140 protein-coding genes, 1 tRNA gene and 4 pseudogenes (1 of these 145 running past the window's edge) are annotated in these 104522 nt (G+C 69.8%); 42 read left to right on the top strand and 103 right to left on the bottom strand.

Annotated elements, in window-relative coordinates; all coding sequences use genetic code 11:
• Window positions 1-122, bottom strand: the start of a protein-coding gene (locus tag ACIBBH_RS30330) for a methylenetetrahydrofolate reductase (protein WP_399410053.1). Its footprint begins 811 nt before the window's first position; only the first 122 of its 933 coding nucleotides appear in the window; the start codon lies at window positions 120-122; its stop codon lies beyond the left edge, outside the window.
• Window positions 123-258: 136 nt separating this feature from the next.
• Between ACIBBH_RS30330 and ACIBBH_RS30325 the strand changes: the two genes are divergently transcribed.
• The 3 genes from ACIBBH_RS30325 (at window position 259) to ACIBBH_RS30315 (ending at window position 3026) form a co-directional block, all read left to right on the top strand.
• Window positions 259-1041 carry a TnsA-like heteromeric transposase endonuclease subunit gene (locus ACIBBH_RS30325; protein WP_399410052.1) on the top strand — a complete coding sequence of 261 codons (783 nt, stop codon included), beginning with the start codon at window positions 259-261 and terminating at the stop codon, window positions 1039-1041.
• Window positions 1038-2414 carry a helix-turn-helix domain-containing protein gene (locus tag ACIBBH_RS30320; protein ID WP_399410050.1) on the top strand — a complete coding sequence of 459 codons (1377 nt, stop codon included), beginning with the start codon at window positions 1038-1040 and terminating at the stop codon, window positions 2412-2414. Before ACIBBH_RS30325 ends, ACIBBH_RS30320 begins: the two co-directional genes overlap by 4 nt.
• 75 nt (window positions 2415-2489) lie before the next feature.
• Window positions 2490-3026, top strand: coding sequence for a hypothetical protein (locus tag ACIBBH_RS30315; RefSeq protein ID WP_399410048.1), 537 nt, complete (start codon window positions 2490-2492; stop codon window positions 3024-3026).
• 155 nt (window positions 3027-3181) lie between these two features.
• Here the strand turns inward: ACIBBH_RS30315 and ACIBBH_RS30310 are convergent, their stop codons facing one another.
• From ACIBBH_RS30310 to ACIBBH_RS30290, 5 genes are all read right to left on the bottom strand, one after another.
• Window positions 3182-4048 carry a fructosamine kinase family protein gene (locus ACIBBH_RS30310; protein ID WP_399410046.1) on the bottom strand — a complete coding sequence of 289 codons (867 nt, stop codon included), beginning with the start codon at window positions 4046-4048 and terminating at the stop codon, window positions 3182-3184.
• Window positions 4049-4163: 115 nt separating this feature from the next.
• The gene (locus tag ACIBBH_RS30305) at window positions 4164-5024 is read right to left on the bottom strand and encodes a hypothetical protein (RefSeq protein WP_399410044.1); all 861 of its coding nucleotides are present in this window, start codon (window positions 5022-5024) and stop codon (window positions 4164-4166) included.
• A 79-nt stretch (window positions 5025-5103) separates the two neighbouring features.
• Window positions 5104-6120 carry a hypothetical protein gene (locus ACIBBH_RS30300; protein WP_399410042.1) on the bottom strand — a complete coding sequence of 339 codons (1017 nt, stop codon included), beginning with the start codon at window positions 6118-6120 and terminating at the stop codon, window positions 5104-5106.
• Window positions 6121-6231: 111 nt separating this feature from the next.
• Window positions 6232-6441, bottom strand: a complete 210-nt coding sequence (locus tag ACIBBH_RS30295; protein ID WP_399410040.1) for a hypothetical protein — start codon at window positions 6439-6441, stop codon at window positions 6232-6234.
• A 236-nt stretch (window positions 6442-6677) separates the two neighbouring features.
• Window positions 6678-6857, bottom strand: coding sequence for a hypothetical protein (locus ACIBBH_RS30290; RefSeq protein ID WP_399410038.1), 180 nt, complete (start codon window positions 6855-6857; stop codon window positions 6678-6680).
• 433 nt (window positions 6858-7290) lie between these two features.
• On the opposite strand from ACIBBH_RS30290, the gene ACIBBH_RS30285 reads away from it, so the two are divergent.
• The 6 genes and pseudogenes from ACIBBH_RS30285 to ACIBBH_RS30260 all read left to right on the top strand — a co-directional run bounded on the left by ACIBBH_RS30285 (window position 7291) and on the right by ACIBBH_RS30260 (window position 9879).
• On the top strand, window positions 7291-7728 hold the full coding sequence (locus tag ACIBBH_RS30285) for a hypothetical protein (RefSeq protein ID WP_399410036.1): 438 nt from the start codon (window positions 7291-7293) through the stop codon (window positions 7726-7728).
• 113 nt (window positions 7729-7841) lie between these two features.
• Window positions 7842-8531, top strand: coding sequence for a class F sortase (locus ACIBBH_RS30280; RefSeq protein ID WP_399410034.1), 690 nt, complete (start codon window positions 7842-7844; stop codon window positions 8529-8531).
• A gap of 92 nt (window positions 8532-8623) precedes the next feature.
• On the top strand, window positions 8624-8782 hold the full coding sequence (locus ACIBBH_RS30275) for a hypothetical protein (protein ID WP_399410032.1): 159 nt from the start codon (window positions 8624-8626) through the stop codon (window positions 8780-8782).
• Window positions 8783-8901: 119 nt separating this feature from the next.
• A pseudogene (locus ACIBBH_RS30270) lies at window positions 8902-9018 on the top strand (aromatic compound degradation protein PaaI); the annotation flags it as partial.
• Window positions 9019-9036: 18 nt separating this feature from the next.
• A pseudogene (locus ACIBBH_RS30265) lies at window positions 9037-9489 on the top strand (SRPBCC domain-containing protein); the annotation flags it as partial.
• A gap of 15 nt (window positions 9490-9504) precedes the next feature.
• Window positions 9505-9879: a low affinity iron permease family protein gene (locus ACIBBH_RS30260; RefSeq protein WP_399410128.1), complete on the top strand. Its 375-nt coding sequence runs from the start codon at window positions 9505-9507 to the stop codon at window positions 9877-9879.
• A 20-nt stretch (window positions 9880-9899) separates the two neighbouring features.
• Here the strand turns inward: ACIBBH_RS30260 and ACIBBH_RS30255 are convergent, their stop codons facing one another.
• Complete coding sequence (locus ACIBBH_RS30255) at window positions 9900-10205, bottom strand: hypothetical protein (RefSeq protein WP_399410030.1); 306 nt, start codon at window positions 10203-10205, stop codon at window positions 9900-9902.
• 125 nt (window positions 10206-10330) lie between these two features.
• Here ACIBBH_RS30255 and selA point away from each other — a divergent pair, with 125 nt between their 5' ends.
• The 3 genes from selA (at window position 10331) to ACIBBH_RS30240 (ending at window position 14213) form a co-directional block, all read left to right on the top strand.
• Window positions 10331-11737: an L-seryl-tRNA(Sec) selenium transferase gene (gene selA / locus ACIBBH_RS30250; protein WP_399410028.1), complete on the top strand. Its 1407-nt coding sequence runs from the start codon at window positions 10331-10333 to the stop codon at window positions 11735-11737.
• A gap of 5 nt (window positions 11738-11742) precedes the next feature.
• Window positions 11743-13602 (top strand): SelB C-terminal domain-containing protein, encoded by a 1860-nt coding sequence (locus ACIBBH_RS30245; RefSeq protein WP_399410026.1) that lies wholly within the window; start codon window positions 11743-11745, stop codon window positions 13600-13602.
• A 377-nt stretch (window positions 13603-13979) separates the two neighbouring features.
• Window positions 13980-14213, top strand: a complete 234-nt coding sequence (locus ACIBBH_RS30240; RefSeq protein WP_399410024.1) for a helix-turn-helix domain-containing protein — start codon at window positions 13980-13982, stop codon at window positions 14211-14213.
• Between the two features lie 167 nt (window positions 14214-14380).
• On the opposite strand, the gene ACIBBH_RS30235 is transcribed toward ACIBBH_RS30240, so the two are convergent.
• The 5 genes from ACIBBH_RS30235 to ACIBBH_RS30215 all read right to left on the bottom strand — a co-directional run bounded on the left by ACIBBH_RS30235 (window position 14381) and on the right by ACIBBH_RS30215 (window position 16882).
• The gene (locus tag ACIBBH_RS30235) at window positions 14381-15280 is read right to left on the bottom strand and encodes a JmjC domain-containing protein (RefSeq protein ID WP_399410022.1); all 900 of its coding nucleotides are present in this window, start codon (window positions 15278-15280) and stop codon (window positions 14381-14383) included.
• A gap of 19 nt (window positions 15281-15299) precedes the next feature.
• A complete protein-coding gene (locus ACIBBH_RS30230) occupies window positions 15300-15824 on the bottom strand; it encodes a hypothetical protein (RefSeq protein ID WP_399410020.1) in 525 nt (174 codons plus the stop codon).
• Between the two features lie 68 nt (window positions 15825-15892).
• Complete coding sequence (locus ACIBBH_RS30225; protein WP_399410018.1) at window positions 15893-16132, bottom strand: DUF397 domain-containing protein; 240 nt, start codon at window positions 16130-16132, stop codon at window positions 15893-15895.
• Between the two features lie 321 nt (window positions 16133-16453).
• Window positions 16454-16648: a hypothetical protein gene (locus ACIBBH_RS30220; protein ID WP_399410016.1), complete on the bottom strand. Its 195-nt coding sequence runs from the start codon at window positions 16646-16648 to the stop codon at window positions 16454-16456.
• 3 nt (window positions 16649-16651) lie between these two features.
• Window positions 16652-16882 carry a hypothetical protein gene (locus ACIBBH_RS30215; RefSeq protein WP_399410014.1) on the bottom strand — a complete coding sequence of 77 codons (231 nt, stop codon included), beginning with the start codon at window positions 16880-16882 and terminating at the stop codon, window positions 16652-16654.
• 102 nt (window positions 16883-16984) lie between these two features.
• Here ACIBBH_RS30215 and ACIBBH_RS30210 point away from each other — a divergent pair, with 102 nt between their 5' ends.
• From ACIBBH_RS30210 to ACIBBH_RS30195, 4 genes are all read left to right on the top strand, one after another.
• Entirely contained in the window at window positions 16985-17743 is a 759-nt protein-coding gene (locus ACIBBH_RS30210; RefSeq protein ID WP_399410012.1) for a GntR family transcriptional regulator, read from the top strand.
• A gap of 51 nt (window positions 17744-17794) precedes the next feature.
• Window positions 17795-17989: a hypothetical protein gene (locus ACIBBH_RS30205; protein WP_399410011.1), complete on the top strand. Its 195-nt coding sequence runs from the start codon at window positions 17795-17797 to the stop codon at window positions 17987-17989.
• Between the two features lie 271 nt (window positions 17990-18260).
• Window positions 18261-18788 carry a hypothetical protein gene (locus ACIBBH_RS30200; RefSeq protein WP_399410009.1) on the top strand — a complete coding sequence of 176 codons (528 nt, stop codon included), beginning with the start codon at window positions 18261-18263 and terminating at the stop codon, window positions 18786-18788.
• Window positions 18789-18822: 34 nt separating this feature from the next.
• Window positions 18823-19317: a CopG family transcriptional regulator gene (locus ACIBBH_RS30195; RefSeq protein ID WP_399410007.1), complete on the top strand. Its 495-nt coding sequence runs from the start codon at window positions 18823-18825 to the stop codon at window positions 19315-19317.
• A gap of 214 nt (window positions 19318-19531) precedes the next feature.
• Here the strand turns inward: ACIBBH_RS30195 and ACIBBH_RS30190 are convergent, their stop codons facing one another.
• The 6 genes from ACIBBH_RS30190 to ACIBBH_RS30165 all read right to left on the bottom strand — a co-directional run bounded on the left by ACIBBH_RS30190 (window position 19532) and on the right by ACIBBH_RS30165 (window position 24771).
• The gene (locus ACIBBH_RS30190) at window positions 19532-19738 is read right to left on the bottom strand and encodes a hypothetical protein (protein WP_399410005.1); all 207 of its coding nucleotides are present in this window, start codon (window positions 19736-19738) and stop codon (window positions 19532-19534) included.
• Between the two features lie 8 nt (window positions 19739-19746).
• Window positions 19747-22338, bottom strand: a complete 2592-nt coding sequence (locus ACIBBH_RS30185; protein ID WP_399410003.1) for a hypothetical protein — start codon at window positions 22336-22338, stop codon at window positions 19747-19749.
• A gap of 656 nt (window positions 22339-22994) precedes the next feature.
• Window positions 22995-23291 (bottom strand): hypothetical protein, encoded by a 297-nt coding sequence (locus tag ACIBBH_RS30180; protein WP_399410001.1) that lies wholly within the window; start codon window positions 23289-23291, stop codon window positions 22995-22997.
• Window positions 23292-23303: 12 nt separating this feature from the next.
• Entirely contained in the window at window positions 23304-23672 is a 369-nt protein-coding gene (locus tag ACIBBH_RS30175) for a hypothetical protein (RefSeq protein ID WP_399409999.1), read from the bottom strand.
• Window positions 23669-23869, bottom strand: coding sequence for a hypothetical protein (locus ACIBBH_RS30170; RefSeq protein WP_399409997.1), 201 nt, complete (start codon window positions 23867-23869; stop codon window positions 23669-23671). The genes ACIBBH_RS30175 and ACIBBH_RS30170 overlap by 4 nt, the downstream gene beginning before the upstream one ends.
• Window positions 23866-24771: an endolysin gene (locus ACIBBH_RS30165; RefSeq protein WP_399409995.1), complete on the bottom strand. Its 906-nt coding sequence runs from the start codon at window positions 24769-24771 to the stop codon at window positions 23866-23868. The genes ACIBBH_RS30170 and ACIBBH_RS30165 overlap by 4 nt, the downstream gene beginning before the upstream one ends.
• 209 nt (window positions 24772-24980) lie before the next feature.
• Here ACIBBH_RS30165 and ACIBBH_RS30160 point away from each other — a divergent pair, with 209 nt between their 5' ends.
• The 9 genes from ACIBBH_RS30160 to ACIBBH_RS30120 all read left to right on the top strand — a co-directional run bounded on the left by ACIBBH_RS30160 (window position 24981) and on the right by ACIBBH_RS30120 (window position 29844).
• Complete coding sequence (locus tag ACIBBH_RS30160; RefSeq protein ID WP_399409993.1) at window positions 24981-25370, top strand: hypothetical protein; 390 nt, start codon at window positions 24981-24983, stop codon at window positions 25368-25370.
• A gap of 100 nt (window positions 25371-25470) precedes the next feature.
• Window positions 25471-25689 (top strand): hypothetical protein, encoded by a 219-nt coding sequence (locus ACIBBH_RS30155; protein WP_399409991.1) that lies wholly within the window; start codon window positions 25471-25473, stop codon window positions 25687-25689.
• A 92-nt stretch (window positions 25690-25781) separates the two neighbouring features.
• Complete coding sequence (locus tag ACIBBH_RS30150) at window positions 25782-26102, top strand: hypothetical protein (protein WP_399409989.1); 321 nt, start codon at window positions 25782-25784, stop codon at window positions 26100-26102.
• Complete coding sequence (locus ACIBBH_RS30145) at window positions 26099-27181, top strand: NAD-dependent epimerase/dehydratase family protein (protein WP_399409987.1); 1083 nt, start codon at window positions 26099-26101, stop codon at window positions 27179-27181. The genes ACIBBH_RS30150 and ACIBBH_RS30145 overlap by 4 nt, the downstream gene beginning before the upstream one ends.
• A gap of 39 nt (window positions 27182-27220) precedes the next feature.
• Window positions 27221-28204 carry a glycosyltransferase family 4 protein gene (locus tag ACIBBH_RS30140; RefSeq protein ID WP_399409985.1) on the top strand — a complete coding sequence of 328 codons (984 nt, stop codon included), beginning with the start codon at window positions 27221-27223 and terminating at the stop codon, window positions 28202-28204.
• Entirely contained in the window at window positions 28201-28476 is a 276-nt protein-coding gene (locus ACIBBH_RS30135; RefSeq protein ID WP_399409983.1) for a hypothetical protein, read from the top strand. Before ACIBBH_RS30140 ends, ACIBBH_RS30135 begins: the two co-directional genes overlap by 4 nt.
• Window positions 28473-28658 (top strand): hypothetical protein, encoded by a 186-nt coding sequence (locus ACIBBH_RS30130; protein ID WP_399409981.1) that lies wholly within the window; start codon window positions 28473-28475, stop codon window positions 28656-28658. Before ACIBBH_RS30135 ends, ACIBBH_RS30130 begins: the two co-directional genes overlap by 4 nt.
• Window positions 28655-29521 carry a hypothetical protein gene (locus ACIBBH_RS30125; protein ID WP_399409979.1) on the top strand — a complete coding sequence of 289 codons (867 nt, stop codon included), beginning with the start codon at window positions 28655-28657 and terminating at the stop codon, window positions 29519-29521. The genes ACIBBH_RS30130 and ACIBBH_RS30125 overlap by 4 nt, the downstream gene beginning before the upstream one ends.
• Window positions 29521-29844 carry a hypothetical protein gene (locus ACIBBH_RS30120; protein WP_399409977.1) on the top strand — a complete coding sequence of 108 codons (324 nt, stop codon included), beginning with the start codon at window positions 29521-29523 and terminating at the stop codon, window positions 29842-29844. Before ACIBBH_RS30125 ends, ACIBBH_RS30120 begins: the two co-directional genes overlap by 1 nt.
• Before the next feature lie 3 nt (window positions 29845-29847).
• On the opposite strand, the gene ACIBBH_RS30115 is transcribed toward ACIBBH_RS30120, so the two are convergent.
• The 24 genes and pseudogenes from ACIBBH_RS30115 to ACIBBH_RS30000 form a co-directional block, all read right to left on the bottom strand.
• Window positions 29848-30048, bottom strand: a complete 201-nt coding sequence (locus ACIBBH_RS30115) for a hypothetical protein (RefSeq protein ID WP_399409975.1) — start codon at window positions 30046-30048, stop codon at window positions 29848-29850.
• A 17-nt stretch (window positions 30049-30065) separates the two neighbouring features.
• Window positions 30066-31124 carry a hypothetical protein gene (locus ACIBBH_RS30110; protein WP_399409973.1) on the bottom strand — a complete coding sequence of 353 codons (1059 nt, stop codon included), beginning with the start codon at window positions 31122-31124 and terminating at the stop codon, window positions 30066-30068.
• A complete protein-coding gene (locus ACIBBH_RS30105) occupies window positions 31117-31602 on the bottom strand; it encodes a hypothetical protein (protein ID WP_399409971.1) in 486 nt (161 codons plus the stop codon). Before ACIBBH_RS30105 ends, ACIBBH_RS30110 begins: the two co-directional genes overlap by 8 nt.
• 14 nt (window positions 31603-31616) lie before the next feature.
• A complete protein-coding gene (locus tag ACIBBH_RS30100) occupies window positions 31617-34508 on the bottom strand; it encodes a fibronectin type III domain-containing protein (RefSeq protein WP_399409969.1) in 2892 nt (963 codons plus the stop codon).
• A 3-nt stretch (window positions 34509-34511) separates the two neighbouring features.
• The gene (locus ACIBBH_RS30095) at window positions 34512-35729 is read right to left on the bottom strand and encodes a hypothetical protein (RefSeq protein ID WP_399409967.1); all 1218 of its coding nucleotides are present in this window, start codon (window positions 35727-35729) and stop codon (window positions 34512-34514) included.
• Window positions 35726-40531: a hypothetical protein gene (locus ACIBBH_RS30090; protein ID WP_399409965.1), complete on the bottom strand. Its 4806-nt coding sequence runs from the start codon at window positions 40529-40531 to the stop codon at window positions 35726-35728. The genes ACIBBH_RS30095 and ACIBBH_RS30090 overlap by 4 nt, the downstream gene beginning before the upstream one ends.
• 348 nt (window positions 40532-40879) lie before the next feature.
• Window positions 40880-41284, bottom strand: coding sequence for a hypothetical protein (locus tag ACIBBH_RS30085; RefSeq protein ID WP_399409964.1), 405 nt, complete (start codon window positions 41282-41284; stop codon window positions 40880-40882).
• Between the two features lie 41 nt (window positions 41285-41325).
• Window positions 41326-41895 (bottom strand): hypothetical protein, encoded by a 570-nt coding sequence (locus ACIBBH_RS30080; RefSeq protein ID WP_399409962.1) that lies wholly within the window; start codon window positions 41893-41895, stop codon window positions 41326-41328.
• Between the two features lie 40 nt (window positions 41896-41935).
• A complete protein-coding gene (locus ACIBBH_RS30075) occupies window positions 41936-42163 on the bottom strand; it encodes a hypothetical protein (RefSeq protein WP_399409960.1) in 228 nt (75 codons plus the stop codon).
• A 3-nt stretch (window positions 42164-42166) separates the two neighbouring features.
• Window positions 42167-42373: a hypothetical protein gene (locus ACIBBH_RS30070; RefSeq protein ID WP_399409958.1), complete on the bottom strand. Its 207-nt coding sequence runs from the start codon at window positions 42371-42373 to the stop codon at window positions 42167-42169.
• Window positions 42373-42603 (bottom strand): hypothetical protein, encoded by a 231-nt coding sequence (locus ACIBBH_RS30065; protein ID WP_399409956.1) that lies wholly within the window; start codon window positions 42601-42603, stop codon window positions 42373-42375. Before ACIBBH_RS30065 ends, ACIBBH_RS30070 begins: the two co-directional genes overlap by 1 nt.
• Window positions 42600-43049 carry a hypothetical protein gene (locus ACIBBH_RS30060; RefSeq protein ID WP_399409954.1) on the bottom strand — a complete coding sequence of 150 codons (450 nt, stop codon included), beginning with the start codon at window positions 43047-43049 and terminating at the stop codon, window positions 42600-42602. The genes ACIBBH_RS30065 and ACIBBH_RS30060 overlap by 4 nt, the downstream gene beginning before the upstream one ends.
• The gene (locus ACIBBH_RS30055) at window positions 43046-43417 is read right to left on the bottom strand and encodes a hypothetical protein (RefSeq protein WP_399409952.1); all 372 of its coding nucleotides are present in this window, start codon (window positions 43415-43417) and stop codon (window positions 43046-43048) included. Before ACIBBH_RS30055 ends, ACIBBH_RS30060 begins: the two co-directional genes overlap by 4 nt.
• Before the next feature lie 72 nt (window positions 43418-43489).
• The gene (locus ACIBBH_RS30050; RefSeq protein WP_399409951.1) at window positions 43490-43822 is read right to left on the bottom strand and encodes a hypothetical protein; all 333 of its coding nucleotides are present in this window, start codon (window positions 43820-43822) and stop codon (window positions 43490-43492) included.
• Complete coding sequence (locus ACIBBH_RS30045) at window positions 43822-44268, bottom strand: hypothetical protein (protein ID WP_399409949.1); 447 nt, start codon at window positions 44266-44268, stop codon at window positions 43822-43824. The genes ACIBBH_RS30050 and ACIBBH_RS30045 overlap by 1 nt, the downstream gene beginning before the upstream one ends.
• A 2-nt stretch (window positions 44269-44270) precedes the next feature.
• Window positions 44271-44735, bottom strand: coding sequence for a hypothetical protein (locus tag ACIBBH_RS30040; protein WP_399409947.1), 465 nt, complete (start codon window positions 44733-44735; stop codon window positions 44271-44273).
• Between the two features lie 68 nt (window positions 44736-44803).
• Window positions 44804-45754 (bottom strand): annotated as a pseudogene (locus ACIBBH_RS30035) (phage major capsid protein); the annotation flags it as partial.
• A 98-nt stretch (window positions 45755-45852) separates the two neighbouring features.
• Window positions 45853-46638: a hypothetical protein gene (locus ACIBBH_RS30030; RefSeq protein ID WP_399409945.1), complete on the bottom strand. Its 786-nt coding sequence runs from the start codon at window positions 46636-46638 to the stop codon at window positions 45853-45855.
• 56 nt (window positions 46639-46694) lie between these two features.
• Window positions 46695-47711, bottom strand: coding sequence for a hypothetical protein (locus ACIBBH_RS30025; protein ID WP_399409944.1), 1017 nt, complete (start codon window positions 47709-47711; stop codon window positions 46695-46697).
• Window positions 47711-49246 (bottom strand): phage portal protein, encoded by a 1536-nt coding sequence (locus ACIBBH_RS30020; RefSeq protein ID WP_399409942.1) that lies wholly within the window; start codon window positions 49244-49246, stop codon window positions 47711-47713. The genes ACIBBH_RS30025 and ACIBBH_RS30020 overlap by 1 nt, the downstream gene beginning before the upstream one ends.
• 119 nt (window positions 49247-49365) lie before the next feature.
• Complete coding sequence (locus tag ACIBBH_RS30015) at window positions 49366-50121, bottom strand: HNH endonuclease signature motif containing protein (protein WP_399409940.1); 756 nt, start codon at window positions 50119-50121, stop codon at window positions 49366-49368.
• Window positions 50122-50148: 27 nt separating this feature from the next.
• Window positions 50149-51699 (bottom strand): hypothetical protein, encoded by a 1551-nt coding sequence (locus ACIBBH_RS30010; protein WP_399409938.1) that lies wholly within the window; start codon window positions 51697-51699, stop codon window positions 50149-50151.
• A gap of 3 nt (window positions 51700-51702) precedes the next feature.
• Window positions 51703-51873 carry a hypothetical protein gene (locus ACIBBH_RS30005; RefSeq protein ID WP_399409936.1) on the bottom strand — a complete coding sequence of 57 codons (171 nt, stop codon included), beginning with the start codon at window positions 51871-51873 and terminating at the stop codon, window positions 51703-51705.
• Entirely contained in the window at window positions 51866-52423 is a 558-nt protein-coding gene (locus ACIBBH_RS30000; protein WP_399409934.1) for a hypothetical protein, read from the bottom strand. The genes ACIBBH_RS30005 and ACIBBH_RS30000 overlap by 8 nt, the downstream gene beginning before the upstream one ends.
• An 82-nt stretch (window positions 52424-52505) precedes the next feature.
• On the opposite strand from ACIBBH_RS30000, the gene ACIBBH_RS29995 reads away from it, so the two are divergent.
• Window positions 52506-52712: a hypothetical protein gene (locus ACIBBH_RS29995; RefSeq protein ID WP_399409933.1), complete on the top strand. Its 207-nt coding sequence runs from the start codon at window positions 52506-52508 to the stop codon at window positions 52710-52712.
• A gap of 435 nt (window positions 52713-53147) precedes the next feature.
• On the opposite strand, the gene ACIBBH_RS29990 is transcribed toward ACIBBH_RS29995, so the two are convergent.
• From ACIBBH_RS29990 to ACIBBH_RS29945, 10 genes are all read right to left on the bottom strand, one after another.
• The gene (locus ACIBBH_RS29990) at window positions 53148-53492 is read right to left on the bottom strand and encodes a hypothetical protein (RefSeq protein ID WP_399409931.1); all 345 of its coding nucleotides are present in this window, start codon (window positions 53490-53492) and stop codon (window positions 53148-53150) included.
• 26 nt (window positions 53493-53518) lie between these two features.
• A complete protein-coding gene (locus ACIBBH_RS29985) occupies window positions 53519-53944 on the bottom strand; it encodes a hypothetical protein (RefSeq protein WP_399409929.1) in 426 nt (141 codons plus the stop codon).
• Between the two features lie 39 nt (window positions 53945-53983).
• Window positions 53984-54301 (bottom strand): hypothetical protein, encoded by a 318-nt coding sequence (locus tag ACIBBH_RS29980; protein ID WP_399409927.1) that lies wholly within the window; start codon window positions 54299-54301, stop codon window positions 53984-53986.
• Window positions 54302-54393: 92 nt separating this feature from the next.
• The gene (locus ACIBBH_RS29975; RefSeq protein ID WP_399409925.1) at window positions 54394-54576 is read right to left on the bottom strand and encodes a hypothetical protein; all 183 of its coding nucleotides are present in this window, start codon (window positions 54574-54576) and stop codon (window positions 54394-54396) included.
• A 33-nt stretch (window positions 54577-54609) separates the two neighbouring features.
• Entirely contained in the window at window positions 54610-54999 is a 390-nt protein-coding gene (locus tag ACIBBH_RS29970; RefSeq protein WP_399409923.1) for a WYL domain-containing protein, read from the bottom strand.
• Window positions 55000-55088: 89 nt separating this feature from the next.
• Window positions 55089-55358, bottom strand: coding sequence for a hypothetical protein (locus tag ACIBBH_RS29965; RefSeq protein ID WP_399409921.1), 270 nt, complete (start codon window positions 55356-55358; stop codon window positions 55089-55091).
• The gene (locus ACIBBH_RS29960) at window positions 55358-55537 is read right to left on the bottom strand and encodes a hypothetical protein (protein ID WP_399409919.1); all 180 of its coding nucleotides are present in this window, start codon (window positions 55535-55537) and stop codon (window positions 55358-55360) included. Before ACIBBH_RS29960 ends, ACIBBH_RS29965 begins: the two co-directional genes overlap by 1 nt.
• Window positions 55538-55674: 137 nt before the next feature.
• Complete coding sequence (locus ACIBBH_RS29955) at window positions 55675-56067, bottom strand: hypothetical protein (protein WP_399409917.1); 393 nt, start codon at window positions 56065-56067, stop codon at window positions 55675-55677.
• Complete coding sequence (locus ACIBBH_RS29950) at window positions 56064-56339, bottom strand: hypothetical protein (protein ID WP_399409915.1); 276 nt, start codon at window positions 56337-56339, stop codon at window positions 56064-56066. The genes ACIBBH_RS29955 and ACIBBH_RS29950 overlap by 4 nt, the downstream gene beginning before the upstream one ends.
• 2 nt (window positions 56340-56341) lie before the next feature.
• Window positions 56342-56653, bottom strand: a complete 312-nt coding sequence (locus ACIBBH_RS29945) for a hypothetical protein (RefSeq protein WP_399409913.1) — start codon at window positions 56651-56653, stop codon at window positions 56342-56344.
• Between the two features lie 325 nt (window positions 56654-56978).
• On the opposite strand from ACIBBH_RS29945, the gene ACIBBH_RS29940 reads away from it, so the two are divergent.
• The 4 genes from ACIBBH_RS29940 to ACIBBH_RS29925 are packed head-to-tail and all read left to right on the top strand — an operon-like array spanning window position 56979 to window position 58070.
• Window positions 56979-57281, top strand: a complete 303-nt coding sequence (locus ACIBBH_RS29940) for a sigma-70 family RNA polymerase sigma factor (protein ID WP_399409911.1) — start codon at window positions 56979-56981, stop codon at window positions 57279-57281.
• Window positions 57278-57490 (top strand): hypothetical protein, encoded by a 213-nt coding sequence (locus ACIBBH_RS29935; RefSeq protein WP_399409909.1) that lies wholly within the window; start codon window positions 57278-57280, stop codon window positions 57488-57490. The genes ACIBBH_RS29940 and ACIBBH_RS29935 overlap by 4 nt, the downstream gene beginning before the upstream one ends.
• The gene (locus tag ACIBBH_RS29930) at window positions 57487-57717 is read left to right on the top strand and encodes a hypothetical protein (protein WP_399409907.1); all 231 of its coding nucleotides are present in this window, start codon (window positions 57487-57489) and stop codon (window positions 57715-57717) included. The genes ACIBBH_RS29935 and ACIBBH_RS29930 overlap by 4 nt, the downstream gene beginning before the upstream one ends.
• Window positions 57714-58070 carry a hypothetical protein gene (locus ACIBBH_RS29925; protein ID WP_399409905.1) on the top strand — a complete coding sequence of 119 codons (357 nt, stop codon included), beginning with the start codon at window positions 57714-57716 and terminating at the stop codon, window positions 58068-58070. Before ACIBBH_RS29930 ends, ACIBBH_RS29925 begins: the two co-directional genes overlap by 4 nt.
• Window positions 58071-58126: 56 nt before the next feature.
• On the opposite strand, the gene ACIBBH_RS29920 is transcribed toward ACIBBH_RS29925, so the two are convergent.
• From ACIBBH_RS29920 to ACIBBH_RS29880, 9 genes are all read right to left on the bottom strand, one after another.
• A complete protein-coding gene (locus tag ACIBBH_RS29920) occupies window positions 58127-58672 on the bottom strand; it encodes a hypothetical protein (RefSeq protein WP_399409903.1) in 546 nt (181 codons plus the stop codon).
• A 154-nt stretch (window positions 58673-58826) separates the two neighbouring features.
• Entirely contained in the window at window positions 58827-58973 is a 147-nt protein-coding gene (locus ACIBBH_RS29915; RefSeq protein WP_399409901.1) for a hypothetical protein, read from the bottom strand.
• Window positions 58974-59108: 135 nt separating this feature from the next.
• Window positions 59109-59711 carry a hypothetical protein gene (locus tag ACIBBH_RS29910; protein WP_399409899.1) on the bottom strand — a complete coding sequence of 201 codons (603 nt, stop codon included), beginning with the start codon at window positions 59709-59711 and terminating at the stop codon, window positions 59109-59111.
• Window positions 59708-60220 carry a hypothetical protein gene (locus ACIBBH_RS29905; RefSeq protein ID WP_399409898.1) on the bottom strand — a complete coding sequence of 171 codons (513 nt, stop codon included), beginning with the start codon at window positions 60218-60220 and terminating at the stop codon, window positions 59708-59710. The genes ACIBBH_RS29910 and ACIBBH_RS29905 overlap by 4 nt, the downstream gene beginning before the upstream one ends.
• Complete coding sequence (locus ACIBBH_RS29900; RefSeq protein WP_399409896.1) at window positions 60217-60876, bottom strand: hypothetical protein; 660 nt, start codon at window positions 60874-60876, stop codon at window positions 60217-60219. The genes ACIBBH_RS29905 and ACIBBH_RS29900 overlap by 4 nt, the downstream gene beginning before the upstream one ends.
• Window positions 60876-61730 (bottom strand): protein transporter Sec31, encoded by an 855-nt coding sequence (locus ACIBBH_RS29895; protein WP_399409894.1) that lies wholly within the window; start codon window positions 61728-61730, stop codon window positions 60876-60878. Before ACIBBH_RS29895 ends, ACIBBH_RS29900 begins: the two co-directional genes overlap by 1 nt.
• Window positions 61731-61984: 254 nt before the next feature.
• The gene (locus ACIBBH_RS29890) at window positions 61985-62164 is read right to left on the bottom strand and encodes a hypothetical protein (protein WP_399409892.1); all 180 of its coding nucleotides are present in this window, start codon (window positions 62162-62164) and stop codon (window positions 61985-61987) included.
• 130 nt (window positions 62165-62294) lie between these two features.
• On the bottom strand, window positions 62295-62525 hold the full coding sequence (locus ACIBBH_RS29885; RefSeq protein ID WP_399409890.1) for a hypothetical protein: 231 nt from the start codon (window positions 62523-62525) through the stop codon (window positions 62295-62297).
• A complete protein-coding gene (locus tag ACIBBH_RS29880) occupies window positions 62522-62779 on the bottom strand; it encodes a hypothetical protein (protein WP_399409888.1) in 258 nt (85 codons plus the stop codon). Before ACIBBH_RS29880 ends, ACIBBH_RS29885 begins: the two co-directional genes overlap by 4 nt.
• A 170-nt stretch (window positions 62780-62949) precedes the next feature.
• On the opposite strand from ACIBBH_RS29880, the gene ACIBBH_RS29875 reads away from it, so the two are divergent.
• From ACIBBH_RS29875 to ACIBBH_RS29865, 3 genes are all read left to right on the top strand, one after another.
• Window positions 62950-63249: a helix-turn-helix domain-containing protein gene (locus ACIBBH_RS29875; RefSeq protein ID WP_399409886.1), complete on the top strand. Its 300-nt coding sequence runs from the start codon at window positions 62950-62952 to the stop codon at window positions 63247-63249.
• The gene (locus ACIBBH_RS29870) at window positions 63242-63640 is read left to right on the top strand and encodes a DUF6221 family protein (RefSeq protein WP_399409884.1); all 399 of its coding nucleotides are present in this window, start codon (window positions 63242-63244) and stop codon (window positions 63638-63640) included. The genes ACIBBH_RS29875 and ACIBBH_RS29870 overlap by 8 nt, the downstream gene beginning before the upstream one ends.
• Before the next feature lie 170 nt (window positions 63641-63810).
• Window positions 63811-64017: a hypothetical protein gene (locus ACIBBH_RS29865; RefSeq protein ID WP_399409882.1), complete on the top strand. Its 207-nt coding sequence runs from the start codon at window positions 63811-63813 to the stop codon at window positions 64015-64017.
• Here the strand turns inward: ACIBBH_RS29865 and ACIBBH_RS29860 are convergent.
• The 17 genes from ACIBBH_RS29860 to ACIBBH_RS29780 all read right to left on the bottom strand — a co-directional run bounded on the left by ACIBBH_RS29860 (window position 64014) and on the right by ACIBBH_RS29780 (window position 74821).
• Window positions 64014-64181 carry a hypothetical protein gene (locus tag ACIBBH_RS29860; RefSeq protein WP_399409880.1) on the bottom strand — a complete coding sequence of 56 codons (168 nt, stop codon included), beginning with the start codon at window positions 64179-64181 and terminating at the stop codon, window positions 64014-64016. The two genes, ACIBBH_RS29865 and ACIBBH_RS29860, sit on opposite strands and share 4 nt — an antisense overlap.
• Window positions 64182-64557: 376 nt before the next feature.
• The gene (locus ACIBBH_RS29855) at window positions 64558-64908 is read right to left on the bottom strand and encodes a thermonuclease family protein (protein WP_399409878.1); all 351 of its coding nucleotides are present in this window, start codon (window positions 64906-64908) and stop codon (window positions 64558-64560) included.
• Window positions 64901-65602, bottom strand: coding sequence for a hypothetical protein (locus ACIBBH_RS29850; RefSeq protein WP_399409876.1), 702 nt, complete (start codon window positions 65600-65602; stop codon window positions 64901-64903). The genes ACIBBH_RS29855 and ACIBBH_RS29850 overlap by 8 nt, the downstream gene beginning before the upstream one ends.
• Window positions 65599-65766 (bottom strand): hypothetical protein, encoded by a 168-nt coding sequence (locus tag ACIBBH_RS29845; protein ID WP_399409874.1) that lies wholly within the window; start codon window positions 65764-65766, stop codon window positions 65599-65601. Before ACIBBH_RS29845 ends, ACIBBH_RS29850 begins: the two co-directional genes overlap by 4 nt.
• Entirely contained in the window at window positions 65763-65972 is a 210-nt protein-coding gene (locus tag ACIBBH_RS29840) for a hypothetical protein (protein WP_399409872.1), read from the bottom strand. The genes ACIBBH_RS29845 and ACIBBH_RS29840 overlap by 4 nt, the downstream gene beginning before the upstream one ends.
• Window positions 65973-66064: 92 nt before the next feature.
• Window positions 66065-66316: a hypothetical protein gene (locus ACIBBH_RS29835; protein WP_399409870.1), complete on the bottom strand. Its 252-nt coding sequence runs from the start codon at window positions 66314-66316 to the stop codon at window positions 66065-66067.
• Between the two features lie 189 nt (window positions 66317-66505).
• Complete coding sequence (locus ACIBBH_RS29830) at window positions 66506-67528, bottom strand: hypothetical protein (protein ID WP_399409868.1); 1023 nt, start codon at window positions 67526-67528, stop codon at window positions 66506-66508.
• 40 nt (window positions 67529-67568) lie between these two features.
• On the bottom strand, window positions 67569-68360 hold the full coding sequence (locus tag ACIBBH_RS29825) for a DNA-methyltransferase (RefSeq protein ID WP_399409866.1): 792 nt from the start codon (window positions 68358-68360) through the stop codon (window positions 67569-67571).
• 107 nt (window positions 68361-68467) lie between these two features.
• On the bottom strand, window positions 68468-69121 hold the full coding sequence (locus ACIBBH_RS29820; protein ID WP_399409864.1) for a hypothetical protein: 654 nt from the start codon (window positions 69119-69121) through the stop codon (window positions 68468-68470).
• Window positions 69122-69152: 31 nt separating this feature from the next.
• On the bottom strand, window positions 69153-69647 hold the full coding sequence (locus tag ACIBBH_RS29815) for a hypothetical protein (protein ID WP_399409862.1): 495 nt from the start codon (window positions 69645-69647) through the stop codon (window positions 69153-69155).
• 37 nt (window positions 69648-69684) lie between these two features.
• Window positions 69685-70491: a hypothetical protein gene (locus ACIBBH_RS29810; protein WP_399409860.1), complete on the bottom strand. Its 807-nt coding sequence runs from the start codon at window positions 70489-70491 to the stop codon at window positions 69685-69687.
• 45 nt (window positions 70492-70536) lie between these two features.
• Window positions 70537-70947: a DUF4326 domain-containing protein gene (locus ACIBBH_RS29805; RefSeq protein ID WP_399409858.1), complete on the bottom strand. Its 411-nt coding sequence runs from the start codon at window positions 70945-70947 to the stop codon at window positions 70537-70539.
• Window positions 70948-70986: 39 nt separating this feature from the next.
• Window positions 70987-71367 carry a DUF4326 domain-containing protein gene (locus ACIBBH_RS29800; RefSeq protein ID WP_399409856.1) on the bottom strand — a complete coding sequence of 127 codons (381 nt, stop codon included), beginning with the start codon at window positions 71365-71367 and terminating at the stop codon, window positions 70987-70989.
• Between the two features lie 12 nt (window positions 71368-71379).
• Complete coding sequence (locus ACIBBH_RS29795) at window positions 71380-71535, bottom strand: hypothetical protein (RefSeq protein WP_399409854.1); 156 nt, start codon at window positions 71533-71535, stop codon at window positions 71380-71382.
• Between the two features lie 12 nt (window positions 71536-71547).
• Window positions 71548-73326: an AAA family ATPase gene (locus ACIBBH_RS29790; protein ID WP_399409852.1), complete on the bottom strand. Its 1779-nt coding sequence runs from the start codon at window positions 73324-73326 to the stop codon at window positions 71548-71550.
• Window positions 73327-73642: 316 nt separating this feature from the next.
• Window positions 73643-74452: a DUF2303 family protein gene (locus ACIBBH_RS29785; protein ID WP_399409851.1), complete on the bottom strand. Its 810-nt coding sequence runs from the start codon at window positions 74450-74452 to the stop codon at window positions 73643-73645.
• Between the two features lie 3 nt (window positions 74453-74455).
• Window positions 74456-74821: a hypothetical protein gene (locus ACIBBH_RS29780; protein ID WP_399409849.1), complete on the bottom strand. Its 366-nt coding sequence runs from the start codon at window positions 74819-74821 to the stop codon at window positions 74456-74458.
• 222 nt (window positions 74822-75043) lie between these two features.
• Here ACIBBH_RS29780 and ACIBBH_RS29775 point away from each other — a divergent pair, with 222 nt between their 5' ends.
• Window positions 75044-75253 carry a hypothetical protein gene (locus tag ACIBBH_RS29775; RefSeq protein ID WP_399409847.1) on the top strand — a complete coding sequence of 70 codons (210 nt, stop codon included), beginning with the start codon at window positions 75044-75046 and terminating at the stop codon, window positions 75251-75253.
• Between the two features lie 282 nt (window positions 75254-75535).
• On the opposite strand, the gene ACIBBH_RS29770 is transcribed toward ACIBBH_RS29775, so the two are convergent.
• The 15 genes from ACIBBH_RS29770 to ACIBBH_RS29700 form a co-directional block, all read right to left on the bottom strand.
• On the bottom strand, window positions 75536-76138 hold the full coding sequence (locus tag ACIBBH_RS29770) for a WhiB family transcriptional regulator (protein WP_399409845.1): 603 nt from the start codon (window positions 76136-76138) through the stop codon (window positions 75536-75538).
• Window positions 76135-76407, bottom strand: a complete 273-nt coding sequence (locus ACIBBH_RS29765) for a hypothetical protein (protein ID WP_399409843.1) — start codon at window positions 76405-76407, stop codon at window positions 76135-76137. Before ACIBBH_RS29765 ends, ACIBBH_RS29770 begins: the two co-directional genes overlap by 4 nt.
• Entirely contained in the window at window positions 76404-76895 is a 492-nt protein-coding gene (locus tag ACIBBH_RS29760; RefSeq protein WP_399409841.1) for a hypothetical protein, read from the bottom strand. Before ACIBBH_RS29760 ends, ACIBBH_RS29765 begins: the two co-directional genes overlap by 4 nt.
• Window positions 76892-77161 carry a hypothetical protein gene (locus ACIBBH_RS29755; RefSeq protein WP_399409839.1) on the bottom strand — a complete coding sequence of 90 codons (270 nt, stop codon included), beginning with the start codon at window positions 77159-77161 and terminating at the stop codon, window positions 76892-76894. Before ACIBBH_RS29755 ends, ACIBBH_RS29760 begins: the two co-directional genes overlap by 4 nt.
• Window positions 77158-77904 (bottom strand): exonuclease domain-containing protein, encoded by a 747-nt coding sequence (locus tag ACIBBH_RS29750; protein ID WP_399409837.1) that lies wholly within the window; start codon window positions 77902-77904, stop codon window positions 77158-77160. The genes ACIBBH_RS29755 and ACIBBH_RS29750 overlap by 4 nt, the downstream gene beginning before the upstream one ends.
• Entirely contained in the window at window positions 77901-78431 is a 531-nt protein-coding gene (locus tag ACIBBH_RS29745; protein ID WP_399409836.1) for a hypothetical protein, read from the bottom strand. Before ACIBBH_RS29745 ends, ACIBBH_RS29750 begins: the two co-directional genes overlap by 4 nt.
• 70 nt (window positions 78432-78501) lie before the next feature.
• A complete protein-coding gene (locus tag ACIBBH_RS29740; protein ID WP_399409834.1) occupies window positions 78502-79557 on the bottom strand; it encodes a hypothetical protein in 1056 nt (351 codons plus the stop codon).
• Complete coding sequence (locus tag ACIBBH_RS29735) at window positions 79554-79760, bottom strand: hypothetical protein (RefSeq protein ID WP_399409832.1); 207 nt, start codon at window positions 79758-79760, stop codon at window positions 79554-79556. Before ACIBBH_RS29735 ends, ACIBBH_RS29740 begins: the two co-directional genes overlap by 4 nt.
• Window positions 79757-80446 (bottom strand): hypothetical protein, encoded by a 690-nt coding sequence (locus ACIBBH_RS29730; protein WP_399409830.1) that lies wholly within the window; start codon window positions 80444-80446, stop codon window positions 79757-79759. Before ACIBBH_RS29730 ends, ACIBBH_RS29735 begins: the two co-directional genes overlap by 4 nt.
• Entirely contained in the window at window positions 80443-80832 is a 390-nt protein-coding gene (locus ACIBBH_RS29725) for a hypothetical protein (RefSeq protein WP_399409828.1), read from the bottom strand. Before ACIBBH_RS29725 ends, ACIBBH_RS29730 begins: the two co-directional genes overlap by 4 nt.
• Window positions 80829-81113 carry a hypothetical protein gene (locus ACIBBH_RS29720; RefSeq protein ID WP_399409826.1) on the bottom strand — a complete coding sequence of 95 codons (285 nt, stop codon included), beginning with the start codon at window positions 81111-81113 and terminating at the stop codon, window positions 80829-80831. Before ACIBBH_RS29720 ends, ACIBBH_RS29725 begins: the two co-directional genes overlap by 4 nt.
• Window positions 81110-81493 carry a hypothetical protein gene (locus ACIBBH_RS29715; protein WP_399409824.1) on the bottom strand — a complete coding sequence of 128 codons (384 nt, stop codon included), beginning with the start codon at window positions 81491-81493 and terminating at the stop codon, window positions 81110-81112. The genes ACIBBH_RS29720 and ACIBBH_RS29715 overlap by 4 nt, the downstream gene beginning before the upstream one ends.
• Window positions 81490-81849 (bottom strand): hypothetical protein, encoded by a 360-nt coding sequence (locus ACIBBH_RS29710; RefSeq protein ID WP_399409822.1) that lies wholly within the window; start codon window positions 81847-81849, stop codon window positions 81490-81492. The genes ACIBBH_RS29715 and ACIBBH_RS29710 overlap by 4 nt, the downstream gene beginning before the upstream one ends.
• Before the next feature lie 88 nt (window positions 81850-81937).
• Complete coding sequence (locus ACIBBH_RS29705) at window positions 81938-82207, bottom strand: helix-turn-helix domain-containing protein (protein ID WP_399409820.1); 270 nt, start codon at window positions 82205-82207, stop codon at window positions 81938-81940.
• The gene (locus ACIBBH_RS29700; protein WP_399409818.1) at window positions 82204-82497 is read right to left on the bottom strand and encodes a helix-turn-helix domain-containing protein; all 294 of its coding nucleotides are present in this window, start codon (window positions 82495-82497) and stop codon (window positions 82204-82206) included. The genes ACIBBH_RS29705 and ACIBBH_RS29700 overlap by 4 nt, the downstream gene beginning before the upstream one ends.
• Before the next feature lie 266 nt (window positions 82498-82763).
• On the opposite strand from ACIBBH_RS29700, the gene ACIBBH_RS29695 reads away from it, so the two are divergent.
• Together ACIBBH_RS29695 and ACIBBH_RS29690 are read left to right on the top strand one after the other, a co-directional pair.
• Window positions 82764-83186, top strand: coding sequence for an XRE family transcriptional regulator (locus tag ACIBBH_RS29695; RefSeq protein ID WP_399409816.1), 423 nt, complete (start codon window positions 82764-82766; stop codon window positions 83184-83186).
• Between the two features lie 152 nt (window positions 83187-83338).
• A complete protein-coding gene (locus tag ACIBBH_RS29690; RefSeq protein WP_399409814.1) occupies window positions 83339-83620 on the top strand; it encodes a hypothetical protein in 282 nt (93 codons plus the stop codon).
• A gap of 5 nt (window positions 83621-83625) precedes the next feature.
• On the opposite strand, the gene ACIBBH_RS29685 is transcribed toward ACIBBH_RS29690, so the two are convergent.
• On the bottom strand, window positions 83626-84879 hold the full coding sequence (locus ACIBBH_RS29685) for a tyrosine-type recombinase/integrase (RefSeq protein ID WP_399409812.1): 1254 nt from the start codon (window positions 84877-84879) through the stop codon (window positions 83626-83628).
• Between the two features lie 78 nt (window positions 84880-84957).
• Window positions 84958-85050: transfer RNA gene (locus ACIBBH_RS29680), tRNA-Sec, on the bottom strand.
• A 42-nt stretch (window positions 85051-85092) separates the two neighbouring features.
• Between ACIBBH_RS29680 and selD the strand changes: the two genes are divergently transcribed.
• The gene (selD, locus tag ACIBBH_RS29675) at window positions 85093-86118 is read left to right on the top strand and encodes a selenide, water dikinase SelD (RefSeq protein ID WP_399409810.1); all 1026 of its coding nucleotides are present in this window, start codon (window positions 85093-85095) and stop codon (window positions 86116-86118) included.
• Between the two features lie 12 nt (window positions 86119-86130).
• Here selD and fdh read toward each other — a convergent pair whose 3' ends face one another.
• The 5 genes from fdh to ACIBBH_RS29650 form a co-directional block, all read right to left on the bottom strand.
• Window positions 86131-89391: a formate dehydrogenase gene (gene fdh, locus ACIBBH_RS29670; protein WP_399409808.1), complete on the bottom strand. Its 3261-nt coding sequence runs from the start codon at window positions 89389-89391 to the stop codon at window positions 86131-86133.
• A gap of 137 nt (window positions 89392-89528) precedes the next feature.
• Window positions 89529-90551 (bottom strand): NrfD/PsrC family molybdoenzyme membrane anchor subunit, encoded by a 1023-nt coding sequence (nrfD, locus tag ACIBBH_RS29665; RefSeq protein WP_399409806.1) that lies wholly within the window; start codon window positions 90549-90551, stop codon window positions 89529-89531.
• A complete protein-coding gene (locus tag ACIBBH_RS29660) occupies window positions 90548-91486 on the bottom strand; it encodes a 4Fe-4S dicluster domain-containing protein (protein ID WP_399409804.1) in 939 nt (312 codons plus the stop codon). The genes nrfD and ACIBBH_RS29660 overlap by 4 nt, the downstream gene beginning before the upstream one ends.
• 187 nt (window positions 91487-91673) lie before the next feature.
• On the bottom strand, window positions 91674-92042 hold the full coding sequence (locus ACIBBH_RS29655) for an ANTAR domain-containing protein (protein ID WP_399409802.1): 369 nt from the start codon (window positions 92040-92042) through the stop codon (window positions 91674-91676).
• Between the two features lie 59 nt (window positions 92043-92101).
• Window positions 92102-92389, bottom strand: coding sequence for a hypothetical protein (locus ACIBBH_RS29650; protein ID WP_399409800.1), 288 nt, complete (start codon window positions 92387-92389; stop codon window positions 92102-92104).
• Window positions 92390-92878: 489 nt separating this feature from the next.
• Here ACIBBH_RS29650 and ACIBBH_RS29645 point away from each other — a divergent pair, with 489 nt between their 5' ends.
• Complete coding sequence (locus ACIBBH_RS29645) at window positions 92879-96892, top strand: HAMP domain-containing protein (RefSeq protein WP_399409798.1); 4014 nt, start codon at window positions 92879-92881, stop codon at window positions 96890-96892.
• Window positions 96893-97232: 340 nt separating this feature from the next.
• Entirely contained in the window at window positions 97233-99647 is a 2415-nt protein-coding gene (locus ACIBBH_RS29640) for a SpoIIE family protein phosphatase (RefSeq protein ID WP_399410126.1), read from the top strand.
• A 54-nt stretch (window positions 99648-99701) separates the two neighbouring features.
• Here the strand turns inward: ACIBBH_RS29640 and ACIBBH_RS29635 are convergent, their stop codons facing one another.
• Window positions 99702-101147, bottom strand: a complete 1446-nt coding sequence (locus ACIBBH_RS29635; RefSeq protein ID WP_399409796.1) for a glyceraldehyde-3-phosphate dehydrogenase — start codon at window positions 101145-101147, stop codon at window positions 99702-99704.
• A gap of 120 nt (window positions 101148-101267) precedes the next feature.
• Between ACIBBH_RS29635 and ACIBBH_RS29630 the strand changes: the two are divergent.
• A pseudogene (locus tag ACIBBH_RS29630) lies at window positions 101268-102180 on the top strand (LysR family transcriptional regulator); the annotation flags it as partial.
• Window positions 102077-103279 carry a collagenase gene (locus ACIBBH_RS29625; RefSeq protein ID WP_399409794.1) on the top strand — a complete coding sequence of 401 codons (1203 nt, stop codon included), beginning with the start codon at window positions 102077-102079 and terminating at the stop codon, window positions 103277-103279. The pseudogene ACIBBH_RS29630 and the gene ACIBBH_RS29625, both read left to right, overlap by 104 nt.
• Here ACIBBH_RS29625 and ACIBBH_RS29620 read toward each other — a convergent pair.
• A complete protein-coding gene (locus ACIBBH_RS29620) occupies window positions 103253-103702 on the bottom strand; it encodes an ATP-binding protein (RefSeq protein WP_399409793.1) in 450 nt (149 codons plus the stop codon). The genes ACIBBH_RS29625 and ACIBBH_RS29620 overlap by 27 nt on opposite strands.
• Before the next feature lie 95 nt (window positions 103703-103797).
• Window positions 103798-103986, bottom strand: a complete 189-nt coding sequence (locus ACIBBH_RS29615) for a hypothetical protein (protein ID WP_399409791.1) — start codon at window positions 103984-103986, stop codon at window positions 103798-103800.
• Between the two features lie 108 nt (window positions 103987-104094).
• Here ACIBBH_RS29615 and ACIBBH_RS29610 point away from each other — a divergent pair.
• On the top strand, window positions 104095-104522 hold a 428-nt coding region (locus ACIBBH_RS29610), incomplete at its 3' end, for a LysR substrate-binding domain-containing protein (protein ID WP_399409790.1).

Below are 104522 nucleotides of genomic sequence, written 5' to 3'. Positions count from 1 at the left end.
GCGATGGCGTCGGCCTGCTCGGGGGAGGTGGTCTGCCGTGGCGGGGTCAGGCCGAAGAGCAGGACGCCGTCACGGGTGCGGTCCATGAGCTCGGCGGCCGTCACGGTCTCGGGGGAAGCCATTCGTGCATTATGTCAGCCCACTCACGGGGGGAGTGATCAGCCTTTCGGGTGATCGAAAGTGAGTGTGGCTGTTCGTACTCCAGTGCCCGTGTAACTGTCCTGCGATCAAGGTCAGTTGCATAGGCGCTGGGGGCGGATGGTGGATGTAGAGGTGTGTGTTCGGCTTGCCGAGGATGAGGCGTCCGAGGGCCTCTCTTGGGAGTCGGTGCCGTTGGAGATGCTGTACGCGGCTGAGCCGTGGCGGACGTTCCGCTGGTACATGGGGCAGAAGCACTACTCGGGTTCGTACTGGTCGAGTACGCAGTCGGATCACGTCATCTACGAGTCGCGGCTGGAGCTGGCACGGCTGCTCTACGCGGACTTCGACCGGGATGTGACAGCGATCGTGGCCCAGCCCTTCTTGCTGCGGGCCGAAGTGGATGGCGTGCTGCGCCGGCACATTCCGGACTACCTGATGGCAACCACAGCAGGCCCGTTGGTCGTTGACGTCAAGCCACGGCACCGGGCGGCCAAGCCGGAGCACGCGTTCACCTTCGCCTGGACCCGCGAGGCGGTCGAGTCCCGCGGCTGGCGCTACGAGGTGTGGAGCGAACCGCCGGACGCCGAGTCGGCCAACGTCCGGTTCCTCGCGGGCTACCGCCGCGACTGGCTGTTCGAGCCTGACCTGACCGAGGAGATACACGATCAGGCGGTGGAGGGGGAGTCACCGCCTGAGCGGCTGTTCGACCCGGTCATCCTCGACGACGTACGCGACCAGGTCGGGGACGGGGACACGCTGGGAGAGGCGTTCGACTGCCTGCCCGGTCGTCCGGCTCTGCTGGTCCGAGCCGGGGTCCTGCACCTGCTCTGGAAGCAGCAGTGGCTGACCGACCTGAGCGTTCGACTGAGCGCCTGCAGCGTGCTGAGGACGGCGTCGTGAGCCGGGCCGCCGTGCGGGTGGGAGTGGGGGGCCGCTTCTCCTACGACGGCGAGGTCGTCGAGGTGGTGGAATTCGTCGGCACGCAGGCGGGCGGCGAGGTGGTCCTCAAGGACGGCCGGGGCCGGCTGCTGCGGCTGGCCGTTAAGGAACTGCTGCTGTCCGACCGCGCTCGCATCATCCCGGACGGGCCGGGGCCGGCCTCCGACGATCCACAGGAGATAGCGGCGGTGGTGCTGGACCGGCTGGACGTCGGCGAACGGGAGCGGGTGCTGGAGCGGGCCGCGCATGTCAGGGAGGTGCTCACAGGGTTCCGCAGCGGCAGCGAGGAACTGCCGACCGCGGGGGAGCCTCGTGCTGCCTACGCGGCGGGCGAGCCGATGGAGAGCCGGTATGCGGCGAAGGCGGCCGAGCTCGAGGTGGCGGCTCGCACGGTCAAGCGGTGGGTCGCGGCCTTCCGCCGGGATGGCGAGGCGGGGCTGGTGCCGGCCAGCAGTGGGCCGCGTTCGGGGCACCGGAACGCGGAGGTGTGGTCGGAGGTGGCGCTGGAGGTGATGGTCGAGCACACGGGCCAGTCGAAGCCGTCGCGCAAGATGGTCATCGAGAGGACCCGGGCCCGGCTGCTGGCCAGGGGATTCGAGGAGGAGGACCTGCCCAGCCGGGCGACGGCCTACCGCCTCCTGGAGGATCTGGAGCGGCGTCATCCGACGTTCCGGCTGAGCACGAAGCGGAACCGGGACATCGCCTCCCGGCCCGGCGGGGTCTACGGGAAGCTGCGGCCGACCCGGCCGGGCGAGTACCTCCTGATGGACACCAACCGACTGGACGTCTTCGCCCTGGACCCGGTCACGCTGCAGTGGCTGCAGGCGGAGCTGACCGTCGCGATGGACTGGTACACGCGCTGCATCTGCGGGATCAGGATCACCCCGGTGTCGATGAAGGCCGTCGACTTCGTCCTGCAGGAGCAGCCAGCCCCTCCCGCAGAGGTGAAGAGCGCGAAGTGGGAGAGAGGAGCGACTGTTCGCCGGGCTCGGGCAGCTCTCCCCAGGGACAAATTCGTACGCTTCTACCTCGACGAATACCGCTCGCTCAAGTGGATCGCGGAGCACGCCGGCGTGAACGTCGACGCCATCAAGGTCCTGGTCCGCGAATACGGCATGAAGCGCGAGGGCAAAGCGACCCGCTGGCGCCAGATCGATCTCGACTGGCTCCGCGACCAACGCGCCGCTGGACGCACCTGCCGCGAACTCGCAGAGCAGACCGGCTTCTCGCTCGGAATGATCAGTTACCTGGGCCGGCGGCACGACCTGCCCGGCCGCCACCCGGGGAAGAACCGATCGGCCCCCGAGACTCAAACCAGCAATACCCCGTTATAACGGGGATGGATGGTCTGTCCTGAACAGGCCACCTCGGCATTTCCCACCGCCGAGGCGGTCTCGCAGGGAGGCGCGATGATTCAGATCACCCTCGGCAGGAAGAAGGACGTCGACCCGAACAGCGATCCCCTCCAGCGCTCGCAGATCGGCTGGAGCGACGGGCTGTCCGACAAGCAGCTCCACGACATCGCCCGCGGCGTCTGGGTCATGCCCGGATCGCGCGTCGAACGAGAGCGGTTCGCGGTCGTCAACGGCGGCGGGATCATCCGCCAGGCCATGGAGATCGAGCGGATCGTCGACGTCCCTGGTGGGCGACGGGCCTTCGAGGGCCGCATCCTCGGCCCCGGGCACCCCGTCCACGACCACTACGTCGGCAAGCCGGCCCCGAACGGCGCTCAGCAGAACCCCATCACCTACTTCGACTCCCCACTGGGCAACCGCGAATGCAACTGCGGATGCGGCAAACCCATCAGCCGAGGCGACTTCCTCCCCGGCCACGACCAGCGAGCCATCCACGAGAGAATCGCCCGCATCGGAACCGTGAAGGACTTCATCGCCTGGTTCGACCAGACCTGGAAGCCCGACGAAGCCCAGCAAGGCGAAGCCGCGTGAGGAAATGCCACCGAACTGAGACGGAAACCGCGGGACATCTGATGAGACAGCAGCACGAGCAGCAGGTCACCGCGGTCCGCAATGACACTGGCTGCGCGAACCTACACAAGTCCGGCCGGATCAGCGCCCCGGCTGAGGGGGAGTAGACCGCCCCCTCAGCCGGCCAGTGCGCGCCGGGCCGCCGCGAGGGCCTGCTCCGCGTACCCGCGGCCGAACAGCACCGCGTGCACCAGCAGCGGGAAGAGCTGGTGCACGCCGATGCGGTCCGCCCAGCCGTCGGCGAGAGGTGCCGCCTCCTGGTACCCGGCCAGGATCCGGTCCAGGTGGGGGCAGCCGAAGAGGTGGAGCATGGCCAGGTCGGTCTCCCGGTGCCCGCCGTGCGCGGCCGGGTCGATGAGGCGCACATGCCCGTCGGCGCCCCACAGCACGTTGCCGTTCCACAGGTCGCCGTGCAGCCGGGCGGGCGGCTCGGCGGGCCCCGCCAGCTCCGGCAGCCGCTCGCAGACACGCTCGACGGCGGTCGCCTCGGCGGGGTGCAGACTTCCGCCGTCGACGGCGCGGCGCAGGTACGGCAGCACACGGTGCTCGGCGTACCAGCGCGGCCAGTCGGCGCAGGGTACGTTCCGCATCGGGGCGAGCCCGATGTACGCGTCCTCGGGTCCGTCGGGTGGCGGCGACCCGAACGCGGGCGCCCCGGCGGCGTGCAGGGCGGCCAGCGCGTGGCCGAAACGCACCGCCGCCCCGGCGCCGGGCGGCCCGGTCGGGATCCGCTCGGTCACCATCCAGCGCTCGTCGTGGCCGTGGACGGCGGGTACCCGCACCGCCCCCGCGGCGGCCAGCCAGCGCAGCCCGGCCACCTCCGCGCGCACCGCGCGCGGGCCGTCCCCGCGTTTGACCACCACCACGGTGCCGCCGTCGAGCGTGACTTCGGCCGGCCCCCCGGCAAGCTGCCGCCCACCGGTCACCGGACGCCCGGTGAGCCGGGACGCCACCGCTCCCGGTTCCTCCCTGCTGTCGACCACGGACCCAGGGTACGACCCGAGGCGGATGGGGAGTTGCTACGACAACTCCCGGCCGAAGCCCGCAGTTACCAGGCGGCGCCGGCGTCCCTCCGCCGGGGACGATCCGGAGGGCGGATCACCCCTCGGCGGCGGCCGACGTGCCCGGGGCACCGGTCAGCCCCACCGGATTCCCGGAGGGGAGCAGCCCGGCCTTCCGCACGGTCCTGGCCAGTGGTTCGAGGAGGTGGGCGAGGCGTTCGGCGGCCTCCGTGCCCAGGGCGGTCCACGGCCGCTGCGCGGCGGCGTCGGTGCGGGCCTCGACAGCCTCGTGCTCCGCGACGCCGGCCGCGGTGAGCGTCCCGTCGGCGGCGAGCAGGCCGCGCTCGCGCAGGCCGGTCTCGGCCGTCTGCCATGCCGTCAGGTCCCACTGGCGGCCCTCCCGCAGGACGGAGCCGTCGGACTCGCCCGCGGCCGTCTTCAGCACCATCGCGGCGACCGGTCCGAGACCGTGGCTCACCAGGACGGCGACATGGCCGTCGCCGCGGTGCTCCCGCAGGGTGGTGAGGGCCTGCCACAGCCGCACGTGCGGCTGCTTCGGGCGTTCGAGGGCCTGGTTGGCGGCACCGAGGACGCGGCCCTCGGTGTCCGCGGCCGTCGCCGCGGCCCAGGCGAGTTCGGCCGCCTCGGCCATCTCCGGGGAGACGACGGCGTCCGGCCCGAACAGCTCGGTCATCGCGGCGTCCACGGCCCGCTCCCGCGCGGCGAGGACGTCGGCCGGGCTCGCATACCCCCAGGCGTCGGGCAGCGCCCGTGCCACACGGCTGGGGTGGAAGACGTAGAAGCAACTGGTGACGACGGCAGGCGGCACCGCACCGAGGGGCGCCGCGCGCAGCGCGAAGTACCCCATCCAGAAGCCGCGCATGCCCAGCGCGTCGGTGGTCTGCCGGATCCCGGGCGCGTAGACCAGGTCGTGCACGGGTTCGTACCGTTCCCACATAACGCGCGACAGCACCTTGCCCACGGCTTCCTCCCGCTCTCTCGGCGTCGGTGAGCAGTCGGCACGATTATGACCGCTGTCATAGTCCGTGGGGAAGTGCCTGCATCCGGCCGACGGCATTGCCGAGGAGTTCGGTGAACCACACGGCGCGGTCCGGGCCGGCCGTGAGGCGGAAGGGGACCTTCCCGGCGCCGACGGGCACCGGGAACTCGGTGATCGCGCCGGTCGCCGTCACGCCGCCGATCCGCCCGGACTGCTCGATGAACCACACCCTGCCGTCGGGGCCACGGGTGATTCCGCTCGGCCCGCTGTCGGGGTGCGGCAGCGGGAAGCGCGTGACCCGGCCGGTGCGGGAGATCCGGTCCACGGAGTTGGTGCCGGACGCGGTGACCCACATCCCCCCGGGTCCGGCGACGATGTCGTCGGGGAAGTCGTCGGCGCCGAGCGGGAATTCGGTGACCCGCCCGGTGAGCGAGATCCGGCCGACCTTTCCTGCGAGCAGCTCGGTGAACCACAGCGCCCCGTCCGGTCCGGCGGCGATGCCGTACGGGTGGCCGTCCGGGGTGGGCACGGCGTATTCGGTGATCCGGCCGCTGGTGGTGATGCGCCCGATCCTGCCGGTGCCCGTCTCCGTGAACCACAGGGCTCCGTCCGCTCCGAGCGCGATCCAGGCCGGCCCGCTGTCCGCGCTGGGCAGGGCAAACTCGGTGATCCGGCCACCGGTGGTGATGCGCCCGATCCTGCCCGTGCCCGTCTCCGTGAACCACAGCGCGCCGTCCGGCCCCGGGGTGATACCGAAGGGTGCGCTGTCGGAACTCGGTGTCGGGTAGTCCGTGAGCGTGCCGTCGGTCGCCATCCGCCCGATCCGGCCCCCCGCTCCCGACTCCGTGAACCACAGCGCCCGGTCGGGCCCGGTGGTGATCCCGGCGGGGGAGCTGTCCGCGGCGGTGGTGATCGGATACTCGGTCACCTCGCCGACGCCGACGCCGGCACGGGCGGGGGAGGCGACGACCGTCACGCCGGCCAGGGCACCGAGGGCAGCCGTGAGGACACGGCGGACACCTCGGCCGCTCAGGAGCAGGGGGGTGTCGGGCATGGCGGCCGGCCCTTCTCGGCGGGATCCTGGATGTCGCGGCTCACGCTAGGGCCCACCCCGCAGCCGTACGAGCCACCGGACCCGAACGGGGGAGACCCCGGGCCCCCCGCCTCAGCCGCCCGGGCGGCCGACGTGGGCGTGGAGCAGCCGGGGGTAGGCCTCGAAACCGTGGCGGGCGTACGCCGGGATCGCCCGGGGACTGGAGCGCACGGTGACCCGTTCGAGACCGAGTTCGCGGGCGCGGTCCAGGACCGCGGCGACGGCGAGTCCGAGACCCACCTCGCCGGCCGGAACGAGGGCGGCCTCGGTGAAGTACAGCACCCCGGCCGTCAGGTAGGCCCGCTGCCGACGGTGTACACGAGGTTCGAGACGGCGAGGACGCTCGGGGGCCGGATTCCGGCAGCAGTCGGGGCATGCGTGACTCCGCGTTCCAGAGCGTGCGGTAAGGACCGGCACAGCTTGTTGCGTATTACTTGTATGGGCAAGGGCAGTGCATGAGAGGCAGGCGAGAGAGGGCATCAAATGAGGAAGCCGGGACACAACGGTGTGACACGACGTCAGGCGCTCGCGCCCGGCGCGGTGGCCGCGGGAGCGGCGGCAGTCGAACCCGACCCGTCGGTGGCCGCCGCCATCGAGACCGGTGATGCGCCCGGGGCCGGCTCGTCCCCGACGCGACGGTCCGGGTGACCTTCGACGTCGACGGCGCGGGCGGACTCGGCCGCGGTCGGCAACGGCAACCCGGACAACGTGGACAGCTTCCAGCGGCCCCGCCGCCACACCTGGCACGGCCAGGCACTCGCGATCCTGCGTCCGGCCAGGTGACCGGGCCGCCTGACCCTGACGGCGAGGGCCCCGGCCCTCGCCCGGCGACCCACACCCCTGCTTGTCCCGGGGACGGTGATGCCGTAGCGACCGCGTCGGCGTCGCCGGGGCCTGACGCGGTGACAGCTCGGCCGCCCGCTGCGGAGGACCTCGGCTCACGGCCTGTCAATGTCGCTGAGCCCCCCACGTCCGGGTGAATGCGCGGGCCGGGAGGGGGGCGCCGGTAACCCGGCTGGGCGGCCCGGATGGTGCGAGCCGCGGGTGTGGCTGACGGTGGTTCATGTCGAAGGTCGGGTCATGACAGCTGATGGAGTATCGGCTGCCCGGCCACGGCGGAAGGATTCCGAGATGCGATCTGCCCGCATGATCCTGGCCACGGCCGCGGCGACGGCCGCCCTCGCGTTCGCCGCTCCCGGGGCCCACGCCTACGGGGGCGACGACAGTCACGACTCTTCTTACAGCAAGGAGCACGGCGACGACAGCAGCCACGACGAAGAGCATGGCGGGGACCGCTCCGGTGGCCGTGAGCACGAATCGAAGGGGGACGACTGGGGCTCGGACAGGGACGACAGCAGGTTCGACCCCGACAGCTACAAGGACGACGAGCACGGCAAGGACGGGTGGAGCAAGGAAAAGGACCACGACAAGCCGCGCGGCGGCATGCACACCGGAGGCGGCGCGCTCGCCACGCCGGGGGTGACCGCCGCCGGGCTGTCCGTCGTGGCCGTGGCCGCCACCGGCATGTACGCGCTGCGTCGCCGCAAGGTCGCCGAGCCGGCGTCCTGACCAGGCGTCCGATGTCGTAGGGCTACGGCCGTCGCCCGCGCACTCCGCGCTCGGCGGCCGGCTGCCCGCATGTGCGACCGTTGCGCTGCCGTGCCCGAGTGAGGTGGTGTCCCATGACAGTTCGCCCGCCGTCCCCTCCCCCCACCGAGCCGGCACCGGCCGGACCGGGCTCCCGCTCCGGCGGCCGGCTGGTGTGGACCGTCGCGATCCTGCTCCTGGCCATCGCTCTGCTCGGCGGCCGGCCGGGCTCGTCCGGCTCCACCGGCTCGACCGGCATGCCCGACGCGCCGCGCGCCGCGGACGCCCCCACCGCATCGGCCTCCACGAGCGTCCCCCCGGCGGGCAGGCACCTGTCCCGCTCCCGGCCGACGCGCCTCTCGATCCCGAAGATCTCCGTGGACGCCCCCTTCACGGCCCTCACCATCGGCGACTCGGGCCGGCTCGAACCGCCGCCCGCCGACAACGTCAACCTCGTCGGCTGGTACGCCGAGGGCGTCTCGCCCGGAGAGGCGGGCACCGCGATCATCGCGGGTCATGTCGACACGGCGACCTCCGCCGCCGTCTTCGTGGAACTCGGCGAGCTCAAGCCCGGAGACCGCTTCTTCATCGAGCGGGCCGACGGCACGAAACCGGCGTTCGTGGTCGACAGCGCGGAGACCTTCGAGAAGGACAAGTTCCCCAGCGAACGCGTGTACGCCGACACCCCCAGGGCGGAGGTGCGGCTCATCACCTGCGCCGGGGACTACGACCACGCGGTCAGGGACTACACGGAGAACCTGGTGGTCTTCGCCCATCTGGTCTGAACAGGGTGCCGGGACCGGGTCGTTGTAACGTACGGCGCTGATGACCCCCTTCGTACCCCGAGGAACGCGGCTGCCTCCGCCTGGTCCTCGCCGTGCCCCTGACGCTGCTCATCCTCCTCGCCGCGTACTCCTGCCGGCCGGCCGTGACCATCCGTCCGTCCGGCCCGTGGGACGGCAACGCGTACACCGGCATCACCGTGGCCTGCGTGATGACCTGGGCTGCGCCGGCGCGGCGACGGCACTGTGGCTGATTCCGTCGGTGCGGCGGGTCACGGGTTGCGGATGGGTGGCGCCCGCCCCGGTGCTGAGGGCGGTGGCGGGGCTGCGCTACGGGACGGGCAGCCGACCCGGCCGGAAAGCCGCCCGCCCGGTCGTCAGCGGTGGCCGCCGGACCGCGCTCGCCCGGGCCACGTCCCTCGACACGGCGGACCGGCTCCTCGCCCACGCCACCAGCAGCTGCATGCTCTTTCCGGTGTCCCGGGCCTGAGCGCACCAGGTTGGGGCCATGTACGCCATGCGCGTCTCGCGGCACGTGAAGGCCCCCGCGGCCGCCGTGTACCGGGCGCTCGTCGACCCGGACGCCGTGGCCGTCTGGCGCGTGCCCGACGGCATGACCGCCCGGGTGCACGGATTCGACGTCCGGGAAGGCGGCGCCTTCCGCGTGTCGCTCATTCACGGCGAGCCGCGAGCCGCCGGGAAATCCGGCGAGCACACGGACACGTATCGCGGGCACTTCACGCGGCTCGTCGAGAACGAACTGGTCGTGGAGGCAATCGAGTTCGAGACGGACGACGACGCCCTGGGCGGCACCATGACCATCACGACCTCCCTCACCGAGGCGGACGGTGAGACCGAGGTCGTGCTCGTGCACGAGGGCATTCCCGACGTCATCCCCCGCGCGGACAACGAACTCGGCAGCCGCATGGCGCTGGACAACCTCGCCCGACTCGTCGAGGCAACGGGTGGGTACCCGGTGGCCGTGAAGGTGTCGCATCCTGCCGAGCGGTCCCAGAACGGGCGGGGATGGTTCGAGCGGCTGGCCGAACGGGCCTCCAACCTCACCAGCTCGGTCCTCTTCTCCTGCTTCTGCCTCGCCCTGGTGGCCGCGTTCGTCGCCGTGCACGCCGCGGGCCTCGACCTCACCTGGCAACTTCTCGTCGGCGACATCATGACCGCGGTCAACCTGCTCCTCCTGGCGCTGCTCAAGAACTCCGAGCGACGCGCCGAGCGCGCGGTGCAGCACAAGCTGGACAGCATCGCCGCCGCGCTGCTGGAGCAGAGCGAGGGCAAGACCGGCAAGGCCCACGAGGCTCTGCGGAAGGCGATCCGCGTGGAGGAGGAGATCTGAACGCGGCAGCCGCTGCCGCGTCAGTGGTTCTGCCCGCGTCCGCGCCCGTGCCGCCGGGTGTCCCCGGTCGGATGGACCGCGGCCGTACCGCTGGACCGTCCGCCGCCGGTCGTGCCGTAACCCCCGGGGACGCCCGGCGGGATGTCGGCGTCGGCCTCCTCCTCACTGATGTGGTGGCGGGCCCGGACGCCTGCCCGGCGCTCCGGGCAGGGGTACTCGAACGGACGCGAGGCCCCGCGTTCCCGCTCCGCCTCGCTCTGCTCGCGGGCGGCGCGCTCGGCCGCGCCCCTGCCGTCGGCCCGGTGCTCGCTGTCGCTGTCCTTCATGCGCCGTCGGGTACCCGGCCCCGGCGTCACCGACGTCCCGGCGTGTCGGACCCTCGGCCGGGGACACTGGAAGACGATGGACATTCCCCGGTAAACCACAGCTCGGGCCGGAGAGGCAGGGCTCCATGAAGCAGCGGGTCGCAGCGGAAGAGGCGGGCGGTACGGTCCCGGCGGACGCCGGCGCCGCGGCGGAGCGCCGGGACGACGCCGACGTACGCCCGAGGGTTCCGCGCGCCGAGACCGACGTGCGGCGAAAGATCCCGCGCACCGACGCCCTGCTGCGTGATCCGCGGCTGTCCGAGGCGGCGACCCGGCTGGGCGCGGCCGTGGTGAAGGCGGCCGTACGGCAGGCGCAGGAGCGGGCGCGGGCCGGCGGCATCCCGCCGGAGCGGGTGGCGGACGAGGCGGTCGCCCTGCTGCCGGACACGGCGGGCGGGCTCCACCCGGTGATCAACGCCACCGGGGTGGTGCTGCACACCAACCTCGGCCGGGCGTCCCTGTCGGCGGCGGCCCGGCACGCGGTCGCGTCGGCCGCCGGACCCACCGACGTCGAACTGGACCTGGTGACGGGAGCGCGGGCCCGCCGGGGGCGGTCCGCGCTGCGCGTCCTGTGCGAGCGGGTGCCGTCGGCCGGCGCCGCGCACGTCGTCAACAACGGTGCCGCCGCGCTGGTCCTGGCCGCGACCGCGCTCGCGGCCGGGAAGGAGATCGTCATCAGCCGGGGGGAGATGGTGGAGATCGGGGACGGCTTCCGGCTGCCCGACCTCCTGGTCTCCACCGGTGCCCGGCTCCGCGAGGTCGGCACCACGAACCGTACGACCGCCGCCGACTACGCCGCCGCGATCGGCCCCGGCACGGGGTGCGTGCTGAAGGTGCACCCGTCCAACTTCCGCATCACCGGATTCACCCGTGCCGCCGGCGTCGGCGAACTGGCGGCGCTGGGCGTCCCGGTGGTCGTCGACATCGGCTCCGGGCTGCTCGGGCCGCATCCGCTGCTGCCGGACGAGCCCGACGCCGAGACCCAGCTGCGGGCCGGTGCCGCGCTCGTCACCGCGAGCGGCGACAAGCTCCTCGGCGGACCGCAGTGCGGGCTGCTGCTGGGCGAGGAGGAACTGGTCCGCGCCCTCGCTCGGCACCCCCTGGCCCGCGCCCTGCGCGTCGACAAGCTGACGCTGGCCGCCCTGGAGGCCACCCTCACCGGCCCCCGGACGCCGACCGCCGCCGCACTGGCCGCCGACCCCGCGGAACTGAGGGCCCGCGCCGACCGGCTCGCCGCCGCCCTGAGCGCCGACGGCGTCGACGCGCGGGCCGTCGACAGCGCGGCCACCGTCGGGGGAGGCGGCGCGCCCGGCGTGGCCCTGCCCAGCGCGGCCGTGTCCCTCCCGGAGTCGTACGCCGCGCCCCTGCGCACCGGCCGCGTCCCCGTGGTCGGGCGTCTGGAGGCGGGCCGGTGCCTGCTCGACCTGCGGGCGGTGCCGCCGGAGGACGACGAGCGGCTGGCCGGTGCCGTGCGGTCGGTCGCGGAGAGGTAGGCGTCATGCGGGTGCTGGCCACCGCCGGGCACGTCGACCACGGCAAGTCGGCGCTGGTGCGGGCGCTGACCGGGATGGAACCCGACCGCTTCGAGGAGGAGCGGCGCCGGGGACTCACCCTCGACCTCGGCTTCGTGTGGACCCGGCTCGGCCCGGGGGGTGAGTGTCTGGCCTTCGTGGACGTGCCGGGGCACGAGCGGTTCGTGGCTACCATGCTGGCGGGGGTCGGGCCCGTGCCGGCCGTCCTGTTCGCGGTGGCCGCCGACCAGGGCTGGCAGCCGCAGTCCGCGGAACATCTGGCGATCCTCGACGCGCTCGGCGTGCGGCACGCCGTCCTCGCGGTGACCCGCAGCGACCTGGCGGACCCCGAGCCGGTGCGCGCCGACGCCGTCGAGCGCATGGCCGCTACCTCGCTCGGCAAGGTGCCGTCCGTCGCGGTGAGCTCGGTGACCGGCGTCGGCCTCGACGGCCTGCGCGCGGAACTGGCCCGGCTGGCCGGGGCGCTGCCCGTGCCGCCCGCAGGCGCGGACGTACGGCTCTGGCTGGACCGGGCCTTCACCGTGCGCGGGCACGGCACCGTGGTGACGGGCACCCTCGGCGCGGGCACCCTGCGCGTGGGCGACCGCCTCGTCACGGGGGACGGGGCGGCCGAGCTGAGGGTGCGCGGCCTGCAGTGCCTGCACGAGGAACGGTCCGAGGTCAGCGGCGTGGCCCGGGTGGCAGTCAACGTGCACGGGCCCTCGGACGGCGCGCTCGGGCGCGGACACGTACTGCTGACCCCCGACCGCTGGCTGACCACCGGCACCGTCGACGTCCGCGTCGTGGGCGAGCCGGTCGACGACCTGCCCCGCACGGTCACCCTGCACATCGGCACCGCCGCCGTCCCCGTCACCGTCCGCCCGCTGGGCCCGGACACCGCCCGGCTCACCCTCGGCCGCCCCCTGCCCCTGCGGGTCGGCGACCGGGCGGTGCTGCGCGAGCCCGGTGGCAACCGCACGCCCTGCGCCGCGACCGTGCTGGACGTACGACCGCCCCGGCTGGCCCGGCGCGGCGCGGGACGGGCCCGGGCGGCGGAACTCGCGGCCATGACCGGCCACCCGGACGGCGTGGCCGAGCTGCGCAGGCGCGGGCTGGTGCGCCGCGCGGACCTGCTCGCGATGGGGGTGCCGCCGCCGGCCGCGCCCGTCGTCGGCGACTGGCTGGCCGACGAGGCGCACTGGACGGCACTGCGCGAGCGCCTGGCCGCCGAAGTGGACCGGTACGCCAAGGCCCGTCCCCTGGAACCGGGCCTGCCCGCGGAGGCGGCCCGCCATCTGCTGGGCCTGCCGGACCGGGCCTTGATCGACGCCCTCGCCCGGACCCCCGGCCGGCGGCCGCTGCTCAGCCGCCAGGGCCGGCTGTACGGCCCCGGCAGCACGCGTCCGACGCTGCCCCCGCCGGTCGAGGCGGCCGTCGACGCCGTACGCCGGGACCTGGCCCGCGCTCCGTTCCGCGCGCCCGAGGCCGACCGGCTGACGGAGCTGGGGCTGACCCGCAAGGAGGTGGCCGCCGCGGCTGCGGCCGGTGCGCTGCTGAAGATCGCCGACGGCATCGTGCTGCTCCCCGGGGCGGACGCCCAGGCCGTCGCCGTGCTGCGCCGGCTGCCCCAGCCGTTCACGCTGAGCGAGGCCCGCCGGGCGCTCGACACCACGCGCCGGGTGGCCGTGCCGCTGCTGGAGTTCCTGGACGCCCGGGGACACACCGAGCGCGTGGACGAGCAGCACCGGCGCTGCCGGTCCGGGCCGGTCAGCGGAGGCGGACGGGAATCGAACCCGATTCTTTCCCCTATTGTGACCTGCGAAGATGCCGGGAACCGGGACAAATAGATGCGTTTCGATGACGCTCAATGTCACCGGGTCTGCTTCGGATGCAGTCGGTTTGGCCCGGGCCAAACGGGCGTGAGCGAGGGCCCCTGTGCCGGCTGGTTTGAGTGCAGATCGCCGCACACGGCAGAGCCCCCCGGCCACAACGCGGCCGGGGGGCAGGAGGCCGACCGCCGCGCCTGGGGGGCTGACAGCGGCCGGCCTGTCTTAAGAGGGGGGTGTCTCACTTAAGGGACTTGCCCCATACGGAGGTCCCAATCCGCAATCACCTGTACGTGTGCTTTTCCTGCTTAGACCTTGCCAACGATCACATTCCTTGATCCAGGAATGTACGGTGCACGATACAGACAGCCGGATCATGATCGCGAAACTGTGGGCGGGTGCCATTCGCCCCACCGCCCGACTGGGTCATCGCCCGACGCCGGGCCGTAGGCGACCGCATCCGCGAAGCCCGCTTGCACGCCAACCTCACCCAAGAGCGGCTGGCTGAGCTGGCGGGCATGGACCGGCAGGCCATCAACCGGATCGAGCAGGGACACTCCTCGCCACTGTTGGACAACCTGATCCGTATCGCCGACGCCCTCGACGTCGACCTCGCCGACCTCGTCAGATAGCGGACTCCCCCTAGGCCCTGACACACCTGCTCTACGCGCGACGACGGCGCGTCCGTCGCGGCGGAAGCAGACTTTCTTTTGACGGGCAACTGATCCAGTCAGCACGAGTCCCCGCACATCCGCCACGGGGGGAGGCAGACGAGCAGGGCCGACCAGGGATATGACCATCAGGTCGTGTACTCCAGCTCACTCAGAGCCGCCTCCCGAACCCTGCCTACCACCTCGGTCATGTCCAGCTCGCTGAGGAACACGACGATCGCCTGCCTTGTCTCGCTCAGCCGGTCGGCGAGCACTGGCTGCTCCAACTCCGAGGGCAGGATCACGCGGCGGAACTCCGGCTTCTCGATTGCGCGCGCGAGGAGTTGCTCGGCGAGCCAAAGCGGGGTGCGCTCGCGGATGGCGAACGTCAGGTGCAGGCTGGGCTCGTCGACGTGGTTGAGGGCGTGCGGGTTGTGGACCCAGCCGCGGGGCAGTAGCAGCGTCTGCCCGGCCGTCAGCTCGATCGTCAGGTCCGGCCCAGCCGCTTCCCACTTCGGGATGAAGTCCTCACGCCACACGCGGAACGACTCGTTGTATTCCCGCATCGGGGCATCGAGGACCGGCTTCCACAGCTGCCACGTCTTAGTGCCTGCCACCTGCACGATGACGGCCATCTGCTGGTCCCAGTGGTGCAGCAGCCCCTGCTCGCCCCCGGGGGTGTAGAAGGCGTGCATGTAGTTGGAGTAGCCGGTCTCTCGCTGGATGCCCCGCGAGATGTGGTGGAAGGCGGGTAGCCAGCGCTGCAGGTTGCCGAGCCGGATGGTGTGGCCATGGTCCCGCAGTCGGCGCAGCTTGGCCGGGTCGGTGCGGCCGTTCGTCAGGAACGCGGTCCGGTTGGAGGGGCCGGCTTTGATGACGGCGATCTCGTCGGGCGGCGCGCAGCCGGTGTCGATCAGTTCGGTGAAGCAATCCAGGCTCATGGCCTCGTCCACGTCGGTCCGCCCGCGTTCGTACACGCGGGGTTCGTCGGGCCAGGTGCTCAGGAGGTCCGCTACCCCTTCAGTGGGCAGCAGTAAGCGAAGCGACATGAGGGTGTCTCCTCACTGTTCATGAGGGCGGCAGCGGGCAGGGGATGGTCGGGTGGAAGAGGTTCGGGCAGCACACGATCGAGGCGGAGAACAGGCTCCGAGACTGTGTGTGGTGGACCCATGAGACGTCCACGCCGCGGGGGAGCACGTCGAGGGCGTAGGCAAGCTTGGCGTCCAGCTCGACATACGCCTGCAACCCGTCGGACCGCTCGAAAGGCTGATTGGCGGTGTAGTGCTCCTTGAGCCAGTCGACAGCTTCGGCCGCGTCTGTCCAGGTGCTGACGCGAGTGGTCTGGTTCTTCTTCATCAGCCAGTGCCCGGTCATCAGCGGGGGCAAGTTGCTGCTGGCGAACTCCGCTCCGGCCTGGTGGTGGCGGGCGGTGTCGAAGTTCGCTCCGGGCCCGGGTTGCAGGGCGTGGACCGGGCGCCGGTTGCCTTCTGCGGCGTATACGTCGGGGGCGCCGATCCAGGGGCCGAAGCCGTGCCAGTGGCCGGCCCATGTCTGGCTGGTGAGCATCGGCTGCTCAGGTGAGGTGGTGGTCATGAGACTCCTCCAGGACGGGCCGCCCCGCGGTGGCGGGACGGCCCGTGTGCGTGTGGCGGGCGGTCAGACTAGAGGGCCAGGCCCCGGCTGCGGGCCCACTCGATGGCGAACGAGTCGAGCTCTGCGCCGGTCATGCGGAGCTCGGTGCCGCGACCTTCGGCCTTGGAGTCACCCACGGCGAACGCGTCCACGGCGCCCGCGAGTGGGGTGGTGGTCACGCATGTCTCGTTGTCGCCGCCGAGGTTGCCGCCGCACCACGTCGTTGCCGGGGCGTCGGTTGCTGCCGACAGCTGGTACAGGTTCTGCATCACTGCCTCCAGTGAGGTGATCTACTGTCGGAGATGCGGTCTCCGGACCGTTGTTGACCCGCCCCGGGGTTCGACCTGTCCAGGGTCCCGATCCCCGGGGCGGGGGCCTGTGTGAAAGGGGTGCGGTGAAGCAGGCGTGGGCGTCTGGGCCAGCTCAGGCATGTGCTGCCTGAGCGGCGAGGTACGTCCTCCATAGGCCGTTGGCTATGGGGCATCGCCGTTTCATTGCCGCGCAGCCGGAGCAGGATGCGGCGTGCCTGAGGTACTGGCGCTTAGCGTCCTCGGGATCGACCGGGGTCGGGTGCTGGCTCTGGTCGCTGTTCACGGCTGCGCCTTGTGCTTGGGATGGCGGCGGATCTCTTCCTCGCAGTCCGTGGCTCGGCCGTACTCGTGCCGCTGCTCGTGGGCGGCGCGTTGGCGATCGAGCGCCTGGCACACGTCGCAGCCGGGTGCCGGGTTCGGGGGGCGCGTCGGGTCGAGCAGGTTGACTGGCTGTTCCTGAGTGCTTCTGGCCATGCGCTACTTCTCCTCGACTTCTGCCCACACCTCGGGGACGTCGGCCGTGTCGGTGCTGCCCCAGCGGTCTGCGGTGCGGAGCGCGGTGAGTAGGTCGGCCCAGGTCTTGTGGTCTGTGCTGTCCGGGGCGGGGATGATGATGCGGTAGCCCCGGTCTGTGGCGAGCAGGTGTACCGGTTCGCCGAGGGCGCTTTCCAGCGCGTCACGTAACTGGGCTGCTCGCTGTAATGGCACGACTGTCCCCCACTCACTCTTGCGCGAGAGAATGACTCTCGTACGAGAGTAGCGGGATCGGCAGTACTGTGTCACGCAAGTCACATCAAGAGGAGGCGGACAGTGAGTACCGAGACGCCCCTGTACCTGCGGGTGGCGGAGGAGTTGCGTGCCCGTATCGAGTCCGGTGAGCTCCCGCCCGGTACCCGCCTTCCGTCGATCTCGGAGATCATCCGGCAGTACGGCGGTAGCAACTCGGTGGCGTCCGGCGCGTACAAACTCCTCGTCGACGACGGCCTGGTGGTGTCCCGTCACGGTGCCGGGCACTACGTTCGCAGCCCGGAAACACCTGAGCTCCTCGTCCGTCGGCACCGGCGGCGCAGCGAAGACTCTCCGTTCGCGCAGGGCGCGGCCGAACAGGGCGCGGTCGGCACTTGGCGGCACGAGAGTACGACCGAGCAGGCCAGCGAGAGCGTTGCGGTCCGGCTCGGTGTAGACCCGGGCGCCCCAGTCATGCACACCTCGTACGTTTACCTCGCCGACGATCTGCCGGTGCAGGTGGCTGAGTCGTGGGAGCCACTGGCGTTGACCGGTCAGTCGCTGGTGGCGCTGCCGGAGGTTGGGCCGTACGCCGGGGTGGGTGTGGCTGCGCGGATGCGGGTCCTCGGGGTGGAGGTCGGTGACCCGGTTGAGCGGGTTCGTGCCCGCATGGCTACCCGGCAGGAGGCGCAGATGCTCGGTATGACTCCGCCCGGGCCGGTGCTCAGTATCGAGCGGACGTACTACGACCAGACCACCGGTCGGCCGGTGGAGACCGCGGACATCGCGCTGCGCGGTGACCGGTGGGTCGCTGTGTATGGGCAGCCGCCTGCGCGGTTGTGAGTGCCGTGCTCGGCGTGAGTTTGGCGGGGTTGTAGCCGATAGGCTTGGGGTATGTCCCCCAACCTCCCGGCCTCTGGCCGTGTGCGGTCTGCTGCAGAGGAGATTAACGAGCAGATCCGCGCGTTCTGGATCGGTCCGGGCGCGCACCCGACGGTGCCGTTGTCGCGTGAGCAGCGGGCGGAGTACGAACGGCTCCTCACCGAGCTGCGGCGGGTAGAACGCGAGGACGTCACAGCGGTGGTATAGCGCTTTGGGGCTGGGTTGGCGGGTTCTCGGGCGGCCGGCCCGCAGCGTTGATAGTGTCCCCTGTGTTCCCCGCTGTTGCGGAGGTGAGCCGCGATATTGTGCGAATTCTGATTGCGGTTGATCGTGTTCCCCGCGCGGGCGGGGGTGGCCCCGGCTTTCGAGCCGGGGCCTTTTGCGTGCCTAGTTCACAGCCATCCGGGTTGACGCATGCGTTTACTCTCCTCTACAGTTAACGCATGCGGAAATGGTCCGCATGGGGAGGGGAGTCGAGATGACCGCCACCATCACCACCACGACCGCCGCCACCCAGGCCAGCGTTACCGTTGCCACCATCCGTACCTGGTGCCGCCTCGGAGCCGTAGCCGCCGTCAAGCAGGCCGGCCGCTGGATCATCGACACTGCCTCTCTCGCCCACCGCATCACCATCGGTCAGCTCAAGACCCGCAAGTCCGCCGCCAAGCCGGTCGTCTTCAGCACCGAGACCATGGTCGCCATCGGCGGCAACCGCTGGCAGCGCGGCGACAAGGACCGGGTCTACCTCAACAACTGGGCCGAGTTCGCCGGCATCGAGACCAGCCACTACAACACCGGCAACATCTCCTCCGCCTCCTACCAGGGCGACGGCATCTCCAACAGCCAGGCGTACAAGCTCCTCGGCAGCATCGACAAGGTTTGGTTCGACGCCGCCGACGGCAAGCTCCACTGCTATTACGGCTACGGCGAGTCCCGCGTCGCCTCGCGAGAAGAACTGTGGCAGGCCGTCGTCACCGGCGTCCGCTTCGCCATCGCCGCCCTCTGATTACCCTCACCACCCCTACCGTCAGGAGCCCACCATGGCCCGCATCAGCTTCACCGACACCGCCACCGGCAAGCTCAGCTGGTTCGACCCCAGCGCCAGCCAGGCCGCCATCAGCGAAGGCCGTCGCTGGGACGGCAACAACTGGATCGGCGTCTGCTCCGGACTCCAGATCGACCAGGCCGTCCTCTACCTCACCAAGGGCGGACGGTGGATCGAGAACGTCGACGCGACCAACGAGTTCAACGGCTCCGACAGCTACCGTTTCCTCACCGACGAGCAGGCCCGGGAGTGGCTCATCAAGGCCGCAGATGCCGGACGCGACACCGAAGAAGCCGAGGAAGCCCTCGAGAAGTACTTCCCCGACACCCCGGATGAGTCGGTCCCCAGCCTCGGCGGCCGGCCGCCGGTGGGGCCGAAGGTCGAAGTACGTCTGGACCTCGACACGCTGGCCCGTGTGGATGAGCGTGCTGAGCGGGAGGGTGTGAAGCGGGCGGAGATGCTGCGCCGCCTGATCGTCTCCGCTCTCTGACTCCAGGAACGAGATGGCAGAAGGCCCCGCCCGCGTGCTGCGGACGGGGCCCTCACTGTACGGTCTGCTGCGGTCGTGAGCGAGGACTCCGAGCCCTCGCCCGCGCCGCGTGGGGGCGGCCGTTCACCGACCAGGAATGGGCCATCTACGAGCGGCTACGGGACGAATGGGTCGAGGCCGACCGCACCAAGGTGACGACCGCGGCCTGACCCCGTCACCGGGGCATGAGCGTGATCTGAGCCGGAGTGACGTCGAGCCGCATGTTGTAGCGGGCGAGGACCTCCTCGATCTCGGCGGCGCACTCCCGTATCCGTCGGTCCTCGTCCGCTGCAAGAGCGGCGCGGGCCGCTTCGAGGTCGACGGGTTGCGCCGTCGCAGGTCCGGCGGACTGGGCGCCTTCGTCGGTGTGGTGGCTGTGCATGGTGGCTCCTAAGCGGGGGCGAGCTGGGTGACAGTGCCGGAGGAGCCCCGCCAGAACAGGGCCCCGCCGCTGGCATAGAGGACGCCGCCGCCGGTCGGGTTGACCGTGGGGGCGGTGCCCGCGTTGGCGAGGCCGATGACGCCCGTGCCGCCGCCGACGCTGGTGGTGTTGATCCTGAGGTTGGCGCCGACCTGGAAGCTGTTGTCGGTGCCGACCACAGCGGCCGACATGCGGTACAGGTTCACGTCGCGGGCCGTCGAGCCTCCCGGACCCCAACTGAAAACGCCGCCCGCGGTGACGGCGAGGCGGGTGACGGTGTCTCCCGTGACACGCGAGGTGAGGAGCAGACTGCTCGACGTGGCGGTCTCACCCCGGTACAGCGGGCTGGAGGTGTTGCCGCCGGCCAGGGTGTTGGTCAGGTTGATGCCCGCATTGTCGGTGGCCAGAGAAACGGTGACGACATCGCTGCCGTTCGGGACCGTACCCACGGACAGTTGCGTGCCGACGGTCAGCGCGGTGTCGGTCTTCAGCCGCCCGGCCGCGACCCGGTACAAGTTGGCGTCGCGTGTGGCGGTGCCGTCGCCCCACTCGTGCTTGCCGTCGGCGTAGATGACCAGGCGGCGGTTGGCGTCGCCGGTGACCGTGGCCTGCACGGCCCGCTCGGTCGCGGCGGACATCTGCGCATCGAACGCCGCGGCTGAGCCGATCGTGGCGGACGGCTGCGCCGAGAAGCCGTGGATACCGGACGTGGCCCACACAGTGGCGAACCGCGATCCCTTGGCCGCAGCGGCCCCGTTGGTGATCTGACCGTCCGACCGCTGAATGAACAGCGGCGTCCCCAGTGCTACGCCGGTGTCGTCGTAGCGGACCAGGCGGAAGTTCGTGCCCGCGTTGGAGCCGGACTCCGTGTCGGTGTTGGCCTCGACAGCCCAGCGGCGACCGGACGCCTGCATGTCCGAGGAGATCGACAGAAGCAGCTGCTTGGGGACAGTGTTGCCGCCGCCGATCCGGAGCGCGGTGTTCCCGTTGCCGGTGTAGTCACCCGAGGTGATGGTCTGCGCCCGCACGCTGAGGTCTGCGAGGTTGGTGCGGATGTTGGTGTAGTCGATCCCGATCCGCGCCCCGTCCAGCTGGCCGCTGGTGGCGCCGTAGCCGCCGCCCTTGGACTGGTCGATGAAGGGGATTTCCAAACGGCCTTGCAGGGCGCCGGTGGAGTCGGCGATCTCCAGCTCCCAGTGCCCGTGGATCGAGGTGTGGGAGTTCGCCTCGTAGTGGGCGCCCTGCCACACGACGGGTTTCCAGGTGACGCCGGACGTCTTGGGATCACGGGTGGCCGGGTTGTAGCCGCCGGTCGAATCCGATGTCTGCACCGGCAGGTAGAACGCCTGCATGGTCTTCGCGTCGCTTCTCATCACGAAGTTGCGGATGTTCTCCCCGAACGAGCCCACGTTCGCCCGCTGGTACGAGTACAGGTTGATACGGCCCGTGGAATCCGTGCCCGTACCGTCATCGTCGCCGCCCGCATACGAGCTGGGGACGCTCAGGCTCTCCACCGCGCCCGACCGGCCCAGCGGATAACCCGCAGGCGCCCCGAAGTGATCCACCACAAGCGTGCGGAAAGAGGCGACGCCAGTGATGGGGTCGATGGTGTGCTTCACCGCGCCGTACAGGGAGTCGACGACCTCCACCTTGCCCGCGATCTGCATGTTCTGGGCGTCGGCGGAGAGCCGTAGGTAGCTGCGCTGCGTCCCGTCGAAGCTGCTGCCGGACCAGTTCGAGATGAGCAGATCGGAACCGGTGGCTTCAAGGTCAAGGCTGGATCCGCCGCGGCGGAGCCGGTATCCCTTGCCGGTGCCGAAGATGCTCAGGTCGGCGCCGCTGACAGTGACGCCACCGGTGAACGTGGCGCCAGCCAAGTCGGCTTTCCCGCCGAGTGCCGCGGTGAGCCCGGTGACTTGGGACTGAACGACCGTGACCGGATCGCTCCCACCAGAGCCGTGCGTGGCGGCGTGCGCGGTAGGAGTACGGGCGTCGGACAGTCGGGAGTCATTCCCCGCGGCGACCGTGCCTGCGGTCGTGCCGACGTTCAAAGTCGCGGCGCCACCGAGGCCGAGGTTGCTGCGGGCTGCACCTGCGGAAGCCAAGTCGGACAGGTTGCTGGCGGTTTCGAGGAGGCCGGTGACCACACCGGTCCGGCCGTTGACCGAAAGGACAGCGGGCATAGAGACAGGGCTGCCGTCCGATGCTTCAACGTCGATGAGCGACGGCAGAGAGACGGTGCCGGACGAGGCGGGCAGGCTGATGTTGTAGGCGCGACCGGGCGCGTTCGTGAACTCCTCATCGACCCGGTACGTCCACCCAGACGGCTCGAACCCCTCAGCGTCAGTGGCAAGGAGATCAGGGTCCTCAGTGAACTGACCGGACGCCCCCAGTGTGACGTTGACGGTGCCCAGCGCGATCACGCCATGTACGGCGGAGGCAACCCGGCTGACGGACGGGGTGAAGCGGAAGGTGCCCGCGTAGGGGGTGCCGTCCAGCATGTGGTAGCCGGAGGCCCCGGCGGTCACCGTCACGGTCTGCACGCCAACAGGGAACGGCATCGGGGTCTCCTATACGTACTGCCTGCGCTGTGGGTCCAGCGCCAGCGCTTGCGGGGACGGGCTCTCTGAATCGCCAGGCTGCGGTGCGCCGTCCTTACGGCAGACCAGCGCATCCGGGTCATAAGACGGGGCCTGCAGCGAGTAGCCGTCCGGGCAGGTCGGACCGGCCGGGCCGCGCTCCCCCTGCGGGCCCCGCTCGCCCTGTGGTCCTGCCGGACCGGCTTCGCCTTGCGGCCCCTGTGGGCCGGCCGGTCCTGATGGTCCGGTTGCTCCGGCTGCGCCAGGTTCGCCCGTTGCACCCGGGCTGCCGGTGCCGTCGGTGCCGTCGGCGCCGTTCTTTCCGTTCCTGCCGGACGGGCCTGTCGGCCCTCTCGGCCCTCTCGGTCCTCTCGGTCCTGGTTCGCCCTTGGGGCCGGTGACGCTCCTGCCTGGCTCGCCGCGGGACCCGGGGGGCCCAGCGACCGGTTCCTCCCCCAACTGCTGCACCTGGCGAGCCAGAGCATCCCGTGCCAAGTTGGCCTCACGTAGATCACTACTCAAGGCCTGCACGCTGAGGAGGATCCACGCCAGTGCCGCCCCGAACATCAGCGCCGCCGTCACGACCAGCACATCGCCGCGGCGTCCCCGCCGCTCCTCCGCGCGGATCTGTACCCGGCTCACGATCCAGACCCCCGTGTCAGCAAGATGATGACGGGGAGGAGGATCCCGACGAGTGGCACGATCACAGCGCCGATCAGCCAGCGGCGGGTCGCGATCAGCTTCTCGGTGTCCTTCTCCCGCAGCGTTTCCAACGTCCCCACTCGCGCTGTCAGTGCCTCATGTCGCAGGTCGTAGATCCGCTGGTCCACTTTCTCGTCCATGCGGCGGCCGAGCTGCTGGATGTCATCGCGGACGTCGGCGAACCTCTCGTCGAAGCGTCTAACGACTTCACCCAGCGTCGGCTCATCCGGCATGCACGGCTCCGATCAGAGTGCGGTCGGCGTCGCGGGCTGCGAGGCGGGCGCGGTGGGCGGGACGGGCGAGACCTGCACACGGGTGAGCAGGGTGAGCACGGCGAGGACAGCACCGTTGATCGCGCCGACGACCGGCTGCGACACCTCGAAGCCGAACGTCCCGACGAGGACCGCGCCGGCGGCCACGACGGTGGTGAACGCCTGCGGAGCAACGGGCCTCGTCATCGCCGCGGCTGCCGCACCGAGGACCGCGGTGACGAAGGCGACGATGCCGCCCGCCATCGCCGGAGTCAGCGGGGTGACGCCGAGGCTGACGATGAGACCGAGGATGGCGGACAGCGTGTTCAGAACCGCGACCGGTTCGCGTCCGAAGATTCTCATTTTTCTGCTTCCTGTTCGGCGCGGGCTGCACCCGCTGCTGAGAGGTGGGCGATGACGATCGCGTAGATGGACATGAAGGCGACCCACAGGATCGACTCGCGCCACCACACGACGGTCGGGATGGTCAGAAGCGCCCAGACTGCTGCCAGCGTGAAGTGCACGATGGTCAGCCGGTGGGGCGTCTTCTTGCTGCTCACGCCGTCACCGTGAACCCGTGGCGGGCGGCCAGCCGTCGCAGGGATGCGGCGCCCGGGATGCCGTCGGCGTCGGAGCCGACGTAGCCTCCGCCGGCCGGGGAGCGCTGCCAGCGGGCGTATGCGTCGATGGTCTTCGTCCCGAAGGAGCCGTCGACCCACTGCGAGGCGAGGAGGCCCTCGGCCTTCAGGGCACGTTCGACGACGAGCACCTCGTTCTTGTGGCTGGTGTGGCCCTGCGCGGCGGCCGGGTCGTGGCGGGCCGCATACACGACGTGCGCGAGGCTGACCTTGGGTTTCGCGGGCGGTTCGGTCGGGGTGACGTCGACGAACTCGGGCCAACTGCCTGGGTCTTGGTGCGTGTTCTCAGGGACCTGCTGGTGGCCGTACCATCCGGCGTCCTTCTCCCATATGGCTTCGGCGCGGTGAGAGGTGAAGTCGACCGGGCGGCCCATGGGCCAGGTGTTCGGTACGCCCCAGGAGTGCACCCAATCCTGCAGCTGCTCCCAGCCTTTGCACGGGGTGTCGACGAGGCGGGGATACACGGTCTGTCCGACCCGGCAGTACGGGAAGAAGAGCGCCTCGACTTGGATCACGACGCTGCCCGCGCGGTTGGTGCGGGTGCCGCCAGCCTGGTCGACGAGGCTCTTGGAGCGGGAGTTGGCGGGGACGAACTGCGTGAACCTGCCGGTGAAGACATCCCACAGGATGTGCGGGGCGACGCCCTTGCCGCTGCCGGAGAAGTAGCTGCGGAGGTCCTCGTAGGAGACGAGGTCGGTGGGCTTGGCCGCGGTGGCGTTGCGATCCCACGTGATGTGCGCGACGGCCTTGGCGGGGCCGCCGTCGGTGGGGGCGTGGTCGCCTATGTCGAGCCGGGTTGCGCCCGGCATCCAGAGGTCTGCCATGGGTCACAGCCCTTCAGGTGGTGTCGCGTGCCGTCTAACGGTTCCTTCGAATCGTAGCTTGAATGCCCATGTCTACCTATGATTCGTAGGCTAGAGTTCCGGCATCCCTGGCTCAGGGGATGGCGGCGGGAGCGTGTCCGTGCGGGTCGCGCTCTCGCCGCGCCAGGCACCCGCACCCCACCCGCGCAAACCCGCACAGGAGCAACCGCATGAGCAACCTCGTTGACCACGCTCGACGCGAACTGACGCTCATCCGCGAGGACCAGGACGTCATCGACGGCCTGTGCCGAGTCATCCAGGCCTTCGCCGACATGGGCCACTCCGGCGCCAGCGCCTACTTCGCCACCCAATACATCGAGCGCCTGCTTCGCTACCAGCCGCTGTCCGACCTCACCGACGACCCGGGTGAGTGGATTGACCGGCATGCTGAGGGCCTTACCACCTCGCCGCTCTGGCAATCCGTGCGGAACCCCGAGGCGTTCTCTACTGACGGCGGCAAGACGTACTACCTGCTGTCCGAGCAGGAGGCTGCTGGCGATCTGGCCACTACCCCGCTCCACCGAAGCAAAGCCGTGGACCGAGTGGTGAGCGAGTCATGAGCTACCTGTGCGCCGCGCTCGCCGCGCTGTTCGCGTTCGTCGCCCTCGCCCCACCCGTCGAAGTGCGCATCGAGCCCGCGCCCGCCGCCTGGAGCAGCCGATGAGCGAGGCCCTGCCGCCTTACAGCGGTGATGAGACCGTCTGCCGCAAGTGCCAGTACAAGGGGGCCAGCACCCGCTACATGGCTGTCGGCCGCTGTCTCCATGAGAGCCGCGACGTCATCGGCATGGACAAGAACGAACGCCTCCACCGCGAGTGTCTCCGCTGCGGCTACTCGTGGGACGAAGCCCTCGCCGAGCCCGCAGGGAGCAGCCGATGACCGGCCCATGCCCGCGCCCGGAATGCGGCGGCGAAGTCCACACCGACGGCTGGGGCCAGCCCACCCAATGCCCACGCGCATGCCCGGCGTCTGTGTTCGCCCACGACGCGCACGACGGCTGCCCCGGCTGGATGCCCGACGACGGAACCCGGCCCGAAGCCCCGCCTCAGGCCACTTTGCTGGAAGAAGCGCAGGCGACGATCGAGTCTCTTCGCTACCAGATCCGCCGCGCCCGCGAAGCCCTCGCCATCGACGAGCCGAGCGGCGCGGATACAGCCATCGCCCGCGTCCGCGCGCTGCACCGCGAGGAGTGCGGCAGCTGCGCCCACTGCACCCGCGCAGACTCCGTGCCGTACCCGTGCCCGACCATCCGCGCCCTCGACGGCGACACCACCAGCAAGGAGCAGGCATGAAAACCCTCGTCACCGGCGGCGCCGGATTCATCGGCGGCTGGATCCGCCGCGAACTCCTCGCGCGCGGCCACAGCGTCCTCGTCCTCGACCACCAGGACCGCCGCCAGCAGCTGGCGCCCGGTGAGGAGTTCTTCCTCGGCGACATCCGCGACCACGTCGCCGTCACCGAAGCCGCCGCCCACGTCGACGGAATCATCCACCTCGCCGCAGTCCTCGGCACCCAGGAGACCATCAGCAACCCCCGCCCGTCCGCGGAGACGAACATCCTCGGCTCGCTGAACGTCTTCGAGGCCGCCACCCAGTACAACCTGCCCACCGTGTACGCGGGCGTCGGCAACCACGCCTTCCGGCTGATCGGCACCGGCTGCTACACGATCACCAAGAGCGCAGCCGAAGACCTCGCCCGCATGTACAACCTCTACCGCGACGGCGGCCGCATCACGATCGTCCGCCCCGTCAACGCCTACGGCCCCGGCCAGAGCGTGGCCGCCCCCTACGGCACGAGCAAGGTCCGCAAGATCGCGCCCGCTTTCGCGTGCCGTGCGCTCGTCGGTACGGACATCGAGGTGTACGGCGACGGCACCCAGATCAGCGACTGCGTGTACGTCGAAGACGTCGCCCGCGCGTTCGTCGCCGCGCTCGAGCACAACGCCTCCACCGGCGGGCCTACGAAAGAGCCGGTGGAGGTGGGGCCGATGGACTCGGTCACCGTCAACGACATCGCCCGCCTCGTCGCCGCGGAGGCCGCCCGCATCACCGGCCGCGACCCGGTCGGCGTCAAGCACCTGCCGATGCGGCCGGGCGAAGTCCCGAACGCCGTCGTCAAGTCGGACACGTCCACGCTCGCGCAGATCGGGATGACCGCCGCGGACTTCGTGCCGTTGGACGAGGGCATCCACCACACGGTCCGCTACTACGCCGAGCAGTGGCTGCCCGGCTACCTGAAGCAGGACGGCCCTTTCAGCGGCGGTGGCGTGGTGCCTGGGAACGTGTCGATCACTCTCAGGCCGGGTGACAGCGTCCTGAGCGCGGAGGCTGTGGCCCGTGCCGTGAAGCGCAGCCCCAATGGCCGGGCCTGAGGGCGTGAGCTGATGAAGGTCCACTGGTGGTCCGCCGACATGGCAGGTTCAGGCTTCTACAGGGCCGTGCTCCCCGCCATGTCCCTGTCCTGGCTCGGGCACACCGCCAGTCACGGCGTCCGCCTCCCACCCAACTGGGCCAGCTACGACACGATCGTCGGCTGCCGTGTGGCCCAGGTTGACCCGTCCCGGATGTGGCTCAAGCTGAAGGACGAAGGGAAGCGCCTCGTTCTCGACCTCGACGACGACTACTTCCACATCGACCCGTCCAACGTGCACGCCCGCCAAGTGTGGGACCGGGACATGCTCGGCCGGCTTGCCCACAACATGGGCATCGCGGACCTCGCCACCTGCTGCTCGGAGCCGCTCGCCAAGGTGCTGCGGGACTACGCGCCGCGGGTGGAGGTGATCCCGAACGGGCTCCCGGCCCAGTACCTCGGGCACCCGCGGGACTACCAGGCGGAGGGCCGGCCGCTCTATGTCGGCTGGGCCGGCACCTCGTCGACCGTGGCGGAGTTGCCGGAGGCGGTGCGTGCGCTGAACCGCATCAGCCAGTACGGGCGGCCGGGTGGGGTGATGGTGCGGCTGGTCGGGATCAGTCCGGAGCAGGCGATGGGCCTCGGTCTGCGGGGGCGGCAGATCGGGGCGCTGGGGTGGGTGGAGCGGATCGAGGAGTACCTCTTCCGGGTGAGCGAGTTCGACGTGTGGTGCGCGCCGTACCGGTCGACGCCGTTCAACGCTGCGAAGTTCCCGACGAAGTGGCTGGAGGCCAGCGTGCTCGGCATTCCGTTGATCGCGTCGGATACGGAGGCGTATCGGCGGGTTATCCGGCATGGTGAGAACGGGTTCCTGGTCCGGTATGAGCATGAGTGGGGGAAGTACCTCAAGCAGCTCGCGGACGACCCGAGCTTGCGCCAGCGGATCGGTATGACCGCGCGTGGGGAAGCGTCCGGGTCGATTATGCAGGCGTTGCACCACCAGTGGGAGGCCGCCGTGCGCGTGCCCGTGGAGGTGACAGCGTGAGCGACGAACTACAGCGAATGCTCGACGCAATCCAGCTCATGCACCTCGCCCGCGAGGAATCGAAGCGGACCATCCTGTGCGAGCCGCACCGCGAGCACCAGGTGCGCGCCGCTGTCGACCAGGCGGGCGCCGCCCACATCATCACCGTCCGACCGAGCGCCGCCTGTCCAGAAGACAAGTTGATCGTGATCGACGAGAACGCCCTTGAGGCGGGGTCCCGGGAGGCGGCACAGCGAGGCCCCATGTTCCCCTGGATGAGGCGGCTCCCGTGACCGGCCCTGAGCACTACCGCGAAGGCGAGCACCTCCTCGGCCGCTGCCTCGAATTCGGACACAGCGAGCAGCGGCAAGCCCTGGCCGTCGAAGCCGCCGCGCACTTCCTCGCCGCGCTCGTCGCTCTCCACGCGGCCGAGAAGCAACCCGAATCCATCCGATGGCAGGAGGCCACCAAATGATCGACGGCAAACGAGTGGTCGCCTGGACCCCATACGGTCGGCGCCGCACCTACAGCATCCTCTTCCAGTACCTACGGCGGGACTTCGAGGACGGCCTCATCGACGAGGTCTGGCTCTACATGAACACCGACCCCCAGGGCCAGGAAGACGACATCGCCTACGCCCACCAGCTCGCCGCCGAGCACCCGACGTGGGTCCAGCTCAAGCACCGGCCCGAAGGCGTCCACCTCGGCCACCTGCCAAAGCAGAGGTACACCGGGCTCGCCTACCGCGAGATGACCGACCCGGACACCGTCTACCTGCGGTTCGACGACGACGTGGTGTACATCCACGAGGCAGCCGTGGAGAACCTCGTCCGCGCGCGCATCCAGATGCCCGCACCGACCGCGGTCTTCCCGATCATCATCAACAACGCGATCTGCTCCCACTTCCTCCAGGTCTGCGGGAAGATCCCCATGGAGTGGGGCGAGGTCAAGCCGTACTGCATGGACCCGACCGGCTGGGCCAACGGGCCTTTCGCCGTGCGCCTGCACGAGATGCTCCTCGACCACATCGACGCAGGCACGGTCCCAGAGCTGTACCTGTACCAGGACTTCCCCCTCCAGCCCGGCACCCAGTTCTCCGTGAGCTGCTTCGCCTCCCGCGGCGAGGACTACGCGGCCCTGCCCGAGCCCGGCGTCCTCGTCCCCGACGAGGAAGAGTCCTGGCACACAATCCACCGGCCGCTCGCCACCGGCGCCCCGAACATCCTCCGCGGCGACGCGATCGTGTCGCACTGGAGCTTCTTCCCACAGCACCCGTTCCTCAACAACACGGATCTCCTGGACCGGTACCGGGGGATCGCAGACAAGGCGGTGGCCTGATGGCCGGACAGCAGATCAGCCCGGAGGTGGCGCTGCCGTTCTTCCGGCAGCGATGCAGCGAGCTCCAGGACGAGACGCTTCTCCTGCGCGCCCGCAGCGCCGAACTGGAGCAGACCGTCTCCACTCTGGAGCAGGAGATGAAGGCCGCCGAGGAGCGTGCTTCCGAAGCAGAGCAACAGGCCACCGGCGCAGAGCAGCGGATCGCGCTCTTGGTGCATCAGCTCGACCAACTGCGGCAGGAGAACGAGCAACTGCGGGCCCAGCCCCCGGCGGGCCAGGCACCGCAGCCGCTGTCCTGCGTCGACCCCGACGCGCTGCCGTAGCCCTCAGACCGGCGTCGACGTGACCGAGTAGGTGGTCGCACTCACCGAGATCGCTCCCGCCGCCGTGATCGCATCCTTCACCGCGTCCACGACGGCAGCGTCCTCAACGGCGTCCCCGTTATGGGTGATGGACAGCTTGACCTCGACGCTGGATTCGACCGGGAACTGGCCGGTGATCTGCGTCCACGGATAGGTGAGTTCCACGAGTTCTCCTCTGATGGTTAGGCGACTCGAACGAGCTGCATCCACGAGTCGGTACGCAGGATGGTGCCCGTGGCGTCGGAGGCAGCCTGCGACCACTGCACAGTGAACGCGCCGCTCGATGAGGTGCGCACGATGCCCATGATTTGGATGGCCTGGTTGGTGGTGTCGCCGCCGTAGGAGCGGGGCTGGGTGGTGCCGATGTCGTTGGTGTTCATGCGGACGGTGAAGCCGTCGGTGCCGATGGAGGCGGTGACGCCACGGCCGAGGCCGGTGCCCTGCCACGAACCTGCGGCACCGGTGGGTTGGGTGAAGGCAACGTTGATGTCGCCAGTGGTGCCCGCCTGGTAGACGAGGTAGGCGTAGACGGTGTAGGTGGCGCTGGCGGCGACGTTGACGGTGAGATGGGGGTCGTCGCTCATGGTGGTGGTGCTGGTGCGGGTGGTGTCGGCGGTCTTGCGGGCGAAGAGGGTCTGGCCGATGCCGGAGACGGTGAGGTTGCCGGTGACGGCGAGGTTGAGGGCGACGTTGAGGTTGTCGTCGGTGGTTAGTGTGTTGGCGGCGGAGCGGTACAAATTGGTGTCACGGGCGGCGTTGCCGGGCCCGGCCTCCCATTTGCCGTCGGTGTAGACGCGTACACGGTCGAAGGAATCGCCAGCTACGAGTGCGCTGTAGGCGACGTCGGTGGATGCGCTACCGGAGCGCTGATAACCGGTGTTTGAGGAGATGGATCCGCCGGAGGATCGGCTGAGGGTGGCGGCGCCGATGGATAGGGTGCTGGTGCTGGAGAGGGCGAGATTTCCGCCGTAGGTGCCGCTGCTGTTGGGGATTTCAACCCATGACGCGGATGCGGGCGACGTCCCGTTAGAGAAGTACGTTCGGTAAGCCGTATTCGTTTCGAAGATCGGTTTGCCGGAGTATGGCGTGGACGGCCGAGTCGATGAGGTGCACGCCTGGAAGCCGACCGCCGCGTCGATCTTGTCGAGGTTTTGGCCGATGTCCTGGGTGTAGTTGACCAGCTCGGAGCCGTCGCTCTTCGACTTGTAGAGCGAGAGCCGAGTAGTGGACGGGTCAGGCATGGGGGACCTCCAGGATCGACAGAGCAGACACGGGCAGTCCCCCGTACCGGCGGTTCCAGCGGTAGACGTCGACCAACTCACGCTTCACGCGGAGACCCTCGGCAGTGATACCGGGCCGGGACCGGATCACGTCCAGTGCCCCGTTTTTGCCGTCCAGGATGATGCGCTCACGCTCCCGCTTGCATGCGCTGATCCGGTCCAGGTGCCCGATGCGGGCATCGACGGTACTCGGTGCCGTGAACAGGTTGGCGGCGGCCTCCTCGTCGTCGAGGAACGGCTCGTGCAGCACGACGTCAAGGAGCGTATCCACATCGGTTGGGTCGATGCCGTACTCGGCAGCTCGCCACTCCAGAGTCGCTTTGGGGAACACGTGGGTGAGGCCGTGGCCGTCGGCGGCCCGAGTGACCACGTGCCAGCAGTCCGTGGCTCCGTGCCGTTGTTCGTCTACTGATTCCACAATGCGGATGCGTGGAGCCATGGCATTGTCCCCTCTCATATGCGGTACACCCAGAAGCCAACGGCGCCCGTGTTCGTGGCACTGGGGCCTAGCGATGACAACTCCCACGTGAATCCGGTCGCCGTGTTCGACGTCACCTGGCCGGAACGGAAAACCGTGCTCGGGTATCGGAATTGGCAGATGGGGACCATGCTGGAAGCCATGGTTGGCCCATACGACAGCACAATGCCTGCGGTGCCGGATGTGCCGTAGTTCCAGCTGACGGTGCCGGTGAAGATGCCCTCGTTGCTGTCTGCGAAAGTGTAGTTGGCCCATTGCCCGATATGTCGTGTGCGGCCACTGACCAAATCAAAGTACTGGCCGTTGGTGGTGTCGCTAGGGTTCCATCCGACTCGGACTTTCCCGGAATCTGCGTAGAGCATGCCGCCGTCGATGTCGGCGCGGTTGAATCCGGCGAACAGAGTGTCTGCCGAGGCCCACAAGTAGCCGCCTCGCCGTATCTGGGTATCGGCTCGGACGACGGCAATTTCCGCGTTCACAGTGTTCAGATACGTACGGGCGATGACCTGTGTGCCAGTGCCGTCGTCGTAGGGCGAGGAATTCATGCCGAGGCTGACGTCGGTGCCTGCACTGCCCGCGTTGATGTAGCCGTAGTCGGTGCCGGTGTTGGCGTACCAGCGGATCTCAGGCAGCAGAGTTGAGGTGGGGTTAATCTCAATGCGCTTGCCGCTGGTGCCGGACTTGAGGGTCCCGATGATACTGACGGATCCGTCCGCGCCGGCGATGGCCACAGTCTGGGTGCCGGCCGCGTTCCAGGCGCCGATGCCGCCCGAGTTGAGCTCAACCCGCGGTCCGCTGTCAGCGGTTTTGATGCGGGCACCGACGATGAAGTCCGCGTTGATCGTTCCCGCCGTCACCTTGGAGACGGTGAGGTCGGAGATGTGGGCGTCGTCGATGAGGAGGGCGGTCGCGGTGGCCGCATCCGACGGGCCGGACTTGTTGCCGGTCTTGTCGACTGCGACAACCTTGACGTATCGCGTGCTGGTCTCCTCGACCTGCACCGTGTACACCACAGGGATCTGCGCCTGGATCATGCCCGCTGTCGCGAGCGCCTTGCCGAGCAGGGTGGTGGAGTCCGGCGTGAACGTCGGCTCGTAGGAGACGTGGACTTCGAGGTGGTCCAGGTCCGACTCCAGGTTGAATGTGCCGCCAGAGCTCTTGCCGAGGGTGTGCGTGATCTGCACGGCAATCCGCGACCCGGCCACCGACGGCGGCGCCGGCGTCGAGGGCGGGATGTTATCGGCGGACGCCACGAACGTCGTTGTCGGTGACCAGGCGCCCACATTGCCGGCCTTGTCGACCGCGCGGATCTGTACGTCGTAGCCGATGCCTGGGGAGAGGTCCTGGATCTGAGCGGTGGTGGTGTCCCAGTTGACGACCATGGTTTGCCATTGGGCGTTGGGCGCGGCGAAGGGCTGCGCCCAGATTTGTAGGTCTTGCCAGCGGACTTGGGACACGGCTGCCCAGCTGGCTGGGTAGATCATGTCGGTGTCGACGGCCCAGCGGATTTCGTAGTGGTCGCCGTCGAGGATTGTGGAGCCGTCGATGTTGTTGGGGGCGTTCCACGACAGGATGACGCGGGCGCGGGTGAAGCCCCTGTTGTCGAGGTAGGCGACGCCGGTGAACGGTGTGACCAGCACGGGCTGGCCCGGGATGCTGGTGTCCGCGTTGGGGCGGGAGCCGACCGGTTCGGTGCCGGTGCTGGTGAGCTGCCGGGAGAAGTCCCCGACGGTCACCGTGCTGGTTCCATCGGTTTCCCATTCGACGTACTGGGTGAGGTCGATCCAGGTGCCGTCGACGGTGCGGTAAGCGACCGTGTATGCCTTGGTGATCGCCCATTGGGTTTCAGTGACCTGCAGTTTGATGGGGTTGATCCGTGTCCCACGGAAGGTGATCTCTGTCGACGTGTCGATCAGCCCGGAGTCGGGGTCGTACACCCACACCCGGTCGCCGACCTGGAAGGAGCCGTGGACGTCATAGTCGGCTGTCGAGAGTTGGAGGGCGTTGCGGGCCGATGTGAACTGGGCCAAGGCGAGCTGTGCGCGGGTGGCAGCGTTCGCGGTCGCCGTGTCCGACTCCGACACCAGGCGCGTCAGCTTCAGCGGGTTGCCGTGGATGTCCTTGTACGGCGTCGCCGGGGAAATGTCCGCCGCACCCGTGGCGATACTCGACCCCTCGCCCTCCGCGAGGAGCACAACCCGCGTGCTGTAGTCCTCCACATCACGGGTGACATCGATACTCCCAGGCAGGGCCCGGAGCGTCATATCCTCGCCCGACCCCTTGGTGGTGATCACACACGTCGGGTTCGTGACGAAGAGATTCGAGTCTGGGCCAGCGTCGAGGGTCCCGTTGCCGTTGACCCGCCACGACACCGGCACCGAAGAGGTGGACATGGTGTCGCACACGTAGGTGATCGCCTGCCGGGGCGTCTCGTACTGATGCCGGCCGGTGTACTGCCCGGCCACCGGGTAGACCGTGCCGACGGTGACCGGGTACGCCCCGGACGCCGGGAGCAGCATGTTGATCGTGTCGGCGAACGCCGCGGACGCGGGCGTCACGGCGTTCTCGTAGACGGCGCCTTTGTTGTCCTCGTCGCCGAGCCACATGGCCATGCCGACCCCGCCCACGGAGAGGTCGTCTTGGGGGGCGTTGGTGCGGCCGTCGTCGCCGATGGTGCGGGTGCGCAGGACGCCGACGTAGCGGGCGGTGGTGAGCAGGTTGTCGCCGTACTGGAGTGGGTCGAGGCGGCCGGGGATGATCGCGATGTGCCCGAAGTAGTCGAGGGCATCGAGGACGTCGCGCGGGGTCCCGGGCAGGAGTTTGACCTCCCACGAGCCGAGGGCTTTGAGGACTTCCTGAACGGCCACCCGCTACCTCCGGACTCCGTAGACAGCTTCGGGCATACAGGCGATGTACTGGTTCCGCAGGTCGGTGGCCGCGTCCCCGGACACTGCGGAGCCGCCACCCGCGACGGCGCCGAGCCAGAAGTCCAGGGTGGTGACGTTCGTGCGGACGACGCCGCCGTTGGCGTGGCCCGTGAACGTGCGAGCGGACCCGGCGGCGAATCGGTTGCCGTCGCTGTCGTTGCTGGTGGCGGTGACGTAGCCGCCTGAGGCGAGTGCGGTCACGTTGGTTTCGGCGGTGACGAGCCGGACTTTCAGTTCGTCCGCGCTGGTGTTGCGCTGCATGTAGCCCTCGACGAACCGGCTTCCGCGGCGCAGAGTCAGATCGAGGGTGAGGCGTCCAGGGGAAAGGCCCTTGGTCAGGCGGAGGATGCACATCTCGCAGTCGTTGCGCAGGAGGGTGGCGCCGTCCCAGGCGATGACCTGTGTGCCGGAGGCGGAAAAGACGGCCCACGGTTTCGACCGGTAGACGCCGCCGGTGTAGGACTGCACATCGAGGCTGCCGCCGCCGGATGCGGACCAGGTGACGTTGACGAGGCCGTTGGTGAGGGACCAGCCGGTGGTGGCGAGGGGTACGTCGACGCCGTACACCTCTTGCCCGCTGGTGGTGGTGACGCGGACGCGGCCGTTCAGGTATGAGGTTGGCGGGCAGCCCCAGCGCGGGCTCACGTTGGCGGGCACGCCGCGGTAGACGGTGATGGTGCCATCAGCGCTGGTGCGGGTCATGGTGGTGGGGTTGGTGGCGCCGGTGTAGTAGCCGTAGTGGCCGATGGGCGGGGCGTGCCAGCGTTCCCCGGTGAGGCTGAAGTCGTTCAATCGGACTGCGCCGGTGAGGCGGGACTGGAGGTCGGTTTCGGCGTCGGATCCGATCCGGTCCAGGCTGACTTTCCAGTCGGCGGTGACCATCTCGGTGCGGTACTCGGTGTACGTACTGGCCGCGCTCTTGACCGCGTAGTAGCCGTTCCGCTCGGGCTTGTCGGTCCAGGTGACCGGGATGCACTGGCCTGGCGTCAGCGAGTTGATGCCGTCGTGGCGGGCGATGACCTGCGCGCGGGTGAGTGGCGGGTACGACTCCTGCCCTTCGAGGTCGAGGCTGCGGTCGTCTCCGCCGGACTCGGTCGCGACGAATCCCTCCCGCAAGGGGATCCTGCCGATGGTCAGGTCGCCCCAGTTGTACGCGCTCACCGGGCCCGCCCCCTGTCGTAGTTCCGCAAGGCTTCCTTGATCTCCACGACCAGTTCCTGCGCTGCCTGCTTGCGGGCGGACCGGCTGGAAAAGTCGAACGTCCCGCTGACCGTGATGTTCTCGATGGTCACGCTGCTCGCTCCACCGCTGCCGTTGACGAGCCGCTCGAACATCGCGGTCTGCTGGGCGTCCAGCACCCGCTCCGGCCGCCGGGTGGCATTCACCGCCATCGTCGCGCCAGGCTGCAGCAGCCCACCCGAGTCATACTTCGCAGCCGGAGCGAAACCCCACCGCGAGGTGAAGAGAGGGTCGTTGTAGCCGCGAGCCGTCTTGCCGTAGTGGACGCCGGCCCCGCCGCTCGATTCCACGTTGACCCCGGCCAGCGTGCCGGCGGTGTGGCCGACGCCCGCATTGGTGATACCGATCATGAACGGGCTGTTCAAATTTCGGACCCAGCCGGCTGGGCCGGAGTTACCGACGAAGCTGCCGGTTGCCCATCGGCGGTGCGGATGCTCGCCCCGGATGACGGACTCGATCGCGGACATGAACCCGCTGCAGTCCCAGCTGGGGTTGCCGTTACCGGCCCACTGGTACGGCTTCCCGCCTTGGGACTTGGCCCAAGCGAGGGCGCGCTGTACGGCCGGGCCACCGACGGCTTTCTTATCTTCGTTGCCGAACCAGCCGAGCATCCCGTCGACGGCCTTGTTCGCCAGGCCGCGCATCAGGTTCCCGATGCCGCTGCCAGGGATCTGGTTGATGAGCGGCCGCACGAGGGCGTTGAGTGCCTTCTGCGCGGCTGCCTTCAGGCCGCCGACGACGACGTCCTTGACCCAGTCGTAGGCCCCGCTGATGGCGCCTCCGATGCCGGAGGAGACGCTGTCAACGATGCCGCCCAGCCCGAAGTGCTGCCCGCCGGCCTGCTCGCGCTTGCGTTCCTGCTGCCGTGTGGGGTTGCCGCCGGTGCGGGTGGGCTTGTCCTGGCCGAGCATGGCGTCAATGCCTCGGTGCCCGCCGAGCTGGGCCACTTGCTGCTTGGAGAGGATACGTTCGCCGGGGGTGAGCATGGCGGGCACGGTGTCGGTGTTGCCTGAGCCGGGGACGACGCCGCCTCGGTTGAAGCCCAGCTTGATCTGCGGAAGCGTGATCTTGGAGCTGATCTTTCCGGCGATGCTGTTCCACATTTTGCGGATGCCGTTGTTGTAAACGGTGTTCACGACGAATCGAACGGGTGAGGCGATCTTCGATTTGATGCCGTCCCAGATCGTTCCCAGGCTGTCCCGGAGCGTGGAGAACGCGGTCTTCATCGCCGACTTGAAGTCGCTGATCTTCCCCCGGATCGTCCCGAAGATGCTCGACATCTTGTCGCGTGCGCCGTTCCACAGGCTGTTCCACGTGCCGGTGATCGACGACTTCAGGTTCGACACGCTGTCCTTGAACCACTTCCACGAGCCGGACACCGAGCTCTTCAGGCCGCCCCAGAAGGAATCCCACTTCGAGCGGACGCTGCCCCACAGGCTGTTCCACGTGTCGACCACCCACCTCTTCAGGGCGCCGAACAGCTCCTTCGTCTTCGTCCACAGGATGGTGAACCAGCCGATGATCGCCTTCACCAAATCCGGGATGATCGAATGCCCGACGAGGACGTCATACAGCCACTGAAAGCCGTCGACGATCCAGCCGACAACCTTCTTCGCGCCGTCCGCCAACGCAGTGAGCCAGCCGATGACCGTGGTGATGACCGGCACGAGGATGCCGATCGCACCCGCCAGAACGCCCGTCAGAAGCTGCGCCAGGCCGACAATCAACGGCATCAACGGCGTGATCACCTGCATCGCCAGATTCAGCAGCGACACCACCAGCTGAGCAACCGGCGGAATCAACGGCACCAGTGCCTGAATCAACGTCGGGAACAGCGGGGCAAGCGCGGCGAGGAGCTGACCCACCAACTGCACGGCTGGCACCAACGCCTGCACCACCGGGGCCAGGCCCTGAGCGAGCGTGGCCACTAGCGGTACCAGTGCGTCCATAACCGCTGAGAGGACCGGCGCGACCGCTGTGATGATCGCGGCGATCAGATGCCCGATCGGCTGCAGCAGCGGCATGACCGCCTGCGCTAGGCCAACGATGACCGACCCAATGTCCGACACCACCGGCAGTAGCGCGTCCACGATCGGCATCAAGGCCTTACCGAGTGTCTCCGCCAACTGCGCCAGAACCGGCCCGAACTTCTCCGCGAGGTCCTTGACCACCGGGGCGAGCGCGGCAAGCACCGGCAGCACAGCCTCGATCGCCGCACCGAGGGTGGTCGCGAAGAGCTTGGCAATCGCGTTGATCGCCTTGAATATTTCAGTGAGGGCCTTTTGCACCTCCGGCATCGCCGTGATCCTGCGGAGTTCTTTGAAGGCCGCGCCAAGACCGCCGAGCGCGTCGCCGCCTGCATCGCCCGCCGCCTTCATGACGTTGCCGAGGGTGCCGAAGATGTCACCGATCAAGTGGCCGAACTGCGTGGCAACGTCGAGTGCCTGATCAATGATCTTCTCTAGGTGGCCGTTCTTCGCGGCGGTGTCGATCTGCTTGGAGATCCGGTCGAAGACCCCGCCGGTCGCCGTGGTGACTCGCTTGAACGCTGGGGCGGCGGCGATGCTGATCTGAGTAAGGCCCTTTATGAACTGGCCCGGCACCTTCGACAGAGGCTTGAGCCCCTCGTTGAGGCCAGCGAACAGCTTCTTGATGAGCCCGGTCTTGCCCATCTCGGTGAGCGTGCTGGCGACGTTCTTCGCCATGGTGTTGAGGACGCCCGCGGTGTCAGTGAGCCCGGTCTTGAGGTCGGGCAGGATCGCGCGGCTCATGGTCGTGAAGGACTGCCCCAGCCCCTGGAAGAGGCGGTCCTGCACGTCCAACTTCAGGGCCCGCCACGCACCCGCCTGCGCCAGCACTGCCCCCACGAAAGCCCGGGCCTGCGGCGACAACTTCGCCATCGCGTCGGCGACCTTGGTCGTCGCCGTGGCGCCCGACGTCTGTGAGTCAGCCAGTGCGCGGGCTGCGTCAGCAGCTGACTCCTGAGCGTCCTTGATCTGCCTCGCGCCGTCGACGGCAGCCTTGGTCGCGGCGGCTTGCGCGTCAGCCACTCCCCGCTGAGCGTCAGCGATCTGCCGGGCACCGTCCGAGGCAGCCTTCGCCGCCGCAGCCTGAGCGTCCGCGACGTCCCGCTGCGCCTTCGCGATCCGCTGCGCCCCGTCCTCCTGAGCGCGAGCTGCTTCGACCTCCGCGTCCTTCAGCTCACGGGTCTTGTCCTTGACTTCCTGGTTCGCATCCTTGATGTCGCCCTTGGCCTTCGTGACCTTCTCCGAGCCCTCCACCCCAGCGGCGTTGGCGGCCTCGGTCTGCTCCTGCAAGCGGGCCGTCTCCGTCTGCTGCTCCTGCAGCGCCTGAACGGCCCGGTCATACGCGAGCTGCGCCTTGTCGATCTCCTCCTGGGTCGCCGCGGCGCCCTTCGCCTTGACCGCAGCGAGGTTCTGCTCGGCGTCTTGTAGATCCAGCACCTTCTGTCGCTGGTCAAGCTGGGCGTCCTCAAGCCGATTGTTGAGGTCCTCCAACTCCTGCGCCGCGTCCTTGCGGGCCTGGGTGAGGTCCAGTTGGGCCTGCCGTGCGGCGCGCTGCGCGTCGGCTAGATCCCGCTCGGCGGAGGCAACGGATTCAGCGGCGCGCCGACTGGCGTCCGCCACGTCCTCGATCGTGGTCCGCAGTTCCTGCTGGGCGTCCTGTATATCCCGGGCCGCCCGGGCGCGGGCTTCTGCCACGGTCTGCTCGGCGTCCGCCAAAGCGCGTTGCGCGTCTTCGATCCGCCGGGCAGCCTCCACGCGGGCCTCAGCGGCGTTGACCTCGGCGTCCTTCACGCCCTGCTGCGCCCTGGCCAGCGATCGTTGAGCAGCCTCCACTCGCTTCGTCGCCGACTCGGCCGCCGCACCGGAGGTTACGGCAGGCTGGAAGGCCTGTTTGAACGCGGCGCCGATCCCCGATGTACCGATCTTGATCGCAGCGAACGCTGCACCCAGAGAAAGCACTGCCGGCGCAGCAAGCGCGGCTGCCGGGCCCATCGCTGCGATCGACTGAGCGAGAGACGCCACAGTGGGCAGCGCCCCGATAATCACTGCCGCGAGCTTCGCCACCCGCGAGGAAAGGATGCCCACCCCGCCAGCCGACCCGCTGGCGCTGTCACCCAGCCCCGACAGGCTTCCGAGACCGAACATGCGGGTGCGGACGTTCACGGTGCGGTCACGCGTCAGGAACCTCAGCGATGTTGCCGCGTCCGTGGTGTCGGCCCGGGCCTGCACCGTCATCATGCGGCGGCGGGTGAGGTTGGCGATTGCGTCGGCTGCGGCGCGGGTGTTGACGTCGATACCGATGCGGACTTGCCGTCGCTGGGTGAGGTTGCGGATCTCGTCGGCGGCGACGCGGGTGTCTGCTCTGGCGAGGATGCTGACGGTGCGGTCTTTGGTGAGCCGGTCGAGTTGCGCCTTGACCCGGTTGTACGCCGCGTCGCTCATCTTGGGGCTGACGGTGACCTCGATGTCCTTCAGCCTCAGCCGGGACAGGGCGGCATCGTCCACCTTGAGCTTGACGTTCGCGATCCGCTCACGGGCGAGCCTGTCCAATTTCGCGACGGCCGCCCGGTCGTCAATGTCAACGCCGATCTTGACCGTGTTCCGCTTCGACTTCAGCCGGTCCATCGCACGGTCGTAAGCGGACTCGTCGGCCGTGACCTCGACATAACCCTCCGCGATGCGAAAGCTACCCGCCACCTGCGCTTCCTCCCACGCTCACGAGCCCCGGGAACTTGGCCCGGAACTGGGTCAGCGAGACCTCGGCCGTCTCGTTGCTGCCGCGCCCTGCTGGGGCGGCGGTGCTGCTCGTGCGGGTTGGGGTACTGCTGGTCGTCGGTTGCTCGTCGCGTTCCTCCTCAACGCGGGCGGCCATCACGCCGTGGTAGGCCGTCAGCCGGTGCGCCAACGCGAAGTAGCGGGGGCCGGGGACCTCTTGCTCAAGGAGGTCGATCCCGTAGATGGCGAGGAAGTCGGCGTCGACGTCGTCTTGGTGGTCGAGGACCCAGCAGATCTGCTCGATCCGCTCGGCCAGCCCGACCGACCAGGTCAGCGTGCTTTTCCCCCTTTGACCTCGGCCCGGCCGAACGCGATCTTCTGTGCCATGTCCATGATCTGCTGCATCTTCTGGTCGTCCAGCGTCGGGCACTGCTCCAGCGCGGTGTACGCCTCCGGGCCGAGGAGCCGCTCCAACAGCCGAACGGCGGCAACGTTCTCGCCGTGCTCGCGGCCGATCCGCAGGAACTCCAGGGCGATGCCCTGCGGCACCACCTTGGGGATCGTGTAGACCGTGCCGTCGATGGAGAAGAGGCCGACACGCTCCTCTCCCTCCACCGTGCTCGTGAGTTCGACGAGCTCGAACTCCTTCTCGTCGACGGCCGGGGTGGGCTTGGGGGCGGCTCGCTTCCGGGCGGCTGTGGTCTGGCGGGTACGGGGAGTGGTGGTGGATGCCATGGGTGGTGCTCCTCGCTACGGACAGGGGTGGGGGTGTCGGCTCAGCTGGTCTGGTCGACGAGGTGGAACGGGGCGATGGACGCCGAGACGTAGTGGCCGGCGAGCTTCAGCGGGATGAGGGTCTGCTTGTCCTTGGTGTAGGCGAGCTCGACGCTGTCGGTGTTGAGCATGCGGCGGCCGATGATCCGGCGCCGGAACTGGTTGGGCGCGTACCCGTCCATGATCACGGCGAAGTAGGTGGGCTGCGTCGCGCTGGAGCTGACGTTGGGGTCGTAGGACTTGAAGCCCGCCCCGGACGCGCTGGTGCCGCCGTTGAGGGTGGTCGACAGGTTCTCCAGCGTTGCCTCCGCCAGGGAGGTCTCGATGGTGAAATCGGCCTTGGTCAGGCGGGAGCCGACGCGGAGGGTGATCTGGTCGACCTCCAACTCGCTGTACGTCTGGTCGACGGACAGCTTGACGCCGTCCTGCGTGCCGCCCATGTCCGTCCAGCTGCTCGCCGGGGGGATGGCGTTGACGGCGGTGTCGGCGGGCTCGGTCGCACCGAACGCGCCGGAGTACAGCGTTGCCGGGCCCTGAATAAGATTCGTGGTAGTTACACTGATCGGACTCACATCCTTCAGACGGCGGCCGGGACCGGCCGGGAGTAGATGGTCAGGAGGCCGACGGCTCGAACGTGAGCGTGTAGGCCTGCTGCGGCTCGAACAGATCCGAGGCCGGGCCGTTGAGCGTCATGCTCAACGACAGATGCGGGGTGGCGAGGGACCACTCCTTGTTGCGGCCGTCGGCGTAGTCCGGAACGAAGGAGACCAGTGCCTGACGGCTGCTCCCTTCGCCGGTCTCGGTCTTCGAGCCACAGACGACCTTTGCGGTGATGCTCATGCCTCAGCTCTCCTTGCTGCGCAGCGTGCCCGATACGGCCACGGGCTTCTTGTTCGTGGGGGGCGTACCGGCGTCGGTGCGCGGTTCCTGACTCTCGCTTTCGGCGGTGGGTTCCTCGACGAGGAGGCCCTGCCGCTGCAGGTCCAGGTATTCGGCGTCGTCGACGTCGATGGCCTGGTCGGGGCGCATGGTGGTGCGGATGGTCGGCATCAGCGGTAGTCCTCTCGGCGAAGCGGAAAGCGGTGGTGGGCGAACTGCGGCAGGTGCGGCAGTGCGATGGTCTGCTCGGGCGGGATGCTCGGCGGGCACGGCACGATCCGGATAGGGCCGGCCAGCAGGAACTCCAGCTCCGCGCGGTCGCCGTGGACGATCGTCCGGCCGTTCCAGGACAGGAGCTGCCCGTGCGGGGTGTCCTCTTGAATCGCCCACATCCGGCTCATGACGGCACCTCCGTCCATGTGATGACCAGGCCCGGGATCGAGTAGCGGGCGTAGGACGACGGGTCGTCTGGCACGCGCCGCGGCTCCCCCGTCAGATAGGCCGACTTGATCTGGACGGCCGGGTAGCCAGCGAGTAGAGCGAGGTTCTGCGGGATGGCAGCGTGGTCTTGGCACGCGGCGGCGATCGCCTCGGCAAGCACGGCGGCCTTGTTCCACGGCGGCTTCTGCGATTGGGGGTTGACAGCCCAGCAGTCCACGCCGATCGCGGGTTCGCGCAGGGGGACGTACATGTTCGGGGTGCCGCCGGCGACGACGAGTGTGCAGAACCCGGACGCCGCCCAGCTGGTGTTGTCCTTGGGGAGAGTGGTCGCCACGCGGTCGCCGACCACGGTCTTCAGCCAGGCCGTGGCGACCAGCTCTGGGGTGGGGCGCAGGCGGAGGCTCATGCGGTCCTCCGCTGGAACAGGGCAGGCCTCAGGTACGGGGAGGGCTTGGTGCCGGGGTGGTTGACGCGGGCGACCGGGTGATCAGCGTCCGGCCACGACAGGGCCTTCTTGTTCCTGGGGAGGATGACGTGCGGGCCCGTGCCCATCTCCACGTCGACGGCGTAGTTGCAGTCGAGCGAGCCGACGCGGAGGACCTTGCCCTGCACCTCGGCGCGCAACGACTCGGCGAGACGGCCGGACCGCTTCGGTACCAGGTTGCGGGCGTCGGTGAGGATGTCGCGGCCGATGACGTGCTCCAGCCAGTCCCCGATCGCTGCGTCGACGTGCGCGCGTGAGGACGGGTCGATCCGCATGCGGGATCGCGCCATGGCCGCCTCCTCTCCGAAGGTGGTCTCGTACTTGGCCGCCCGGTCTCCCCGGGCTGGTGGCCTCTGTGGTTGTCAGGTGGTGCGCCGCAGGTCCAACCGGATGTCCGGTGTCACTGCGGGGTTCGCCATCTGGGAGACGGCGTCGATGGCGTAGATGGCACCGGTGCGCTCGTCACGCACCCGGTCCTGGTCGGTGACGTCCGTGCCGGCGGCGACGCGGGCGACGGCGTAGCGGACGATGCGGGGGGTTGGGTCGTCGCGGGTGGTCACCCGGCGGGACTGCTCGGTCAGGGCGGCCGGGATCCCCGTGTACACGGGGGTGTCGGTGTCGGCTTCGTCGCCCCACGCGTCCTCTGTGGTGCCGCGCAGGATGGCGATCGTGGTGGTGGCGAGAGCGATCGGCATCAGGGCCCCCCGTGGTAGGGCGCCCAGACGAGGGAGTCGTCCGCGGCATCGGTGAGCGGGTCGCCGAGGCGCGGGCCCGACCCTTCGACCGCGGACCGGACGTGCACGGTCCGGGACCGCATCCACGACACCTTCCGCAGTGCGCGGGCTGCCATGGGTGCGAGGACCAGGCCGTCGCCCTGCAGCGTGGTGGAGACCTGGTCTTGCTGGATCTGCGTGGCATCCATCCGCGTCTCCAGCCCGAACTGGCCTGCCAGCCACGCGGCTTGGTAGGCGACGGCCCGGCCCAGCCAGTAGAGATCCCGCGTCCGGACCCGCGCGGTGTCGGCGTAGATCCGGTTCGTGAAGACCTCGATTGCGGCCTGTGCCTGGGCAAGCTGCTGGTCCGTTACCGACACGCCTGTGCAGTCGATGACGTCCTGCGCTGTGGCCCAGGCGTTGACCATGGCTAGCCCTCGGCCTTGCTGCTGCTGGTGTCGCCGCCGTCGTCTTCGATGACGTCGCGCGGGGTGGTGGTGTCCTCTGGGGAGTGGTCCACGCTGGACGGGACGGTCTCGACCGAGTAGGTGAGCACCACGGACACGCCATCGTCGTGGTCCTCGGCGCCGTCGAACAAGGCTTCGCCGCGGGGGTGGAGGCCCCTCTGAATCGCTTCGTTGGCGACCGCGGCCTTGTTCGCCTCGTGCTGGTACTCCTCGCCCGACCAGCCCGCGCTGTGGACGACGAACTCCTTCACGTGCCGCGTACCGGACGCTCCGTCCGGGGACCGCTCGTCCACCTCGACGTCCGGGGCGCCCACCTTGGCGGGGAACTGCCGCTGACGAACCTGTTCGCGGTCCTCGCCCTTCGGGGCCTGCGCCTCGGTGCTGGCCTTGTCGGCGGGCTTGCTGCTGGTGGTCTTCCTCGCTGCCATGGCTCACCTCCCTTCCTGCGGCCGTACCGCCCGAGAGCCAGCGGGCGGTACGGCGTTCTGGGGGTGGGTCAGCCGACGAGGATGCTGGCGCCGTTGGGGTGGCCGTAGGCCCAGCCGCGGCGGGCGCGCATCTTGAGGATCGACTCGTCCGTCAGAGCGGAGAGGCCGTCGCGTCCGTCGATGAACACACTCTCGGGACCGCTCCTGACACCCAGCAGCATCAATTCCGGGTTGACGAACGCCATGATCGGGCGCCCGGTCGGCGTCGGCGTCGCGGTGGCGGAGAGCTTGGCGCCGAGGCTCCAGCGGACGGGGACGCTGAAGATGGTGTCGGGGGTGCCGGACAGGCCTTCCATGAAGATGGGCCGGTTCTGTCCGTCAAGGACACCGCGGAGGCTCTTGCGGAAAGCGGGGTGGGCGATGGCGATCATGTTGCCCGGGTCGAAGTAGTCACCCGTCTCGACGGCGCCGATCGCGGAGGAGAACTCCGCGTAGCTGGGCGCGTTGGCGGACGCGGCGGTGACGATGTTCGTGCCGCCGGTGTAGCTGAGGGTGGCGTCCGTTGTGTTCAGCAGCTGGTAGAGGCTGGTGAACGGGACCGTGGTGCCGTTGGACGCGGCGCTGACGGCCAGCGTGGCGTTGTCGATCATCTTGGCGTACGACTTCGACCAGCCCAGCATCTTCGCTTCGATGACATTGGCGACGCTGTCGTCGATGTCCTCTTCCGCAATCCTGGCCGCTTTGCCGAACTTGACGGCGCTGAGCAGGACTTCGTCGTTGAGGCTGGTGTCCTCACCGTAGGCGCCCCCCTTGGCGACCACGTCCACGCCCATCCCGGCAGTGCGGGGGACGTGCTTGGTGTCGGAGCCCATGGGGATGCGGGAAGCGAGCGCCTCGACCGCAGAAATCTGGTTGATGCTCGTGATGACCCGGGAAGACTCGTACTCTTCCGGAATCCACGCCTCAAGCGTATTGCGTGCCACTGTGGCCCTCCTGCGGGCGCGTGATGGGGAAGCTGTCGGGCTGCGGGCCCCATCACGGGCGCCTTCGCAAGAAAGGTCTTCAGCTGCGTTCGATCACCGAATCGAAGCTGTTGCGCCTAATGTACCTTCGATTGTCAAGCCTTGCCCAGTAGGCGAGCCGCATGCAACTCAGCCGTCGACTTCGGCTTCTCCACCGCCGCCGGACGAGGCGCACCCGTCGGCCGCGGCTTCGGCTTCCGCGGCGCCGTAGCGAACAGATCCGGGAAGTCCCGGATGACATCCGCCACCGCCGACTCCAGGCCCGACACCGAGCCGTCCTCGTCCACGTCCAAGGCGTCCAGGTCGACCAGCTTCATCAGCCGTGACAGACGAGACTCCCCCTTCTTCACCGTGTCTTCGGCCTTCGGGTCCTTCTCGTCCTGGAGGAAGGCGAGCGCTCCGGCCTCGACCAGCGCGCCCCGCACGGCGGTGCGGACCAGCGGCGTGCGGTACCGCTTCTCGCCCTCCTCGCGGGCCTCCCGCAGCTGCTTCTCGTGCTCGGTCTCGTCGCCGCGGGCTTTCTCCTCCAGCTCCTTGTTGCGGAGCCGGTGCCGCTTCGCGTCCTCGTTGGCCTTCCTCAACGCGGCCTGGGTGCGCGCCCACTCGTCCTTGGACGGCGGCTTGAAGTCGTCCGCCTTGTCGTCGTCCTTCTTCGGCGGCTTCGGCTTCGGCGTGCTGTCCGACTCGGGCTCGCCGTCGTCGGCTGGCTCCGGCTCCCCCTCCGGCTCCTCGTCGGGAACCTCGATGTCCGGGCCGTCATCGTCGGGTTCGGCGCCGCCAGCGATGACGTGGATCGGCCGGCCGTCGGCGCGGTAGCCGAGGATCGTGCCGGGCGGCAGGCTGATGCCGCGGGTGTGGCGGGGGGTGGTGTGGATGCCCATCTGTGTTCTCCCATCACGGGGGCGGGTTGGCGGCGGCCCATCGGCGGGCGCCGGATCTATGCGGCCTGCGTGAACCGGCCGGTGCGTAGCGCGGTGCGGGCTCGGGCCTCGACTGCGGGCAGTAGGTCGTCAGTGGTGCGGAGCAACTCGCGTGCCGCCCGGAGTCGGGCCGCACGCGACTCCGACGGGCGGGCGGTGCCGTAGGCGAGGGACCGGTGCGCCTCCCGCTGCAACGCCAGCGGGAGGCGCACTCCGCTCGTAGTCCACGCGTCATTCCACGGAACAGCACGGCACCTGCAATGGGAGTGAAGCGGCGGCCCGTCCACGCCCGGCTGGCGAGCGGCACGCTGGTGAGGGTCCCACGACAGACCACCCGGGAACGGCTCACCCGGGCGGGCGGTACGGCCGGTGTAGGCGAGGCAGCGCACGCACGCGTCCGCCTCCGACACCCACAGTCTGAGGGGAGCGGTCGCGCGGACGACGGCGTCGAGACCCTCGTGGATCGCAGTGTTGATGACCCAGGCGATGTGGGCGCGGACCGCGGGGACAGCGGCGCGGGCGGCGCCGAGCCCGGCCAGCATGTGCGACCAGCGCGTCACCCGGTCCGGGTGCAGCAAGAACAGGGCACGGTCGCGGCGCTCGACCACCATGTCCCGGATGCGGCGCGCCTCATCCCGCAGGACCCGGCTCACACTCGGCACGGCCGGCGTGCGGCGCCGGCGGCCGGATGCGGTGTGCATGAACTCGCTGCCCTGCCGCACTCCCATGGCCAGTGCCGGGCCGAGCCCGTCTTCCAGGACTCCGGGCGCGCGGGCGGCCAGGTCGTCCAGCAGACTGCGGGCCGCGACGCGGGCCGCGTTGATGATGCGGCGCAGTATGTCGCCGGGCAGCGCAGGTTGGTTCGGGCCTCCGTAGGCGCGGGTCCAGGCGGCGAGGGTGCGGCGGATGAGTTCCTCGAATGCCCGGTCGCTGCCACGCAGGACGCGGCCGGCGAGCTGGTTCTCCAGGTCGACGACGTCGCCTGTGTGGTCGTCCTGCACCAGGCTCATGAGGCGGTCGCTGGAGTACGGCATCAGCCCTCCTCCTGCGCCTGTGCGAGCGCTTCCAGGTCGTCGATCGCGCCGGACATGAGCGCGGTCACCTGCTCACTGTTGATGACGCCGAGTGCAGCCGCGGACCCGAGCTTCTGCGCGGAGTCGGCCAGCGACGCGAGGACGTCGACGCGGCGCTGTAGCTCGGCATCGTCGGTGCCCGACAGCCAGGCGTCGACCTGCTCGGCCCGGTATCCGGCCTCCATAAGGGCCTGCCTGCGCGGTACCCCGGCCTCGATCTTCGCCTTAACGGTCTGCCAGCCCTCGGCCGTGGACACGGACCGGGCCGGCACCCAGTCGACGGTGACGACCGGGTCCTCGACGCCGAGACGGCGCAACGCGAACACGAACGCCTCGTGCAGGGTGGCACCGTAGGACGTCTGCCGGTTCTCGACCTTGGAGATGAACGGTCCGTCCTCCTCGCGGTAGGACTCCCCAGAGCGTTGGTTGGACTGCGGGTCGAACATGCGCAGCGGGGTCTCGGTGATCTGAGCCATCGCCCGCACGTTGAACATGATCGGATCCAAGAACACGGACGGGTTCGCCGCGTCGAACTGGCCGACCGCCTTGTAGCCCCGCAGGAGCCACATCTCGCCCGGCCCGGCCTTCAGGCTGCTGTCCTCACCCGCATCGGACGGGCCGAGGCCCTTCTCTGGGAGGGGCCAGTCGCCGTCGTCCCAGTCGCCGGGCTCCAGATCGCTGGTGTCGGTGGTCGCCGTCTCGGTGAGTGCGTACCGCTGCGGTGCGCCCTGGTAGTCGACCGTACCCATGTGGGTGGCCTGCAGCTTGGTGATCGCGTTCTGCGGGCCGTATGCCCCGTAGTGCTCCGGCGTTCCGTAGGGGCGGTCGTTCCTGAAGTGGAAGCACGGTTGCTCACCCCAGTCGTTGTCGATGCGCCACGACTCCGGGTCTTCGGGGTCAGCAGGCCACGGATGCCAGTCGTTGGGCTTGTCGCCGCGCGAGCCTTTCTCTGTGGTCCACCGCTCGGTCAACCCGTCGGTGAGTACTTCGGCCCGGTGGTAGGGGCCGTCGCACCAGCGTTTGACCGTCATCCGCTTGCGGCGGGGGTTCTCCTCGTCGTAGATGACGCGGACGGTCTGCGGACTGTTGTAGAACATCTCGACCCGCAGCACGTTGCCCTGCTCGTCCTCGACGGGGAGGACCATGAGGTAGGCGTCGCCGAACTCGCCAGCCCGGCGGAAAAGGTCTGGGAGCTCGATGTTGAGCTGGTTGTCCTGCCAGATTTTCGAGATGAGCGCGTTGGTGGCCGGGTCGGGGCTGGTGACGGATGCGACCTTCAGCTTGTTGGTGATCGCGTTGACGGGGGTCTTCGCGAAATTCAAATCGAAGTCGATGTCGTGGGCTTTGAGAGCGCGGCGGAGGCGGGCGTTGGTGAAGACCTCGGGGACCTTGCCGTCGTAGTAGAGGGCGGCTTGGTCGTAGGCGGGGCGGGCTTCGGTGAGTTGCTCGATGCCGAGCATGAGGTCGGCGCGTGGGTCGATCGCCTCGTCTTCCAATGCGCCCTCCAACTTTGACCTCAGCTTCAAAGGCAGAGTACCTCCTAGATGTCAACACGTATGCAACGAAAGCGCCTCTTACCTTCGTTTCGAAGGCAAGAGGCGTCGGTGCGTGGGGGTCATCCCATCCGTCGACCGCGGCCAGGGCCCGGATTCGATAGGCGGCACACCTTGCAGTACGGCTTACCGTTCACGTCCTCCGCCAGCTCATAGGCGTGCCCCTTCTCCTCCGCGTGCCGCTCGCGCTTCCGTGCGGCCCGGGCCGCCATCGCGTCGTGATTGCACTGCCGACACTTCACGTACTCGCCGAACGTGTAGCTGTTCTCCGGCGTGTACTCGTGGCCCTTCGGGCAGTGCGTGCGCCGATTCCGGACTCCCACCTCGCGAGCGGTGGCAGCGCGGCAGACCACACAGTAGGCCCTTCCCTGCGCGTCCACTTCGGGCGTGAACTCATGCCCAGCCGCCTCGCACTTCTGACGCTTCGCCTGCTCCCTACGCGCCCGGAGCTTGCTGCGACGGCAGGTTCGGCAGTAGCGCGCCCCTCGCGATATCAGGAGGTTCTCGCCTTCGTATGGGTGTCCCTCGGGGCATGTCTCCTTGGCCTTCTGGTACCAACCGATCCCACCTCGCGCCTTGTTCTCGTCAGGGGTGCACAGTTCGAGATGGTCTAGGTTCACGCAGCGTCGGTGCGGGCACTCTCGGCCGAGCGAGCAGACGCGGGGATCGTGGCATCGATGGTCGAGGGTCATCCCTGGCGGGATGGGCCCGTGGCTCTGCTCCCAGACTCTTCGGTGGGCGAGGCTCGCGCCGATCGTCCCGTATCCGTGTTCGTTGATCCGACCAGCCCACGGCGTGCAGGTATTGGGGTTCTCCATGGACCCAATTGTACGCAGTGGGTACTGCTATACGTAGGCTGCTCTGGAAGCTGATGGCGGCGCAATCTTCTTCGCTGGCGGGATGAATCTCCTTACCGCTGACCCAACGGCATCAACCATGTCGTCAAACGGCCCCTTCGGGAACGTGCACATCTGCTGCTCCAACTCCGGCAGCTTCCGCGCATGCAGCACCCGGCCCCGCTGGTAGTGGTTCAGCACGCCCTCCGCGCGGGCGAACTTCGACTCGGACTGCGACACCGGCTTCACCTTCACCGGCATGTCATGCAGCACCGAACGCCACGTGTCGTGCCCCTGGTTCACCTCCAACAGGATCAGTCCGACCTGCGGGAACTCATCCAGGATCGCCAGTACCCGATCCCGCAGCAGCGGCCCGGGCGTCAGCTTCACCGCCCACGCCGCATGTACCGTGCACCGCTGCCGCTGCGCCGACCACGACACGACAGCCAACGCTGTGAAGTCGCTACTCTTCTTCGCCGTGACCGCAGGATCGATGGACAACATCATGTGCGTCACCGGGTCGACGCCGCCCTCGTCCGGGTAGCGGAAGTCCTCCGGCGTCCACAGCGCACCGTCCGCGGCGAGCGGATCGTTGGCCATGTTCTTCGCGTAGCTGCGGGTGTGCCGGATCTCGGTCAGATACGAGTACGGCCACTTTCCTGGCCACATCGACCGCTCCGTGCCATCCCGGCGCTGAACGATCGGCAGGCTGTGGTGCGGGCGGATGCCCTCCTCGCGGATCCACGCCTCCGCGTGGACGCCCTTCGCGGCCCGGACGAGCTGGTGGATGATGCTGCCCGGCATGGTGACGGTCCCGCAGATCACCACTCGCGCGTACACGTTGAGCGGAAAGATCGCGTCGACCAGGGTCGTGCGCCGCTTCCGGGCCAGTTCCGCCGAGTACGACGACTCGTCCGGTTCTATGTCGTCGCACAGGATGAGGTCGGGCCGCTGCTCGCCGACCTTCATGCCGAGGTTCGAGGAGTCGATGCCGCGGGCGGCGAACACGAACCCGGACTCGGCCATGTACATGGCCTGCGTGTCCGCGACGTTCGTGCCGGACGGACGCTTCGCCGCGGCGCACAGCGTGGGGAAGTCGCGGCGGAGCAGCTCGTTGGTGTCGATCTCCTTCTTGAACGTGGAGAGATGCCCCTGCGCGAGGCCGGCGGCCATGGCGAACGCGGCGACGAACTTGACGTGCCCGTGCGCGGCCGCCCACATCGGCAGCAGCAGGAACCACCACGTGCTCTTGCCCGTGTTGCGGGGCGCGATATAGGCGTCTCGTTCCTCGGCCGGCCCGGACGGGGGCCGTACCCAGCGGCGGCCGGCGCGGCACCAGTCGAGGTGTGCGTCCCCGAACGAGATCCGGCCGTCGGCGTCCTTGAGGTGGTGGCGCAGGTAGACCAGGGCGAACAGGAGCGGGTCCAGGCGGGTGAGGATCCGCCGGCCTTCCGGGTCGGCGAGGAGCCGCGGGTCGAACTGGGCGAGGTAGGCGTGCAGGTTGAAGGCCTCGGCGTCGAGGCCTTCGAGATAGCCGGGTGTGCGGGTTGCGGTCGTCACGGCTCAGCCCTCGCTGGCTTCGCGGTCGTCGAGGCTGTGGTGCACGGTGAGCCATCCGATCGAGCCGTCGTCGCGCTTGACGAGCTTGTCGGTTGGTCCGCAGGCGCACTGGCCATCGATGCTGGTGTCGTGCTCGATGAGGTCCCCGATGGGGGTGACGTGGAGGTCAGCCATCCGTACCGCCGTCGAGGATCTGCCGCTCTTCCAGATCGGTACGGGCCTTGGCCTCGCGCAGCATCTCCTGGAGCTCCAGATCCTGCTGGGTGACTTCGTGGACGGTCGCGTCGACCTTCACCGCGGCGTCCAGGCCGAGGAGCTTCCGGAAGCTTTCGCGGGCGCGGAGTGCGCGGTCGATGGCGCGGAGTTTGATGTCGTAGTCCGGGAGCGGGTTGCCGGCCTGGTCGTAGATGACCTTGCCGTGGGAGACCAAGACGTGGTCGGCGTTGAGGATGTCGAGGACTTCGTCGTACATGGCTTCGAGTCGGGTGACTTCGAGGTCGACGAGTTCTTTTCCGGGGCCGGCGCAGGCGTCGCGGATGGCGCGGCGGACGGCCATGATGGCGTTGGATTTGTCGATGCCGAGTTCGTCGGCGATCTGTTGGTAGGTCCAGCGTTGGGCGCGGAGCTGTGCGGCATAGGCGTCTCGTTGGGCGCCTTGGAGGGTGCGGGAGAAGCGGCCTCTGCCGTCGCGGAGCTTGTGGTCGTCGTCGGTTGGGTCGGCCATGGTGGATGCCTCCTGCCAGCCTGATACCTTTGAATCGTAGGCTAAGGCAGCTTTGAGGCTTTGATTCGTTCCCTTGAGGGGGATGATGGTGATGGTGTCCGACCGGGGCGGTCGCTGGGGCTTCGTCTACAAAACCAGGCAAAGGGTGTACAAGGCGCTGCGCCGCAAGGGCATGTCGAAGTCAAAGGCGGCGGAGATATCCAACGCTGGCCGGACGCACGCGCAGCGCAGCCTCATGGCCCGTAAGGCGGCCCGCACGCGGGAGGCGCGGGGGCGTAAGCGTCACTGAGAGGTGGCGGGTGGCAGGAGCCCCGGGGTGGCGGCGCCCCGGGGCTTCACCGTTTCCCGGCGGTCGCGTTCCTGGCGGCGGTAGCATCCCGGCACTGCGCACCGGGGGGTGCGCGCCTGAGCTGGGGGGTTTGTGATGGCTGGTGGCTGTCGGGATTGTCGAACATGCACGATGCCCGGGTTCACAAGGCTGGGGCAGAACTGGGCAGTTGGATTCATGCACCTGATGACGTGTGGGATCAGTTGGGTGGTGAAGCGGGGCGGGATGTCGCATTGCCCGCAGTGCAGGCATCTTCGTAGCCGGCACCAGACCAGGGTTGACGGCTCGTACTTGGATTGATGGCGGTATGGCGGAAGGCCCCGGCCGGGTGGCGGTCGGGGCCTTCGGTGTGTCGGGTGAAGTCTGTGGCAGGCGGGGGCTTCGGCCATGCAGGGGTCAGGCAGAGAGTTCGGTGATCTCCTCGTCGGGCACCGTTGCGGCAACGAGCGTGACGGTCTCGGCGTGCCCGGCGCGGGCCTGGTCCTCGGTGGCGTACCGCTGCATGTACTGGTCGCCGTCACCACTGCCGAACACCATGGTCTCGAAGATGATCGGCGGCCCGTCGTTGGTGAAGTTGTGGTTGGTGCCGAGCCAGACCGTGGACACGTCCCACTCGATTTCGGGAACGGTCGTTGAGGTGATGCGGGTTCGGGCAACTCTGGCGTACTTCATGTCGCCGAGGAGCCGGTCAGCGGTGGCGACGTCGAGGGGCTGGCCCTGGCGGTCGTACCAGATATGCATGGGGTTCGTCCTGTCGTGTCGGGCGGTCAGTCTGAGGGCGTCGCGTAGGAACGGAAGCCGATGCGCTGGGCTTCGGCGGCCAGGGTCTCGCGCCAGCCGTCCGGCGGCGGGTGCTCCGCGTCCTCACCGTCACCCCGGTAGTACAGCCAGGGCTCCGAGTCGGGGCCGACCGCGATGAACTCGATGCCGAGCCGCTTGGCGTCGGCAAGGAGCACGTCCAGGGCGACGGCAAGGCCGCTACGGGTTTTCGCGTTACGGACCGGGTAGCGGGTGCACAGGGTTCCCTCTGTGGAGACCTGCGCGACGTCGGGGTCGTTGTCGGCGAACCCGTCGTCGCTGTATTCGACTTTGGCGTGCCAGCCGCCGTAGGGCTCGTCGTTGATGCGTTCGGCGAGCGGCGCCCAGGTGACGGTGATTCCGGTGGACCAGTAGCGGCCCGACTTGCTGATCACAGGCGGGGTCCTTTCGTCGCGGTGGGTTGAGCAGGACAGTCACGCGGCCGGATACACAGGCCAGCCACCCATGCCGACCGGCCGCCAGTCGTCCGGATCGTGGACATCAGCGGGCCGGTGCTCGTCGATGATCTGCCGCAGCCAGTCAGGCATCTCGCTGACCGGGGGCCAGAGGCTGGCCTCGTCCTGCCACTCGATGACGATGTCGACGCGGGTGATGTCACGGCGCAGGCCGTAGTCGAGGCGTAGGCCGACGGGCTTGCGGCTGCGACCGGTTAGGTCTGTCAGCGGAGGAGCGTCGGTTAGGTCGATGCGGATCTGGTGCCGGATCTCGCGTATGGAGGCGGTGGCGGGCATTGCGGCTCCCGGGCGGTTGCGGTGGGTTGAGCGTATGGCGGGGGGCAAGCGGTGTGGGCGGGCGCGCGAAGCAGGCCCGCCAGTAGCTGGGGTCAGTCCTCGTCGTCGTAGTCCCAGGTGATGCCGCGCTCGTGCTCCGCGACGTGGGTCGTCTGGCCGTCGTCCCACTGGATGGCCTTGATGTCGTCGTAGCGGCCGCCGATGGCGGTGATCGTGCCGCCGATCTTCTGGGTGCTGTCGTCGGTGAGGTATCCGTAGACGCGCGCGTTGATCATGACTTCTCCTGGGGTGCGTAGCGGGCGGGATGGTCAGGCGGCCAAAGCGTCGGCGAGCAGCTCGACGCGGGCGGTGGCGGGGCAGTCGACGGGGTAGAGGACGGTGACGGTGGCGAGGCCGTAGGCGGGGTGCGTCTTGGGCTCGTCGGCGGCCGGCCGGACGACCGTGTAGGCGGTGCGGTGGATCGTGTAGGAGACGAGGCGGTCCAGTCGGAAGGAGCGGGACTCCTGGCTGTCGCGGTCCATGCTCTTCAGGAGGATGTCGCCGGCGGCGCTGACGACGATGTCGTACAGCTCGATGGTGCGGATGGTCTCGGTGCCGTCGGCCTTGGTGTAGGTGATGGTGATGGGCTGCTGCTTGTCGAGGGCGGTGATGAGGCGGGTGAGGGTCTGGGTGGTGGTCTCGTTCTTGGTGTGCCTCATCGGGTCCCCCTTGGTGTGGTGCTTGTACGGACTAGCGTAAGGGGTCCCCTTATGTGCGTCAAGGGACCCCTTACGGAGTTCAGGAACGGTCAGGTGGCCGACTTCTCTTGCTGCTTCATCCACTCGGCGAGCTTGTCGAGCGGGAGGACGCGGAACATCTCCCGCGAGAACTCGGCCTTCTGCTTCAGCTCCGTCAGGAGCTGGTGCAGGTGATAGGCGCACGCGTAGTTGGTCTTGACCTCGTCGGCTTCGGGGTCGCCCCAGTACACGACCCAGATGGCGGGGTCATTGCAGGGCGCCTTGTGCCTGCTCCGCGCCCCCTCACAGTAGAGACCGTGCGGGCTGGGCTTGCGGGGCATCAGTTGTCCTCTCGGTTCGAGCCGTCGTCCTTGAACTCGAAGCCGCGGCGGAGCATCTCCTGCCACAGCGCTCCGGCGCGCTTCGCCCGGATGGCCAGCAGCTCGTGGTCGTACTGGCTCGTCTCGCTGAGGTGTCGCATGACGATGCGGAAGGTCTCGGCGAGTTCGCGGATGCCCATGCCTTCGGGCGCCTTGCGGAGGGCGTAGTGGCACAGGCAGACGCAAGCGTCACGCAGGCTTCCAGAGCAGTCGGAGCCGGCACCGCCAGGATTCCGGCAACCGCATGGTTTCATCGAAGATCGCTGTACTTGGGTGTTCACGGACGCTCCTTGAGGATGTCGCGGATGTCGGAGAGGAGGGGGCGATAGCGGGGCTCGTACTCGCCCTGGCGGTCCTTGAGGCACCACTCGGTGGGCCGGCTGACGTCGCCGCCTCGGATGCTGGACCCGTAGACGGGCTCGACCTCGTAACGGCCGTCGCTGGTGACGTAGCCGTTGGTCCACTCGTTGCGGCGCAGGGTGCGGCGGGTGACGGCAGCCTTGCCGGAGACGGGCTGGACGGTCCAGCCCTTGGCCTCGGCGTCCTCGCGCCAGATGCGGGTGCAGTTGTCGCAGGCGTACACATCGTTCGAGCCCTCGCGGGTCATCACGTTCGTGGCCATCTGGCGGCAGGTGAAGCAGGTCTTGCGGGTCTGAGTGGCGGTGTTCATCGACCGAACGCCTCCTTGTTGATGCGGGCGAGGAAGGTGAGCTGGGGGCGCTGACGCCAGACGCCGCGGTAGCCGTGGGAGGTCTCGACCCACTCGGTCTCCCACTCGACGTCGACCAGGCCCAGGCGTTCCAGGACGCGGATCGTGGCGCGGGAGACGCCGTTGTAGGAGTAGAGGACGCCCGCCCGGTTGATCGCCTTCACGGCGCGGATCTGGGCCGGCGTGAGGCTGACGATGCGACCGTCGGCCAGCTTGATCTTCGTGTTGGCCATGGTCAGCTCTCCTCGATGTTCTTGAGCGCCTGGATTGAGTCGGAGACGGTGCCGAAGCCGATCGGCTCGTGGATGAGTCGGCGGCAGTTGAGGTAGTTCCGGATGGCCTCGGCGGTCTCGGTTCCGGCGTGCTTGCGCAGGAGTGAGCGGAGGTAGTTCTTCTGCTTCTCGGTTGCCGGGCCGCCGTTGTTGAAGCCGTAGTACCGGTGGGGGATGCCCTGCTTGTCCAGCGCGTCGGCGAAGCGGTCGTACACGCCCTGAACGTCCGAGCCGAACAGTTCAGTAGCGAGGCGGTTCTCCTCGTCCTCGCTCATCCGGTCCATTGGGCCCCCTTGGTCGGTGCTGGACCACAGAGGGCGGATCAACCTTCATCACGTGGTAGGAGCGGTGTACGTCCTCACTGGCGCTGATCCGGCCAGGATGCTGCCACAGTCCTGCAGCAGTGAGGATCCACTATCACCACGCTCGCCTTGGGCTTAGCCACTGTGTATGCGTTTACGGGTCAATTCCCGGTGCGCCTTTCGACGCCGCTACCCAAGTTCTGATTCGCCCTCTGTGGAGTTGTTGCCGGGTTCCCCCGACACATCCACTGTAAGGGTACCCCTTACGTCATGTCAAGCCTCCCCCTACACTGAATCCATGACCACACCGCCGGCCCCCTTCGAGAACCTCAAACACCTCGCCGAACAAGGCAACGCCACCCAACGCGCAAAGGACGTCAGCACCGCCCTTCAGGCAATCCCGGACCTGCAGAAGTGGCTGCGCGAGATCCGGCACGGCGCCGTCCAGGAGATGCGCGAGGACGGCCTGAGTCACGCGCAGGTGGCCGCAGAGCTCGGCATCAGCCGCGCCCGCGCTCAACAGATCGCGGAGGGGCGCACCACCGGCAAGCGGGCCGACCTGCCGGCCCGCCCGGCGAGCAGCGAGGAGAAGACCGCATGAGCAAGCAGCTCACTGTCGCCGCCTACCCCTCCGGAGAGGTCCGCCTATCCGCGAGCCTGCTACCCGAGGAGATCCGCCACGGCGCTTACGTGCGAGGCCTCAGCGCCGAGGGTGCCCGCGAGTTGGCGGCGGAGTTGCTCAAGGCTGCAGGCGAGGTTGAGCAGGACCCGAGCGTGGGCCCGGTGCGCCCGGACGAGGAGCCCACGTGAACGCCGTGCTGCCCATCATCGTCAGCCTGACCGCGCTGTACGGCTTCGCCTGTGGCCACTTCGGCATCGAGCCGGGCGGGCCCCTCTGGCTGAGCTGGCCGCTGCCGATCTGGAACCGGATCGCCCACGACTGGCGACACCCCCGACCGCGCCCCAACTACGCGCGGATCGCCCGACTGGAACAGGAACTCGGCATCGGGCGCCCGGAGGAGGAGACCACCACATGAGCAACGTGACTGACTGCTTCGTCATCGTCGGCGACACCGAAGACGCAACCGCCGAGACCATCGCTCCCAAGGTGGCCGCGATCATCCGCCCCTTCCTCTATCTGGTTCCCCCAGACGATGACCAGGACCTTACCGACGTCCCGGTCATCTCGGCGGCACGCGAAGACATGCGCGGTCTTCAGGGTGGCCCGAAGGCGGCGGGCAGTGCGGTGATTTGGTTCGCCTGGAACTACGCCCGACCCGCCGAGTTGGTGGAGCGCCTGAAGGCGGAGGGGTTCAAGCACATCACCGTGTGGTGGCACCACGAGTTCGCTGGCCTGGACGGCATCCCGCCGACGGTGGTCAGCTGGTAGCCCACCGCATGACGACGGCCCCGCCCGGAAACGAGCGGGGCCGCAGTACGCCCGGCCTACCCCTGCACCGTCACGCCTGTGATCTTCACCGACACCTTCGTACCCGACGACGCCGTACTAATCACAGTCGGCGTGTAGTTCAGACTCGTCTGGTCCGACAACTCAGCCGTCTCGATCACCGCACCCGACTCATCCCCGTGAATCTCGTACGTGATCTCGTACACCGCATCCGGGTCAACAGCCGTGCTGTCACCCAGGAACGTCAGGTCGGGCTCCACCGTCATGTTGCAGCCCGCGGACCCGAAGCACTGCCGCTTCGTCGTCTTCAGCTTGATCGTGAAACTGTCGACGGTGACGTCCTCGTACGTCGGCTCTGTCTCCTCCGCGGCAGCGGTATCGGCGTCCTCCTCGCCTGAGGCTTTCGACGCGGTCGCGGTGGTGGCCGGCTTGCTGTCGTTGTGACTGGACTGCACGACCACGATGCCGGTCGTGATGACAGCGGCGATTACGGCGGTGGCTGAGCCGATGATGATCGCGTTGGTGCGGTTCTTCTTCGGTGGGGCGGGCGGTGGGAAGGCGGGCGGTGGCGGTGTGGTGCTCATGGTCCCCCCAAGGGCAGTGGTGCAATGCCGTGCATCATCCGCCTCGATGGCTGCCGCGTGTAGCCGGTGTGCCCGTTCTGTAACCCGGACAGGGGAAAGCCCCGCCACGACGGGGGAATGCGCGGCGGGGCCTCGGATCCAGTGTGGCAGGCGGTCAGCTCTTGCCACTGCTCTTCCGCTTGCCCGGGATCGGCTTCTGTTCCGGCCTCACCCAGCCGCCTCGTGACGACCGGTACGTCGTCTCATGCCCCTGCAAGCGGGGGTCGTCGTCCTTGATGGGCTTCTTGAATCCGAGTGCCATGATGGCGGTCTCCTGTCTCGTGTGAGGGATGGGGACCGGGGCGGCCGGCTAGCTGCCAGGCGGACGGCCGCCCCGGGGTAGATGGCCCGGTAGATGCCGGGTAGATGGCGGTAGATGAGCCGGTAGACGTGCAGGTCAGGCGGCGGTAGACGCCTCGGTAGACGGCTCTTGGGCGGCGGCCGGGGAAGGGGCTTCGAGATCCCTCCGGCGCACCCCCCAAGTCGGGATCCCGCCCACCTTCACGTTGCGGTCGACGGGGATCCCCCAGCGCTCCAGATGGGCCCGGAATGTGGCCACATCCAGGTCCTCGAACATGCCGTGAGTTTGGGCGTGCGCGAGGAGGTCTCGGAGGTGCACGCCTTGGGCGTCGCCGATGCGCTGCCGAATCCAGTCGAGGGTGGCCGCGCGGACGTCGTCCGGGGAGTGCCCTTCGGGCTGCTCGGGAACCTCCTCGTCACCCGCCTCGATGCTGGCCCGTCCGGCCCGCCAGGAAGCGATCAGCCATACAGTGCTGAGGAGCCACAGTAGGTTGGGTACAGCCCGGACCAGCCGCCACAGCAGGTACAGGCCGAAAGTGAGGGCGGAGAGGCGGAGCCAGCAGCCGAGGGTGGCACGCCAGCCGGTCAGGTCGTGGCGTCGGCCGCGCGCGACCCAGGCCGCCAGGCGCGCGCCCAGGCGGCGGCTGACGGCCGCGGACCCGGCGGCGAGCCGGGCGGCCGGGCGGGCGAGACGGCTCACAGGATCCCCGACCCTTGCACCGCGGCGACTACCCCGTCCCCGACCCCATTGAGCGCGCCGGGCAGCCACGACAGGGCACCTGCGACACCCGCGGTGAGTAGCAGATCCGATCCGACGAAGAAGCCGCCAACGATCCGCCGTTTGTCCTTCTTACCTGCGGATTTGTAGGAGAGGAAGACGAGGAACACGGCCAGGACAGCGATGACGGCGCCGGTCGCGCCGAGGCCGGTGAGCTGACCGGTGGTCAGGCTGTTCCCGGCGGTCACGCCTGCGGCGTTGGCGCCTGCGCGCTCGCCTGTCCCGTTGGCGACAGACCCGGTGTGGGCGTGGGCCCAGCCGAGGAGGCCGCCCGGGCAGGCGGCGGCGCAGGCGGCGGCGGCGAAGCCTTTGCCGAACATGGTGAGTTGCTTCATTTCCCGGCCGCCGGTGTACCAGGGGTACAGGTTCGCGGTCAGGATGAGGAGGGCGGCGAGGAGGCCGCCGAGGGTGAGGGTGGTGGTGCCGTTCATCGGTGGACTCCGGTAAGGGCCAGGATCGGGTCGAACCAGTTGAGGACGCCGAGGCCGCCGACCAGCGCGGTGACGAGAAGGAACCGCGGCACGGCCCGGCCGGTGTGCCGGTCCAGGCCCCAGGCGGCGGCGAGCGCCACGCCGGCGATGACGTAGGCGGCGCCGATACCGGCTTCGGTACGGGCCTGGTGGACGGTGTGGCCCCAGATCCCGACCGGGCTGCGGCCGTTCGCCCAGGGCAGGAACGCGACGATGATCGCGACGATCATCCGCCAGGTGACCAGCGCATCCCACGCGCGTTCCCACAGGCGCGGACCGGGCTCCGGATCGGGGTCCGGGCTGGTCAGGACGATCTCGTGGACGTGCCGGACTTCGACGGTCCGCGGCTCCGGAGCCGGTGGGACGGGCAGCGGACCCGAATCCGCGGGCGGTGGCGGGGGCGGGGGTGGTGTCCGCCATGGCGGGGCCTCGCCGGGCTCGGGGAGCCGGGCGGGGAGCGGGGTGCCGGCGGGGATGACGCGGGTGGGGGTGACGGGGCGGCGGGGTTCGGGGATGGACACGGTGGGCTCCTGGTGGCCGAGGGGGCGGGCGCCGAGGCGGCGGAGGTGGTGGCGGGCGCGCAGTTCGTCACCGTCGGGCGACGGCTGCGCGCCCATCAGCCGGCCACCTTCCGCAGCAGCCGCATGTAACGGGCGACGGTGTCCGGGGACGGGGCCTTGCCTGTGGCCTTGGCGACGTAGCGGACTGCTTCGCCGTCATCACGGATTCCGCTGTCCCAGGCGATCCGGACGGCGTCCTTCGTGCTCACAGCGCCGGGTCGGATCGCGAGTACGTCGGCGTCCGGATCGTCCGCGGACTCGTCCGGACGGTCCGGATCGGCGGATCCGCGGTCCGCTTCGAGGGCGATCCGCTCGGCTTCTGCGAGTGCGCGGGCTCGGTTCACTCGGCGCCGGACGGGCACGCGGGACAGCTCGACGGCGGCTTCGGCGAGTTCCTGCTGAAGGAACGCGGCGTCACGCTTGCCGAGCGGCACGGCCTGGTAGTCGAGGACAACAGCCCACAGCCCCTTCGCAAGACCGGACACGGCGGCACCGACGAGGCCGGTGGCGGCGTTCCCGAAGATCCAGCCGTGCGCGGCGACTGCGCCCATGGCCACGGCCAGCGACAGGTATCCGCCGACGCGGGCCTTCCTCACGCGGTCGGGGGTGTACCGGCCGAGCCACTCGATGATCGTGCAGCCGATCCAGACGAGGTCGAACAGCGCAGCGGCGCCGTATGCGGCGGCGGCCGGGGTGACGCGGTTGAGGAGGTCACCGATGGAGGCGGTGGAGAAGCCGACGCACCCGAGGAGGGCGAGGGCGACGATGGCGGTGACGACGTTGAGGCCGATCTGGTCCCAGTCCCGGGGCGGCAGGGGGACCTCGATGGTTTCCTCGTCGGGGACCATGCGGGTCCTACCGTCCATGGTGTGGGGGACGAGGCGCTCGCGGGTGATGCGGCGGGTCTTCACGGTGCTCCTCCGGGAGCGGGCTGGGCGGGGTTAGTGGTTGCGGGCCCAGGCGCGGATGTTGGGGCCGATGCCGGCGGTGATTCCGGCGATGCCTGCGATGGCGATGCAGATGATGTACGCGGTGTTCATGGGTGGCTCCTGTCTGGGGTGTGGGTGCCGTCCCTCCCGGCCGTGGGGGAACGGGTGCGGGAGGGACGGCTGCCGCGCGGCGGGACGAGGGGATCGGGTTACCGCCGCGCGGCGGTCTGGGTGGGTTAGCGGTAGCGGCGGCGGTCTTGCTGCTCCCAGAGCTGCCCTTGGGTGGCGGCCTTGGCGATGGATCGGCGGTGGCCTTCGCGACGCTTGCGGGCGGCCCGTTCGGTGGCGGACTCGCGGCCGGCGTACTTGGCGGCGCGTTCGCGGTCGTTGCCGAGCAGCTTGTCGAGGAAGCCCATCAGGCGTGCCCTCGTCCACTGCAGGTGCCGCAGGTGCGGAAGACGGTGGTCTGGCTGCCGTCGGGGTTCGGGGTGGTTTCGGGGTGGCCGCCTTGGCCGCCGCAGGAGCCGCAGGTGGGTCCTTGGTAGCTCATGCCGCACCTGCGATCTGGCGGAGGCGGTTCGCGTAGTCGCCGCGGGTGGTCGGCTGGGTGATGCGCGGGAGGAGGTCGAGGAAGTGGCGGTCGCCGCTGGTGATGTCGTTGGCGAGGGCGACGCGTTCGTCGGTGGTGAGCGGCAGGCTGGCCGGGTGCTCGGGGTTGTGGTCGAGGAGTTCGGCCATGGTGATGAGTTGGTGGCGGAGGATGCCGGGCTGGCTCATGCGGTCACCGCCGGGGCGCTGAGGTCGTTCCGCTCCAGGGAGAAGGCGAGGAGGACGAACTCGCCGTGCTGCTCGCGCAGGAAGTCCATGACGGACCGGGTGATGTCCATGCGGGTGTGAATGCCGGGCGTGACGTCGATCGTGGCGTCGCGGGTGAGTTGTTGTCCTCGGATGCCGATGGTGGCGATCCAGTAGTAGGGCACGGGCTGCGTGGCAGGGGTGGGCTGCGTTTGGGTTTGGTCGGTACGCTCCATGGCGGACCTGCTCCTTCGTCACGGTTGTGGGTGGGTCCGCCCCCGGCCCATATGGCGTTCCAGCGCCGGGCCGGGGGCTTTTGCATCAGCAGCGTTGGGCTGCTTCCGCCACTGTATGGCATGCCATACGCTGAGGGGAAGCAGCCCGCCCGAACGAGATGAGGCCGGGTGTGATCGAGGAGGTTCAGAGGGTGGTCGACGCCATGAACGCAGTGCGCGCTATCGAGGACCCGGCGCGAAGGGCGCGGGCCATCAGTGAGCTTCTGAAGGCGCAGACGGAGAAGGAGCCTGAGCTCCGGGAGGAGCGGCGGGAGATCGTGCTCAAGATGCGAGAGGAGAAGGTCTCGTTCCGGAAGATCGCTGCCGCGCTGGACGTCTCGCTTGGCACGGTGCAGGACATCGTGCGCGGGCACTCAGGCCCGTGGGGTACGCGGGCCAAGTCGGAGAAGCCGGAGGCGTCGGATGGATGAGCTGGTTTTTTTGCGGTGGCTCGGCGAGCAGATCGACGAGGACGAGCGGACCGCGCGGGCGACAACGTGGGACGGCTCAGACAACAAGCTGTCGTGGGAGCTGATCGCGTCCGCCACGATCGACGTGGGCGGCGATGAGTTCTACGTCGGTGACCGCACGATCGCGAACCACATGATGGCGCACGATCCGGAGCGGGTGCTGCGGGAGATCGACGCCAAGCGGCAGCTGGTCGCCCTACACAAGGAGATCGAGGACCCTCAGGAGATGCAGGACTACTGCGCCACCTGCGAGCCAGAGGGAAATTACCCGTACTACCCGTGCAAGACGCTGCGCCTGCTCGCGCTGTCCTACGCGGACCGGCCCGGCTACCGCGAGGAGTGGCGTCCGTAGCCGTCCTGTACGCAGCTGCGCCCCCGTCGTCTACTTCGGCGGGGGCGTTCTTGCTGTAGCAGCGCTGGTCTGTCGGCAGCAGCATTGCGACGGCCAGCACGACCATGGTCACACGCCCGTCAAGCCGCTGTCGGGATGCCGCTGCCCCAGCCCGCTGGCAGGCTGGGCTTATGCCCACGGTGATCGTGTACCCGCCCGACGAGGACGGCGGCCGGCGTGTCCGCGTGGGCGGGGTGATCTTGGGTCGGGCATTCCGGCTGGAGGACGTGGCCGCGTTCCTGCAGACGGCCGGCCTGGACGGCATCGACGACCTGGACGTGGCCGCCGCGGGCTGGATCGTATGGCGGGGCGGCGGGCCGGACGACTGGGTGCACTAGCCGTCTTGCTGCTCCTCGTGCTCTCGGATGCCCTGGCGGAATCGGGCGATCAGTTCCTCGTCGGTCATGGCGTCGGTTTCAGGGGTGCGTTTCACGCTGACGATGTAGCGGGTGTCTCCGTTGTAGTCGGAGGAGGCGACGCGGTATTCGCTGCTTTCGGCCATGGCTGGTTCCCTCCCCTGGGGGTGAGGGTTCAGGGTGCGCCCGGGCATGACGTGCGTCAAGGGCGCATACATCTACCGTTCCGGCCGGGCGGGGCGTAGCGTCGGGGCTGCACAAAAGGGGGGCGCCCTCACTGGCCCGCCGCGCCTTCGGGTACGGCGGGCCGCGTGCTGCCCGGGAACGCGCGAGCACCCCGTCCGGTTCAGTTCGGGCGGGGCGCTCGGGGGTTGGCCGTCGCGCCCCAAGGGGCCGTCGCCTCTGGCCGCCCTCGATCGGGGCGGTACAGCTGGTGGTCGTCCGGCTTTGGGCCGACTGGTTCTCGGGTGCTCGGGTTTCCCACGCGCAGACGGACGTCCCACTGTCAGGATGCCACGGGCGTCAAGCGGGGGCTGTTGCGCGTGGCCATGGTGCGGCGTGTCCGGTGGTGAGGAGTTCGGTGTTCAGCACGGCGCCGTCGGGTGCGGTGATGGTGCCGAGGAGCCTGCCGTAGTTGTCGTTGCGGTCGCGCTGGGTGCGGACGGTGAGGAGCCCGTCGGGGCAGTGCTGGCCGAACCAGTCGATGACCCAGGCGAGTGCGGCGCTCCCCTCGGGCGTGGACAGTTCGGGGGCGTTGAGGCCGGCGGCGCGGATACGGACGTCGTGCTGCCACACGTGCATGCCCAAATCCACATGCAGGATCCACGTGTCGGCGTCGATGGGGCGGACGAGGCGGGCCTGGTACTCATACACGGGGCGGCTCCTGGTGGACGGTCGCTTGGGTCGCTGCCGTGTCGGGTGTGAGCGGGCCGCGTATCCGGTTGGAGCAGGTATCCCAGTGCATTCCAGTGCTGGACCAGTAGCCGCATTCGACGTAATCGCGGTCGTTGCAGCTGCTGGGGTTGCGATGGCAGGCGGCGCATTGGTGGTCGCCGTGGGCTGGGCACTTCGCGGTGGGGTCGGGGAAGCAGGGGCCGTCGTGCTCGCTGCAGGTTGTTGCCGCTGTCGTCGGTTGGTCGAGTGCGGTGTGCCAGCGGTGGAGGGTGTCGGTGTCGATGACGGCGGTGGCTTGCCGGGTGCCGGGTGTGGGCCGGAATTCGGCGAGGACGACGGCGAGGATGCGGGCGAGTTGGTCGGCTCGGTCGCGCTGCTGCTCCCAGTCTTCGACGGTGGGTGCGGCGTCGCCGCGTCCGCAGGTGGGGCAGTAGCCGCGGGAGACCTGGCGGAGCGCGGCGAGCGTGTCCAACTCGGTCCGCAGCTCGGCGAGGACAAAGTCGGCTTCGCCATAGTGGTGCTTGCTGGGGATGTCGTTGCCGGACAGGGCGTGACGGTTGTCGTACCGGTGGATTGCGTGGGCGATGCGCGTGCGGAGCTCGGCGTTTGAGGCGGCTTTGGGGCTGGCCTTGCTGTCCTCGTTGGGCTCAAAGTCGGCGTGCTGGTCTGTCATGGCTTCTTCTTCCTGCGGGTGCGGGCGAGGGCGCGTCGGGTGGCCCGGTTCGGCTTGGGGTCGGGTGCGGTGTCGTCAACGAGCTGCTCGACGATGCGGGTCTGCCAGGTGACGCCTGGCCGGGGCGTGTGCTCGCCGCGGGGGCTGCTGCTGGGGCCGGTCACGGCTGCTCACCTCGCACGGCTGTGCGTCGGGCGGGTTCGGTGGCGTCGAGTAGGGAGAGGGCGTGCTGTAGCAGGGCGCGGCAGATGGCGCGCTCTCGTGGGTCTTCCGGGGCCGCCATGTCGATGAGGTAGTGCGTGCGGGTGCCGTCGAGGTCGCGGGTGCTCCGGTAGACGAGGTGGGGGCCGGGGTTCAGGTCGTCGGGCATGGGGTCTCCTGTCGGTGCGGGGCTGCACGCCTCTGTGAGGCTCTGGGGCGGGCGGACCGCCGTACTCCCCGCGGCGGCCCGCAATGCATCCGCTAGGCCGCTTCGGTGGCCTCGTGGTCGCTGAACCGGAGGTCGCTGCCGGGTGCTTGCCAGCAGGTTCCCCACGGCTGTTCAGTGGCGACGAGTCCGGCTTCGGTGGGCGGGAGGCAGCGGCGGTCGTCTCCGAACTTGCCGACTCGGTGCTTGTCGGCGGCGCTGTCGCTGTTGAAGGTCTCGTGGCAGGCGGGGCAGTGGGCGCGGCGGAGGCCGGTCCAGGTCTTGCCGCATTCGGCGTGGGAGTGCATTTCGGGTGTCCTCTCTGGGTGGGGCTGTGGCTGGCGCTCTGGGGGTTCGAGGCGGCGGGGGAGCCGCGTGAGGGGGTTAGGCCGTCTGGCGCTCGCTATGAGTGCGGAAAACGGCAAGTTCGGGTTGGGGCGGCAGATGGGCGCACAGGGCCGTGGATGGCGGTTGTGCGCCCGACGCGGGCCGTGGGGTCAGGTGTCCGTCTCGGGCTGGCCGGACCGGATCACCCGGGGGCGGTCGGGGTTCATCAGGCAGGTGTCGGGGTCGATGCCCTCGCAGTTGCGGCAGGAGTGCGTCTCGGGCTGGCCGGGCCGCGCCACGGCGGCGTCGGCTCCGATGCCGAGGATGTGCACCGGGTCCATCGGCGGCTGCTTGACGGGGTGTCCGGGGCAGTGCACCGGGTCCATGCCCGGCTGCGGCTCCCAGTTGTGCTGTGCGTGTGGCTGCTGGGTCCTGGCCCAGTTGCACGGGAGCGTGGTCCGGCCGTCCTGTGTCGGGTCCTGCTGCGCCTCGCGGGGGCCCTCGCAGCACCAGTCGCCTGCCGAGCACGGGGTCGGGATCGCCGAGGGCCGTCCGCACGGCTCTTGCTGCGCCTCGCTGGCGTAGCAGGGTCCGTCAGTGCGGTGCACGGTGCTGGGCGTCTCGGGCTCGCCACAGACACAGCGCCGCGTCTCGTCCTGCTGCGCCTCGCCAGCCAGACGACGCAGCTCGGCCGTGGCCCACGTGATCCCGTTCTGAACGGCGATGGGGAATGGCGCTCGGGTCGCGTCGATGCGGTCGGCAGCGTCACGCAGGACGGCTGTCTGGTCTGTGGGCGCGGGCAGCACGGCGTCGGTGAGGCGACGCACCAACACGTCCGCGAGATCGTCGACCTTCACCGTGATCTGCAGCGGCCCGTTGGGGGCGTGGTCGACGCTGCGGAGTTCCTCAAACGGAGAGGCCTTGATGGCGGCGACGACCTGCTCCCGCAGCGTGTTCCGGTCGGTGGCGGGCGCCGGGCCAGCAGACGAGACGGCGGGGTCGTCGGGCTTGTGCGGGACGGCACCGATGGCGTTGTCGCCCCAGCAGTACCGCACCCCGCGGTCGTCAACGGGGCCACAGTGATCCTCGCCCCACTCGCCGCCTGTGTGGCCGGCCTCGCGGATGCAGCGATGGGTGCCACCACTGTGCTCGTTGACGATGTACGCGGTGCACTGCTCGGTCGGTTCGGTCACGGCTTCTCCTGGTGGCTGGTGCGGGCAGGCGGACGGGCGGTCAGGCGGCGAGCATCTGGTCGGCGATGGCCTCAGCGGCCTTCACCCGGCGCACGCACAGCTCGGCATCCGCACGGTTGATCTCGACGAGGAAGCAGCGGCGACCCTCAAGGACCGCGGCCACGCCGGTGGATCCCGAGCCGGCGCACGGGTCGACCACGAGGTCACCGCGGACCGTGGACGACTCGATCAGATCGGCCATCAGCGGAACCGGCTTCTCATTCGAGTGGCGGGTCGCAGCACTCCTACCCGGCCGCTGGTAGCGGAGGATCGAGCCGCGACGCAGACGGGCCGACAAATTCCCGGCCCCCTTCTGCCGGTCGCTGGCCCGCTTGACGTGGACGCCGTAGGTGATCGGCTCGTGGCCCGGCCCCCACGGGGACGTGAGATCACCGCTGCCGATGTCGAGCTTGTCCCAGACCAACTCGGTGGTTCCGCCGAGGCGTAGCGGGCCGGCCAGAGTCTCGGGCCGGTAGCCGAAGACGTACACGTGCCGGGACGGGGCGAGTCCGCCGTTGAAGGTTCCCTCCGGGCCGACCCACTGGCCGAGGACGGCGGGCCAGTCGACGGATCCGTCGTCGCCGGGGATCTCGGTGAAGGTGCTGGAGCGGCCGGAGTTGTAGCGCATGCCGTAGGGCGGATCGGTGCACAGCAGCCCGTACCAGTTGGGGACGGTGCCGATGATCTGTGGGTCGCGGCAGTCGCCCCAGATGATCGTGGCGCGGTCGGTGTGGTGGAGGATTTCGCCGCCGGGTGGCGGTGTGAGGGCGAGGTCCAGGGCGGGCGCGGTCACGGTGGTCCTTCCAGCGGTTCGGGGTGGGCGGGTGTCGCAGGGCGGGATGTGGGAGGCTGGCGCCGGCCTGGGCGCGGTAACGGCGCGCCCAGGCCTTGCAGTGCGGGTCATGCGGCGTTCTTGCTGGCGGCGCGTTGACGACGCCGGAGGTTGTAGACAGCCGACTCGCCCTTGCCGACCGTCCCGCGCACGGCGCCGGCCCGCCGGTCACAGCCCCAGTGCGACGACGCGGTCTCCCCTTCGTGCCACAGCCCGCGGAACGCTCCGCGCGCACGGCCGATCAGGGACCGGAACGTTTGGGCCTCGATGTCGAGCAGGTTGGCCGCCTCCAGGTAGTCGCCTGTCGCAGCAAGCGCCGTGAAGGCTTCGCGCTGGCGCGGGGTGAGCGAGTCCAGAATCTGCTCCAGGGCGATCCGCTCGATGATCCCGGCCTCGGGGCTGGGCGTGGCGCGGCCGGCCCATTCCCAGTACGCGGCGTATCGGGCGCCGTTGTTGCTGGTGTCGCGGCGGGCGCCGTGGTGGCGCATCGCAGCCTTCACGTCCTGCACCAGGGCTTGGCGGCCGGCCTCAAGGAGGTCGCGTCGGCTGGGCGGTTCGTCGGTGGTGCAGAGGTGTTCGACGATGCCGTGCCAGGCGGCGGAGTAGAGGTCGTCGCGGTCGCCTGCGGGCCACCAGGTGCGGTTGTTCATGACGACGGCGCGGGCGAATGCGTCGAGGTCCCGCATGGTGTAGCCGTGGGCTACGGCGGTGGTTGCGGTCATGCGCTGCTCCTGGTGGTTGGTGTGGGTGTGGTCACGGCCGGGCGGCGGCAGACACGGCGGCGGTGCGCAGCTGCAGCGGCGGCATGTCGGGCTTCTTGTGCGAACCCGAGCAGGCGATGTTCAGGTCGTTGCGGTGCAGGGGCAGGCACCCGTTCTTCAGCGGCACGAAGAGCGTCAGTGGGTGCTTGGTGCACTTGAACGCCGCGGGGCAGAGCACACGGCCGACGGCCCATTCCTGGTCCGTGAACCCCTCGGTCAGTTCCATTCGCTTGGCTTCCATCCGCTCGTAGGTGGGGTCTGTCGGAGGCAGCGGGACGCCGCCGATGAGGGGGGTGCCGTAGGCGGCGAGCCGCTCGCGGGCCTCGGCGAGTTCGGCGCGGAGGCGGCGGATCTCCTCGGCCAGCTGCGGCACGTCGGTCCCGGCGAGGACGTCGGCTTCGTCCGACTGATGGACGTACTCGTACAGGTGGCCGGCGCGGCCGAGGATCTCGTCGAGGTCGAGGGGCTGGTCGGTGGGCGGGGTCATGGCGGGCTCCAAGGGGTGACGGGGCGGGGGGCGGGGGTCAGGCGGCGGGGGCGAGGTCGGTGAAGCAGCCGCAGCCGCCTTCGTCGAACAGGTCGAGCTGGTCGGGCTGCTCCTCGATGCGCTGCCGGAGAGCGGCCAGCGTGAGCGGCTTCGTCTCCCCGCCGGTGCGGTCCCGGAGGATCGCCACGTCCTTGCCGAGCAGCGCGCGCATCTTCGCCTCGGCGCGCTCGGCACGGGCGTACCTGGCGGGGAAGACCCTCAGCAGCCGTATCCACTGGGCTTGGCCGCCCTTGACGCAGGCGCCGCCGCAGTTGTTGTGCGCGAACCCGAGCTCGTACAAGCGCGGCACGGGCAGACCGGCGTCGCGGGCTTCGGTGAGGAGCTGCCGCTTGTCGAAGTACGGCGGCCGGGTCAGTGGCGCGTCCACCGTCCACGGGGCCCAGCCCTTGACGATGGCGGGCAGGCGCTCGGTCTCGGTCCAGTCGATCCCGACGTACAGCGTCGTGTTGTCGAACGTCAGCTCAGGGTTGGCGGCGAGCCAGATTTCGCAGGGCCTGAGCTTCAGCTCCAGTGAGCACTGTGCGATCCGGGTGTTGCCGAGCCAGCGCTTGTCCTCGAACACCTGCCACGGGTCTCGTTCCTGCGCGTCGGCGACGCGGGTGATCGGAATGTCGAGCTGAGCGCTGGCCGCGTCGTTGAACGCGTGGAGCCCTTTGTCCTCGGCGTTGGTGTCGGCGAACAGCAGCGTGACGCTGGCCGCGCCGTGTTCGGCGATGACCTGGCGGGCGGTGGCCCAGGAGGTGATCCCTCCGGACCACATCACCACGTGCTGGGTGCTGGCCATGTCGGGTCCTTTCGTGGGTGTGGTTGGGGTGGGGCGGGGACAGGCTCAGGAGACGGGCTGCGGGTCCGCACCGGCCGCGACGGCCAGCAGCACGTCGGCATGGCACGGCTCGTCGGGCGGGCACCAGCACATGAGGTCCCGTCCTGCGAGCTGCTCGCGCGCGGCCTCGACCAGGCTGGGCCGCCCGGCGAGCCAGCGGCGGTACATGGCGACGGCCTGTTCCCGGGTGGCGTCCTGCACGAGGTGCCACGTGACGGTCTTGTCGGGGTGGACGAAGGCGTGCCGCTGGCCGGAGGTCTTGCCGAGGCGGCCTTCGTGTTCCCACTCGGAGCCGTCGAGGGCGGGCATGCGGACTTGGGTGCAGGGGTTGCCCCATCGGGTGCCGCGGCCGACGTAGACGGCGCCTTCGGGCTTGCGCCATCCCTTGGTGCGGCGGCGTTGGATGCGGGTGGGCATTTCGGGTCCTTTCGGTGCGATGGCAGTGGTGCGGCGGGGTCAGGCGGCGGGGTGGTTGGCGAGCTCCAGCAGGACGTCTGCGTGGCAGGAGAGTTCGGGTGGACACCAGCAGAGGAGGTCGCGGCCGGCGAGCTGTTGGCGGGCGGCGGCGTGGAGGTCGGGCTGGCTGGTGAGCCAGGCGCGGTACCAGGTGACGGCGACGCGGTGGGCTTCGGTCTGGTCTTTGCTGCCGAAGATGACGCCGTTGGTGCGGGTGTCGATGACGGCGTGGGTGGGGCCGCATTGCTTGATGGCGTAGGGGTTGCCCCAGGGGGTGCCGCGGCCGACGTATTTGGCGTCGGCGGGTGCGCGCCAGCCTTTGGTGCGTTTGCGCTGGAGGCGGCGGGGCTGGGTGTCGAGGGCGAGTTGACGGGTGGTCATGGTCGGGTCCTTTCAGGCGGCGGTGCGGTAGGCGGAGCGGAGGCGGCTGGTGATCCAGGCGTGGCCGCAGTCGGGGCAGCGGTAGGCGCTGCGGTTCTGGGTGTCGTCGGTGCGTTCGGCGCGGGGCTGGACGCCGGGGCGGCAGCAGTTGGGGCAGGTGTCGGTCACGGTGGGCTCCTGTCAGGCCGCGTCGTGGGGTGCCTCGGGTGGGTGGCTTCCTGATTCGGGTTCGCAGCCGAGGTGGGTGTCGTAGCCGCGGTCGAGTCGGTAGCCGGTGAGGGGGGTCTCGCAGACGGTGCAGAGGGGTGTTTGTGAGGGGTCTGCGGCGGGTGTTCCCTTCCCCTTCCCCTCTCCTAGAGGGGGGGAAGGGGGGGAACCTGGGCCGGGGGAAGGTTCCCGTGAGGTTCCCGGGGAATGGTTGACCTGCGGTTTTTCAGATTCCCGGGGGGTTCCCGGGGAACCTTCCCGGGGAACCCCGTCGGGGAAGGTCTCGGGGAAGGTATCCGGGGAACCCAAGTTGTCCCGGTTTTTCCGCATCCTGACGGCGGCGGCGATCTTGTCTTTGCCGATCTTGATTTGGGCGTGCGCGAGAGCCGCGATCGTCCGCGGATTCCCGGCGTCGTTCGGCAGGCCGAGGTCGTCAATCCGCTGGACGAGCCACTCGACGGTGCCCTCGGCGGCCTGCTCCATGTGGTCGTAGTCCATGAGGACGTGGCGGGTGCAGCCGGGCCGGTAGCTGTTGCCGTCCTTCTGCGCCTGCCGGACGATGACGAACGCGTCTGGGCCGATCCCGGTACGGGTGTGGGTGCGCTTCAGCAGCAGCGTCCCACCTCCCTGCGCCCGCAACTCCCACACGTGGTCAACGTCCTGGGTCTTGGCGGAGGAGCCGCGGGCGCCGCGCTCGCCGTCCTTGCCCATGTGGTCCAGGCGGACGGAGGCAATGCCGGCGCGTTTCAGCGGCAGGAGGGTGTGCCGGTAGAGGGACAGCCAGGTGTCGGCGTCGTTCTCGGGTCCCGAGATGAATCGGGAGACGGTGTCGAGGCAGACGACTTGGGCTTCCACTTCTTTGACCATCTGCATGAGGTCCGCGCCGCCGCCCGCGGTGTCGAGGGGGCGGATCGGCGGGAACGAGGCGTAGGTGAGGAGTCCCATGCGGCCGGGCCCGCCGCCGTAGGACAGGAACCGTTCCTGGATGTCCTGGTGGCCGTTCTCGGCGTCCACGTACAGCACGGAGACGGGCGGTTGGGGACGGTCGCCGAGGAAGGATTGCCCGGTGGCCATGCGCCACAGCCACTCCTGTACGAGGAGAGACTTTCCGGCTTTGCCGTCGCCGACGATGGTGATCTGCTGGCCGGGCGCGAGGAGTTTGCCGGGGAGGAGTTCGACTTGCCCGAAGTTGGTGGCGAAGAACGGGTCCCAGTCGACGAACGCACTCGTCAGGTGGGAGGGGCCGCTACCGAAGGCGGCGCGGCGCTCTTCGTAGGCCCGGTGCTCGGCATCGAGCTTGTCGAGTTCCTCACCGGTGGCGCCCGCGGCGATGGCCGTCTTGATGCGGTTGGCGTGCTCGTCGTGGCGGCGGACGACCGCGACCTCGGCGATCCGCTCGGCGAACGCGGCGGCCATGCTGCCGGAGATGGTCTGCGCGCCGAGCTTGACGAGGAGGTTGCCGCCGTCGACTTCACGGATCCGCTTGAGCTTCTCAATCTCGGCGCGGACGGTGACGGGATGGAGCTGCTTGTTCTCGGCGACCATGCCGCCGACGACGTCCCAGATGAGGCGGACGCCGGGCTGGTAGATGTCGTCGCGGTCGATGATCTGCGCGCACTCAAGGTAGGCGGTGCGGTCGTGCATGATGACGCCGCCGACGTAGTTCTCTGCTTCGGCGTCGTGGGGGCTGGCGCGGATGAGGCCGTCCTGGTCCGCCGTGTCGCGCGGGCTCATGTGGCGGACGTTCTCCACGGGCGGTCTCCTCAGAAGAGCGTTGTCGTCGGGCACTGGTGCGATATGAGGTGCTGGTGCGGGCAGTCCGGCGGGTGCCTGCTGTCGGTCCAGCGGAGCCGGAGGGGGCGGAAGCGTTGGCGGGGCAGGCACCACACGGGGTTGTCTGGTGTGCTGGCGATGGCGGCCGGCCAGTAGGGGTGGGGCTCGTCGGCGGGTGGGAGGTCGACGCTGGCTTTGATTGCAGCGACGTGGCCGACCCACTGGGTGAGGATGGGCGCGGAGCAGGCAGGGCAGCGGGAGCCGTCGCCGCCCTGCCTGCTCGCGCGCCCGCTCATCAGGCCGGGATTCCGTTCATGACCGCGGTGTCGATCTGCTCGCCGATCGCCTTGACCACGTCCGCGAACGCGGTCTTGCGGACCTCGTCGGGCCGTTCCAGCTTGTAGCCGAGTTGCAGCCCGTTCTGCCCGATGCGGTGACGGAGGCGGGCGGTGAGCTTGTAGCCCTCCGAGCCCTCGAACGGCACCAGCCCGATCGTGAAGGCCTCGGGGACGGTGAGCTGTCCCTTCTGCCCGGCCTTGGACTGGACGGTTTCGACGTACTGGAACTGCCGCTGTCCGGAGGAGAGTCGGCTGGCGGACTGGAAGTCGACCTTGACGGCGGCCTGGAAGGACTGGGCGATCTCCAGCATTTCCGCGGAGGACGGCTCCAGCAGTTCCGGGAGGTGGTCTTCGAGGAACTCGGCGAACTCTTCCTGCCGCATCAGTTGGCCGTCCTGCTGGATCCACTGCTGCCATGCGGTGGTGGGGCGCAGTGCGAGGTGGAGGCGGTGGCCGGCCCAGCGGGCAATGTCGGCGGTGTTGGCGTCGAGGACGGCGGTGACGGTGAGGCGTTCGGCGTCGGCGTACACCTCGCTGTCGCTGTCGCTGTGCTTGGTCCAGTAGGCGAGGAAGGACTCGGCGTCCCGGACGGTGGTGGTGCCGGTCTTCCGGGTGGGCTGGTCCTTGTACTCGTCGCTGGTGAGGTCGACCTGGTGGACGCCGGTGGCGGTGTGGAAGGCGTACACCTTGCCGGGGGTGAGTTCGGCGGGAGGTGCGGTGCGGAGCGCGGTGTCGACGATGACCTGCGCGTTGTCGGTGTTGGTCATGGATCAGGCGTCCTTGAAGGTGTTGTTGGCGGGTGCGGTGCGGAAGTCCATGGAGAGTTGGCGGGGGTCCTCGCGGACGGGCATGCCGTCGTCGTCGAGGAAGTACAGGGACTTCACCGGGGTGGGCTTCGGCGCCTTGACGGCGGACTCGACGCCGATGGGCAGGGGTGCGGACTCGACGCCGTTGGCGGGGGGCTCGACGACGATGGTGATCGTCATGGAGCCCTTTTTGCCGTGGGCGCGGACGGCGTCGAGGAGGGTGTGGAACTCGGCGCTCAGTTCTTCCTCGGTGCGGCCGTTGAGGTGGCTGGCGAGGAATGCGGCGACGGGTGCCTGCTGGATCTCGCCGGTGTCGGGCTGGACGGTCATTCGGCAGTGCCTTTCTGCTGGTCGTTGGGTGTGGCGGTTGAGGTGTTGCACATGCGGTGGTGATCGCGACGCGCGTGACGAACCACCAGTGCAGGGAGGCTTGATCGCCTGCTCCTCTGCGTCAGATTCTACCCCGGGGTGTATAGTCACCCGCAATACATACGGCATACGCGCGGACGACCGGGGGTGTATTGCCGCTGACCGGTCAGCTACTCTGTCGACATGACGACGAAGGGCACGCCCGGCCGCATGGTCCGCATCGATGACGAGGTGTGGACGGCGTACGGGCAACTGTGCGAGGCGGAGGGGACCTCCCGCGCCGATGACATCCGTCGTCACGTCCACTCGCGCGTCGCCGCCTGGCGCAAGCAGCAGGCCCGGCAGAGCGCGCTTCAGCGCCGGCTTGACGGCCTGCGCGACTCCGAGTCCTGACACCGTTCCTCCTCTCGTCTTCGAGCCCCGCTTCGGTGGGGCTTTGTGCTGTCCGGGGTGGCGGCCGCGGGGGAAGCCGCGGCCGCCAGCTGGCGGGTCAGGTACGACCTGGGCACTGGATTCGGTGTTCGTGCGTGGGGTTCGAGCGGAGGAAGTCGGTGACCTTGTCTCGGCCTGAGGTTCGCCGGTGGTGCCAGCACGCGGTGCACAGAAAGTCGGCGACCGGGGTATGGCCCTTCTCCAGGCGCCGCACCTGCACGCCGCCGAGCCACGGGCTGCCGGTCACGCTGCGGCCTTAGCGGTACCGGTGCGCGGCATCCGCTCGGAGTCGTCCGCGATATGGGATGGCATCACGCACCCGCTGAGGCTGCACGTCGTCAGCACCCGCCCGACGGGTGGCCGGCCGCGGTCGAGGATGAATGCGATCTGCTTCGGCTTGTAGGAGCGGCCCTTGAACGACGGCCGTTCCGGGCCGGTCCAGGCGAGGTGGCCGTGGATGATGCGTTTGGTGTGGGCGTCGAAGAGGTTGCGGAGACTGGGGTACGACGTCCGGGGCGGGGCGGTGGCCTTGGCCGGGGCTCCCGTCTGCTGCGCCTCGGCGGCCTTGTGGCGGCGGTTGAGTTCCTTCTTCACCGCGCGGCGCTCCTCCGGCAGCAGGCCGCCGCGCATGCCCCACTGGTTGTCACCGGTGTTGATGGCGTCCCGCAGGCAGACCAGGCGTACCGGGCACTTCCAGCAGATGGTGCGGGCGTCGTCGATGCGGTCCTTGTCGCTGTCGGGGAACATGGTGTCGGGGTGGATGTCGGCGGCGCGGCAGGCGGCGTTGTCGCGCCAGTCGGGCTTGCGGCGGCGGTTGTCGGGGACGGATCCGGTGTAGTGGTTCACGGCTGGTCCTCTCTGTGGTCTCGGATGGCGTCCCAGAGCCGGTCGCATCCGGCATCGAGGTCGGGGTCGGGCCGCTGGTAGGCGGGCAGGTCCCAGCAGAGTTCGAGGTCGTCGACCTGGGCGGCGAGGCCCGCGTATTCGCAGGACTCGCGGATGATCCGGTCTCGTACGGACTCGTGCCGTTGCGCGCGGCGGATCTGCCAGTAGGCGGCGGGCAGGCTGAACGCGAGGACGGCGGCGGTGATCAGGACGGCAGTAGCGGTGCTCACCGGGCCACCGCCTCGTAGCCGAGCGGGTCCTCACCCGCGGCGAGCCCGTGGACGACGAGAACGAGTTGACCGCCCTTCGTCTTCTCCCCGAGCCGCATGTCCGGTCCGACCACGCGGGTGTGGTCGTCGTCGTCGAACAGGCCCGCGTCCACGAGTCCGTCCACGGCAGCCTTGAACGACGGGTACCAGTTCGCCGGGTCGGCGCGGCGGGCGGTGGCGGGGCGAAGGATGCCGAGGATGTGCGCGCGCTGGTACAGCGGGCCGGGCTTCGCCGCGGCGAGCGCGTCCATGAGCGCCGGGTTGTCGCTGACTGCTTCCATCGCGGCGTCACGGATTGCTGCGGTCAGCTTGGCCTTGGGCTTGTGGTGCATGCGCTGGTTGGCGTTCAGCAGCTTCATGCCCGCGGGGAGGGTGATGGTGTAGGGCCGGGGCCCGGCCGCCGTGGGGGCGGCCGGAACCTGCGGGGTGATCTCGAACAAGGTGCTCACGTGCGGTCCCCCTCGATGATGGTGGTGCGGCAGTCGAGGCACTGCACGCCGCCCGTCCGGAACCGGACGTGCAGGGTGGTGCGGAGCTCGACCGGGCAGCGGGCCTCGAACCGGTCGAGGGCCTCGACCGGGCGGAGCAGCGGGGTCGGGGCCGGATCGCCTGCCCGGTGCCGGCCGGTCGTGCCCGGCCAGGAGCGGCCCATCGCGACCGCGCCGACACCCACCGCGGTCATCGCCCCAGCCAAAGCCGTCAGATAGGCGCTCACGACGCACCCCCGACCGGGCGCAGCGGCCACGCCCCATCCACGACCGCGTCCGGCTTCCCAGACCGACGGAGCAACCCCTGGTAGTTCGTGGCCCACCGCTCGTGCATGGTCACCTGCCAGCCATGCAGCACCCGTGCGGGAACCTGGAGGTCCGGGTACTTCTCGGCGATCGCGCGGGCCACGTCGAGCGCGGCGAGCGCGTCAGCGTGCGCCTGGTGCGCGTCCGTCAACGCCACGCCGTAGTGCGCGGCCAGAGAGCCCAGGTTCCGGCGCCCCTTGCGGAACTTGTCGGCCGCCCGGTCCAGGACGAGGGGGTCCACGATCGGCTGCACCGCGCCGATCCGGTCGGCGACCGTGGGCACGCCGTGTCGCACGCACTCGGCGTCCAGCAGGCTGAGGTCGAATGGCGCGTTCATCACGATCAGCGCGGCCCGGCCGGCCGACAGCTCACCTGCCAGCGCGTCGGCGATCTCCTCGATCACCTGCTTCGCAGGTCGGCCATGGGCGTGGGCGTGCTCGGTGGTCACGCCGTGGATGTCGGAGGCGGCCGTAGGAATCTCGGCGCCGTCGAGGTCGGACAGCCACTCCAGCACCTGCCCGTTCGGGCGGACCAGGGCGGCCGTGACGATCCGGTCGGTGGCGATGTTGAGGCCGGAGGTCTCCGTGTCGAAGCTGGCCAGCGGCCCGCGGTGCCAGGGGAGTTCGACATGCCCGGTCAGGTCGGGCTGTACGGGGGCGGTCATTCGGAGCCTCCGGCGGTGAGTTCGGGCAGTACGGCGGCGGTGAGACGGCCCTCGCGCCAGGCCTGCATGACCTGTGCGCGGCCGTCCTTCTTGAAGCGGACGTTGTGGGTTCGCGCCCGGGCGGGGGCGATTGCGACGCCCGGCACCTCGTGGATGACGCCCGTCTCCGGGTCGGCGTACTCGGTGGCGCCGGCCGCGGTCATCTCCTTCAACAGCCGGTCGACGAAGGCCTGCCGCACGCTGGTGACGAAGCGGCGCTCGATCTCGCTGCTGTAGTTGGCGAGGACCCAGGCCTTGAACGTCTCCTCGTCCACGACCTTCGCCGCGGCTTCGCCGGAGGAGAGGCTGACGGTGGCGATGTCCGGGCCGTCCGGCAGAGACACCGCGACCTGGCGGACGCCCGTCTCCTCGGCGGCGGCTTCAAGCGCGGTGCGGGTCACCTTGCGGGCGTCGTCGTAGGCGTCCTTGACGGTGTCGAGGAGCGTCTTCAACGCGGCCTCGCGCGCTGCTGCTTCCTTCAGGTTCATGTGCTACTCCTTGAGGGCGGGGCCCCTGCCTGTTTGCGTCGGGCAGGGACCCCGTGTGTGCGGTGGACGGTCAGGCGGCGGTGCCGTTCAGCAGGGCGGTCATCTCGCGCATCTGCTGGGCGCCGGCCTCGCGGATGGGCAGGCCGTAGCTCTGCTCGAACTCCTCGTCGAGGTTGTCGAGCCCGGCGTTCGCAGCGGCGGCGCGCAGCTCTCGTTCGGCGATGTCCGCGTCGGTCTCGCCCTCAGCGACGACCTCCGCGTCCGTGACCTCGTCCTCGGCGGTCGCGGGGGGCGCTCCCTCGGGGAGTGCCTTGCCGAGTCGGGACAGGTACTCCCGCACCATCTCCCACTCGCCGGTGTCCGGCGCCTTGATGACCGCGTGAAGCAACTCAGCGTCCTTGGCCTCGGCCCACCGTTCCTTCACCTCAGCCCGGTGCGTGGCCTTGGCGGCTGCGTCGACGATGGCCTGGCCTTCTGGGTGCGTGACGATGCACTCGGGGTCCACGACGAGCGTGCCCTTCGGCTGAGGCGCGGGGGCCGCCCAGGGGTCCTGCTCGCCCTGCTGCACGCGGCGCAGTTGCTGGACCTCGGCCTCGACGATCTCGCCGTCGGCGTTGACGTTCGCCCCGAGCTCCTCCGGCGTGTAGTGCATCCCGGACAGGGCCTCTTCACAGGCGTCGCGGGCCACCTCGGTGATCGCGCGGGCCTTGAGCATCGCGGCCGGGTAGTTCTTCCACACCGCCTTCCGTGCGAGGCCCGCCTGCTCGGCGCGGGCCATCGTCCACCGTGCCTCGAACGTGTAGTCCGGGTCGTCGGCGCGGATGATCTGCGCGACGGCTTCCTGGTCGTTGCCGCGGACCCGCAGCTTGTGGCCAGCGCGCCGCACCAGCGCGGAGATCAGCGCGGCCGACGCGGACGGCTTGCCCTCGATGACGTGGATACCGGTGATCGCGGCCATCGGGTGCAGGCCCAGCGACTCGGCGTACTCCAGGGCGTACAGCAGGTTCGCGGGCTGCTTGCGGTACTGGCCGGGCAGCATGCCGGACTCGGCAAGCGCCTTCGCGTACTGCATCTTCTCGGGCAGGGTCGCTGGCGTGGCGGGTTGGTACTTGACGATCTCGGTCATGAGCGGTGGTCCTTTCGGTGGCAGGGGCAGGGCAGCCAGGTGGATGCGCCGAGCCCGGCGAACAAGCCGCAGGTGACGTCGAGCGACCATGCGGTGGCCGGGTTGGTGATGGGGAGGAGGTCAGCGACAAGGACGGCGAGGCTCGCGATGGCGACGACCGTGACCGTGTGGGCGGCGACCGCGAGGCGGTAGCGGAGGCTCATTCGTCGTCCTCCTCGTCGTAGGCGGAGGCGACGGTCAGCGCGGTCACGATGTAGCCGGTCTCGGTCTCGCCATCGGCGGACTCGGCGACCAGCTCGGCGCCGCCGTCCTCCTCGTCCTCGATCCAGTCGAGGAGGCTATTCGGCCATTCGCGGCGCAGCTCGGTCTCGCAGTGCTTCCTTGCCTCGGCGGCCGTGGTGTACAGGCCCATCACGATCGAGTCGTGCGACGCCCGGTAGACGGTCAGCTCGGAAGCAGCGTCGGCCGTCGGCGCGAGCCAACCCGCCACCTTCGCGCGGGTCTCCTCGTCGAAGACCAGCGCCACCGGGCGCCCGTCCTCAGCGATCCCACCGACCGTCAGACCCGGCGTCTCCTCCGGGGCGTGCTCCATCGCCACGTCGAACCGGGACACGACCAGCGGCGTGACCTCGCGGCCGTCACCTTCCGCCAGTTGCGTGAGCGCGGAGACGACGTCGTCGATGGCCTGCCTGTAGCCCTGATCACCTGGGTGGTCGGTGTCGTCGACGAGTTGCTCGGCAGCGGCCGCCGTGCGGGCTTCGGCCAGCGCCTCGGCACGGATATGCGCGTCGTGCTCAGCCAGGAAACTCCGGGCATCGTCCTCGTAGTACATGGACCCGCTCTCGCGGATGCACTGCACGATGTACTCGGTGTGCTGGTCGGGCCTCATGCGGCAGCACCGCCCTCGCGGCGCTGCGCCGGAACCACAGCCGCCCGGGCCGGGACCGCCGCCCGCAGCCGGTCCGCGAGTTGCGCCAGCGCCTTCCCCCGCACTCGCACCTCGCAGCCGACGCCGGTGGCGAGCTTCTCCATCAGGAGACGCTCCGGCTCCCAACCGTCGTGCTTGTGCTCGCGGGCACTGGCCCGATCGTCAACCAGCTCCAGGAACTGGGCGAGGAGTTCCTCGTCGTCCGCGATCGTCGCGACGACGTACGCGAAGTACTCCTCCATGTCCAGCGCAACGCCGTCCGGGAGGCGGCGGGTGTAGATCCGCATCGGGTCGGTGATGACCGGGCGGCGGAACAGGCGGTGCAGGTACAGGCGGATGCGGTTCATCGCGCACCTTCCGGGGAGGCGGGAGAGAGGAGCATGAGGAGCGCGGCAGCCGACACAGCGGCCTCACGCAGGGACAGGCGGACGTCATGCCAGACGTTGGCCACGGCCACCAGCAGCGGGTCCAGACGGCCGGACTCCACCAGCCGCGACATGGCCGGGCGCGGGTCGAAGTCCGCGAGGTCGGCGTCGACGAGCAGGAAGTACGGGACGCTCAGCGCCGCATAGCCGCCGACACCGAGCGACAGGAACGCCACCCACTCGGCGGGGCTGTGCGCGCTCACTGGACACCGTCCAGCGGCGGCAGATCCCGACCCAGCCGATACGGGTGGCGCCGCTGGTAGTCGTACAGGTCCTCCACCGGCTCCCGCGGCGACACCATCACTGGCAGCGGCTCACCCGCGGCCCGCTGCTCCAGTCCGACGATCCGTTTCTGAGCCGCCCGCAGCGCCTGCACTGCGTCGTCAAGGGACTCGTTGGTCGAGTGCCGCTCCTCACGAAGCGCGGCCACCTCAACCCGCAGCCGCTCCAACTCGTCAGCCGTCTCAGGCGACATGTGCCGGCCTGCCGCGTCGATCGCGAACGCGATCCCCATCGGCGTCCGGTCCTGCCCCTGCGCCCGGCAGATCAAATCCGCCAGCGATACGAGTGCCTTCGTGTTCATGCCGCCACCTGCTCAGGCTGCGCGGCCACCTGCTGGATCGCGTAGACACGCACCAACGCACCGAACTTCGGCACCTCGAAGAACAGCTCTACGTCGCGGCCGATCGACTGCGACCGCACGGCCTCGGGGTCCGCCCCGAGCGCCTCGCGCCAGGTCTCGACCTCGGCCAGCGACGCGGCCTGCACACTCACCTCGTTCGGGAAGTGCGGGTGGAAGGTGAGGTACGCGCCGGCGAACTGTGGGAAGGCCTCGGCGAGCAGCGTCGCGGCGAGCAGCGCCTGTGCTTGTGTGCCCAGCGTCCGCGGAGTGGGCTCGATTCGGGCGAGGGGGGCGAGTTGGGTAGTCTCTGTGGCCATCGGAGGCCTCTCTTCCTGAGTTGTAGAGATCGCCGATCGGGGGTCGCCAGGCCGGGCAAAGTCGGGCGGCCCTTCGGCGTTTCTCGGGTCAGCCCCGCACGGAACGGCGGGACGGCAGCGGCACCAGGTGGCCCAGCGGGTGCGGACCGGTGGCCGGTGCGGCGCCCGGCGCGGAGGCCAAGGGGCCTACGGGGGGCTCGTGGTGGAACATCTGGTCGATGCGCTCGATGTCCGCGTCGGTGAAGTACACGGTCCGGCCGAGCTTCGTGTGGGGCAGCTGCTTGATGTGCCGGCGGAGCCACGACTCCTCGACGCCGAGTTCTTCGGCGGCCGCGGGGTACTGGAGGCGGCGGGTCATGCCGGTACCGCGGCGATGTGCGGGGGCTCGCAGGGAGCTTCGACGGTCCGGCCGGTGTGCTCCCAGAGGACGAGAAGGTCGACTCCCAGCCTTTTGGCAATTGCCATTGCCTCGGTCTGGGTGGCGGTTCGCCGCTCTCCGGAGCGCAGGTGGCCGATCTTGCTGTGGTGGCAACCGGCCGCGTCGGCGAGATCGCGGACGGTGACCTCGCGGCCGTCGCCGGTGCGCTTCATCAGCCTGACGAGGAGGTCGGGGTCCACGAGGACCATGGGGTTTTGCTGCGGACGCACGTGTTCACCTCCGTAGACGGGGTGTGCGTTTCCGTGAACAAGAACGACAGTACACACCCGTAGACGGCTTGTCTACGGAAGTGCACAGTGCAGTGAGATCCGGTCAACGCTCCCCGTGCGTATGGCGCGCGCGGGGCGTTTGCGTAGACACTTCGTGCAGGGCCGCGAATGGTTGCATGCCCTGACCTGGTATTTGCTCAGTGGCTAGAAGGTTTAACGTAGACAGCAGGCGTCACGTGGGGGAGTGAGAGGGCAGAATGCACGCCATGACTGAGCAGCGGACCCGGACAGACTTCGCCGACCTTGTACGACAGCGGCGCGCTGAACTCGGCATCAGCGTCCGCAAACTGGCGGAGCAGTCCGTTGACCAGGAGACGGGCGCTCAAGCGAAGTTCGGCTGGATCAGTAAACTGGAGCGCGGTGAGAGCACCGAAGCGCCGCCGGCCGCTATCCTGCGCGCTCTCTCGGTCGGGCTTGCGATCCCTTTGCGTGTGCTTCAGGAAGCCGCTGCTGCGCAGTACCTCGAGCTGGAGTCGTTCATCTGGAGCCGGGACCGCACGACGCGCGTGCTCGCCGCCCACATCGAAGAGATGTCGGAGGGGGAGCGGCAGCAGCTCGCCGACATCGCGGAGACCTTTGCCCGCAGGCGGACGCAGCGTGACGGCACGTCAGGGCGCAAGCCAGACTAATAGTACGACTTTCCATTACTCTGTGATTCACTCTGGTCACAGCCTGACCGGTATGACACAGTCGGTGATCCGCCTGGGGGGCGCAAACGGATCACTCTGCACACACGTTCGAACACGCGAACGAGTGTGCGCTTGTACCTGGGAGGCATGCGGTGGCGGACGAGGACGGCGCACAGCCGCGCGATGACGAGCCCACGGACCAGGACCAGTCACGGGAGAACGGCGAAGAGGCGCAGCCTCAAGCAGAATTCCGAATGGAGTTGGTAGACAGCCTGCCGGGGGGCCGCGCTGTCATCGGTGTCGAGCAATACGGCGAGTTCATGTGGCTCGCCTCCAAGGAGCACGTGAGCGAGCAGGCCCGGGACGAGCTCCTAGACCAGCTCCAGCGGATAGTCCGCGAAGGCTGGTGGATCCAGAACTGGCCCGGGCGCTAACCCAGTCACACCACGCGACGGATCCCAGAGGCGGCCGCGTGAGCGCCCATCGCAGCCTCCACGGCCGCCCGGATCTCACCATCCAGGGCCTGCACCAGATGCCCGTACCGGTCGACCGTCGTCGTGATCGACTCATGCCCTAGCCGCGCCTGAATCGCCGGCAGCGGAATCCGCTCAGCAATCAGCCAGGCCACATGCGTGTGCCGCAGATCGTGAATCCTCGGCCTCTTCGGCAAGCCCTTCGCGATCGCCGCCTCGACCGCGGGGATCCACCTGCGCCGCCAGAAGTTGTCGTGCCGCCACGACTTGCCGCGTGGCGTCTCGAAGAGGAGATCCTCCGGGCGCTTGCCCGCCATACGGCGTCGCAGCATCTCCATCTGCCCGTCCGTCAACGCGATCACGCGGCGTGCCTTCTTAGTCTTCGGCGGGCCGAGGAAGTACGACGGGCCGACCTCCCCGGGCGCCGCGCGCTTCCATGACCGGTGAACGCTCACCGCCTTCCGGGTCAGGTTCACGTCCCGCACCTGCAGCGCCGTCGCCTCGCCCCAGCGCATCCCGGTGCCGACGAGCCAGTCCGCGAGGTCCCGGGCGTGCGGGTCCTGGATCTCCGCGCTGATGCGGGCGTACTCCTCGTGCTCAAGGAAGCACATCTCATCGTCGATGCCGTCGTCCACCCGGGGCAGCCGCGTGCCGGTGCAGGCGTTCTTGGAACGCAACGGCGGGTCGGCTTCGACCGCGGCCTGGACGATGGAGCTGAGCAGGCCGTGCCGGTTGGCGATGCTCTTCGGGCTCGCCGGGCGCCGCTCCCACCCCTCGGGGTTGTCCAGGTCCCGCTCGCCGGCCTCCTGCGCACGTACCCAGTCCTGGACGTCGTCGGCGGTGATGTTCGCGATCGTGGCGGGCACGACGCGCCCGGACGCCTCGACGTGCCGGAATGAGGAGAAGTGGTTGGCGATGTCGCGACGGTAGTCCTGGCGGGTGCGCTCGTCGATGCCGGTGAGCCGGTCGACGTAGCGGTGCGCCCAGTCGATGAGCGGCATGTCGCCGTCGACCGTCGGCTCCTCGACGAAGCCCTTTCCCTTGACCCAGCCGGGCGGCCACTGCTGGCCGTGGATGTCGACGAGGGCTTTGAACTGGGCGGCGCCCGCTCGGTCGCCGAAGGTTTCTGTCTGCCAGCTGCCACCGCGTCCGCCTTGGAGCCAGCGGACCTGGTGGATGTGGGTTCCGTCCTTGCGTTCGCGCTGTCGGATGCTCGCCATGAGGGGAAGAGTAGGGGAGCAGGGACAGTTGTGTTAGGCCCATGTTTGGCCGGGCAGTCTGTACGTGCTGGTAGAAGGCGGAGGCGGACGGGAATCGAACCCGCCTGCCCGAGATCCTCGGGCACCTCGGTTTTGAAGACCGGGAGGGCCACCAGGCACCCACACGCCTCCACCGGCCGCCAGGCTACCGGAGGCCAACCCCAGGAGACCCGGATGACCACGCTCCCCGGAACACCCTTCCGGCTCACCCAGTTCGCCCACGGCGGCGGCTGCGCCTGCAAGATCCCGCCCGGGGAACTGGAGGAGGTGCTCGGCGCGCTCGCCGCGCCACCGCCCGCCCCGAGCGACACGCCGCTGCTGGTCGGCCTGGCCACCGGCGACGACGCGGCCGTGGTCGCGCTGCCCGCGCCGGGCGGGGACAGCGCGCAGGCGCTGGTGGCCACCGCCGACTTCTTCACCCCGGTCGTCGACGATCCGTACGACTGGGGGCGCATCGCAGCCGCCAACGCCCTCTCGGACGTCTACGCCATGGGCGGCCGCCCGGTCCTCGCCGTCAACCTCCTGTCCTGGCCCCGGGACGTCCTGCCCTTCGACCTGGCCCGCGAGGTCCTGCGCGGCGGCCTCGACATCGCCACCGAGGCGGGCTGTCACGTGGGCGGCGGGCACAGCGTGGACGACCCGGAACCCAAATACGGCATGGCAGTCACCGGACTCGCCGACCCCCGGCGGCTGCTGCGCAACGACGCCGGCCGCCCCGGCCTGCCCCTGTCGCTGACCAAACCCCTCGGCCTGGGAGTGCTGAACAACCGGCACAAGGCCACCGGCGAGCGCTTCGAGCAGGCGGTCGCCACCATGGTGGCGCTCAACCGGGACGCGTCCGCCGCCGCCCTGGCCGCCGGCGCCTCCTGCGCCACCGACGTCACCGGTTTCGGTTTCCTCGGCCATCTGCACAAGCTGGCGCGGGCGTCGGGTGTGACCGCGGTGGTGGACACCGCGGCCGTGCCGTACCTGGAGGGTGCCCGGGAGGCCGTACGCGAGGGGTACGTCAGCGGCGGCACCCGGCGCAACCTGGAGTGGGTGGCGCCGTTCACCGACTTCGGGGACACGGACGCCGACACGCGGCTGCTGCTGGCCGACGCCCAGACCTCGGGCGGGCTGCTCGTCGCGGGGGAGGTGCCCGGAGCGCCGGTGGTCGGGGAGCTGGTGCCACGCGGGCCGCACTCCGTCGTCCTTCGGTGAGCCGGCAGGCGGTCAGACCTCGGTGCCGGTCCGCTCGTCGATGCCCGCCCGCGCCCGGTAGGCGCGCACCAGCTCCACCGCGGCCGGACCCCGGGGGCGGCGCCCCGGCCTGATGTCGACGGCGAAGGCCTTCGTCTCCTGGATGTGGCTGTTGGGGTCGAGGGACAGGTGCACCAGTTCGTTGGCGGCGTCGCCGGTGCTGTAGCCGTTCGGCCCCCAGTGATAGGGCAGCCCCACCTGGTGCAGGGTCCGCCCGTGCACGGTCAGCGGCGGCACCCGGTCGGTGACCAGCACCCGCGCCTCGATGACGTTCCGCGCGCTGACGATCGTCGCCCAGCCGGTGTGCTCCAGGCCGCGTTCGGCGGCGAGTTCCGGAGACACCTCGCAGAAGAACTCCGGCTGCAGCTCCGCCAGATAGGGCTGCCAGCGGGACATGCCGCCCGCCGTGTGGTGCTCGGTGAGCCGGTAGGTGGTGGCGACGTACGGGAACACCTCCGAGCCGGGCTCGTCGGCGCTGGGCTGGTAGCGGTTGTCCGGGTGCGGCGGCAGCAACTGCCGTACGGGGTTGCGCTGCCGGCCGTACAGCAGGTTGGGGAACGGCGAGTCCTGCGGCTCGTAGTGCGTCGGCAGCGGGCCGTCGGTCAGCCCGGACGGCACGTACAGCCACGCCTTGCCGTCGGCCTGCATGATGAACGGGTCCGTGCCCGACAGCGCCTGGGGTCCCCGCGCGTCCGGCGGCGGCCGGTGGCCGGGGGACTTGTCCTTGCTGAAGTCGGGGACGTCGTGGCCGGTCCACTGCCCCCGGTCCGTGTCCCACCACACCAGCGCCTTGCGCTCGCTCCAGGGTCTGCCGTCCGGGTCGGCCGAGGCGCGGTTGTACAGGATCCGCCGGTTGGCGGGCCAGGCCCAGGCCCACTCGGCCGCGACCCAGTCCTGCTCCCGGCCGGGCTTGCGGCGAGCGGCCTGGTTGACACCGTCGGCGTACACCCCGCAGTAGATCCAGCAGCCGCAGGAGGTCGAGCCGTCGGGGCGCAGCTGCTCGTACGACGACAGCGGACTGCCGCCGGCGTCGTGGCCGTTGATCTCGGCGAGGACGGCCTCCGCGTCCGGTTCGGCGTGGCTGCCCTTGGTGGGGTAGTCCCAGGTCAGGTCGAGCACGGGCCGGTCCATCGGATCGGGGGACCCGGCGAGCTTCGCCCGGATGATCCGCCCCAGGTGGAACACGAACCACAGGTCGCTGCGCGCCTCGCCGGGCGGCTCGACCGCCTGGTGGTGCCACTGCAGCAGGCGCTGGGTGTTGGTGAAGGTGCCGTCCTTCTCGGTGTGCGCGGCGGCGGGCAGGAAGAACACCTCGGTGCGGATGTCCTCGGTGCGCAGCTCGCCCGTCTCGATCTCCGGGCCGTCCCGCCACCAGGTGGCCGACTCGATCAGGGAGAAGTCCCGGACGACGAGCCAGTCCAGGTTGGCCATGCCCAGCCGCTGCAGCTTGGAGTTGGCCGAGCCGACGGCCGGGTTCTCGCCCATGAGGAAGTAGCCCTTGCAGGTGCCCTCCAGCTGGGTCATGACCGTCTCGTAGGTCGAGTGCGAGCCCGTCAGGCGTGGCAGGTAGTCGAAGCAGAAGTCGTTGTCCGCAGTCGCGGCGTCGCCCCAGTACGCCTTGAGCAGGCTCACCAGGTAGGAGCGCATGTTGCCCCAGTAGCCCTTGTGCGCCGCCTCGGCCTGGACGAAGGCGTCCAGGTCCTGGTTCTGGTGCGCGTGCGGCATCGGGATGTAGCCGGGGAGGAGGTTGAACAGGGTGGAGATGTCCGTCGACCCCTGGATGGAGGCGTGTCCGCGCAGCGCGAGGATGCCGCCGCCCGGCCGGCCGATGTTGCCGAGCAGGCTCTGCAGGACGCAGGCCGCGCGGATGTACTGGACGCCCACCGTGTGCTGGGTCCAGCCGACCGCGTAGGCGAAGGCGGTGGTCCGCTCGCGTCCGGAGTTGTCCGTGACGAGTTCGCACACCTGCCGGAAGAGGTCCTGCGGCACGCCGCAGATCCGCTCGACCATCTCCGGCGTGTAGCGGGCGTAGTGCCGCTTGAGGACCTGGAAGACGCAGCGCGGGTGGGTCAGCGTCTCGTCCCGCTCCGGCTCCCCCTCACCGATGGCGGCGCCGCCGGAGCCGTGCGCCTCCCCGCGCGCGGCCTCGCTCACCGAACTGCCGCCGCCGGTGCGCTCCTCGTACTCCTGGTCGCGCTCGCCCGAGGCGGCCTGCACCTCCGTGCCCTCGTACTGCCAGCTGCCGTTGTCGTAGCTGCGGGTGCCGGTGTCGAGGCCGGAGAAGACGCCGTCGAGGTCCTCGGTGTCGCGGAAGTCCTCCCGCAGCACGACTGGCGCGTTGGTGTAGGCCACGACGTAGTCACGGAAGTACTTCCCGCTCTGCAGGACGTGGTTGATGATCCCGCCGAGGAAGGCGATGTCCGTACCGGCGCGCAGCGGCACGTGCACGTCGGCCAGCGCGCTGGTGCGGGTGAAGCGCGGGTCCACGTGGATCACCTTCGCGCCCCGGGCCTTGGCCTCCATCACCCACTGGAACCCGACCGGATGGCACTCGGCCATGTTCGAGCCCTGGATGACGATGCAGTCGGAGTTCTGCAGGTCCTGCTGGAAGGTGGTCGCGCCGCCGCGTCCGAACGAGGTTCCCAGACCGGGAACGGTGGAGGAGTGTCAAACACGGGCCTGGTTCTCGATCTGAATGGCCCCGAGCGCGGTGAACAGCTTCTTGATCAGGTAGTTCTCTTCGTCGTCGAGCGTCGCCCCGCCGAGGCTGGCGATGCCGAGCGTGCGCCGGGTGCGGGTCTCGTCGACCTCCCACTGCCAGCCGGCGCGGCGCGCCGCGATCACCCGGTCGGCGATCATGTCCATGGCCGTGTGGAGGTCGAGGCGCTCCCAGGCGGTACCGTGCGGGCGTCGGTAGAGCACCTGGTGTTCGCGGGCGTCACCGGTGGTCAGCTGGAGGCTGGCGGCACCCTTGGGGCACAGCCGCCCGCGCGAGACGGGGGAGTCGGGGTCGCCCTCGATCTGCGTGACCCGCCCGTCCTCGACGTAGACGTTCTGGCCGCAGCCCACGGCGCAGTACGGGCACACCGACTTCACCACCCGGTCGGCGGTGGCGACCCGCGGGGTGAGCCGCGCGCTGGTCCCGCTCATGGCGGCGGCGCCCCGGCCCAGCGGGTCCGTCCCCGTGAGCTGGCGGTACACCGGCCAGGAGTCGATCCATGTGCGTACGCCCATGACGTCCGCCCTCTCGGTGCCGGATGCCGTGATCGGCGGTTCCCGCTCCTTACAGGGAGATTGTCCCGCGGCAAGGCGGCCACGGCATCCGCGGGCAGGTACCCCGGGGGTGCGTGGCGAAACGGCCTGGCCCGGTGTCAGCGGTCGCGGGCCTCCAGCCGCTCCCGCTGCGGTACGACCGTGTACTTGGGGTCCTGCGTCGAGGCCACCCCGGCCTGGAAGACGCCGAGCCGCAGCGCGGCGGAACCCGTCAGCAGGGCGCCTCCGGCCGCCGCCGCGAGCCGCCGGTCCCGGTACCGCCCCGCCAAGGCCGCCAGGGCGGCACCGCCCGTCGTCAGCAGCTCCGCCGTACGCCGCAGCAGCACACGCGTCCGGCCCCGCTCGTAGGGCTCGGCCGCCGGCCCCATGCGCCGCTTCATCAGCTGGAAGGCGCCCAGTTCGAGCCCGGCCCCGAGGACCGCCATGCGGCGCGCGGGCCCCGCCTGGTCCGTCGGCGAGCAGACCAGCGCCAGCCCGGCCGCGGCGCACGCGCCGGATCCCGCGAAGACGAACGGCAGCTCCCGGAAGCCCTCGTGCCACGACGGCACGGCGGTGTCCGCGATCAGGACCGCGGTGTACGTGGCGACCGCCGGGCCGAGGACGGCGGCGCCCCCGGTGGCGACGGAGCCGGCCCGCCGGTAGCGGCCCGCGACGTCGGTGGCCGCGGCGGCCACCGTGAGCGGCGCGAAACCGGCCAGCAGCCACGACCCCACGCTCATCGGCGAGGTGGGTTTGAAGACGCGCAGCATGTTCAGGAAGCGGGCGGGCCGGCCCAGGTCGTGCACGAGCGCGCCCAGCGAGAGCATGATGGCGCCGGCCGCGCCCAGCTTCGCCGACCGGGCGAGCGCCGGCCGTCCGGTGGCCTGCGCCCCGGCGGCCAGCAGCGAGGAGGCACCCGCGAGACCGCCGAGATAGAGGTATCCGGCGATGTCGAGGGACTCCCACGTCGGCTTCTTCAGGATCGGCCGGCCGTAGTACGACGAGAACGCCGCGTCCGGCACCACGGGCTGCTCGCCGCGCCCCCGACGCCGTCGCCGGCGGCCGGCGTGGGCATCCGTCACGGCCTCCCGCCCGGGCCGCGCCCCCTCCACCCCGTCGCGGGTGACGTCCGAACCGGTCATCGCGGCCTCCTGGCGAAGCTGGCGGCGGCCATGGCCGCGAGCGAGAGGGCGGCGACGGCCGCGTGCCGCCACATGGCGGGCAGGTCGCGGGTGGTGACGACCGGGTCGGGCGGCAGACCGTAGACCTCCGGCTCGTCCAGCAGCAGGAAGAACGCCCCGTCGCCGCCGACGCCGTCGTCCGGGCTCGCGCCGTACAGCCGGGCATCGGTCTCCCCGGCCGCGTGCAACCGCGCCACCCGGGCCGCCGCCCGGTCCCGCAGCTCCTCCAGCGGACCGAACTGGATGGAGTCGGTCGGGCACGCCTTGGCGCAGGCCGGTTCCATGCCGACGCCGAGCCGGTCGTAGCACAGGGTGCACTTCCAGGCGCGCCCGTCGCCCTTCCGCTGGTCGATGACGCCGTACGGGCAGGCCGGTACGCAGTATCCGCAGCCGTTGCAGATGTCCTCCTGGACGACCACGGTCCCGAACTCGGTGCGGAACAGCGAACCGGTGGGACACACGTCGAGGCAGGCCGCGTGCGTGCAGTGCTTGCAGACGTCCGAGGACATCAGCCAGCGCAGCTCCGTGCGCCCGTCGGGGGCCACGGGCGAGATCTCCCCGGCCGGTGCGCCGAGACCGCGGGCGGCCTCGAACACGTCGACGTCCTCGTGGCCGGCCCCGGGCTCCTGGACGCCGACCGGCTTGCGCTGCTCGATGAAGGCGACGTGCCGCCAGGTGTCCGCGCCGAGCCCCTGCGTGTTGTCGTACGACATGCCGGTCAGCTCCAGGCCGTCCTCGGGCACGGCGTTCCACTCCTTGCAGGCCACCTCGCACGCCTTGCAGCCGATGCAGACGGAGGTGTCCGTGAAGAACCCCATGCGCGGCGGCGCGTCGGGATGGCCGGCGGCGCCGGCCACGTCCGGCTGCGGGCCGTACAACTGGTTGTCCTGGTCCATGCCGGAACCTCCTCGCTCACGGCTCGCGCACGGCCAAGTCCCGGCCCCTCACCCTCGTGCCCTGTTCCGAGCCTGGCACGGGTGCCCGCGCCGCGCTCGCCCGAAACGGTGGCGGAGGGGCAGCGTCCCGGGTCGGCCAGGTTCTGCCGGATGCGGTTCCGCGGAGTGTTACTGGTGCTGTTCCTGTTCACTGCCCGTACGTCTGCGTGGGCTCCGCGCGGCAGTGGATCCGGTAGCGGTCGAGGGCCAGTTTCAGTTCGGTGAGCATGGGTTCGGGAAGGGTGCCGCCCTGTCCGAAGTCGAGGATGCGTTCGGCGACGGTGCGCAGCTTGGTGTTCGTGCGCTGCGAGACGTCCCTGAGGACGCGCCAGCCCTCCTCCGGGGCGATCCGGCCCACGGCCACCACCACGCCGATCGCCTGGTCGATGACGGCGTGGGAGGTGACGGCCTGCCTGAGCTGCGCGCTCTCCTCCTCCAGCCGTTCGTGGTCCATGGCCAGGTCCGTGGAGGACAGCAATACCAGGGGACGATGCCTGGAAATGGTGAAGAACGCCATGATGTCCCCCTTCTTGTCGACCGCGTGGCAGGACCTTCAGCTTCCCCCGAACCGCCTGCTCACGCGACCACACGGATGTGCGCTACGTCTCGCCGACCGTGCCCGGCGACCTGAAGAGCGAGTTCCGGCACCGCACGCGCGTCGGGTCTGCTGGGCGGGCGGACGCAGATGTCGTCCAGGCCCAGCAGACGGCGCCGTCCGGCGGCCTCGGCGCGGTGGACTCCCTCGGGCTGGAGCGAGACGGAGACGACGGGATCGCTGCGGTGGTGGCGCACATGACGCTCCGTCCGCCGCACCACGAAGCCGGAACTTCGGGTGGCGAAGAGGTCCAGGTCCCCACCCGCCACAGTTCCATGCGCGCGTGGGTGCCCGCCTCGGACTCCTCGTGGACCACATCGTTGGGCGCCGAGTCGTCCGTCAGCGCGTGGTGGAACGCCTTCGCCCGCCCAGGCGGGACCACGGCGTCAAGATCGAGCAGCAGCACACAACCCACACAACCCCCCAGCAGAACCATCAGCAAGACACGTTCTGCACCATCGCCGCTACGTCCGGGTGTCTACTGAGTGACTTGTGGAGCCGACGTGGGAAAAGCGTGCCGAGTACCCATCCGCTCACCGTCCATGCCTGTCGCGGGCCGGTTGATTCCCCGGTGTGCGGAACTTGTCCCGATGCTTTGTCCGCCATCCGGAAGGTGGGTTAGCCTGCGGCGTATTTCTCATCGCGCACATCTGTGAACTGCGGAAATGTGCAGGCTGTCGACCGGGCCGCGGCGCGTCCCGGACATGGTTGCGAGCTCTCGGTCGCGAGGGCTCCCGGGGAGCGGAACGAGGGCACGCATGGGCGGCAAGGCGACCGAGGTGACCGAGGTGACCGAAGCGGTCCCGGGCGACCAGGAACTGAGACGGCTTCTCGCGGGTCTGACCGCCGTGCGGGACGGCGACTTCGGAACGCGGCTGCCCGACGACGGCGACGGTCTCATGGGCGACATCGCGACCGTGTTCAACGGCATGGTCGACCAGTTGTCGGTGTTCACCTCCGAGGTGACCCGGGTCGCCCGGGAGGTGGGCACCGAGGGCACGCTGGGCGGTCAGGCCGAAGTGCCGGGCGTGTCCGGAACCTGGGCCGATCTGACGGACTCCGTCAACGCCATGGCGGGCAACCTGACCACTCAGGTGCGAGATATCGCACAGGTGGCGACGGCGGTGGCCAAGGGCGACCTGTCCCAGAAGATCGACGTGCCCGCGCGCGGCGAGATCCTCCAGCTGAAGGAGACCGTCAACACGATGGTCGATCAGCTCTCGGCGTTCGCGGACGAGGTCACCCGGGTCGCCCGCGAGGTCGGCACCGAGGGGCGGCTCGGCGGGCAGGCCCAGGTGCCGGGGGTCGCCGGGGTCTGGCGCGACCTCACCGATTCGGTGAACTTCATGGCGGGCAACCTCACCAACCAGGTCCGCAACGTCGCCCAGGTCGCCACGGCCGTCGCCCAGGGCGACCTGTCGCAGAAGATCACCGTGGATGCGCGCGGGGAGATCCTGGAGCTGAAGAACACCATCAACACGATGGTGGACCAGCTGTCGGCGTTCGCGGACGAGGTCACCCGCGTCGCCCGCGAGGTCGGTACCGCCGGGAACCTCGGCGGGCAGGCGACCGTGCGGGGCGTGTCCGGCACCTGGAAGGACCTCACCGACAACGTCAACGTGATGGCCTCCAACCTGACCGGACAGGTGCGGTCCATCGCCCAGGTCGCGACCGCCGTGGCCAAGGGCGACCTCTCCCAGAAGATCACGGTCGAGGCCAAGGGCGAGGTCGCGGCGCTGGCCGACGTCATCAACACGATGGTCGACACCCTGTCGGCGTTCGCGGACGAGGTCACCCGGGTCGCCCGCGAGGTCGGCACCGAGGGCCGCCTCGGCGGCCAGGCCCATGTACCGAACGTGGCCGGCACCTGGAAGGACCTCACCGACAACGTCAACTCCATGGCCAACAACCTCACCGGCCAGGTGCGCAACATCGCCCTGGTGACGACCGCGGTGGCCCGCGGCGACCTGTCGAAGAAGATCGACGTCGACGCCCGCGGCGAGATCCTGGAACTCAAGACGACCATCAACACGATGGTCGACCAGCTCTCCGCCTTCGCCGACGAGGTCACCCGCGTCGCCCGCGAGGTCGGCACCGAGGGACGCCTCGGGGGACAGGCCGAGGTGGAGGGCGTCTCGGGCACCTGGAAGCGCCTCACCGAGAACGTCAACGAGCTGGCCGGCAACCTGACCCGGCAGGTGCGCGCCATCGCCGAGGTGGCCAGCGCCGTGGCCGAGGGCGACCTGACCCGCTCCATCACCGTGGACGCCTCCGGCGAGGTCGCCGAACTCAAGGACAACATCAACTCGATGGTGGAGTCCCTGCGCGAGACCACCCGCGCCAACCAGGAGCAGGACTGGCTCAAGACCAACCTCGCCCGGATCTCCGGCCTGATGCAGGGCCACCGCGACCTGCCCGTCGTCGCCGAGCTCATCATGGACGAGCTGGTGCCCCTGGTGTCCGCCCAGTACGGCGCCTTCTACCTCGCCGAGGACGGCGACGACGGGACCGAGCTGCGGCTCGTCGGCTCCTACGGCCGCCCCGAGGAGGACCCGCGGCCCACCCGCATCGCCTTCGGCCGCTCGCTGGTCGGCCAGGCGGCCCGCAGCCGCCGCACCATCGCCGTGGACGACCTGCCGCCCGGCTACGTCACCATCTCCTCCGGCCTCGGGCAGGTGGAGCCCAGCGCCCTGTTGCTGCTGCCCATCGTCTTCGAGGACCAGGTCCTCGGCGTCATCGAACTGGCCTCGGTCAGCGCCTTCGCCCAGATCCACCGGGACTTCCTGGAAATGCTGATGGAGACCATCGGCGTCAACGTCAACACCATCGTGGCCAACGCCCGCACCGACGAGCTGCTGGACGAGTCACAGCGCCTGACCTCCGAACTCCAGACCCGCTCAGCCGAGTTGCAGGCCCGGCAGGAGGAACTCCAGCGCTCCAACGCCGAACTGGAGGAGAAGGCGTCACTGCTGGCCGAGCAGAACCGGGACATCGAGGCGAAGAACCTGCAGATCGAACAGGCGCGGCAGGAACTGGAAGCCCGCGCACAGCAGTTGTCCCTGGCCTCGAAGTACAAGTCCGAGTTCCTGGCGAACATGAGCCACGAGCTGCGGACCCCGCTCAACAGCCTGCTCATCCTCGCCCAGTTGCTCGCCCAGAACCCCTCCCGCAACCTCACCCCGAAGCAGGTCGAGTACGCGGGCATCATCCACTCCGCGGGCTCCGACCTGCTCCAGCTGATCAACGACATCCTCGACCTGTCCAAGGTGGAGGCCGGCAAGATGGACGTGACGCCGGAGCGCGTCCCGCTGCGGCAGCTCATCGAGTACGTCGAGGCCACCTTCCGGCCCATGACGACGCAGAAGAGCCTCGACTTCACCGTCAGCACGGCCCCCGGCGCCCCCGCGGACCTGCTCACCGACGACTCCCGGCTGCGCCAGATCCTGCGCAACCTGCTGTCCAACGCGGTGAAGTTCACCGAGCAGGGCGGCGTCGAGCTGCGTATCGAACCGGCGCTGGACGACGAGGTGCCCCGAGGGGTGCTGCGCAGCGGCAGCGTCGTCGCCTTCCGGGTGAAGGACACCGGTATCGGCATTCCCGAACCGCAGCTGGAGACGATCTTCGGCGCCTTCCAGCAGGCGGACGGCACGACGAGCCGCAAGTACGGCGGCACGGGCCTGGGCCTGTCCATCACGCGGGAGATCGCGCACCTGCTCGGCGGCGCCGTCACCGTCGACAGCACCCCCGGCAAGGGCAGTACGTTCACGCTGTACCTGCCCGTGGCCCGGCCGGACTTCGAGGAGGCGGCGCGCGGCGGCCGCCCGCCGCAGCAGGCGCTGGAAACGCTCGCGTCCGAGACCGCCGCCGACCCCGCGCCCCTGGAGGGTGCGGCCCGGACCGTCCCGAAGCGGCGTCCGCGCCGGCTGCTGGTCGTCGAGGAGCGGCCGCGCGGACTGCTGACCCTCGTCGCCGAGAGCGTGGTCGGGGACCTGGCGCACGGCCGGGAGAGCGACCCCTCGTACGCCCCGGTCGACATCATCACCGCCGTCGGCGCCCAGGAGGCGGCCGGTGCGCTGGCCGCCGAGCCGTGCCACTGCGTCGTCGTCGGACTGGACACGCCGGAGGGCGAGTCGGCGCGCTTCCTTGACGCCCTGCAGGGCGACTCGGCGCTGGCCGGCGTTCCGGTCCTGGTGCACAGCGGTCACCGGGCCGGCCCCGTCGGGGAGGACCCCGTGCGCCCCGGGCCCGACGGGCGGTCGGTGGAGTACCTGTTCAGCCTGGACGAACTGCGCGAGCGCATCGCCCTGCACCTGTCCACCGAGGAGCCCGGAGAGGTGCTGACCCTGGTCCGGGCCGAGGAACCACAACAGCCGGCGCTCCCCCTCGCCGACGCCGACGCGACGGGCCGCACCGTCCTCGTCGTCGACGACGACGCGCGCAACCTCTTCGCGCTCAGCGGGATCCTCGAGGTCCAGGGCTTCCGGGTGCTGCACGCGGAGAACGGCCGCAAGGGCATCGAGACGCTGGTCAACAACCCGGACGTCGCCCTCGTCCTGATGGACGTGATGATGCCGGAGATGGACGGCTACACCGCGACCGCCGAGATCCGGAAGCTGCCGCAGTACGCCGACCTGCCCATCATCGCCGTGACCGCCAAGGCGATGCCCGGCGACCGGGAGAAGAGCCTGGCCTCCGGGGCCAGCGACTATGTCACCAAGCCGGTGGACACCCGGGACCTCATGGCATGCGTCCGACGCTGGCTCCCCGCATGAGGAGGACCGTGCCCGCCGCAACCCCGCGTCGCCACGCCCCGGGGCCGTCCGCCAGCCGAGGAGCCCGCACACCGTGACCACGTACGACTCGGCCCCCGAGCCGGCGAACGACCAGCCGCCCTGCGAAGGCACCGCACCCGTGCCGCCCCAGCCCGCCACGTCCACCACCGGATCGTTCCGACTCCCGTCCAGCGGCGAGGCTTCGGGTGCTGCGGGGTCGCGGGTCGCGTCCGGCACGGAAGCGTCGGGCGCGCCGGCGAGCCCAGCCCCGTCCGGCACCGACGCGTCCACCCCCGTCGTGCCCCGAGCCACGCCCGCATCCGACCCCTCAGCAGTAGTGATGGCCCACGAGCAGTTCGACGCCGACCCCTCCGCCTTCATCCCCGCCCAGTCCGCGGCGGAGGCCGACCTCACCGGGGTGCCGCGGACGTCGCCCGTGGGCAGGCTCGCCGCCACCGTGGAGCGGCTGCGCCGGGAGGTGCGGGCGGCACAGGCCGAGGCCGAGGGGCGGGCGCTGATCGAGCTCGCGAAGGGGATCCTCGTCGAGCGGCTGGGCTGCGGCCCGGCGCAGGCCGCACGCCAGCTCGCCGAACTCACCGAGCAGGCCCGGGTGACGCCCCTGGAATTCGCGGTGGAGGTCATCAACCAGGCCGCCCGGGACCGCATGTCCGAGGTGACCGACGCCTTTATCGCCGCCACCTCCGGATCGCCGGAACCGGCCGACGAGTCGGCCGCCGTACGGCTGCGCGCGGCCGAGAGCGGTGCCCTGGCGGCGGGCGACACCCAGGCCGTGGCCGACTCCCTGCTCCAGCACGCGCTGCGACCGCTCGGCGCCGTGGCCGTGGCCATCTGGGCCGCCGGCTCCGACGGTTCGCTGACCCTGGCCGGCAGCGCCGGGTTTCCGCCCGCCGAGGCGGCCCGCTGGCGCTACGTGCCGCCGGACGTGGCCACCGTGGCCCGGCGCGGCCTCACCGAGCGTTCGGGACAGTGGCTGCCGTCGCTCTCGGAGTCCGGACTGCCCACCATCGGCCGGCTCCTCCACCCGGACGGCGCGCGAGCCGCCGTACCCGCCGGAGCCGGCGGCCGCATCCACGGCGTCCTGGAGATCGCCTGGCCCAAGCCCGAGGGACCCCAGCCGCCGCAGGTCGTCCGGCAGATGGAGGCGCTGGCGGAGCTGTGCGCCCACACCCTGGAGACGTACACGCTCACGCACGGGCAGCCGTACGAACCCCGTGTCCTGCCGGACGCGGCGGAGCTGACCGACCTGGCCGACGGACTGCACGACCCCGCCCTGGTCCTCGTACCGCACCTCGACGGTGCCGGACAGCTCGTCGACTTCCGCATCCAGCACGTCAACAGCCGCTTCCTGGACCCGGCGGGCCGCCCGCGGGCCGTCGTCAACGGCGCGCTGCTGCTGGAGGCCTACCCCATGGCCGCCGGCGAGAGCGAGCTGTTCCAGAGCGTGGAGCGGGTCTACGCCACGGGCGAGCCGTTCCGGGCGCACCGCATGAACCTCACCGCGCTCGTCGACCAGGTCCCGCTCGCGGCCGTCGCCGACATCAGCATCAGCCGCCACGGCTCCAGCGTGCTGCTCATCTGGCGCATCGAGGACGAGACCGCCCGCCTCGCCAGCCTGCTCCAGCACGCCCAGCGCCTGGGCCGCATCGGCGGCTTCGAGGAGAACCTGCTCACCGGGGAGATCACCTGGAACGGCCAGCTCTTCGACCTCTACGGCCGCCCGCCCACGAGTCCTCCGGTCGCGCTCGAAGAACTCCCGGCGCACGCGCATCCCGACGACACGGCCACCATCAGGCGGTTCCTGCGGACCCTGCTGCACCACCGGCGGCCGGCGTCCGCCGCCTTCCGTCTGCTGCGCCCCGACGGGGTCACCCGCCACATCCGCGTCGTCGCCGAACCGGTCCTCGACACCGACGGCCGGCTGTTCGTCGTACGCGGGGCCTATCAGGACATCTCCGCCCAGCACTGGACCGAGGTCGCCCTGGCCGCCACCCGCGACCAGCTGGCCCACACCGAGCAGCAGGCCGACGAACGCAACCGGCTGGCCCTGCAGCTGCAGCACGCGATCATGCCCCCGACGCAGGCCCCGCTGCAGGTGCCGGACCTCCAGGTCGCCGTCCGCTACCGCCCCGCCGAGACGGAGCAACTGGTCGGCGGTGACTGGTACGACGCGGTCGTGCTGCCCTCCGGCCTGGTGCTGCTGTGCGTGGGGGACGTGGCCGGGCACGGCATCGAGGCGGCCACCAGCATGGTCGTGCTGCGCAACGCGCTGCGCGGCCTCGCCGTCACGGGCGCGGGGCCGGCGCAGCTGCTGTCCTGGCTCAACATCGTGGCGCACCACCTGACGGGCGCCGTCACCGCGACCGCCGTCTGCGCGCTGTACGACGGTGAGAGCCGCACCCTGCGCTGGGCACGGGCGGGGCACCTGCCCCCGGTGCTCGTCCGGGACGCCGAGGCGACCGCGCTGCCCGTCATCAAGGGACTCCTGCTCGGCGCGGTGCCCGAGGCGGAGTACGAGGAGACGGAAGTCGAGCTGGAAGCCGAGGACACGCTGTTGCTGTACACCGACGGCCTGATCGAGCGCCGTGACCGGTCCGTGGAGGAGTCTCTGTCGCACCTGCTGTCCACCGCCCGGTCCGCGCCCCGCACGCTGGACCAGCAACTGGACCGGCTGCTCACCTACAGCAGGTCGGACACCGACGACGACACGTGCATCGTGGGCATCCGGGTCGCGTGACGCCGACGCGGCGGGCGGGCCTTCCGTGCCCGTCCGCCGCGCTGGGGTGCGGCCTCAGACCGCCGGGGCCGGGTACGTCGGGTACTCCACGCCGGAGACGTGCTGGACGACGCGGACGACCTGGCAGGAGTAGCCGAACTCGTTGTCGTACCACAGGTAGAGGATCGCGTTGTCGCCCTCGACCTTGGTGGCGCCGCCGTCGACGATCGAGGCGTGCCGCGAGCCGATGAAGTCGCTGGAGACCGCGTCGGGGGCGGTGGTGAAGTCGATCTGGCGCTTGAGCGGGGAGGTCAGCGACACCTTGCGCAGGTAGTCGAGGACCTCCTGGCGGTCGGCCTCGCGCGCGAGCTGGAGGTTGAGGATCGCGATCGACACGTCCGGCACGGGCACGCGGATCGAGCTGCCGGTGATCCTGGCCTTGAGGTCGGGCAGCGCCTTCGCGACGGCGGAGGCGGCACCCGTCTCGGTGATGACCATGTTGAGCGGCGCCGAACGGCCACGGCGGTCCGACTTGTGGTAGTTGTCCAGCAGGTTCTGGTCGTTGGTGAACGAGTGGACGGTCTCCACGTGTCCGCGCAGCACGCCGAACTCGTCGTCTATCGCCTTCAGCGGCGGCACGATCGCGTTGGTGGTGCAGGAGGCGCAGGACAGGATCTGCTCGTCCGGCTTGATCGTGTCGTGGTTGACGCCGTGCACGATGTTGGGGACGTCGCCCTTGCCCGGCGCGGTCAGGACCACCTTGTCGACGCCGGGGCGCAGGTGCTTCGACAGGCCCTCGCGGTCGCGCCACTTGCCGGTGTTGTCGATCAGGATGGCGTTGTCGATACCGTACGCCGTGTAGTCCACCGACGTCGGGTCGTCGGCGTAGATCACCTTGATCTCGTTGCCGTTGGCGGAGATCGTGCTGTTCGCCTCGTCGACGGTGATCGTGCCCTGGAACTGGCCGTGGACGGAGTCACGGCGCAGCAGCGAGGCGCGCTTGACCAGATCCTGGTCGCCGCCGCCGCGGACGACGATGGCCCGCAGCCGCAGGCCGTTGCCGGAGCCGGACTTCTCGATCAGCAGCCGGGCGACGAGACGGCCGATGCGGCCGAAGCCGTAGAGGACGACGTCGCGCGGCTCGCGGCGCTCGATCTTGTTGGCCCCCGTGGCGCCGGCGACGGCCTCGGCGGTGAACTCGGCCACCGTCAGGCCGCGGTCGTCGGCCTTGTAGGTGGCGGCGAGCATGCCGATGTCGATCTGGGAGGGGCCGAGGTCGAGCGTGGTGAGCGCCTGCAGGAACGGCAGCGTCTCGGTGACCGAGAGCTCCTCGCCGGCGATCTGCCGGGCGAACCGGTGGGTCTTGAGGATGCTGACCACCGACTTGTTCACCAAGGAGCGGCTGTGCAGCAGGACCGTGACGTCCTGCTCGCGGTGCAGCTTCCCGATGATCGGGATCATCGACTCCGCGATCTCCTCGCGGTTCTTCCAGTTGGTGAACGAGTCGTCGGTGACAGTCACAGGTTCTATCTTTCGAGCTAGGCGGCGCTCATATGGTAACCACACGATACTTCGATCTTTCGGGTGGTCGAACGCGGGGTGCTCTTGTGCGTGAGGCCATGCCGGAGAAGGAGCGGGCGGATGGAGCTGGAGCTGCGGCACCTGCGCGTGCTGTGCGCGATCGCCGACGCGGGGAGCGTGGGCCGGGCGGCGTCCGCGCTGGGGTATTCCCAGCCCGCCGTGAGCACCCAACTCCGGCGCATCGAGCGGCACTTCGGTGAGCCGTTGTTCGAGCGCCGGGCGACGGGGTGCGGCCGACCCCTTACGGCGCCGAGGTCCTGGCCCGGGCCCGTGACGTCCTGGCCCGCGCCGACGCGATCGGGCGCCGTCCGGCGCCCGGCGCGACGGGATGCCGCCGGACCCTGCGGGTGGCGGCGACCAACTCGCCGATGCTGTCGGGCACCGTCTCCGGGATGCGGGCCCGGCTGCCGGACGTCCCGCTCGCCGTGAGCCGCGTGTACGCCTCCTCGCGGATCGTCGAGCTCCTGGAGGAGGGCGCGGTGGACGCGGCCATCGCCGCGGACTATCCCGGCAGGGAGCTCAGGCATTCGGCGGCTGTGACGCACCGCGGGATCGTCACCGAGCCGGGCTTCGTGGCCCTGCCCTCGCGCCACCGGCTCGCCCGCCACGCCGAGGTCCCGCTCGCCGAGCTGGCCGGGGACGCGTGGTTCCTGACGCCGGACGACGGGGCGGGCTGGCCGGGCGTGTTCTACGCGGCCTGCGCGGCGGTCGGCTTCACACCGGTGACCGTGCACCAATTCCTCGGCGACCAGGGGCAGTTCAGAGCATGATCGCGGACGGCCTCGGCGTGTCGGTGGTCCAGGCGACCCTGCGGCCGATCCCGCGCGTGGCGGTCAGACCGCTGGCCGGTACGCCGCTGTGGTGCCGCTATGTGCTGGCCTGGCGGCACGACACGGTGCCCGAGGAGGTGGCGGAGACGCTCTTCCAGGCCGCCACCGCCGCCTACCGCGACCTCGTCGCAGGGTCCCCGCATCGACCCGGACATCGTCGAGACCCTCGGCACCTTCGCGCTCGACCACCTGGACCTGCTCGGCACCGACCGCGCCTACCTCGACACCAATGCCGGGATGAACCTCGCCCGCTACGTCGAGCACCCCGCCCTGCAATCCACGGTCCGGCCCCTGGCCAAGGATCTGCTGGACGCCTCGGGGATCACCGGCCCGGCGGCCGGGCTGTGGGTCGCGGTGGCGACCCAGGCCGACTCCTACGACCACCCCAACTGCTCCTACTACGACATCTGCGACCTGCCGGGCAGGCTGACCCGGGCGGCCCTGCCGATCACCCACAGCTGCGACGCCGCCCACACCATCCGGGCCCAGGCGCTGACCCCCGCCGAGCTGGAGGCGGTCTGCGCGAGCGTGCTGGGCCAGGACCCGTACGTCCACGACCTCGTCAAGGACGACGGCCCCATCCCCGGCCAGAACGTGTCGACCATCCACCTGGTGGTCTTCGCCGGCCGCACCGACTACCGGACCTACGCCGGGGCGATCTACGGCGTCAGCACGGACAACGGCGGCATCACCCTGGAAGGAGACCCGGCCGACCCCGCCAACCAGCCCCTCTCGATCATGTACCAGAAGGCCCAGGACGACGGCTTCCCGGCCCGGGTGTGGAACCTCAACCACGAGTACACGCACTTCATCGACGCCCGCGACGACATGAAGGGCGACTTCGCCCAGCAGACGACGGTGCCCGATGTGTGGTGGATCGAGGGCCTGGCCGAGTACGTCTCCTACGGCTACCGCCACCTCACCGACGACCAGGCGGACGCGGAGGCGGGCAGGCACACCTACCGGCTCAGTACGCTGTTCCAGAGCACCTACGCCAACAGCGACGTGACCCGCACCTACCCGTGGGGCTACCTCGCGGTCCGCTACATGTTCGAGCGGCATCCGGCCGACATCCAGCGGATGCTCGCCCGCTTCCGCGCCGGCGACTACCAGGGCGGCTACGCCGTCTACACCACCGGCATCGGCACCCGCTACGACACCGGCTTCGACCAGTGGCTCACGGCGTGCGCGGCCGGCGCCTGCTCCTCCCGGAGGTCAGCGGCCCCGCGGTGGCAGCCGTAGATCCGCGGTGACGCGTTTGCCCCCGTCCAGGGGCGCGACCCGCAGGTGCTCGCAGAGCAGGGAGACCAGCCGCAGCCCGTGACCACCGATCCGGCGACCGTCCCTGGGCTGGGGTTCGGGCAGTCGCGTGGAGGTGTCCCACACGGTGAGGTGCAGCACATCCGCGCCGGACGCCAGCTCCAGCAGCAGCCCGCACGGGCCGGCAGTGTGCCGCAGCGCGTTGGTGACCAGCTCGCTGACCACCAGCTGGGCGTCCTGGCTCACCCGCTGGTCGGGGAGGTACCCGAGGCGGGCCAGGAACGCCGACACCGCGCGTCGCGCGTCGACGCTGCGCAGGGTGTCGGTGTCCCAGGTGGCGCTGTAGCGCAGGGGGGTCGGCGCACGGGATCGCCGTTCTTCCGTCGCCTGCTTCCTGAGCGGCATGACCATGTTCCATGGGCCTTCGGGTGGGGTTCGTGTCGTTACGGCACGGGCGGCTGAGGTGCCATCGCAGTGTCGGCTACCCGAAGTCGCCGGGGTCATGAGCGCAACATGGGGTGATTCGGTGATGCCGTCCAGGTGGGCCGGAAGCGGAGGATCTCCGCGGTGGCCGCGCCGCTCGTGACGAACGGGTCCGAGGCCACGGCCGCCTCGATGGCCGCAGGCTCGCCCTCGGCGACGATCAGGCCCCCCGTGCGGGGCTCCAGCGGCCCGGCGAAGCGGACCATCCCGCGGGCGAACAGGCCGTGCGGAACGCGTCCATCGCCGCGGCGCGCTCGCTCCCGGGGACCGCGACCGTCGGCGTCTGCCGGGGCGCCGCGCGGCCGGTCATCGCCATGGCGGAACAGCTCATCACGGACGGTGGCGCACTACGGCTGACCTACGACCAGGTCGACTCCCACCGCCGGCCGGACCTCCTCCGCTCCGGGGCACTCGCCTTCGGCGTCCTGCGTCCGCCCGTGGACACCGCGGGCCTGCTGCTGCGCACCCTCACGGACGAACCGCTGGGCATCGTCCTGCGCCCGGACCACGCGCTCGCCCGCCACCCGGAACTCACCTGGGACCAGCTGACCGGACAGCGGCTCCTGTGGTTCCCCGCGCGCCGCGCCCCCGGGTACGCCGCCGCCGTCCTCGACCGCCTCCGCGAGCACGGCTGGACCCCTAAAGGGCAAGACCGGGAAGTTAAGCGGTGTTGTGGCTGGTCGGGTGGGTTGACATGGGAACGGAGCCCGGCGCGGACTGTGAGTGTCGAGGTCACGGTTCG

Source organism: Streptomyces sp. NPDC051636 (assembly GCF_044453765.1).
Lineage (GTDB): Bacteria > Actinomycetota > Actinomycetes > Streptomycetales > Streptomycetaceae > Streptomyces.
Note: the sequence above shows the minus strand (reverse complement) of the source record. Positions and strands in the feature narration are given on the sequence as shown.

Coding starts and splice junctions, on each gene's coding strand:
- ACIBBH_RS29880 (WP_399409888.1), bottom strand. CDS start 62,779: ATGGAGCGTACCGACCAAACCCAAACGCAGCCCACCCCTGCCACGCAG.
- ACIBBH_RS29970 (WP_399409923.1), bottom strand. CDS start 54,999: ATGAGGCACACCAAGAACGAGACCACCACCCAGACCCTCACCCGCCTC.
- ACIBBH_RS30140 (WP_399409985.1), top strand. CDS start 27,221: ATGGCAGGTTCAGGCTTCTACAGGGCCGTGCTCCCCGCCATGTCCCTG.
- ACIBBH_RS29975 (WP_399409925.1), bottom strand. CDS start 54,576: ATGATCAACGCGCGCGTCTACGGATACCTCACCGACGACAGCACCCAG.
- ACIBBH_RS29740 (WP_399409834.1), bottom strand. CDS start 79,557: ATGACCGAGATCGTCAAGTACCAACCCGCCACGCCAGCGACCCTGCCC.
- ACIBBH_RS30055 (WP_399409952.1), bottom strand. CDS start 43,417: ATGGCGCGATCCCGCATGCGGATCGACCCGTCCTCACGCGCGCACGTC.
- ACIBBH_RS29660 (WP_399409804.1), bottom strand. CDS start 91,486: ATGGACCAGGACAACCAGTTGTACGGCCCGCAGCCGGACGTGGCCGGC.
- ACIBBH_RS29950 (WP_399409915.1), bottom strand. CDS start 56,339: ATGGCCAACACGAAGATCAAGCTGGCCGACGGTCGCATCGTCAGCCTC.
- ACIBBH_RS29725 (WP_399409828.1), bottom strand. CDS start 80,832: ATGAACCGCATCCGCCTGTACCTGCACCGCCTGTTCCGCCGCCCGGTC.
- ACIBBH_RS30175 (WP_399409999.1), bottom strand. CDS start 23,672: ATGAGAATCTTCGGACGCGAACCGGTCGCGGTTCTGAACACGCTGTCC.
- ACIBBH_RS30200 (WP_399410009.1), top strand. CDS start 18,261: ATGACCGCCACCATCACCACCACGACCGCCGCCACCCAGGCCAGCGTT.
- ACIBBH_RS30085 (WP_399409964.1), bottom strand. CDS start 41,284: ATGGCATCCACCACCACTCCCCGTACCCGCCAGACCACAGCCGCCCGG.
- nrfD (WP_399409806.1), bottom strand. CDS start 90,551: ATGACCGGTTCGGACGTCACCCGCGACGGGGTGGAGGGGGCGCGGCCC.
- ACIBBH_RS29925 (WP_399409905.1), top strand. CDS start 57,714: ATGAGCAACGTGACTGACTGCTTCGTCATCGTCGGCGACACCGAAGAC.
- ACIBBH_RS29865 (WP_399409882.1), top strand. CDS start 63,811: ATGCCCACGGTGATCGTGTACCCGCCCGACGAGGACGGCGGCCGGCGT.
- ACIBBH_RS29615 (WP_399409791.1), bottom strand. CDS start 103,986: ATGGTCCGCTTCGCCGGGCCGCTGGAGCCCCGCACGGGGGGCCTGATC.
- ACIBBH_RS29945 (WP_399409913.1), bottom strand. CDS start 56,653: ATGAGCGAGGACGAGGAGAACCGCCTCGCTACTGAACTGTTCGGCTCG.
- ACIBBH_RS30245 (WP_399410026.1), top strand. CDS start 11,743: ATGCGGGTGCTGGCCACCGCCGGGCACGTCGACCACGGCAAGTCGGCG.
- ACIBBH_RS30325 (WP_399410052.1), top strand. CDS start 259: ATGGTGGATGTAGAGGTGTGTGTTCGGCTTGCCGAGGATGAGGCGTCC.
- ACIBBH_RS29745 (WP_399409836.1), bottom strand. CDS start 78,431: ATGAACCTGAAGGAAGCAGCAGCGCGCGAGGCCGCGTTGAAGACGCTC.
- selD (WP_399409810.1), top strand. CDS start 85,093: ATGACCACGCTCCCCGGAACACCCTTCCGGCTCACCCAGTTCGCCCAC.
- ACIBBH_RS29820 (WP_399409864.1), bottom strand. CDS start 69,121: ATGACCGCAACCACCGCCGTAGCCCACGGCTACACCATGCGGGACCTC.
- ACIBBH_RS29890 (WP_399409892.1), bottom strand. CDS start 62,164: ATGGGCTTCCTCGACAAGCTGCTCGGCAACGACCGCGAACGCGCCGCC.
- selA (WP_399410028.1), top strand. CDS start 10,331: ATGAAGCAGCGGGTCGCAGCGGAAGAGGCGGGCGGTACGGTCCCGGCG.
- ACIBBH_RS30120 (WP_399409977.1), top strand. CDS start 29,521: ATGGCCGGACAGCAGATCAGCCCGGAGGTGGCGCTGCCGTTCTTCCGG.
- ACIBBH_RS29750 (WP_399409837.1), bottom strand. CDS start 77,904: ATGACCGCCCCCGTACAGCCCGACCTGACCGGGCATGTCGAACTCCCC.
- ACIBBH_RS29920 (WP_399409903.1), bottom strand. CDS start 58,672: ATGAGCACCACACCGCCACCGCCCGCCTTCCCACCGCCCGCCCCACCG.
- ACIBBH_RS29655 (WP_399409802.1), bottom strand. CDS start 92,042: ATGGCGTTCTTCACCATTTCCAGGCATCGTCCCCTGGTATTGCTGTCC.
- ACIBBH_RS29705 (WP_399409820.1), bottom strand. CDS start 82,207: ATGACCCGCCGCCTCCAGTACCCCGCGGCCGCCGAAGAACTCGGCGTC.
- ACIBBH_RS29785 (WP_399409851.1), bottom strand. CDS start 74,452: ATGACCAACACCGACAACGCGCAGGTCATCGTCGACACCGCGCTCCGC.
- ACIBBH_RS29815 (WP_399409862.1), bottom strand. CDS start 69,647: ATGACCCCGCCCACCGACCAGCCCCTCGACCTCGACGAGATCCTCGGC.
- ACIBBH_RS30280 (WP_399410034.1), top strand. CDS start 7,842: ATGACAGTTCGCCCGCCGTCCCCTCCCCCCACCGAGCCGGCACCGGCC.
- ACIBBH_RS29735 (WP_399409832.1), bottom strand. CDS start 79,760: ATGAGCCTCCGCTACCGCCTCGCGGTCGCCGCCCACACGGTCACGGTC.
- ACIBBH_RS30180 (WP_399410001.1), bottom strand. CDS start 23,291: ATGCCGGATGAGCCGACGCTGGGTGAAGTCGTTAGACGCTTCGACGAG.
- ACIBBH_RS30220 (WP_399410016.1), bottom strand. CDS start 16,648: ATGGCCAGAAGCACTCAGGAACAGCCAGTCAACCTGCTCGACCCGACG.
- ACIBBH_RS29915 (WP_399409901.1), bottom strand. CDS start 58,973: ATGGCACTCGGATTCAAGAAGCCCATCAAGGACGACGACCCCCGCTTG.
- ACIBBH_RS29640 (WP_399410126.1), top strand. CDS start 97,233: ATGGCCCACGAGCAGTTCGACGCCGACCCCTCCGCCTTCATCCCCGCC.
- ACIBBH_RS29780 (WP_399409849.1), bottom strand. CDS start 74,821: ATGACCGTCCAGCCCGACACCGGCGAGATCCAGCAGGCACCCGTCGCC.
- ACIBBH_RS29835 (WP_399409870.1), bottom strand. CDS start 66,316: ATGCACTCCCACGCCGAATGCGGCAAGACCTGGACCGGCCTCCGCCGC.
- ACIBBH_RS30255 (WP_399410030.1), bottom strand. CDS start 10,205: ATGAAGGACAGCGACAGCGAGCACCGGGCCGACGGCAGGGGCGCGGCC.
- ACIBBH_RS29840 (WP_399409872.1), bottom strand. CDS start 65,972: ATGCCCGACGACCTGAACCCCGGCCCCCACCTCGTCTACCGGAGCACC.
- ACIBBH_RS29805 (WP_399409858.1), bottom strand. CDS start 70,947: ATGCCCACCCGCATCCAACGCCGCCGCACCAAGGGATGGCGCAAGCCC.
- ACIBBH_RS30025 (WP_399409944.1), bottom strand. CDS start 47,711: ATGCCGTACTCCAGCGACCGCCTCATGAGCCTGGTGCAGGACGACCAC.
- ACIBBH_RS30305 (WP_399410044.1), bottom strand. CDS start 5,024: ATGTGGGAACGGTACGAACCCGTGCACGACCTGGTCTACGCGCCCGGG.
- ACIBBH_RS30300 (WP_399410042.1), bottom strand. CDS start 6,120: ATGCCCGACACCCCCCTGCTCCTGAGCGGCCGAGGTGTCCGCCGTGTC.
- ACIBBH_RS29940 (WP_399409911.1), top strand. CDS start 56,979: ATGACCACACCGCCGGCCCCCTTCGAGAACCTCAAACACCTCGCCGAA.
- ACIBBH_RS29905 (WP_399409898.1), bottom strand. CDS start 60,220: ATGAACGGCACCACCACCCTCACCCTCGGCGGCCTCCTCGCCGCCCTC.
- ACIBBH_RS29980 (WP_399409927.1), bottom strand. CDS start 54,301: ATGCCCGCCACCGCCTCCATACGCGAGATCCGGCACCAGATCCGCATC.
- ACIBBH_RS29695 (WP_399409816.1), top strand. CDS start 82,764: ATGACTGAGCAGCGGACCCGGACAGACTTCGCCGACCTTGTACGACAG.
- ACIBBH_RS30145 (WP_399409987.1), top strand. CDS start 26,099: ATGAAAACCCTCGTCACCGGCGGCGCCGGATTCATCGGCGGCTGGATC.
- ACIBBH_RS30315 (WP_399410048.1), top strand. CDS start 2,490: ATGATTCAGATCACCCTCGGCAGGAAGAAGGACGTCGACCCGAACAGC.
- ACIBBH_RS30190 (WP_399410005.1), bottom strand. CDS start 19,738: ATGCACAGCCACCACACCGACGAAGGCGCCCAGTCCGCCGGACCTGCG.
- ACIBBH_RS29850 (WP_399409876.1), bottom strand. CDS start 65,602: ATGACAGACCAGCACGCCGACTTTGAGCCCAACGAGGACAGCAAGGCC.
- ACIBBH_RS29900 (WP_399409896.1), bottom strand. CDS start 60,876: ATGGGCGCGCAGCCGTCGCCCGACGGTGACGAACTGCGCGCCCGCCAC.
- ACIBBH_RS30045 (WP_399409949.1), bottom strand. CDS start 44,268: ATGGTCAACGCCTGGGCCACAGCGCAGGACGTCATCGACTGCACAGGC.
- ACIBBH_RS29995 (WP_399409933.1), top strand. CDS start 52,506: ATGATGGTGATGGTGTCCGACCGGGGCGGTCGCTGGGGCTTCGTCTAC.
- ACIBBH_RS29775 (WP_399409847.1), top strand. CDS start 75,044: ATGACGACGAAGGGCACGCCCGGCCGCATGGTCCGCATCGATGACGAG.
- ACIBBH_RS30070 (WP_399409958.1), bottom strand. CDS start 42,373: ATGCCGACCATCCGCACCACCATGCGCCCCGACCAGGCCATCGACGTC.
- ACIBBH_RS29710 (WP_399409822.1), bottom strand. CDS start 81,849: ATGGCCACAGAGACTACCCAACTCGCCCCCCTCGCCCGAATCGAGCCC.
- ACIBBH_RS30005 (WP_399409936.1), bottom strand. CDS start 51,873: ATGGCTGACCTCCACGTCACCCCCATCGGGGACCTCATCGAGCACGAC.
- ACIBBH_RS29965 (WP_399409921.1), bottom strand. CDS start 55,358: ATGCCCCGCAAGCCCAGCCCGCACGGTCTCTACTGTGAGGGGGCGCGG.
- ACIBBH_RS30125 (WP_399409979.1), top strand. CDS start 28,655: ATGATCGACGGCAAACGAGTGGTCGCCTGGACCCCATACGGTCGGCGC.
- ACIBBH_RS30075 (WP_399409960.1), bottom strand. CDS start 42,163: ATGAGCATCACCGCAAAGGTCGTCTGTGGCTCGAAGACCGAGACCGGC.
- ACIBBH_RS29625 (WP_399409794.1), top strand. CDS start 102,077: ATGTGCTGGCCTGGCGGCACGACACGGTGCCCGAGGAGGTGGCGGAGA.
- ACIBBH_RS30040 (WP_399409947.1), bottom strand. CDS start 44,735: ATGGCAGCGAGGAAGACCACCAGCAGCAAGCCCGCCGACAAGGCCAGC.
- ACIBBH_RS29935 (WP_399409909.1), top strand. CDS start 57,278: ATGAGCAAGCAGCTCACTGTCGCCGCCTACCCCTCCGGAGAGGTCCGC.
- ACIBBH_RS29960 (WP_399409919.1), bottom strand. CDS start 55,537: ATGGGCATCCGCGAACTCGCCGAGACCTTCCGCATCGTCATGCGACAC.
- ACIBBH_RS30285 (WP_399410036.1), top strand. CDS start 7,291: ATGCGATCTGCCCGCATGATCCTGGCCACGGCCGCGGCGACGGCCGCC.
- ACIBBH_RS29685 (WP_399409812.1), bottom strand. CDS start 84,879: ATGGCGAGCATCCGACAGCGCGAACGCAAGGACGGAACCCACATCCAC.
- ACIBBH_RS30065 (WP_399409956.1), bottom strand. CDS start 42,603: ATGAGCCGGATGTGGGCGATTCAAGAGGACACCCCGCACGGGCAGCTC.
- ACIBBH_RS29645 (WP_399409798.1), top strand. CDS start 92,879: ATGGGCGGCAAGGCGACCGAGGTGACCGAGGTGACCGAAGCGGTCCCG.
- ACIBBH_RS30050 (WP_399409951.1), bottom strand. CDS start 43,822: ATGCCGATCGCTCTCGCCACCACCACGATCGCCATCCTGCGCGGCACC.
- ACIBBH_RS29620 (WP_399409793.1), bottom strand. CDS start 103,702: ATGCCGCTCAGGAAGCAGGCGACGGAAGAACGGCGATCCCGTGCGCCG.
- ACIBBH_RS29860 (WP_399409880.1), bottom strand. CDS start 64,181: ATGGCCGAAAGCAGCGAATACCGCGTCGCCTCCTCCGACTACAACGGA.
- ACIBBH_RS29810 (WP_399409860.1), bottom strand. CDS start 70,491: ATGGCCAGCACCCAGCACGTGGTGATGTGGTCCGGAGGGATCACCTCC.
- ACIBBH_RS30185 (WP_399410003.1), bottom strand. CDS start 22,338: ATGCCGTTCCCTGTTGGCGTGCAGACCGTGACGGTGACCGCCGGGGCC.
- ACIBBH_RS29800 (WP_399409856.1), bottom strand. CDS start 71,367: ATGACCACCCGTCAACTCGCCCTCGACACCCAGCCCCGCCGCCTCCAG.
- ACIBBH_RS30235 (WP_399410022.1), bottom strand. CDS start 15,280: ATGTCGCTTCGCTTACTGCTGCCCACTGAAGGGGTAGCGGACCTCCTG.
- ACIBBH_RS29715 (WP_399409824.1), bottom strand. CDS start 81,493: ATGAACACGAAGGCACTCGTATCGCTGGCGGATTTGATCTGCCGGGCG.
- ACIBBH_RS30015 (WP_399409940.1), bottom strand. CDS start 50,121: ATGGAGAACCCCAATACCTGCACGCCGTGGGCTGGTCGGATCAACGAA.
- ACIBBH_RS30000 (WP_399409934.1), bottom strand. CDS start 52,423: ATGGCCGACCCAACCGACGACGACCACAAGCTCCGCGACGGCAGAGGC.
- ACIBBH_RS30155 (WP_399409991.1), top strand. CDS start 25,471: ATGAGCGAGGCCCTGCCGCCTTACAGCGGTGATGAGACCGTCTGCCGC.
- ACIBBH_RS29955 (WP_399409917.1), bottom strand. CDS start 56,067: ATGAACACCGCCACTCAGACCCGCAAGACCTGCTTCACCTGCCGCCAG.
- ACIBBH_RS30060 (WP_399409954.1), bottom strand. CDS start 43,049: ATGAGCCTCCGCCTGCGCCCCACCCCAGAGCTGGTCGCCACGGCCTGG.
- ACIBBH_RS30110 (WP_399409973.1), bottom strand. CDS start 31,124: ATGCCTGACCCGTCCACTACTCGGCTCTCGCTCTACAAGTCGAAGAGC.
- ACIBBH_RS30205 (WP_399410011.1), top strand. CDS start 17,795: ATGTCCCCCAACCTCCCGGCCTCTGGCCGTGTGCGGTCTGCTGCAGAG.
- ACIBBH_RS30105 (WP_399409971.1), bottom strand. CDS start 31,602: ATGGCTCCACGCATCCGCATTGTGGAATCAGTAGACGAACAACGGCAC.
- ACIBBH_RS30225 (WP_399410018.1), bottom strand. CDS start 16,132: ATGCAGAACCTGTACCAGCTGTCGGCAGCAACCGACGCCCCGGCAACG.
- ACIBBH_RS29730 (WP_399409830.1), bottom strand. CDS start 80,446: ATGAGGCCCGACCAGCACACCGAGTACATCGTGCAGTGCATCCGCGAG.
- ACIBBH_RS29870 (WP_399409884.1), top strand. CDS start 63,242: ATGGATGAGCTGGTTTTTTTGCGGTGGCTCGGCGAGCAGATCGACGAG.
- ACIBBH_RS30030 (WP_399409945.1), bottom strand. CDS start 46,638: ATGGGCATCCACACCACCCCCCGCCACACCCGCGGCATCAGCCTGCCG.
- ACIBBH_RS30195 (WP_399410007.1), top strand. CDS start 18,823: ATGGCCCGCATCAGCTTCACCGACACCGCCACCGGCAAGCTCAGCTGG.
- ACIBBH_RS29990 (WP_399409931.1), bottom strand. CDS start 53,492: ATGCATATCTGGTACGACCGCCAGGGCCAGCCCCTCGACGTCGCCACC.
- ACIBBH_RS30230 (WP_399410020.1), bottom strand. CDS start 15,824: ATGACCACCACCTCACCTGAGCAGCCGATGCTCACCAGCCAGACATGG.
- ACIBBH_RS30160 (WP_399409993.1), top strand. CDS start 24,981: ATGAGCAACCTCGTTGACCACGCTCGACGCGAACTGACGCTCATCCGC.
- ACIBBH_RS30165 (WP_399409995.1), bottom strand. CDS start 24,771: ATGGCAGACCTCTGGATGCCGGGCGCAACCCGGCTCGACATAGGCGAC.
- ACIBBH_RS29885 (WP_399409890.1), bottom strand. CDS start 62,525: ATGAGCCAGCCCGGCATCCTCCGCCACCAACTCATCACCATGGCCGAA.